The organism is Pseudomonas sp. PDM20 (genome assembly GCF_014852575.3).
GTDB lineage: Bacteria > Pseudomonadota > Gammaproteobacteria > Pseudomonadales > Pseudomonadaceae > Pseudomonas.
In genome coordinates this window covers 5,749,157-5,861,229 of record NZ_CM181224.1, presented here as the reverse complement: position 1 = coordinate 5,861,229, position 112,073 = coordinate 5,749,157, and the positions used below count along the sequence as shown (strand labels likewise).

The window sequence follows — 112,073 nt, the reverse complement described above, 5'->3', positions numbered from 1 at the left end:
CGGGGGTGCGGTGGAAGGTGCGCTCGGCGATGTCGCCCCAGGCTGCGGCGAGGTGCTGCAGCAGGTCGACGCTGACGCCCTCGGGTACCTTCAGGCGCGCCTGTGCGCGGTTTTCCGGCGGCAGAAGCAGGTATTCGCGGATCACGTCCACCAGCGGCTGCGGGTCGATGCCCAGGCTGCCGGCGAGGTCGCTTTCCTTGAACAGGGTGCGGTAGCGCGGCGGGCCATCCACCTGCGGTACCACCACGAACAGGGTGGAGGGCGCGTCGGCGGCTTGCACTTTCACCTGCGCGGCCCAGCCTTCGAGGACTTCGGCGACGCGGGCGATGTTGTTCTGGCGCATCTGGTTGCAGCGCGCCGAGCCGAGCATCAGCGCCACCAGGTAGGACTGTTCGATGGACAGCCCCTGGGCCTGGCGGGCGAGCGCGTCGCGTACCGGGGTGTTCTGCAGGCCGTGCTGGCGGGCCAGCTGGTAGAGCTGGTGGAGCTCCAGCCAGAGGTTCTCCGGCACCGGGCAGTACAGCTGCGAGGCGCGCACCAGCGGGCCGCAGAGGCTGCGGATGGCGCGCTGGATGGCGGCGGTCATGACCTGGGCGCGTTCGCGGGTGAAGCGCGAGGCTTCGCGCACGACGATCAGCTTGTAGCCGATGGCGAGGTGGTTCTGCAGGGCCTGGCAGAGGTTGGCAACCTTGCGCGGACGCTCGTCCAGGACGATGGACTGGTTGAGGAAGTGGCGTTCCAGGTTATGGCAGACGAAGTGCACTTCCGGGCGGAACAGTTCCAGCAATTGCAGACGCGTCTCGACCGGCAGCTTGAGCTGGTTGAGTTCGATCAGCCCCTGGTAGAGCTGGCGTGCCGTTTCGCCGAGGTTGGCCTTGGGCAGGTGATCCAGCCAGTTTTTCAGCTCGCGCGTGTTGGCGTTGCAGAAGCTCAGGCTCTCGTGCGTCGGGGTGGGGACACGTAGAAACTGCTGGGGACTGTTGTCCATGGTGGGAATGGTTTCTCCACAAGCCGGCTCGTTGTACGAACCGGTTGGTCATAACTGTCGGCTTTTTCCGAACTCTAGCAGCATCCGTCGCCCACCGCAGCCCATCGCCCGGATGGTGCGCGGACAGGTCACGCCAGCGGTGTTTCGCCTTTGATCTGCCGTTGCAGGGCGTTTTTCGCCGAGTCCTGCGCCGTGCTGCGTACCCAGCCGTCGCCCTGGGCGATCACCGGATGGGCAGCCCAGTCGAGCAGGTCCTGGCGGCGGCAGACGCCGGTGTTGCCCTTGCCGGCGCCGGCCACCACCTTGTAGACCACCTGGTCCTGGCGGCCGCGCTTGTCCGGATGGTCGTCGATCACCTGGCGCACGGCCCAGGCGTCGCCGCTCAGGGCATTGCTGTAGCTGGCGCCGAGCAGGACATCTTCCGGAGTCAGGCGCTGCGCCTGGGCGTGCTCCTGGGCCAGCTGGAGGATTTTCAGCAGGTCGTCGAACTGCACGTCGATGAAGGAATCCATCTTGCGCAGCGCGTGGTAGAGGTCTTCCGGAGACGGGCCGGTCGGCAGCTTGGGCGAGTCCGGCAGGCGTGCCAGCGGCGCGGGGTAGCGGCGCCAGGCGAACAGCCCGTTGAACAGGAAGGCGACGAGGAGAATCAGCACCACGTTGAGCAGCACCGGGCTGAGCACGTAGTGGAAGCCCAGCGCGGTCACCGCCGGGCCGCCGGAGACTGCGGCCAGCGCGGTAGCGCCGCCCGGCGGGTGGATGCAGCGCGCGTAGTGCATGACCAGGATCGCCGTGCCCACGGCCAGGGCGGGGGTGAAAGGCTGGTCGGGAAAGAGTTTCTGGCAGATCACCCCGACGATGGCCGAGAGGACCTGGCCGCCAAGCACGGCCCAGGGCTGCGACAGCGCGCCATGGGGCACGGCGAACAGCAGCACGGCGCTGGCGCCCATGGAGGCGACGACCCAGATGGCCGCTTCGCCGGGCAGGACCCAGTGGGTGACGGCGTAAATGGCGGCGATGCCGCACAGCGCTCCGATTGCGGAGAGCCATTTTTCCAGATGACTGGTGGCATTTGCCCGCCAGCCGAACAGGTGCAGAAAGCGTTTCATGGCAGGGAATTGGCACGATGAGGCGAAAAGCGTTGGCGGGCGACTCGTTGGCCGCCCGCCTTATAAGGGCGGGCGTCAGCCCTGGCGCGCGCCACCCAGGCGCTCGCCCATGCGCACGGCAGTGCTGGCAGCTAGGTTTTCCGCCCAGCTGACCTGCTCCGGACCGAACAGCACGATGGCGGTGGAACCCAGCTTGAAGCGGCCCAGCTCGGCGCCTTTCTCCAGGTGGATCGGCGCGCGGGAAGCTTCGTCGTAGGAGAAGGACTTCAGCTCGCGCTTGGGCGGAGTGACCAGGCCGGCCCAGACGGTCTCGATGGAGGCGACGATCATCGCCCCGACCAGGACCACGGCCATCGGCCCGCGCTCGGTGTCGAAGATGCACACCACGCGCTCGTTGCGGGCGAAGAGTTCCGGTACCTGCTCGGCGGTCAGTTGGTTCACCGAGAACAGGCGGCCCGGCACGTAGACCATCTCGCGCAGGGTGCCGGCCAGCGGCATGTGCACGCGGTGGTAGTCCTTGGGCGACAGGTAGACGGTGGCGAACTCGCCGCCCATGAAGGGCGCGGCGCGCTCGGCGTCGCCGCCCAGCAGTTCCATCAGGCTGTAGCTGTGGCCCTTGGCCTGGAACACGCGGCCGTGCTCGATCGGGCCGAGCTGGCTGATGGCGCCGTCAGCGGGGCAGAGCACGGAGCCTGCGCTTTCGTCCAGCGGACGCGCGCCGTCTTTGAGGGCGCGGGTGAAGAAGGCGTTGAAGTGCTCGTAGGCACGCAGGTCCTCGACCTGGGCTTCGCGCATGTCCACCTGGTAGCGACGGGCGAACCAGGGAATCAGGCGGTCCTTGAACCAGGGCGCGCGGCACTCCGCGGCGCAGCCGATCAGGCGCGACAGCAGGTGATGCGGCAGCAGGTACTGGGCGAGGATGAACAGACGATCTTTGAACGACATTCCTTAAACCTCTACGGGGGTGTCGGGATGGTTGCCCCATTCCGACCAGGAACCGGCGTAGCCCTTGACCCGCGGATAGCCGAGGGCCTTGGCCACCAGGTAGGTGAAGCCGGAACGGTGGTGGGTCTGGCAGTGGGTGATCACTTCCTTGTCCTTGGTGATGCCCAGGTCCTCAAGGATCTGCGGCATATCGGTACGGATGCGCAGGGCGCGGGCCGGGTCCATGCCGGCGGTCCATTCGAAATTGACGGCGCCGGGGACGTGGCCGGCCTTGGCGGCGAGGACTTTCTGGCCGCTGTACTCGCTGGGATTGCGGGCGTCCCAGACGGCCAGGTCGGCGGCGCCCAGGCGGCTCTGCAGGTATTCGCGGGTGGCCGTGGGCTCGTCGTGCAGGGTCAGCGGCAATGGGCCGCCGGCCGCTGCCGGGACGTCCTCGGAGAGCGGCAGGCCGTCGGCGAGCCAGGCGTGCAGGCCGCCGTCGACGTAGTGGTAGTGGTGGTGGCCGATCACGTCCAGCAGCCAGATGAAGCGGCCGGCCCAGCCGCCTCCTTCGTCGTCGTACACCACGTAGACGGCATCGGGGTTGTGGCCCAGTTCGCCGAACAGTGCTTCCAGGTCGGCCTTGGCCGGCAGCAGGCCCGGTGCCGGCCCGCCCAGCTGGGTGCGAGCCGGAGCCACGAAGCGGGCGCCGGGGATGTGGCCCTGGGCGTAGCGTGCGGCGCTGGTCAGGTCGACCAGGATCAGTTCGGGGGCGTCGAGGCGGCTGGCGAGGTCAGCCGGTTCGATCACCAGGGGCAGGGCGGAGAAGACGGACATGTCGGGGTCTCCCGGCGGGAACGGTGGGGGGAGGCAACGTGAGCAGGCGCCCTGGGCTACCCCGTGAGGGCGGTTAGTTTAAAGGGGACGCGGCGGGGCGCAAACCTTTCGCGGATCAGGTGCCCCGCGCCATCTGCTTCACCGCGTGCTCGATGCACTGCACGGTGCGGCCGAAGGCCTGGGCGTGCAGGTCCGCCAGCGGCTGGCCGTTGCGGTCGCAGACGACCAGCATGACCACTCGCGCGCCGTTGCCCAGCGAGCGCAGCAGCAGGTGTTCGCTGGGGATCAGCGCCTTCAGCGCGCCGGGAATCAGCGCCGAGAACTCGGCCATGTTGGTCGGGCTCAGGCGCAATTGACCGGGTTGTTGCAGGAGTTTGCGCAGTACCGGGCTGGCGGCGACTTCCAGCTTGAAGTCGCCGACCTCGCCGTCCAGGCCGAAGTCCCGGCGCGCTTGCAGCCAGCTGCCGCCCTTGTCGGCCAGCAGGATCATGCCGCGTTGCAGCCCGCAGGCCTGTAGCGCGTCGCTGGCGCAGTCGAGCAGTTGCACGGCGTTGCCGAACGGGCTGGGCGTCTGCATCAGGCGGGTGCAGTGCTGTCGCCATTGCGCCAGGGTGTCCGGCGCCTTGGCCGGCTCTTCGGCTTTCGGGCCGTTGAGCCAGCGGCGTGCCTCCCAGGGCCAGAGCAGCGCCTCGGCCGGATGCCAGAGCTGGGGCCGGGCGTGACGCCGGGCGCTCTGCGCGGCGAGGCCGTGGACGGTCTGCTGCAGCTCTTGCAGCTGCATCTGAAGATACAGGCTGGTCAGGCGCTGCCAGCGCAGCATGTGCACGCCGCCCCAGGACTGGTGCGCGGCCATGGCGATGCTGTTGGCGAGGAGAATGGTGTTGGCCGGTCGGGTCAGCCAGCGCTGCAGCTCCGGGTCGGCGTCCAGGCGCTGCTGCTGGCCCAGTGCATCGTGTTCGGTGTGGGCGACGTGCAGGGCGCGCACCAGCAGGCGCTTGTCGTCGCTGAGCAGGGCGTAGCCCTGGCCGACCCAGTCCGGCAGTCGCCAGCTGTCGGCCAGTGCGCGACACAGTGGTAGCAGGCGGGTGCCGAGCAGTTCTTCCTCGACCTCGCTGCTGCAGCGGCCCAGACCGTAGACCTGGCGCTGCCAGTTCTCCATCAGCTCCGGTCGGGCGGTGGCCAGCGCCCACAGCGGCGCCAGGGTGAACAGGCTGCCCCAGTGGATTTCCTGCCAGAGCCGCGCCAGGCGGTTGGCGAACAGCCCGCTGGCCTGCTGCATGGCGTGGCGGCTGATCAGCAGCAGCTGGCTCAGCGCGCGCGGCATCTGCGCTTGGGGCACCGCGGGCAGGCTGTCGAGCAACTGGCTGGCGCGACTCAGGCCCAGGCGGTTGAGCGCGACCTCCAGGCTTTCCGCCGGATTGTCCCGGGCGCTCTGCGCGCGGTTGGCTTCGCGCAGGATGGCGAAGGCCAGCGTCGGCGCGTCCTGCAGCAAGTCGGCGATGTCGCGGATCGAGCGCCGGCTATCGTTCAACGCACGGCGAATGTCATCGCGCTGCTCCAGCGGAACCGGCAAAGGCAGATTTTCCAGCTGGTCGAGCCAGGCCTTGAGACGCTCTGGATGAAGCATTTGCTTTGACATGCGTGAGGCGCCGAACTGGTTTTTAGTGTTTTCGGCCTATAGTCTTGCCCGAAATCTCCGATAACAACAGGGAGGCGGGAAACATGCCTCCCTTTCTGTTCACCGTTTCAGTCCGGTCCCCATGGCAAAAATCATCGGCATCATCGTTCTCATGGCCAGCGTGCTCGGCGGCTACATGCTCTCCGGCGGCAAGATTGCGGCCATCATCCAGCCGTTCGAGGTGCTGATCATCGGCGGCGCCGCGCTGGGCGCGTTCCTCCAGGCCAACCCTGGCAGCACCTTCATGACCGTGCTGAAGAAGGCGCCGAAGATGTTCGGCAACCGCTTCACCCACACCTTCTACCTGGAAGTGCTGGGCATGCTCTACGAAGTGCTCAACAAGAGTCGTCGCGAAGGCATGATGGCCATCGAAGCCGACGTCGAGGACCCGGCCGCCAGCCCGATCTTCAGCAAGTACCCGGCGGTGCTCAAGGACGAACGCATGACCGCGTACGTCTGCGACTACCTGCGCATCATGTCCTCCGGCAACATGGCCCCCCACGAGCTGGAAGGCCTGTTCGACATGGAACTGGGCAGCCTCAAGGAAGACCTCGAACACCCGGCCCATGCGGTGACCCGCGTGGCCGACGCCCTGCCGGGCTTCGGTATCGTCGCGGCGGTACTGGGCATCGTGATCACCATGGCCCTGCTCGGCCAGGGCAGCCAGGCCGAGATCGGCCACCACGTCGCCGCGGCGCTGGTGGGTACCTTCCTCGGTATTCTCGCCGCCTACGGCTTCGTCGGCCCGCTGGCCAACGCCCTGGAGCACGATGCCAAGGAAGAGCTGAACCTCTACGAATCGATCAAGGCCTGCCTGGTGGCTTCCGCCTCCGGCATGCCGCCGTCGCTGGCCGTCGAATTCGGCCGCAAGGTGCTGCTGCCGGCGCATCGCCCGAGCTTCAGCGAGCTGGAGCAGGCCGTTCGCGGTCGCTGATAGGTCGTCTGACGCATGGATAACAACCAGCCGATCATCGTCAAGCGCATCAAGCGCTACGCCGCCGGCCACCATGGCGGTGGCTGGAAGATCGCCTTCGCCGACTTCGCCACCGCCATGATGGCGTTCTTCCTCGTACTCTGGCTGCTGTCTTCGGCCACGCCGGAGCAGAAGAAGGCCATCTCCGGCTATTTCCAGGACCCCATCGGTTTCACCGAGAGCGCCAGTCCCTACGTCATCGACCTGGGCGGCACGCCGACGCCGGCGCCGGACAAGACCCTGAACCCGCAGATCCAGGCCCAGCCGGATGCCGACGAGACGCGGATCAACCCGGACGAGAACGCCAAGATCACCGAGCAACAGGCCCAGGACGTCGCCGAGCAGGTCGAGAAGGAGCGCCTGGAGCTGCTGTTGCAGGAGCTGCAGAACAAGGTCGACGAGAACCCGACCCTCAAGCGCTTCAAAGACCAGATCCTCTTCGAAATCACCCAGGACGGCCTGCGCATCCAGATCGTCGACTCGGACAACCGGCCGATGTTCGACCTGGGCAGCGCGCGCCTGCAGCCGTACTTCGAGGACATCCTGCTGGCGCTGGCCGAGACCATCAAGCAAGTGCCGAACAAGATCAGCATCAGCGGCCACACCGACGCCAAGCCCTACGCGGGCAATGGCGATTTCGGCAACTGGGAGCTCTCGGCCAACCGCGCCAACGCCGCGCGCCGTGCGCTGGAAGCCGGCGGTTACCCGGAAGACCAGATCGCCCGCGTGGTCGGTTACGCCTCCTCGGCGCTGTTCGATCGCGACAAGCCGCTCAACCCGGTGAACCGCCGCATCGACATCATCGTCCTGACCAAGAAGGCCCAGCGCGCTATCGAAGGCCAGGATGGCGGGGCTGACAAGCCTGTCGATGGCGCCGCTCCGGCAGCTCCGGGCGCGGCGGCACCCAACGGTGCGCCGGCCAAGCCGGCGGCCGGGCCGGGCGATCCGCTGCCGCCTGACCAGCTCAAGCAGAAGCTCAACCTGTTCGACGACGGCGGCACGCTGAAGCTCGACGAGCTGAACAAGCAGCAGTGAGAAACCAGAAGGCCAGCTGAAAAGCTGGCCTTCTTCGTTGCACCCTGCTCGCATTTGTAGGAGCGGGCATGGCCCGCTCCTACAGGTCGGAAGGGCTAGTACTCGTCTTCCGGCAGGCTCGCGAGGATGTGCCGGTAGCTGGCCATCCGCTGCGGCGAGATGCGCCCGTCTTCCAGCGCCTTGAGCAGCGCGCAGCCCGGTTCGCGGTCATGCTTGCAGTCGCGGAAGCGGCAGTGGCCGAGCAGGTCGTGGAACTCGATGAAGCCCGCTTCCACGTCATCGCGGCTGACATGGCCGAGGCCGAATTCGCGGATGCCGGGGGAGTCGATCAGGTCGCCGCCGGCGGGGAAGTGGAACAGCCGTGCTGTGGTAGTGGTGTGGGTGCCCTTGCCGGTGACTTCCGAGAGGTCGCCGACGCGGGTGTCGACGCCCGGCAGCAGTGCATTCACCAGCGACGACTTGCCCACGCCGGACTGCCCGACGAACACGCTGACGTGCTCGTTCAGCGCGGCGCGCAGGGCGTCCAGCGCCAGGCCATTGGCGGCCGAGACCTCCAGCAGCGGGTAGCCCAGCTCGCGGTAGGTGCCCAGCAGCGAGTCTAGGAAGGGGGCGTTCTCCTCGTCGATCAGGTCAGCCTTGTTCAGCAGCAGCAATGGCTTGATGCCCGCGTGCTCGGCAGCCACCAGGTAGCGGTCGATCAGGTTGGCGTGGGGCTCGGGGCGCGGCGCGAAGACGATGACGATGCGATCGACGTTGGCCGCCACCGGCTTGAGCACGCCGCGCATGTCCGGGCGGCGCAGCTCGGAGGTGCGCGGCAGCTGCGCGACGATCACGCCGATGCCCTGGTTGCCGGGGCGCCAGACCACCTGGTCGCCCGTCACCAGCGGCGGCAGGTTGGCGCGCAAGTGGCAGCGGAATACCTGGCCGGCGGCTTCGCCGTCCTGGGCCTCGACTTCCACCTGCACACCGAAGTGGGCGATCACCTGGCCGGTCTGTTCCGGGCCGAGGTCGCCGCCTTCCAGTTCTTCCAGGGCGCGCGACTCGCGCTTCGCCGCGCGCGCGGCGCGTTCTTCCTGGACTTTTTCGATCCGCCAGCTCTGCCGGCGGGTGAGGTGACGCTTGGCCATAGGGTATCCACAGGGAAAATCGCGGCGGAGTTTAGCATGCGGCGGCGTGCTTCCCGCTAAACTAGAGGGCTGAGCTGAGGAGCCCCATCATGCAGAACCCGCAGAACCTGATCTGGATCGACCTGGAAATGACCGGGCTGGACCCGGACAAGGACGTCATCATCGAGATGGCGACCATCGTCACCGACAGCGACCTGAACATCCTCGAGGAAGGCCCGGTGATCGCCGTGCACCAGAGCGAGGAGCTGCTCGCCGGCATGGACGAGTGGAACACCCGCCAGCACGGCCAGTCCGGCCTGACCCAGCGGGTGCGCGAAAGCACCATCTCGGCTGCCGAAGCCGAGGCGATGACCATCGCCTTCCTGGAAAAGTGGGTGCCCAAGCGCAGCTCGCCGATCTGCGGCAACAGCATCTGCCAGGATCGCCGCTTCCTCTACCGCCACATGCCGAAGCTGGAAGGCTACTTCCACTACCGCAACCTGGACGTCTCCACCCTCAAGGAGCTGGCTGCGCGCTGGGCGCCGGCGGTACGTGACGGCTTCAAGAAAGGCAACACCCACCTGGCCTTGGACGATATCCGCGAATCCATCGCCGAGCTGCGCTACTACCGCGAGCACTTCATCAAGGCATGAGGGCGGCTGCAGGCGGCAGGCCATAGGCTGCAGGCAAGAGCAGGCTCGCCTGTAGCCTATGGCCTGTAGCCTGTAGCCTGTAGCCTGTAGCCTAGAGCCCGTGGCGCGTCAGCGCCCACCCCACATGCTCGCGCACCAGTTCCGACGGGAACTCCCGCCGCGCGCGCAGCGCCTCGATCACCGGGATGGTCGATGGTGCATTGCCCAGCCCCACGGCCAGGTTGCGCAGCCAGCGCTCGTAACCGGCGCGCCGCAGTGGCGAGCCCTCGGTGCGGCTGAGGAATTCCTCTTCCGTCCACAGGAACAGCTCCGCCAGTGCGGCGTTGTCCAGGCTGTGGCGCGGCTGGAAGTCGCCCTGGTCGGTGGCGCGGGCGAAGCGGTTCCACGGGCAGACCATCTGGCAATCGTCGCAGCCGAACACGCGGTTGCCGATCAGCGGGCGCAGGTCTTCGGGAATCGGGCCCTTCAATTCGATGGTCAGGTAGGAAATGCAGCGCCGCGCATCCAGCACATAGGGCGCCACGAAGGCGGCGGTGGGGCAGATGTCCATGCAGGCCGAGCAGCGCCCGCAGTGTTCCGTGCCGTGGGGTTGGTCCACCGGCAGCGGCAGGTCGGTGAACAGCTCGCCGAGGAAGAAGTAGCTGCCGGCCTTGCGGTTGAGCACCAGGGTGTTCTTGCCGATCCAGCCCAGTCCCGATTGCTCGGCGATGGCCTTCTCCAGCACTGGCGCGCTGTCGACGAAGGCGCGGAAACCGAACGGCCCGACCCGCTGCTGGATGCGTTCGGCCAGTTGCTGCAGGCGCTTACGGATCAGCTTGTGGTAGTCGCGGCCCAGGGCGTAGCGCGAGACATAAGCCTTCTGCGGATCACCCAGCACCTGCGCCATGCGCGTGTCGCCGGGCAGGTAATCCATGCGCAGCGACACCACCCGCAAGGTGCCGGGCACCAGTTCGTCCGGCCGCCAGCGCTTGCTGCCGTGGGCGCCCATGTAGTCCATCTCGCCGTGGTAGCCCGCCTCCAGCCAGCGTTGCAGGTGTTCGCCGTGGGCCTCGAGATCGAGCCCGCTGATGCCTACCTGCTGGAAGCCGAGTTCGCGCCCCCAGTCCTTGATGGAGAGGGCGAGGTCGGCATAGTCGAGTGTCGAATCGTGCATGGAAGGCGAGAAAGCGAAGTCCGGGTGCGTATAATTCTGCCAGACCTTGCCGGCGTCGGCCCGTCCGTACGCCAAGGCGACACATTCTGCCGCCCGGAACAGCGATGACTGCCCACGACGATCTGCCCCTGAATCTGTACAGCGCCCAGCAGGTGCGCGACCTCGACGCACGCCTGATCGCCGCCGGCACGCCCGGCTTCGAACTGATGCGCCGTGCCGCGCATGCCGCCTGGCGCGCCCTGCGTCGCCAATGGCCGGATGCCGGCGAGATCACCGTGCTGGCCGGTCACGGCAACAACGCCGGCGATGGCTACCTGATCGCCGCACTGGCGCTGCGCGCCGGCTGGCGCGTGCGCGTGCTGGCGGTCGGCGATGCCTCCCGCCTGTCCGGCGATGCCGCCTCGGCCCATGGCGAAGCGCGTTCGGTCGGCGTGGATATCGAAGCCTGGAGCGACCGCGCCGAGCTGCGCGGTGTGCTGGTGGATGCGCTGCTGGGCACCGGTCTCGGCGGCGAGGTGCGCGAGCCCTACGCCTCGGCCATCGCTGCGATCAACGCCAGCGGCCTGCCGGTGCTGGCCGTGGACATTCCTTCCGGTCTCAGCGCCGACACCGGGCAAGTGCTGGGTTGTGTGGTGAATGCCGACCTGACTGTGACGTTCATCGGCCTCAAGCTCGGCCTGTTCACCGGCAATGGCCCCGATCAATGCGGTGAGCTGGTGTTCGACGGGCTCGATGCCGATCCTGCGCTGATTTCTGCGGATGGCGCGGCGCGCCGTCTCGCCCCGGCATCGCTGGCTCGCCTGGCCGCGCGCCCGAAAGCCGCGCACAAGGGGCTGTTCGGCCATGCCCTGGTGATCGGTGGCGATACCGGCATGGGCGGCGCCGTGCTGCTGGCCGCCGAGAGCGCGCTGCGCTGTGGCGCCGGGCTGGTGTCGCTGGCGACCCGTGTCGCCCACGTACCTGCTGCACTGGCTCGCCGGCCTGAATTGATGGCGCGCGGCGTCTCCTCTTCCGCTGAGCTGCTGCGCCTTGCCGAGCGCGCCGATGTGCTGGTGGTCGGCCCCGGTGTCGGCCGCGAAGCCTGGGGGCGCGTACTGGTCAGCGCCGCCGCGAGCCTGGAGCGTCGGCAGGTGTGGGATGCCGATGCGCTCAATCTGCTGGCTGAAGGCCTGGTCGCACGGCCGTCCAGCGACTGGGTGATTACGCCCCATCCGGCCGAGGCGGCGCGTCTGCTGGGTATTTCCACTGCCGCGGTCCAGGCCGATCGGCCGAGAGCCGCGCATGCTCTGGCGCAGCGTTATCAGGCGGTGGTCGTGCTCAAGGGCGTCGGCAGTCTGATCGCTTCCCCGGATGGTCGGCTGGCGCTGTGCAGTCATGGGCACCCGGCGATGGCGGGTGCGGGGCTGGGCGACGTGCTCTCTGGCATCCTTGGTGCTTTGCTGGCGCAGGGGCTGTCCGGTTTCGATGCTGCGTGCCTGGCCGTCTGGCTGCATGCCCTTGCCGGCGAGTCGCTGGGCTCCCAGGGCCGCGGCCTGGCTGCCGCTGATCTGATTCCTGCCGTTCGTCAGTTGCTCGAGGAGCTGTCCCCATGCCTGAACTGAATCTGTTCGCCGACGGCGAAGAGGCCATGGTCGATCTCGGTCGCCGGATTGCCGAAGCGACCGGCGGGCACGGGGTGATCTACCTGCATGGCGACCTGGGGGCGGGCAAGACCACGCTGTCGCGCGGCATCCTGCGGGGATTGGGCCATGGCGGATCGGTAAAAAGTCCGACATTTACCCTGGTCGAACCCTACGAAATCGGCGACTTGCGCGCCTTCCACTTCGACCTCTACCGCCTTGCCGACCCGGAGGAACTGGAGTTCCTGGGCATCCGTGACTACTTCGAAGGCGATGCGTTGTGCCTGATCGAATGGGCAGAGCGTGGCAAAGGCATTTTGCCAAAGGCCGACATGGACATTACCATTGTTCCGCATGCGGGCGGACGCATGCTGCGCCTCGACCCGCACGGAACACGGGGCGAAGCCTGGTGTGCCGCCCTGGCCACGGGAGCATAGAAAAAAGATGGGTTGGGGGTTGCGCCTTCGGGCGTTGTTTATCGGGGTGTCCGTTCTGCTGGCATTCTTGGCCGGCGAGGTTTCTGCCGCCACGCAAATCAAGAGCGTGCGCATCTGGCGCGCGCCGGACAACACACGCCTGGTGTTCGATCTGTCCGGCCCCGTGCAGCACAGTCTGTTCACCCTGAGTGCGCCCAACCGCATTGTCGTCGACATCAACGGCGCGCAGATGTCCGCCGCCCTCGACAAGCTCAAGCTGAACAACACGCCGATCACCGCGATGCGCTCTGCCCAGCGCTCGCCCACCGACCTGCGCCTGGTGCTGGACCTGAAGAATGCGGTCACGCCCAAGAGCTTCGTGCTGCCGCCGAACCAGCAATACGGCAATCGCCTGGTCGTCGACCTGTATGACCAGGGTGCCGATATCGCCCCGGACGTCCCTGCGACCCCGACGCCCAGTGTGCCCGCCACGCCGGTCAGCCCGGCGCAGTCGGTGGCGAAGATCCCCGCGCCCAGCAGCGGCGGCAAGCGCGACGTGGTGATTGCCATCGACGCCGGCCACGGCGGCGAAGACCCCGGCGCTCTCGGCCCGAACGGGCTGCACGAGAAGAACATCACCCTGTCGATCGCCCGCGAACTGCAGCGGCAGATCAACCAGATGAAAGGCTTCCGCGCCGAACTGACGCGGACCGGCGACTACTTCATCCCGCTGCGCAATCGCACCGTGATCGCCCGCAAGAAGGGCGCGGACCTGTTCGTCTCCATCCACGCCGACGCCGCGCCCAGCCGCAGCGCCTTTGGCGCCTCGGTGTTCGCCCTGTCCGACCGTGGCGCCACCTCCGAGACCGCGCGCTGGTTGGCCGACACGGAAAACCGTTCCGACCTCATCGGCGGCGACGGCGGCGTGAACCTCGACGACAAGGACAAGATGCTCGCCGGTGTGCTGCTCGACCTGTCGATGACCGCCACCATGTCCTCCAGCCTGGATGTCGGCCACAAGGTGCTGACCAGCGTTGGCCGTGTCACCCCGCTGCACAAGCGCCGCGTGGAACAGGCCGGCTTCATGGTGCTGAAGTCCCCGGACATCCCGTCGATCCTGGTGGAAACCGGCTTCATCTCCAACCCGAACGAATCCGCCAAGCTGGCCAGCGGCTCGCACCAGCAGGCGCTGGCGCGCTCCATCGCCGCTGGCGTGCGCCAGTACTTCGTGCAGACCCCGCCACCGGGCACTTACATCGCCTCGCTGCGGGATGGCGGCCAACTGGCTTCCGGCCCGCGTGAATACGTGGTGCGTAGTGGCGACAGCCTGGCGATGGTTGCCAGCCGCTTTGACGTCAGCACCGCCTCGATCCGCAGCGCCAACTCGCTCAAGAGCGACGAGCTGAAGATTGGCCAGGTGCTGAAGATTCCGGGCACCTCCCTGGCGTCGCAGCAATGAGTGACGTGCGCCGAATCCAGCTGCTCACCCCGCGGCTGGCGAACCAGATTGCTGCTGGCGAAGTGGTCGAGCGCCCCGCGTCGGTCATCAAGGAGCTGCTGGAAAACTGCCTGGATGCCGGTGCCAAGCGCATCGACGTCGAGGTCGAGCAGGGCGGCGTCAAGCTGCTGCGCGTGCGCGACGATGGTAGTGGCATCCCGGCAGACGACCTGCCGTTGGCCCTGGCGCGCCATGCCACCAGCAAGATCCGCGAACTGGAAGACCTCGAGCGGGTGATGAGCCTGGGTTTCCGGGGCGAAGCGCTGGCCTCGATCAGCTCTGTCTCGCGCCTGACCCTGACCTCGCGCACCGCCGACGCCGAACAGGCCTGGCAGGTGGAGGTCGAGGGCCGCGACATGGAATCCACCGTGAAGCCGGCGGCCCACCCGGTGGGCACCAGCATCGAAGTGCGCGACCTGTTCTTCAATACACCGGCGCGACGCAAGTTCCTGCGTGCCGAGAAGACCGAATTCGATCACCTGCAGGAAGTCATCAAGCGTCTGGCGCTCGCGCGCTTCGACGTGGCTTTCCATCTGCGCCACAACGGCAAGACCATCCTTTCTCTGCACGAGGCGAAGGACGAAGCGTCCCGCGCCCGCCGCGTGGGTGCCGTCTGCAGCACCGGGTTCCTCGAGCAGGCACTGCCCATCGAAGTGGAGCGCAACGGCCTGCACCTTTGGGGCTGGGTCGGCCTGCCGACCTTCTCCCGCAGTCAGCCGGACCTGCAGTACTTCTACGTGAACGGCCGCATGGTGCGCGACAAACTGGTCGCCCATGCCGTGCGCCAGGCTTATCGCGACGTGCTGTACAACGGCCGTCATCCGACCTTCGTGCTGTTCTTCGAGGTCGACCCGTCGGTGGTAGACGTCAACGTCCACCCGACCAAGCACGAAGTGCGTTTCCGCGACAGCCGCATGGTCCACGACTTCCTCTACGGCACCCTGCACCGGGCGCTGGCGGAAGTGCGTCCGGACGACCAGTTGGCACCACCGGGAGCGACCACCCTGACCGTGCCGCGCCCGACCGGCGCGGAAGCCGGCGAATTCGGCCCTCAGGGTGAGATGCGCCTGTCCGAGACCGTGCTGGAGGCCCCGGCCGCCGCGCGTGCTTGGCAGCCGAGCCCGGCTTCTAGCGGTTCCAGTGGCGGTGGCGGTGGCTACAGTTACCAGCCGAATCGCCCGGAAATGCCACCGATTCAGGAGGCGCAGGGCGCCTACAAGGCCTATTTCGCCCCGCTGCCCGACCAGGTGCCACAGGCTCTGCCGGAAAGCAGCCAGGACGTGCCGCCGCTGGGTTATGCACTGGCGCAGCTCAAGGGCATCTACATCCTCTCGGAGAATGCCCACGGCCTGGTTCTGGTGGATATGCACGCTGCTCACGAGCGCATCATGTACGAGCGCCTGAAGACCGCCATGGCCAGCGAAGGCTTGCGAGGCCAGCCGCTGCTGGTGCCCGAATCTATCGCGGTCAGCGAGCGCGAGGCGGACTGCGCGGAAGAACACGGGGCCTGGTTCTCCCGGCTCGGCTTCGAACTGCAGCGCCTCGGCCCGGAAACCCTGGCGATCCGTCAGATTCCGGCGCTGCTCAAGCAGGCCGAGGCCACCCAGCTGGTGCGCGACGTGCTTGCCGACCTGCTGGAATACGGCACCAGCGACCGCATCCAGGCGCACCTCAACGAGCTGCTCGGCACCATGGCCTGTCACGGCGCCGTGCGCGCCAACCGCCGGCTGACCCTGCCGGAGATGAACGGCCTGCTGCGCGACATGGAAGTGACCGAGCGCAGCGGCCAGTGCAACCACGGTCGACCGACCTGGACCCAGCTGGGACTCGACGAGCTGGACAAGCTGTTCCTGCGGGGACGTTGATTTTCGTAAGCTTGCGTTCAGGAAAGTGCAGTAAACTGCACGCCAATCGATTCAGCAGCTCGCAATAACCCGCAGTGCGCCTATCCAGTAGTGCGTAAGAACGAGTCCCCGATGTCCCTGCCTCCCGCGATATTCCTCATGGGCCCCACCGCCGCCGGCAAGACCGACCTGGCGCTGGAGCTGGCGCGCCTGCTGCCGGTGGAACTGGTCAGCGTGGATTCGGCGCTGATCTATCGCGGTATGGATATCGGCACCGCCAAGCCGCCGCGCGAGGTGCTGGAGGAATTCCCGCACCGCCTGATCGATATCCGTGACCCCAGCGAAGCTTATTCGGCGGCGGAATTCCGTGCCGATGCGCTGGCGGCCATGGCCGAGATCACCGCGGCCGGGAAGATCCCGCTGCTGGTCGGCGGCACCATGTTGTATTTCAAGGCGTTGCTGGAAGGCCTGGCCGATATGCCCGGCGCCGACGCTGCGGTGCGTGCCGAACTGGAAACCTGGGCCGCCGCCGAAGGCTGGGGCGCCCTGCATGAAGAGCTGGCGCGCATTGACCCGGAGTCGGCCGCGCGCATCCATCCCAATGATCCTCAGCGACTTGTCCGGGCCCTCGAGGTATACCGCGTGAGCGGTATGTCCATGACTGCACACCGCCTTCGCCAGGCGAGTGAAAATGCGGGTCTCGGCGCGCAAGGCGGTGGACAATTACCGTATACTGTGGCTCATCTGGCGATCGCGCCTCTGCAGCGCCAGGTGTTGCATGAGCGTATCGCGCAACGTTTTGACCAGATGCTGGAACAGGGCTTCATCGCCGAGGTCGAACGCCTTCGCGCAAGGAATGACTTGCACGTGGGGCTGCCGTCCATAAGAGCGGTGGGTTACCGACAGGTATGGGATTACCTCGAGGGCAAACTGTCCTACGCTGAGATGGTGGAGCGCGGCGTCATTGCCACGCGGCAGCTGGCCAAGCGCCAGTTCACCTGGCTCCGCAGCTGGAGCGATCTACACTGGTTGGACAGTCAGGCAAGCGACAATTTGCCGCGTGCCTTGAAATACTTTGAGGCGGTCTCCATATAGGTTCGAGACCTTAATTCCGGCCGTCTATCCTTGGGGTTCAGGACGGCGTTAAGCCAAATTCGACTACTACTAAATCAGTTTTTTACCCTTACAAGGAGTGCGGCATATGTCAAAAGGGCATTCGCTACAAGACCCTTACCTCAATACCCTGCGCAAAGAACGCGTTCCGGTTTCCATCTACCTCGTCAACGGCATCAAGCTGCAGGGTCAGATCGAATCCTTCGACCAGTTCGTCATCCTGCTGAAGAACACTGTCAGCCAGATGGTCTACAAGCACGCTATTTCCACCGTGGTTCCCAGCCGCCCCGTGCGCCTGCCCACCGGTGATCAACCGGCCGAGCCGGGCAACGTTTGACGGGAGTCCGCCTTGTTCTTTGAGCGCCCGGGTGGTGGGGAACGGGCCATTCTGGTCCATCTGGAAGGTCAGGACCCCGAGGCGCGCGAAGACCCGCAGGAATTCCAGGAGCTGGCCCGTTCGGCAGGCGCGGAAGCGGTCGCTTTCGTCAGCATTTCGCGCCATCAGCCCTCAGCCAAGTACCTGATCGGCAGCGGCAAGGTCGAAGAGTTGCACGACCTCGTCCACGCCGAGAAGGTCGAGCTGATCATCTTCAATCACACCCTCACGCCGAGCCAGGAGCGCAACCTCGAGCGAGCGCTCGAATGCCGCGTGCTCGATCGTACGGGTCTGATCCTCGATATCTTCGCCCAGCGCGCCCGGACTCACGAGGGCAAGCTGCAGGTGGAACTCGCCCAGCTGGAACACATGAGCACGCGTCTGGTACGCGGCTGGACTCACCTTGAGCGCCAGAAGGGCGGTATCGGCTTGCGTGGCCCGGGTGAAACCCAGCTGGAAACCGACCGCCGCCTGCTGCGTGGGCGCATCCGTCAGATCAAGTCACGCCTGGAGAAGGTCCGCAGCCAGCGCGAGCAGGCTCGTCGCGGCCGTCGCCGTGCGGAGATTCCGGCGGTATCCCTGGTGGGCTACACCAACGCCGGCAAGTCCACGCTGTTCAATGCGCTGACCACTTCCGAGGTCTATGCGGCCGACCAGTTGTTCGCCACCCTCGACCCGACCCTGCGCCGTCTGGAGCTGGATGACGTCGGTCCGATCGTGCTGGCTGACACTGTGGGCTTCATTCGCCACCTGCCGCACAAGCTGGTGGAGGCGTTTCGGGCTACCTTGGAAGAATCCAGCAACTCCGATCTGCTGCTGCATGTGATCGACTCCCACGAGCCGGATCGCGATGCGCAGATCGAACAGGTGCTGGCGGTGCTGAAGGAAATCGGCGCGAACGAGTTGCCGATGCTCGAGGTGTACAACAAGATCGACCTGCTGCCGGACTTGCAGCCGATGATCCAGCGCGACGAGCTGGGCAAGCCGGTCCGCGTCTGGCTGTCGGCGCGGGAATCGCGCGGGCTGGAGTTGCTGGAACAGGCGATCTCCGAGCTGCTGGGGGAGGACATGTTCGTTGGAACGCTCTGCCTGCCACAGCGCCTGGGACGACTCCGGGCTCAGTTCTTCGAGCTGGGTGCGGTACAGTCGGAGAATCACGACGAACAAGGACGCGCCGTTTTGCAGGTCCGCCTGCCGCGTGTCGAGTTGAACCGCATGGTGAGCCGCGAAGGCTGGCAGCCGGCGGAGTTCATTGCGCAACACACTTTGCAATAAAGCCCGGCACACTGTTTTTGGCAGCGTAAGGGGCATTCGGTAGCATAGGTGGGCGCGCCGTAGGCGCGTTTTCGCGTTATCAGATGGAGAGCGCTATGGCTTGGAATGAGCCGGGTGACAACTCGAACAAGAACGACCAGGACCCCTGGGGTGGACGCCGTGGTGGTGGTCGCCAGGGCCCGCCTGATCTGGATGAGGCCTTCCGCAAGCTGCAAGACAGCCTGAACGGAATTTTCGGCAAACCCAAGCGCGGCAGTGGTTCGGGCGGTGGCGGCAGTGGTCGGGGCGGCAGCCTCGGTCTGTTCGGTATCGGCCTGGCAATCCTCGCCGTGCTGTGGCTGTACAACGCCATCTACGTGGTGGATGAGCAGGAGCAGGCAGTGATCCTGCGCTTCGGCCAGTACCACGAGACTGTGGGCCCCGGCCTGAATATCTACTTCCCGCCGATCGACAAGAAGTTCCAGGAGAACGTCACCCGCGAGCGTGCCTACAGCAAGCAGGGTCAGATGCTCACCGAGGACGAGAACATCGTCGAGGTTCCGCTGACCGTGCAGTACAAGGTCAGCAACCTGAAGGACTTCGTGCTCAACGTCGACCAGCCGGAAGTGAGCCTGCAGCACGCCACCGAAAGCGCCCTGCGCCACGTGGCCGGCTCCACCACCATGGACAAGATCCTCACTGAGGGCCGTGAACAGATGGCCACCGAGGTGCGTGATCGCCTGCAGCGTTTCCTCGATACCTACAAGACCGGTATCACGGTGACCCAGGTGAACATTCAGAGCGCCGCCGCGCCGCGTGAAGTACAGGAAGCGTTCGACGACGTGATCCGTGCCCGCGAGGACGAGCAGCGCGAGAAGAACCAGGCCGAAGCCTACGCCAACGGCGTGGTGCCCGAAGCCCGTGGTCAGGCCCAGCGCATCATCGAGGAAGCCAACGGCTACCGCGATGAAGTGGTCTCCCGCGCCCAGGGTGAGGCTGATCGCTTCGCCAAGCTGGCCGGTGAGTACCACAAGGCGCCGGACGTGACCCGTCAGCGCCTGTACCTGGACACCATGCAGGACGTCCTGAGCCAGACCAGCAAGGTCCTGGTGACCGGCCAGCAGGGTCAGAACAACCTGATCTACCTGCCGCTGGACAAGATGATGGATGGCCGCGGTTCGGCAACTCCGAGCAGCACGCCGAGTGCGAGCAGCAGCACGCCGGACATCGGTTCGCGGGTCGCCAACGACCTGCAGCAGCGTGACACGCGTACCCGGGAGAGCCGCTGATGAGTAACAAGTCCCTGATCGCCCTCATCGCGGGCGTGGTGGTTGCTGTTGCCGTCTGGAGCAGCGTCTACGTGGTGCAGCAGACCGAACGCGCCGTCATGCTGCGCTTCGGTCGCGTGGTCGAGCCGGACGTGAAGCCCGGCCTGCACTTCAAGATTCCGTACGTCAACACGGTGCGCAAGTTCGATGGCCGCCTGCTGACCCTGGATTCGCCGACCCAGCGCTTCCTGACGCTGGAGAAGAAAGCGGTGATGGTCGACGCCTACGCCAAGTGGCGCGTCTCTGATGCCGAGCGCTTCTACACCGCGACTTCGGGTATGAAGCAGATTGCCGACGAGCGTCTGTCCCGTCGTCTGGAAGCCGGTCTGCGCGACCAGTTCGGCAAGCGCACCCTGCACGAAGTGGTATCGGGTGAGCGTGATGCGCTGATGGGCGATATCACTGCCTCGCTGAACCGCATGGCGCAGAAGGAGCTGGGTATCGAGGTGGTCGACGTTCGCGTCAAGGCCATCGACCTGCCCAAGGAAGTGAACCGCAGCGTGTTCGAGCGCATGAGCACCGAGCGTGAGCGGGAAGCGCGCGAGCACCGCGCCAAGGGTCGTGAGCTGGCCGAAGGTATCCGTGCGGATGCCGATCGTCAGCGTCGCGTACTGCTGGCCGAGGCTTATCGTGAGTCGGAAGAGACTCGCGGTGATGGCGATGCGAAGGCGGCGGCGATCTACGCCAAGGCCTACACCGCCGATCCGGAGTTCTACGCCTTCACTCGCAGCCTCAAGGCCTACCGCGAGAGCTTTGCCGACAAGAAGGACGTACTGGTGCTCGATCCGAGCAACGAGTTCTTCCGCTACCTCGAAAAAGCTAAACCCTGAGTCAAAGTCTCCGGCGGGCGGCAGCGCCCGCCGGAGAAATCGTGTTATCATGGGTCAGCCGGGAAATCCCGGCTTTTTTGCGTCCGCGAGAATGATGTACGAGAGCCATGTGGCAGGAATTCGGCAAGGCGTTCTGTCTGTTGCTGGTGCTGGAAGGCATCCTTCCATTCCTGTATCCGCGTGGTTGGCGCGACGCCGTGAGCGGGCTCGGGCGCCTTGGCGACCGCAGTCTGAGACTCATCGGGCTGGGCAGCATGCTGCTCGGTACCGTCCTTCTTTACTGCATTCATTGAAGTGCCGCCCGGCCTAAAAAAAGGAGAGAGGCGACATGGCAACGGTAGACCGCTGGCTGCTGCCAGATGGAATCGAAGAAGTGCTGCCACCGGAGGCGGCCCGCGTTGAAGCAGCCCGCCGTCAGGTGCTGGACCTGTTCCAGCGCTGGGGTTACGAGTTCGTCGTCACTCCACATATCGAATACCTGGAATCCCTGCTGACCGGTGCCGGCCAGGATCTGGACCTGCGTACCTTCAAGGTCACCGATCCGGCTTCCGGCCGCCTGATGGGCTTCCGTGCGGACATCACGCCGCAAGTGGCGCGCATGGACGCCCATAGTCTGCGTCGCGAGGGCCCGAACCGGCTGTGCTACGCCGGCAGCGTGCTGCATGCCCGTCCGCGTGCGCTGGCCACTTCGCGCAGTCCGATCCAGCTGGGCGCCGAGCTTTATGGCAACACCGGCTCGGCCGGTGACGTCGAAGTGATCAGTCTGCTGCTCGACATGCTCGAGATGGCCCAGGTGCCGGACGTGCACATGGATCTCGGTCATGTCGGCATCTACCGCGGCCTGGCCCAGGCTGCCGGGCTGTCTGGCGAAGTCGAGCAGCTGCTGTTCGACGCCCTGCAGCGCAAGGCCGTGGACGACGTCGCGGCGCTGACCGAAGGCCTGCCGAGCGAGCTCGCCGGCATGCTTCGTGCGCTCGCCGAGCTGTGCGGCAATCGTGAGGTGCTGGAACAGGCGCGCGAAGTGCTCGCTGGTGCTCCGGCCAACGTCCAGGCGGCGCTGGCTGATCTCACCGCCATCGCCGATTCGCTGGCGGCGCGCTTCCCGCAACTGCCGTTGTACTTCGACCTCGGCGAGCTGCGTGGCTATCACTATCACACGGGCGTGGTGTTTGCCGCGTTCGTGCCTGGGGTTGGCGAGTCCATCGCCCAGGGCGGCCGTTACGACGACATCGGCGCCGATTTCGGCCGTGCGCGTCCGGCCACCGGTTTCTCTACCGACCTCAAGACCCTGGTCACTCTCGGCCGCGCCCAGCTCGACGAGCCGCGCACCGGAGTCTGGGCGCCGGCCGATGGGGCTGGCTTGTGGCAGGCGGTGCAGCAGTTGCGCCGTCAGGGCGTGCGCGTCGTACAGGCGCTGCCCGGGCAGGATGCGGCTTCGGCTTCCGAAGCGGGCTGCGACCAGCAATTGCTGGCTCGCGATGGCAATTGGCAGGTGGCTGCGCTCTGAGGCGCGCCACTTCGAGTTTCTGCCGGCCGCGGCCGGCACCGAACATCCACGATGGGGACAAGAGTTATGGGTAAGAATGTCGTAGTCCTGGGCACTCAGTGGGGTGATGAGGGCAAAGGCAAGATCGTCGACCTGCTGACCGACCAGGCTGCTGCCGTGGTGCGTTACCAGGGCGGCCACAACGCTGGTCATACCCTGGTGGTCGCTGGCGAGAAGACCGTACTGCACCTGATTCCGTCGGGCATCCTGCGCGAAGGCGTGCAGTGCCTGATCGGTAATGGCGTGGTGCTGGCACCCGACGCGCTGATGCGCGAGATCGCCAAGCTGGAAGAAAAGGGCGTACCGGTGCGCGAGCGCCTGCGCATCAGCCCGTCCTGCCCGCTGATCCTGTCCTTCCACGTGGCCCTGGACCAGGCTCGCGAGAAGGCCCGTGGCGACGCGAAGATCGGCACCACCGGTCGCGGCATCGGCCCGGCTTACGAAGACAAAGTGGCCCGTCGCGGCCTGCGCGTGGGCGACCTGTTCCACCGTGAGCGTTTCGCCGCCAAGCTGGGTGAGGTTCTGGACTACCACAACTTCGTCCTGCAGCACTATTACAAGGAGCCGGCCGTCGACTTCCAGAAGACTCTGGACGAGTGCATGGCCTACGCCGAAGAACTGAAGCCGCTGATGGCCGACGTGACCTCGACCCTGCACGACCTGCGCCGCGCCAACGAGAACATCATGTTCGAAGGTGCCCAGGGTTCGCTGCTGGACATCGACCACGGCACCTACCCGTTCGTCACCAGCTCCAACACCACCGCTGGCGGCACCGCCACCGGCTCGGGCTTCGGTCCGCTGTACCTGGACTACATCCTGGGTATCACCAAGGCCTACACCACTCGCGTGGGTTCCGGCCCGTTCCCGACCGAGCTGTTCGATGACGTTGGTGCACGCCTGGCCAAGGTCGGTCACGAGTTCGGCGCCACCACCGGCCGTGCCCGTCGTTGCGGCTGGTTCGATGCCGTCATCCTGCGTCGCGCCATCGAGATCAACAGCCTGTCCGGCCTGTGCCTGACCAAGCTGGACGTCCTCGACGGCCTGGAAGTCGTGCGCATCTGCACCGGCTACAAGAACGCCGCCGGCGAACTGCTGACCGACGCGCCGACCGACGCCGACAGCTACATCGGCCTGCAGCCGATCTACGAAGACCTGCCGGGCTGGAGCGAATCCACCGTCGGTGTTCAGACCCTGGAAGGCCTGCCGGCCAATGCGCGTGCTTACATCAAGCGCATCGAGGAGCTGGTCGGTGCGCCCATCGACATCATCTCCACCGGCCCGGACCGCGCCGAGACCATCGTCCTGCGCCATCCGTTCGGCTGATCCTCAGCTGCACACTGCAACGGGCCGCTCATGCGGCCCGTTGTCGTTTCCGAGGTTTGGTTTTTCGCAGCGGCACGCGCTTTGCTGGTGAAACGGATTGGCGCCTTTCGCGCCAGACATCCGTTACGTCCGGAGGAAGCCCGCCGTGTCCGCCGTCCTGTCTTTATTGCGCAGTCGCTTGCTGCGCCCCGCTTTCATCGCCCTGGGAGTCGCGCTGCTGGTGCAGCTGGCGATTGCCCTCTGGCTTACCCGTAGCACCGTCGATGGTCTGGTCAGCGACCTGGGGGCGCACCTGGGTAACGAATCGCAACGCCTGGCCGGCGAGCTGGAGCAGGCCGGCAAGGAAGTGACTTCCGGGCTGAACGATCTTTCCGCGCGCACTCGCGAGCGTCTGGGCTCTGCGCTCTCTGCGCGGCTGGAGGAAGAGCAGGGCCAGTTGCGTGAGGGGCTGGAGCAGAACCTGCGCCAGTCCGCCACGGAATTGGCGCAGTTGCTCGCCGCCGTGGCGCCCAAGGCCATGTGGGACAACGACGTGCCGGTGCTCTCCGACTATGCCCGGCGCGCCCAGGCCAACCCCAATGTGCTCTTTGTGGTCTACGACGATCCGCAGGGCCAGCACCTGACCCGCTACCTCAATCGAGAGGATGTGCGGGTGCAGGCGCTGCTGGAGAAGGGCAAGGGCGAGCGCGCCCTGGACAAGGTGCTGGAGGCGGCAAGCCACGACAGCTCGGTGTTTCTCGTCGAGGCGCCGATCAGTCCCAATGGCGTGGTCATCGGTACGGTGCGTCTGGGCGTTTCCACTGATGCCATCGAGAAGCAGATCGCCGCACTGGACCAGCGCTTCTCCGCCCTGGTTGCCAGCGGCGATCAGCTCGTGGGCGACAGCCTTGCAGGCGCTGCGGCGGACAGCACCAGGGCGCTTACCGCGCGTCTGCAATCGGCGAAGCAGGCGGCGGACGGCATGAGTCAGAGTGCGAAGGCTTCCATCGAAGAGGCGGCGGGAACGCTGCGCTGGCGTATCGGCATGGGGCTGCTGCTGGTAGGGCTTGGTGTATTGCTCTGCCTGGCTGTCGTGCTCGGTCGGCGTGTGGTGAATCGCCTGCGCTTGCTGATCGATGCGCTGAATGACCTGGCGGCCGGGGAGGGTGACCTGACTCGGCGCGTGCGCCTGGATAGTCGTGACGAGCTGGGTGAGATGGCGACGGCGGTGAACCGCTTCGTCGATAAGCTCCAGCCCATCGTGCGTGAGGCGGGGCAGGTGGCGCAGCAGACCGGCAGTGAAATCGCCGCGCTGGCCAGTCGCAGCGCCAGTGCCGAGGCGGCGGCGGACCGGCAGCGCAATGAGGTGGCCGGTAGCCTGGAGGCGCTCTCGGGCATGGCGGCGGAGGCGGAAATGGAGAGCCGCTCCATGCAGGCGGCGTTGGCGCGGATCGGCGAGATCCGCAAGGCGGCGCAGGACAATGCGGCCATCGCTCGCAAGGTGGGTGGCCTGATCGAAACCCTGGAATCCCGCGTGCAGAATGGCGCCGGCGTGATCGAGCGCCTGGCGCGGCAGAGCGAGCAGATCGAAGTGGTGCTCTCGGTAATCCATGGCATCGCCGAGCAGACGAATCTTTTGGCGCTGAACGCGGCCATCGAGGCGGCGCGTGCTGGCGAGAGTGGGCGCGGGTTCGCCGTGGTGGCGGACGAGGTGCGTGCATTGGCCAGCAAGACCCAGCAATCCACGGGTGATATCCAGTCGCACATCGGGGCGTTGCAGGAGGGTGCGCGCGAGGCGGTATCCGCTATCGGGCAGGCTCGCGAGCAGGCGGTGCAGGGTTTGGCTGCGCTGCAGGACAGCGAGCGCCTGCAGCGCGAAGTGCAGAGCGCGGTGGAGGAGGTGCACGGCGCCATCGAGGCGGCGACTCATTCGGCGCAACAGCAGGCGGCCGGCGCCGCGGCGGTGCGTGGGCGGGTCGAGGTGATCCATGCCGAGGCGAGTCGCGCGGCGGAAGCGGTGAGTGCGACGGCCAGCAGCGGGCGGGTGCTCGATGGCTTGGCCGGTCAGCTGCGCGCCAGTCTGGGGCAGTTCAAGGCTTGAGGTTGGTAGACCTCGCCGGGCGTTCGCGCCTGGCGAGGTAAAAGACGGAATGCCGAAAACAAAAAAGCCGAGCTATGCTCGGCTTTTTCGTTTGAAGATGGTGCCCAGGAGAAGACTCGAACTTCCACGGTGTTGCCACCGCTAGGACCTGAACCTAGTGCGTCTACCAATTCCGCCACCTGGGCATGCTTTTCAGCATGGGGTGCGATGATCGCTCATCGTCTTGCGGTGATGCAACCCTTGGTTGCATCTGACGGTCTATTGTTCGGTTATCAGGGTTCCGAACCCGCCTGATAAAGCCTGTCAGAGACTGACTTTATCCTTGAATAAGTGGTGCCCAGGAGAAGACTCGAACTTCCACGGTGTTGCCACCGCTAGGACCTGAACCTAGTGCGTCTACCAATTCCGCCACCTGGGCACTGGAGTCGATGATTACTCATCGTTTCCGTGTTACAACATCTGTCTGACGCTGTGGGCGCGAACTATACGGAGAGCGTTTTCGCTTGTAAACCCCTGATGCGATAAAAAATTTATTCTTGCCCGAAGCTGACCGACGGGCGGGTTTCGCGCTTCAATAAGCACATGGCGATCCATATCCCTATATATAAGGTGACCGCACTTTAATGGCCGATTGGCAAAACCTCGATCCCGAGGCCGCCCGCGAGGCGGAAAAATACGACAACCCCATCCCCAGCCGTGAACTCATCCTGGCGCACCTTGCCGAGCGCGGCGCCCCCGCGACGCGGTCCCAGCTGATGGACGAACTCGGCCTCTCCGGCGAAGAGCCCGAAGAAGCACTGCGCCGCCGACTGCGCGCCATGGAGCGCGACGGCCAGCTTATCTATACCCGCCGTGGCGCCTATGCCCCGGTGGACAAGCTCGACCTGATCCTTGGCCGCATCGCCGGCCACCGCGACGGCTTCGGCTTCCTGATCCCCGATGACGGCAGCGACGACCTGTTCCTCAGCCCGACGCAGATGCGCCTGGTGTTCGACGGCGACCGCGCCCTGGCGCGCGTGTCGGGCTTCGACCGCCGTGGTCGCCGCGAAGGCGCGATAGTAGAAGTGGTCGAGCGCGCCCACGAGACCATCGTTGGTCGCTACTTCGACGAGAGCGGCATCGGCACGGTCGTGGCGGACAATCCGAAAATCCAGCAGGAAGTGCTGATCCCGCCGGGCAAGGCTGGCAAGGCCAAGCACAACCAGTTCGTCCAGGTGCGCATCGACGTGTGGCCGAGCGTGCATCGCCAGGCCCAGGGTGAAGTGGTGGAAGTGCTCGGCGACTACATGGCGCCGGGCATGGAAATCGAAGTCGCCCTGCGCAGCTACGACATTCCCCACACCTGGCCGGAGGCCGTGGAGAAGGAAGCCGCCAAGCTCAAGCCCGAAGTGCTGGAGAAGGACAAGGAGAAGCGCGTCGACCTGCGCGCCCTGCCTTTCGTCACCATCGACGGCGAGGACGCCCGCGACTTCGACGACGCGGTCTACGCCGAGAAGCGCAAGGGTGGCGGCTGGAAGCTGTTCGTCGCCATCGCCGACGTCTCTCATTATGTGAAGGTCGGTTCGGCCCTGGATGAAGAGGCGGCCAAGCGCGGCAACTCGGTGTACTTCCCCGAGCGCGTGATCCCGATGCTGCCGGAGATTCTTTCCAACGGCCTGTGCTCCCTGAATCCGCTGGTCGATCGTCTGGCCATGGTCTGCGAGATGAATCTCTCCAAGGCCGGCAAGATGACCGACTACCAGTTCTACGAGGCGGTCATCCATTCCCATGCGCGCCTGACCTACACCAAGGTCAGTCAGTACCTGGAAACCCCGGACAGCCCCGAAGGCCAGCGCCTGAAGGAACAGCTGCCGGCGGTGGTGCCGCACCTCAATACCCTTTATGACCTGTACAAGGTCCTCGTCGGCGCGCGTCACGTGCGTGGCGCGATCGATTTCGAGACCCAGGAAACCCGCATCGTCTTCGGCGCGGACCGCAAGATCTCGGAAATCCGCCCGACCCAGCGCAACGATGCGCACAAGCTGATCGAGGAATGCATGCTGGCGGCCAACGTCGCCACCGCCAAGTTCCTCGAGAAGCACGCCATCCCGGCGCTGTACCGCGTCCACGACGGCCCGCCGCAGGAAAAGCTGAACAACCTGCGCCAGTTCCTCGGCGAACTGGGCCTGACGCTCTATCGCGGCAAGGGCGACCCGACCCCGGCGGACTACCAGAAGCTGCTGGAGTCCATCCAGGGCCGCCCGGACCTGCAACTGATCCAGACCGTGATGCTGCGCTCCTTGAGCCAGGCGGTGTACAGCCCCGAGAACGCCGGCCACTTTGGCCTGAACTACGAGGCCTACACCCACTTCACCTCGCCGATTCGCCGTTACCCGGACCTGCTGACCCACCGCGCCATCCGTGGCCTGATCCGCTCCAAGGCGGCTTCCGAGCACGTGCAACGCGTTGGCGCCGCCAGCATGCCGAAAGCGCGCATCTATCCGTACGATGAAGCCCGTCTGGCCCAACTGGGCGAGCAGTGTTCGTTGACCGAGCGCCGCGCCGACGAGGCGACCCGTGACGTCACCAACTGGCTGAAGTGCGAGTTCATGCGCGAGCGCGTGGGCGAGACCTTCCCCGGCGTGATCACTGCGGTGACTGGCTTCGGCATCTTCGTCGAGCTGAGCGACATCTATGTGGAAGGCCTGGTGCATGTCACTGCACTGCCCGGCGACTACTACCACTTCGATGCCGTGCATCATCGCCTGAGTGGCGAGCGCACCGGCCGCAGCTTCCGTCTTGGCGATACCGTCGAGGTAGTCGTCGCGCGTGTCGACCTGGACGAGCGCAAGATCGACTTCGAGCTCTCCGACAACGTGCTCAGCGCGCCCATCGGCCGCAAGAAGCGTGGCGAGAAGGCCGAACCGGTCGCCAAGGGTAAAGCGGCCAAGGGCCGGGCGCCCAAGGCTGTGGCGGCGAAAGACAAACCGGCGCGGGCTCCGCGTGCGGTGGTGGACGATCCGTACCTCGCGCCGGATGTTGCCGTGCAGCCGCGCAAGCGCAAGGTCGGCGTGGTCCAGGCGCTGCCGTCGGTAGCCCCTGAAATGCTCGCCAAGGCCGACGAAATGCTCGGCAATACCGATGTGCGCAAGAGTCGCGAAGTGAAGAAGGCGCTGCTCGAAGAGGCCAAGGTTGGCGGCAACAAGCCGGCGGCCGGTAAAGGCAAGGGCGCCCCCGCTGCGGGCAAGCCGCGCAATCCTTCGAAACAGAAAGCCCGGTCCGCCAAGTCCTCCAAGCACCGCAAGGGCTCTGCTGCGCCCAAGGCGGGAGCCACTGGCGGCGCGCCGGCCAGCAAGCGTAAGGCGAAGAAATGAGTCAATGGGAACAGGTCTACGGAGTCCATGCCGTAGAAGCGCTGCTGCGCCATCACCCGAAACGGGTCAAGCAGCTGTGGCTGGCCGAAGGCCGTCAGGACCCGCGCGTGCAGGCGCTGGTCGAGCTGGCCGGGCAGGCGCGCGTGCCGGTGGGCACGCGCGACCGCAAGGAGCTGGATGAGTGGGCCGAGGGCGTACACCAGGGCGTGGTCGCCGAGGTCAGCCCGAGCCAGGTGTGGGGCGAGAACATGCTGGAGGAGCTGCTGGAGCGCTCCGCCGGCCCGGCGCTGCTGCTGGTGCTGGACGGCGTGACCGACCCGCACAACCTCGGCGCCTGCCTGCGCACCGCCGATGCGGCGGGTGCGCTGGCGGTGATCGTGCCGAAGGACAAGTCCGCCACCCTCAACGCCACCGTGCGTAAAGTGGCCTGCGGCGCAGCCGAAGTCATCCCGCTGGTGGCCGTGACCAACCTCGCGCGCACCCTGGAGAAGCTCCAGCAGCGCGGCCTGTGGATCGTCGGCACTGCCGGCGAGGCGACCCAGATGCTCTATGAACTCGACCTCACCGGGCCGACCGTGCTGGTGATGGGCGCCGAGGGCAAGGGCATGCGCCGTCTGACCCGCGATCACTGTGACTACCTGGCCAAGCTGCCGATGCAGGGCAGCGTCAGCAGCCTGAACGTCTCGGTGGCTACCGGTGTGTGCCTGTTCGAGATCGTCCGCCAGCGCGAGCTCAAGACAGGCGCCTGACGTCCCCACGCGAGGCGGCCCCTGCCGCCTCGCGCTGTTCAAAGTTTCACCAGTTTTCCTTGCGCCCCCCGGCGCGCTTCTCTAGAATGTCGGCCCTTGTCGTCCGGGCAGGCGTTCGCGCGTGCTTCCGAGCGACAAGGAAAAAATCATTCACTCCTTGTCTGACCGCTTTGTCGGCAGGCTGCAATCCGTAAGGAGCATTTATGCGTCATTACGAAATCGTGTTCCTGGTTCACCCGGACCAGAGCGAACAAGTCGGTGGCATGGTCGAGCGTTACACCAAGGCCATCGAAGAAGACGGCGGCAAAGTCCACCGTCTGGAAGACTGGGGCCGTCGTCAGCTGGCTTACGCCATCAACAACGTGCACAAGGCTCACTACGTTCTGATGAACGTCGAGTGCACCGCCAAGGCCCTGGCAGAAATGGAAGACAACTTCCGTTACAACGACGCCGTGATCCGTAACATGGTCATCCGTCGCGACGAAGCCGTCACCGGCCAGTCCGAAATGCTGAAGGCCGAAGAGAGCCGCAACGAGCGCCGCGAGCGCCGTGAGCGTCCCGAATCGAACGAGGGCGAGTCCGCTGACGGCGAAGATAGCCGCGACAGCGCTGACGAGTAATCCCGGACCAGTATTGAGGAGCCACACACATGGCACGTTTCTTCCGTCGTCGTAAGTTCTGCCGTTTCACCGCTGAAGGCGTGAAAGAGATCGATTACAAGGATCTCAACACCCTGAAGGCCTACGTTTCCGAAACCGGCAAGATCGTTCCGAGCCGTATCACCGGCACCAAGGCCAAGTACCAGCGTCAGCTGGCGACCGCTATCAAGCGCGCCCGCTACCTGGCCCTGCTTCCCTACACCGACAGCCACGGCCGTTGATCGGGCAGTCGACTGGAATTGATGGATAGATCGCATGCGCGCATTGGCTGAATTTGTCATGCGAGGCCGCATGCAGGCGACCCTGGTGGTCGTCGCAGCCGCGGTACTGCAGCCTTTGTTCTGGCTCGGTGCCGCAGCAGGCAGTCTGGTGCTGTTGCGCCGTGGTCCCAGCGATGCCTTTGGCATCCTGGCCTGGGCGCTGCTTCCGGCACTGGCCTGGTGGTACCTGGGTGACCCCAGCGTGAGTCTGGTTCTGGTGGGTAGTGCCGTGCTGGCGCAGGTTCTGCGCAGCAAGGTGTCCTGGAATCAGGTGATGCTGGCGAGCGTTGTGCTCGGTGCGGTGTTCGTGCTGCTGCTCAGCACGGTGTCGGCCGGGTTGGTCGCAGGTCTGGCCGATGCATTCGGCAAGGCCCTGCCGCAGGTTCTGGCCGAAGCCAAGCTTTCGCCGGAACAGATGGCCGCCCTGCAGGCGGAGATGGTCCCGACCATCACCGGCCTGATGGCAGCCTCGCTGCAGACGATCAGCCTGTTGTGCCTGATGCTGGCGCGTTATTGGCAAGCAGTACTGTTCAACCCGGAAGGGTTTGGCCGCGAGTTCCGCGCACTGCGCTTGTCGCCGGGCACGGCTTTGGCGCTGCTGGTCGGCGTTGTGGCTCTGCCCTTCGCAGGTCCCGCGGCCACCATGCTGGCGCCGCTGTGCATGATCCCGCTGCTGTTCGCCGGGATCGCACTGGGGCACGGCCTGGCCGCGCTGAAGAAGCTTCCGGGCTTCTGGCTGGCACCGCTGTACCTGCTGGTATTCGTACTGGGCAATGTGATCTGTCTTGTCGCCGTAGTCGACAGTCTGTTTGATTTTCGCGGTCGTCTGGCAAAGCGCCAGAAAGCTGCGAACGGTGAAGGTTAAAAGTTAAGAGGTAAGACTCAAATGGAAGTCATCCTGCTGGAAAAGATCGCCAAACTGGGCAACCTGGGCGACAAGCTGAACGTAAAGGGCGGTTACGCTCGTAACTACCTGCTGCCGCAGGGCAAAGCCACCGCTGCCACCGCTGCCAACGTCGCTGCTTTCGAAGAGCGCCGTGCAGAGCTGGAAAAAGCCGCTGCTGAGAAAAAAGCTGCTGCTGAAGCTCGTGCTGCCCAACTGGCCGAACTGATCGTGACCATCGGCGCCCACGCTGGCGACGAAGGCAAGCTGTTCGGTTCGATCGGCACCCGCGACATCGCCGACGCCGTTTCGGCTGCCGGCTACCCGCTGGAAAAGAGCGAAGTTCGCCTGCCCGACGGCGCCCTGCGCGCTGTAGGCGAATACAACATCGAAGTGCAACTGCACATGGATGTTGATGCAACCCTGCACGTGGTTGTAGTCGCCGAGTAAGCGATCCGTCGCTAGGACGATTCACACGGCTTGCCTGGGTGAATCAGTCCAATAACAATGGGCACGGTACCGATCCTCGGTCCGTGCCCTTTGTTTTTCCGCCGTTTCACACAACACGAAGAGCCCATGAACGACATCACCATCCCCGAGCAATACGACCTGCAGACCGCTTCCCTCAAGGTGCCGCCGCACTCGATCGAAGCCGAACAGGCGGTGCTGGGTGGCCTGATGCTCGACAACAATGCATGGGAGCGCGTCTCCGACGCCGTGTCCGATGGCGACTTCTACCGCCATGACCATCGCCTGATCTTCCGCGCCGTCTACAAGCTCGCCGAAGCCAACCAGCCGATCGACGTGGTGACCCTGTCCGAGATGCTCGAGCGCGAAGGGCAACTGTCCCAGGTGGGCGGCCTCGCGTACCTTGCCGAGCTGGCGAAGAACACGCCCTCGGTGGCGAACATCAAGGCCTACGCGAACATCATCCGCGAGCGCGCCACGTTGCGGCAGCTGATCGGCATCAGCAGCGATATCGCCGACAGTGCCTTCAACCCCGAGGGGCGCAGCGCCAACGAAGTGCTCGACGAAGCCGAGCGGCGGATCTTCGAGATCGCCGAAGCGCGCCCCAAGACCGGCGGCCCGGTGGGCATCGGCGACATCCTGGTCAAGACCATCGACCGCATCGACCACCTGTTCAACACCTCGGATGCGCTGACCGGCATCACCACCGGCTTCACCGACCTCGACGAGAAGACCAGTGGCCTGCAGCCGTCCGACCTGATCATCGTTGCCGGCCGTCCGTCGATGGGCAAGACCACCTTCGCCATGAACCTGGTGGAGAACGCCCTGATGCGCAGCGACAAGGCGATCCTGGTGTACTCCCTGGAGATGCCCTCCGATTCCATCGTGATGCGTATGCTCGCCTCGCTCGGTCGCATCGACCAGACCAAGGTGCGTACCGGCAAGCTGGACGACGAGGATTGGCCGCGCCTGACCTCGGCGGTGAACCTGCTCAGCGACCGCAAGCTGTTCATCGATGACACCGCCGGCATCTCGCCCTCGGAAATGCGTGCGCGTACCCGCCGCCTCTCCCGCGAGCACGGCGAGATCGGCATGATCATGGTCGACTACCTGCAGCTGATGCAGATCCCCGGTTCCGCTGGCGACAACCGGACCAACGAGATTTCCGAGATTTCCCGCTCGCTGAAGGCGCTGGCGAAGGAATTCAACTGCCCGGTGGTAGCGCTCTCCCAGCTCAACCGCTCGCTGGAACAGCGCCCCAACAAGCGCCCGGTGAACTCCGACCTGCGTGAATCCGGAGCGATCGAGCAGGACGCCGACGTGATCATGTTCGTCTACCGCGACGAGGTGTATCACCCCGAGACCGAGTTCAAGGGCGTCGCCGAGATCATCCTCGGCAAGCAGCGTAACGGCCCCATCGGCACCGTGCGGGTGGCCTTCCTCGGCCGCTACAGCCGCTTCGAGAACCTCGCCCCCGGCATGTACAACTTCGAAGACGAGTAACGATGCCGCATTCCGCGTGACCGACGGGCGCCTTAAGATAGGCGCCCGTTTTCATTGCAGAGACAGCCATGCGCCCGCTCGTCGCCCACGTCGATCTAGCCGCCATTCGCCACAACTACGCCGTCGCCAAGCGCTGCGCGCCCGGGCGTGAAGCCTTCGCGGTGGTCAAGGCGAATGCCTACGGGCATGGCGCGCGGGAGGTGGTGAGCTGCCTGCACGACGAGGCCGACGGCTTTGCGGTGGCCTGCCTGGAAGAGGCCGCCGAGGTGCGCGCGCTGCACGCCGGCGCCCGCATCCTGCTGCTGGAGGGCTGCTTCGAACCCTCGGAATACCTGATCGCCGCCCAGCTACGCCTGGACGTGGCGGTGCAAGGCCCCGAGCAGGCCCAGGCATTGCTCGCCGCGCAGTTGCCCAGCGCGCTCAATGTGTGGATGAAGCTGGATACCGGCATGCACCGCCTGGGCTTCTCGCCCGAAGAGCTGCGCGACTGGCATCCGCGCCTGCGCCAGGTGCCGCAGGTGGCCGAGCTGAACCTGATGAGCCACTTCGCCAACGCCGACCTGCGCGGCGACGAGCTGACCGAAGATCAGGTGGCCTGCTTCCTCAGTGTGCTGGACCTGGATTTCGACCTGCGCTCGCTGGCCAACTCCGCCGCGGTGCTGACCATTCCCGCCGCGCACATGGACTGGATTCGCCCCGGCATCATGCTCTACGGCGCCACGCCCTTCGCCGATATCGGTGCTGCCGAGCTGGGCCTGCGCCCGGCCATGAGCCTCGAGGCGCAGCTGATTGCCGTGCGCGAAGTGGCGGTCGGTGAGAGTGTTGGTTACGGGGCAACCTGGGTGGCCGAGCGGCCTTCGCGCATCGGCACCGTGAGCTGCGGGTATGCCGATGGTTATCCACGCCACGCGCCGAGCGGTACGCCGGTGCTGGTGGATGGCCAGCGCACGGTGCTGGCCGGGCGCGTGTCCATGGACATGCTGGCGGTGGACCTGACCGACCTGCCCAATGCCGCCGTGGGCGACCGCGTCGAGCTGTGGGGCGCCAACCTGCCAGTGGATGAAGTGGCGGCCCACGCCGGGACCATCGGCTACGAGCTGCTGACCAAGGTCACTGCTCGCGTGCCGCGCCGCTACCGCAACTGATCAGGCGCGGTCTTCGCTCTCCAGCCATTCGCTTTCCAGCCATTCTTTTTCCGGCCAGAGCTCGCTGGTTTCGCCAGCGGCTTCGCTGGCCATGGCATAGGCCGCGCGCCCGTTGCCCTTCACTTCGTAGAGCACCTGGTCGGCGGCCTTGTAGAGCTTGCTGAACTGCATCGCATGGCTGGGGTAGATGGCCACGCCGATGCTCGGCGTGACGCGCAGTTCCAGCGTTTCGAACCTCACCGGGCGCGCCAGTTCGTTGAGGATGCGGCAGGCGATCTCCTTGGCGTGGCTCTCGGCATCCGGGCCGGAGATCAGCGCCGCGAATTCGTCGCCGCCCAGGCGCGCCACGCAGTCGCTGCCGCGCACGCACTGGCGCAGGCGATTGCCGACGTTCTGCAGCATGAAGTCCCCGGCGTCATGGCCGTAGCTGTCGTTGATCGGCTTGAAGTGGTCCAGGTCGATCAGCATCAGCGCCAGTGTCTCGCCGTTCTGCTGGGCGCTGGCCAGGGCGTGTTCGGCGTGCTCCACCAGGTAGCGGCGGTTCGGCAGGCCGGTCAGCGTGTCGTAGTGCGCGGCGTGCTGCAGCTGTACTTCACGCTCGCGCAGCAGTTGGTTGCTCTGGGTGAGTTCGGCGGTGCGCTCGGCCACGGCGGTCGCCAGGTCCTGCTGGGCGCTTTGCATCAGCGTCAGGCGCGCGCTTTTCTCCCGGTCGGCCTGTTCCAGCGCCTGGGCGCGCTCGCGCTTGAGGCCCTGGATGCGCGAGGTGAGGGCGAAGGAAAACAGCACCGACTCCATGGCCACGGCAATGGGGAAGATGTACGAGGTCAGCGGCGAAGGTTGCACCACGCCGGTGGCGCGCAGCACTGAAATGCTCACGCTGGTCAGCACCAGGCCGAAGCCGAGCAGGTAGAGGAACGCCGGGAACGAGCCCTGGCGCCAGCGCACCAGGGCGCCGCCGAGCGCCGCCGGTACGCCGATCAAGGTGATCGCCACCAGCATCCAGCCGGCCACGCCACGCAGGTGCAGGGCGCCGAGGACGATGGTCAGCACATACAGCGCGCAGTTCAGGTTCAGCAGCCAGTGCGACCAGCGCACATGGCGGCGGGTCTGCAGCAGGGTGATGGTGAAGCGATGCACGCACAGGCCCCAGAGCGAGGGCAGGGTGATGCGGTCCAGCCACCAGGGCACCGGGTGGTCCGGCCAGAAGTACTCGAAGCCGTGCCCGCTCATCCCCAGGCTGAACAGCAGCGCGCTGGCGGTGGTCAGCACGTACCAGAAGTACGCCGGGTCGCGCAGGGTCAGCAGGATGAACAGGTTGTACAGCAGCAGCGCGGCGATCAGGCCGTAGATGAAACCGAGAAACAGGCTGGTATCGGCGCGGTGGTCCTGCAGGTCGTTCAGCGACCAGATGCGCAGCGGGAAGGAGTTGCCGGCCGGATCGTAGACGCGGGCGTAGAGGCGCACCGGACCGCTGCCTTCGGGCAGATGGAAGACCGGGCGGCGGTAGTCGCGGTCGCGGCCCTGGGCGAAGGGCACGGCCTCACCGGACAGCGTTTCCCGGTAGATGCCCCGTTCGTCGGGTACGTAGAGACGAAAATCCTTGAGGTTGACCGCGTCCACTTCCAGCCACCAGCCGCCCTGCGGGGTGGTGCGGCGGTCGAGGTCCAGGCGCAGCCACCAGCCGTCCGGGCTCTGGCCGACGCTGGTGCGGCCGTTGGCAGGCACGAAATCGCGGCTGGCCTGCACGGCTTCCAGCGACAGCGGGCCATCACGTTCCTGCAGCAGTTCGAGGTGATCGTTGAGCCAGGCACCGCTGGCCTTGTCGTCCAGTTCGAAGGCTAGCGCCGTGTGGCAGAACAGCAGGGTAAGCAACAGCACGAAGGCACGACGCACGACAGGTACTCCCTGGCCTGGGAGGGGTGGCCAGGCTGACTGCGGATAGTGGCTGGAGTATAGCCAGATGATGGCACTTGCAATCTACCGTGCGCCGGCTAAATCCCAGTTAAATCTGAGTTCACTGGTCGGGTGTTGTACACTTTTTGTGCTATATTCCGCGCCCGCGTTTTTCCGCGATACCTACTTAGAGATACCCCGGTGCCCGTGATGCAAGCCGCCAAGCCGTTGTTCGACTATCCCAAGTTCTGGGCCGAGTGTTTCGGCCCGGCGCCGTTCCTGCCCATGAGCAAGGAAGAGATGGATCAGCTGGGTTGGGATTCCTGCGACATCATCATCGTCACCGGGGATGCCTACGTTGACCATCCGTCGTTCGGCATGGCCATCATCGGCCGTCTGCTGGAGGCCCAGGGCTTCCGCGTGGGCATCATTGCCCAGCCGGACTGGCGCTCGAAAGACGACTTCATGAAGCTCGGCCAGCCGAACCTGTTCTTCGGCGTGGCGGCAGGCAACATGGACTCGATGATCAACCGCTATACCGCGGACAAGAAGATCCGCAGCGATGACGCCTATACGCCGGGCGGCCTGGCCGGCAAGCGCCCTGATCGCGCCAGCCTGGTCTACAGCCAGCGTTGCAAGGAGGCCTACAGCGAGACCCCGGTGATCCTCGGCGGCATCGAGGCTTCGCTGCGCCGCATCGCCCACTACGACTACTGGCAGGACAAGGTGCGTCGCTCCATCCTGATGGACGCCACTGCCGACATCCTGCTGTACGGCAACGCCGAACGCGCCGTGGTGGAGATCGCCCAGCGCCTGGCTTCCGGCGAGACGGTCGAGGAGATCACCGACGTGCGCGGCACCGCCTTTGTGCGCCGCGACACCCCCGAAGGCTGGTTCGAGGTGGACTCCACCCGCATCGACCGTCCGGGCAAGGTCGACAAGATCATCAACCCGTACGTGAACACCCAGGACACCGCCGCCTGCGCCATCGAGCAGGAGAAGGGCGAGCAGGAAGACCCGAACGAAGCCAAGGTCGTGCAGCTGCTGGCACACCCGCGCCTGGAGCGCGATCGCACGGTGATCCGCCTGCCATCGTTCGAGAAGGTGCGCAGCGACGCGGTGCTCTATGCCCACGCCAACCGCGTGCTGCACCTGGAGACCAACCCGGGCAACGCCCGCGCCCTGGTGCAGAAGCATGGCGAGGTGGACGTGTGGTTCAACCCGCCGCCCATCCCGATGAGCACCGAGGAAATGGACTACGTGTTCGGCATGCCCTATGCGCGCGTGCCGCACCCGCTGTACGGCAAGGAGAAGATCCCGGCCTACGAGATGATCCGTTTCTCGGTGAACATCATGCGGGGCTGCTTCGGTGGCTGCACCTTCTGCTCGATCACCGAGCACGAGGGGCGGATCATCCAGAACCGCTCCCACGAATCGATCCTCGCCGAGATCGAGGAGATGCGTAAGGTGCCGGGCTTCACCGGTGTGGTCTCCGACCTCGGCGGCCCGACTGCCAACATGTACCGCATCGCCTGCAAGGACCCGGAGATCGAGCGTCACTGCCGCAAGCCGTCCTGCGTGTGGCCGGGCATCTGCGAGAACCTCAACACCGACCACTCCTCGCTCATCGAGCTGTACCGCAAGGCCCGCGCCCTGCCGGGCGTGAAGAAGATCCTGATCGCCTCCGGCCTGCGTTACGACCTCGCCGTGCAGTCGCCCGAGTACGTCAAGGAACTGGTGACGCACCACGTCGGCGGCTACCTGAAGATCGCGCCGGAGCACACCGAGGAAGGCCCGCTGTCGAAGATGATGAAGCCGGGCATCGGCACCTACGACACCTTCAAGCGCATGTTCGAGAAGTTCTCCAAGGAGGCGGGCAAGGAGCAGTACCTGATCCCGTACTTCATCGCGGCGCACCCGGGCACCACCGACGAGGACATGATGAACCTCGCCCTGTGGCTCAAGCGCAACGGCTTCCGCGCGGACCAGGTGCAGGCGTTCTATCCCTCGCCCATGGCCAGCGCGACCGCCATGTACCACTCGGGCAAGAACCCGCTGCGCAAGGTCACCTACAAGAGCGACAGCGTGACCATCGTCAAGAGCGACCAGCAGCGCCGCCTGCACAAGGCCTTCCTGCGCTACCACGACCCGAAGGGCTGGCCGATGCTGCGCGAAGCGCTGGAGCGCATGGGCCGCGCCGACCTGATCGGCAACGGCAAGCACCACCTGATCCCGACCTACCAGCCGCAGACCGACGAGTACCAGAGCGCGCGCCGCAAGAACTCCACCCCGGCCGGCAGCAAGAAGGCCGGCCAGCCGCTGCTGACCCAGCACACCGGCCTGCCGCCGCGCGCCAGCAATGGCTCCAAGCCGTGGAACAAGACCGAGGAAGGCAAGGCCACCGGCTACGCCAAGGGCAAGAAACGCACCACCAAGCGGCAGCCGAATATCCCGCGCTGATCCGTCTGCCCGTGCTGTGAAAAAAGGCGTGCCCGCTATGCGGTCACGCCTTTTTGCTGGAAGAAGCTCACGTAAGCCTTGTCCACCTTGAGAATGTGGTGGATCAGCCAGGCCTTGAGCAGCTCCAGCGCCTCGACCGAGACCGCCTCGCCATCCTCATGACGGTACAGCAGGTCGATGATCTGCCGGTTGAAGCGGTCGTGCTCGGCGCGGTGCGCTTCCTCGTCCGGGTAGCCCAGGCGCTGGAACAACACCTCCTCGACGATGAAGTGGTTCATCGTGTACTCCACCAGTTGCTCCAGCAGCTCGCCGATGGGCTGGCCCTCGCCGTCGGCGCCGTTGAGGCTGTCGTACAGCGCGTTGGTGAGGTCGACCAGCCAGCGGTGCTGTTCATCGATCCGCTCGATTCCGATCACGAACTCGTCGTTCCAGGGCATGAAGCTCATCCGTGTACTCCTTGGGGTGGAAGCGCAGATCATCCCGATCCGCCACCATGAAACCGTGACGCCAATCAATCAAAGTGCGATGTGTCTGAAGGGCTGGCGTGGCGCGGGATGTAGGAGTATTCTCCGGATCAGTTGGTACGATAGTTCCATATCATAAGAACAAGACCGGAGCCCGCCATGCGTCTCGCCACTCTCTCCCTTCTCGCATTCTCCGTTGCCCTGGCCGCCTGCGGCGAAGGCGACAAGCCTACCGCCGCCGTCAGCAGCGACTTCCAGAAGGACTTGCAGGCCCGCCTGATCAAGGCCAAGGCTGGCGATGTCATCGACATTCCCGCCGGCACCTACCACCTGGACCGCAGCCTCAGCCTGAAGGTGGACGGCGTGACCATCCGGGGCGCCGGGATGGACAAGACCATCTTGAGCTTCAAGAACCAGAAGGCCGGCGCCGAAGGGCTGTTCGTCGACGCCTCCGACTTCACCCTGGAGAATCTCGCCATCGAGGACACCAAGGGCGACGGCCTGAAGGTCATCGGCGGCAAGAACATCGTCATCCGCAACATCCGCACCGAGTGGACCAACGGCGCCTCCACCGAGAATGGCGGCTACGGCATCTACCCGGTGCAGACCGAGAACACCCTGCTCGAAGGCAACGTCGCCATCGGCGCCTCCGACTCGGGCATCTACGTCGGCCAGTCGCGTAACGTGGTAGTGCGCAACAACCGCGCCGAGCGCAACGTCGCCGGCATCGAGATCGAGAACACCATCGGCGCCGACGTCTACAACAACGTCGCCACCGACAACACCGGCGGCATCCTCGTCTTCAACATGCCCAACCTGCAGCAGCCGGGGCGCGGCACCCGCGTCTTCGACAACGACGTGCAGGGCAACAACCACGAGAACTTCGGCCACAAGGGCACGCCGGTGGCCAGCGTGCCGGCGGGCTCGGGCGTGGTGGTGAATTCCAACGACGACGTGGAGATCTTCAACAACAAGATCGGCAACCACAAAACCGCCAACGTCATCATCAGCAGCTACTTCAGCACCAACTATTCGGAGAAGGCCACCCAGCCGAACTTCGACCCCTATCCCGAGGGCATCTTCATCCACGGCAACACCTTCGGCCCCGGTGGCGACAGCCCCGACCACCTGGAGCTGAAAGCGCTCAAGGTCGCCAAGTTCGGCCTCACCGGGCGCCTGCCGGACATCCTCTGGGACGGCTACTTCAACGAGAAGAAACTGGTCGACGGCAAGCTGCCCGAAGCCCTGGCCATCTGCATCGACAACGGCAGCGCCGGCATCGTCAACGTCGACGGCCCCAACGGCTACAAGAACATCAGCACCGACATCAGCTCGCACCAGTGCAAGCTCAAGCCTCTGCCGAAGATCGAGCAGGCCGGCCTGGGTGAAAAGGGCAACAAGGCATGATGAAACCCGCTTCGTTCCTGTTGTCGCTCGCCCTGGCCACCTTGGTGGCCGGGTGCGGGCAGGAGAGCAAGCCGCGTTACCAGCCCGAAGGCGACGACTACCCGGAAAAGCTCAGCGGCTGGGGCATGCTGCACCTGGCGGACGGCCACCTGGCGCCGGCCGCCGAGGTGCTGCCCTATGACCTGAACACCTCGCTGTTCACCGACTACGCACACAAACTGCGCACCGTATGGATGCCCGAAGGACAGTCGGCGCAGTACGCCGAGGACCGCTTCGACTACCCCGTCGGTACCGTCCTGACCAAGACCTTCTATTACCCCAAGGACGCCCAGGGCAACCTGCTGCAGAACAGCCAGGACGACCGTGATCCGAAGGCCGGGCTCGACATGGCCAAGGTTCATCTGGTGGAGACCCGCGTGCTGGTGCGGCAGAAGGACGGCTGGGCGGCACTGCCCTACGTGTGGAATGCCGAGCAGAGCGAAGCGACCCTGGAGGTCGCTGGCGACAGCCCGGCGCTGGAGCTGACCGCCGAGGACGGCAAGAAGACCGCCTTCACCTACATGGTGCCGGACGCCAACCAGTGCTCCGAATGCCACGCCGAGCAGAAGGGCGGCGGCATCGCCCCGCTGGGGCCCAAGGCGCGGCACCTGAACAAGGACTTCGCCTACGCCGAAGGCAGCGACAACCAGTTGCAGCACTGGCAGGCGCGCGGCTTCCTCAAGGGCCTGCCAGCGCTGGCGCAAGTGCCGCAGAACGCGCTGTGGGGGCATCCGCGCCCCGGCGAAGACCTGGAGAAACAGGCGCGCAGCTACCTCGACGCCAACTGCTCGCACTGCCACAACCCCAAGGGCGCGGCGCGCACTTCGGGCCTCTACCTCGACCCGCACACGCCGGTCTCCATCGCCTACGGCATCTGCAAGCCCCCGGTGGCAGCGGGCGGCGGCACGGGCGGGCGGCTGGAAGACATCCACCCCGGCAGCCCGGAGAAGTCCGTGCTCAGCTACCGGGTCGGCAGCGACAAGCCGGGCGACATGATGCCCGAGCTGGGTCGTACCCTGGTGCACCGCGAGGGGCTGGAAATGCTCAATCGCTGGATCGCCTCGCTGCCCGGCGACTGCTAGTGCAATAGCGCCCGGAGCCCGCCAGGGCTCTGGGCTGCGCGCTGCGACGAGCAAACGGCTGGGGCCGTGCTAGCGTTCATCTGGTCCCTTTCTCTCGCAGGTGCGCTTCCATGGAAGATACGAACATCATCAATGTGGGTACGGAGAAGATCAACGCACTGTGGGCGACGGTTTCGCAGTACGCGCTCGCATTCGGTGTGAAGATCATCGTCGCCATCCTCTTCTGGGTACTCGGCCGCTGGCTGATCGGCTTCGCCGTCGGGTTGGTGGAGAAGGCCCTGGCCAGGCAGAGCGTCGATCCGACGGTGCTGCGCTACGTCGGCTCCTTCATCACCGTCACCCTGAACATCCTTCTGGTCGTCGGCATCCTCGGCTACTTCGGCGTGCAGACCACCAGCCTCGCCGCACTGATCGCCGCCATCGGCCTGGCCATCGGCATGGCCTGGTCGGGCCTGCTGGCGAACCTCGCGGCCGGTGGCTTCATCATTGTGCTGCGGCCGTTCAAGGTCGGCGACTTCGTCTCCGCCGGCGGCGTGACCGGCACCGTGAAGGAGATCGGCCTGTTCGCCACCGCCATCAACACCCCGGACAACGTCCTGACCCTGGTGGGCAACAACAAGATCTTCAGCGACACCATCCAGAACTTCAGCCACAACACCTTCCGCCGCGTGGAACTCAAGGCGCAGCTCTCCGGCGCCGCCGACTATGCAGCTGCTGTCGCGGTGCTCAAACAGCGCATCGCGGCAATCCCGAATGTGCTGACCGACCCGCCGGTGGATGTGGAAATCCTCGAGTTCAACCTCGTCGGCCCGGTGCTGGCAGTGCGTCCGTACTGCCACAACGACAACTACTGGCAGGTCTACTTCGACACCAACCGCACCATCAAGGAAGCCCTGGGCACCGACTTCCCGGCACCGATGCCGGCGCAGACGGTGATCGTGCAGCAGTCGGCGAACAGCTGACGGCTCCCGCTCCTGCAAGGGCCACCGCAAGGTGGCCTTTTCTTTTCCCAGCGAGAATCCCGGCGCGAACAACCTCGCCGGGACCGATGGCTCCCCGGCACGGATGAGTGGCGCGGTACTTCGGACGCCTTCCTAGCTGCACGCCTGATCCTCTCCGGCTGGCGGACTTTTCCCTTCGATCTCCCAGCAAATGTCTGGCTGACCGCCTCACGCCGCTCCTTGCACCCTTGAGGCTCATTCCTCGGCGGCAGGGCGATCAACATGGTTGGCGACAAGCGCAGCGAAGGATTCACCCTGGTGGAAGTGCTGGTCTCGGTGCTTGTCCTCGGGATTGGACTGCTGGGGCTGGCGGGTCTGCAGAACGTCGCTATTCGCGCCGGCTACGGCGCGCTGCAACGTTCCCAGGCGTCCTGGCTGGCCAGCGAGATGGCCGACCTGCTGCGCGCGAATTCAGACGCCGCCCGCGCGGGCGCCTACGACACGAACTTCCTCGACGTGGCCGCCGGATGCCCGAAAAGCGCTGGCTCGACGCGGGCGCAACTCGATCTCGGCCAGTGGCAGGCAGATGTCTGCGAGACGCTCCGTGGGTCGGGTAGCGGTTCCGTGCAGGTGGTCCACAGCGGTGACCAGTACAGCGCGGTGATCGCCGTGCGCTGGGACGACCGAGGGGCGCGCGAGCGTCTGGGGGAGGCTGGCAATGCCTGGGAAACCTTCACCTACCGGACAGGCCTCTGACATGCGCCAGCGCGGACTTTCGCTGGTCGAGCTGCTGGTGGCCATGGCGCTCGGGCTGCTGCTCCTGGCGGGCGTCATCCAGGTCGTCCTCGGCAGCAAGCGCAGCTATCAGAGCAGCGTCGCGCTGGCCGAGTTGCAGGAGACTGGCCGCTTCGCGCTGGAGGCCATTGCGCGGGACCTGCGCAATGCCGGGTTCTCAGGCGCCTGTACCGGTGGGCTGGTCAATGCCAGTGGCATCGATGACGCGCAGTACGCCCTGGAGCGTTCGCCAATCGAAGGGTACGGCTCGGGAATGGCGGTGTCCGCCTGGGTACCTTCCGGGCGTCTGACGAACACCGATGCCGTGCTGCTGCGCTCTGCGTCCGATCCTGTTCTCGATGCACGCTCGATCAGCGAAAACCGGGTGATCCTCACCTCATCGAGTGCGGTCGCCGGGGCTTTCTATCTACTCAGTGATCAGCAAGCCTGCCTGCTGCTGCGCAATGCCGGGAACGCGGCGAGCCTGTTGGCGGATCGTTCACTGGAGCATTTCCTGGCTGCCGCGACGCGGGTTTACCCGTACCGCTATGCCATCTATTGGGTCGGCCGTGGCGTCGACGGGACGCCGGGACTGTTCGTAACGGACAACAGCCAGACCTCCTTCAAACCGAACACCGAAGAACTGGTAAACGGCGTCGCCGGCATGAGCCTGCGCTACGGCGTGGCGGGAGTGGGCAGCGAAGTGGTGGCGGCCTACAAGGCGGCGCGGGAAATGACCGCCAGCGACTGGCGTCGGGTACGCACGGTACGCATCAGCCTGCTGCTGCAGAGTCAGACCCGTGAGGTCGACGAGGCACCCAAGGCGCTGCAGTTCGACGGCCGCACCCTCCCGCCGAACGCGGAGCGAAGGCTGCGGCTGGTGATGAGCAGCACCATCGCGCTACGCAATCCCTCGCCGTGAACGGGGGCTCGTCGATGCGCCATGAGTTCGAGCGCGGGGCGGTGCTGCTGGTCTCGCTGGTCATGTTGTTGCTGCTCACCCTTATCGGCCTGGCGAGCATGCGCATGGTGCAGTTGGAAGAACGCATGGCCGGCAACCTGCGTGATCGGCAGGTCGCCTTCCAGGCAGCAGAAGCGGCGCTGCGCGCAGGCGAAATAGCGGCGCTGGAACGCTATCGGCACGACGGCCCCCTGGCCTCTGTCGAGGCTGCCGAAGGAGTGGCTGGCGGTTTTTCCGGCAGTGCGGCGCAGCCGGTTTATCGGCTGCGCTTCCTGCGCTGGCTGTCCAGCGAGGGGCTGGAAGTCGGCAAGGGCGGCGCGGCCAATGGTGTAGCCATCGAGGTGCGCGCCGAAGGCTTTGGTGCGCGTCGCCAGCCTTCGGGGGAGCCGGTTTCCAGCGTCCGGCTGAGCAGCATCTTTTTCATCCGTTAGCGCGCAGCAAGGAGGTGCTAGTGAGGCTCGGAAGACTCTGTTCCCTGATGCTGGGCGCCATGCTGGCGGGCGTACTGTCGGCTGCGCCGGTCAGTCAGGTGCCGCTGCAGGTCGCCAGTGGTGCTCCGGGCAGTATCCTGTTGTTGCCATCTTCGGCCCACGGGGCGACGGCGGCGGCAGCCAATCCAAACCCGGTCTATGTCACCGGCGAGCAGTACTTCGGTTACTTCGACCCGGACAAGTGCTACGCCTACCGTGCTGGCAAAGACGAGACGGAGCGCTATTTCCAGCCCGTCGGCCCGGCGCTGGCCCATGTCTGCCGGCGGGCCTGGAGCGGCAACTTCCTCAACTGGGCGACGGCACAGGCCATCGATGTGTATCGCGCCGTGCTGACCGGCGGCGATCGCCTTATCGACAGTGCCGGACTGACGGTGTTGCAGAAGGGGCGGAATCTGCAACGGGACGGCGCCTTCCCGGATCGCCTTCTGCCTTTCGACAGCGTCGCGGGTGCCACGCCATTCTCCGGCGTAACGCTGTACCTGCGTGTTGCAGGAGAGGAGCGCGGCCTTTTGCTGAGTCGCAGCCCGGACTTTCCCGGCGAGCCGCAGGAGCTGCCGCCCGCAGAGCCGCTTTTGCCTGCGACGACCTACCGGATCGCGGTGCGCGTACAGGTCTGCGTTGCCGGCCAGTTGGAGCGTAATTGCCGGCCTTATGGCGAGCATTCCAAGCCTGAGGGCGTACTGCAGGAATATGCCGGTCGCCTGCGCTTCAGCCTCTTCGGCCGGTCTGATCGCGAAACGGGAGTGGTGCTGCGCGCGCCGCAGAAATTCGTCGGGCCGTGGCTGGATGATGGACGGGATAACCCGCTGAAAGAGTGGTCGGCGCAGTCCGGAATCTTCATCGACCGGCCGGCTGGAGTGATCGCCGCTCTCAACCGTTTCGGCGAGTCCTCGTCGTTCCTGCCATTCGATGACCTGGGCGAGCTGCTCCAAGCCGCCACAGGCTACCTGCGCCATCAGGGAGATCATGCGGACCCGCTCACCTACGCCTGCCAGCGCAACGTCGTGCTCGGGATTGGCGGCGCGGGTGAGGGCGAGGCCGGCGTGAGTTTGCCGCGTCTTGGCGATCCAGCGATTGCCCAGGCGACGCAGCAGGTGACGGCCATGCAGGGCGGCGCAGGCTCCGCCGCTTCGCTCGCACTGGCAGGCCTGGCCTATGACGCCCATGTGCGCGATTTGCGCCCGGACCTCCCCGGCCGGCAGAGCGCTGCCACCTACTGGCTGGCGTCTTCCCGCGAAGTGGCCGGGCCGGGCAGCTCCCTGTGGCTGGCGACCCAGTACGGCGGCTTTGCCATCCCGCGCGGCTATTCCTTTGTGCGCGCATCACCGCTGCCGGAAAGCGCGTGGCAGGGCGTGGACGGCTGGCCGCTCAACCTGCTGAAACTCGCCGACCCTGACCCGCTGCGCGATGAACTGAAACAGGCGTTCGCCCAAGCAGCCGACGATGAGCCGAGGAGCACCGGCAACTTCAGTGCTGGCCAGAACCCCGGCGAGTGGTTCAGTACCCAGCTGGCCGGGCGGCGCTGGAGCGGTGACCTGCAACTATGGCGCGAAGGCGAGCGGCTGCCGCGGTGGTCGGCCGCCCGGAAGCTGGACGAGCAGAGCGAAGCGCAAGTGGCCGGACGGAACATTCTCACTGTGCGGCCCGCCGGGGCAGGGGCAGACGGATCGCTGATCGCGCGCGCAGGCATGCCCTTCGCCTGGAGTGCCCTGGATGACGAACAGCGCCGCAGGCTGGGGGGCGAGCAGGGCGAGTCGCTGGTCGACTACCTTCGCGGGTCGCGCCTGCAGGAGCGGAGCGAGCCCCGCAGTGCGTTGCCTTTCCGCCTGCGCAGCAGCCGGCTGGGCGACATCGTTGGCTCGCGCCCGGTCTATTCCTGGCACGACCCGCAGCCTTACGGCGAGCTGCCCAAGCCGCTGGGTACTGGCTACCGGGAGTTCCTTGCCAGCGAGCAATACCAGCGGCGTGCGCCGCTGGTGGCGGTGGGCGCGAATGACGGCATGCTGCATGGCTTCGATGCGCGCGATGGGCGTGAGTTGTTCGCCTATGTGCCGGCGGCGGTGCTGGGCCACCTTCGCGAGTTGGCCGACCCCGGCTATGCCCATCGCTTTTACGTCGATGGGTCGCCCATGGTGGGCAATGCCTGGATCGGCGGAGAGTGGCGAACCCTGTTGGTGGGCAGCACCGGAGCAGGCGGCAACGGCCTGTTCGCGCTGGACGTGACCGACCCAGAACACGTCCAGTCGAGCAGCGTGCTCTGGGAGTTCAGCCACCCCGACCTCGGCTACACGCTGGGGCGGCCAGCACTCATGGCGCTCGGATCGGGAAGGTTCGTCGTGGCGGTTTCCTCCGGCGCCAGGGACCCGGAATACCGTGGCGGGGACATCTGGCTGCTCGATGCCGCGGATGGTCGTGTGCTCAAGCGCATCCACCTGCCCGAGGCCGGTGACCTGGGGCCGGTGACGGCGATCAGCAGTGTGGGCGGGGTGACCGCCAACCGCCTCTATGTGGGCGACAGCCTCGGGAATCTCTGGCGTGTGGATCTGGCGGGCGATGCGGGTGGCGACTCGGCGATTCCATCGTCGCTGGCCGGCAAACCGTTGTTCCGGACGCTGGCGCCGGACGGGCATTCGCAGGCAATCACTGCGCCTGTTGCGGCAGCTCTGGACCGCAGTGGACAGGTGCGAGTGTTGCTCGGCACCGGGCGCTTCTACCGTGTGGGTGACGACGAGCCCACGGCGAGGACTGAAAGTCTTTATGGCGTGCTCGACGACGGGCGGGTCTTGGTTGGGCGGTCAGAGCTCCTGCCGGTGCCCGGAAAGGACGGTGGTCGTGGCTGGTATCTCGACCTGTCGGCCGTTGGTTGGCGCGTGGTGGAGCAGCCGCAGGTTCGTGACGGCAGGCTGGTGTTGTTCAACCTGATCGCACCGGGAGAGGACCCCTGCAGCGATCCGCTCGCTCACGCTTGGGTCGTGCTGGATAGCGGCAGCGGCGAGCGGCTGGTGGGCGGTCTGCCGAGCGCCGTATTGGCGGGCAGCGACACAGCGCAGCAGTCCAGCGGCGCGCTGCTGCAATCCGATCCGGCCGGTGGCCTGCACATCCTGGGGGTGGATCGCGATGGCCGTCCGCAGGGGCAGGCGCTGGATCTGCTCCGTGACTTCGGGCGCAAGGCCTGGTGGGAGTCTCGTTGAAATGACATCGCCGAACAGGCGCGCCGGCGGTTTCACGCTGGTGGAGCTGCTGGTCTGCCTGGCCCTGATCGGTATCCTGCTGGGTATTGCCCTGCCGGCGTACCAGGATCATATCCAACGGGTGCGCCGGGTGGACGCGCAGAAGTCGCTGGTGGAGCTGGCGCAGTCGCTGGAGCGCTTCTACACCAGCCGCGGCACCTACGTCGGCGTAACGCTGCCGTTCGACCAGTCGCCACGCGATGCAGGGAAGGCCTTCTACCGCCTGAGTTTCGCCAGTGGTCCGGAGGAGTCGGGTTATGTCCTGCAGGCCGAGCCGCTCGGGGCGATGGCGGGGGATGCCTGCGGAGTGCTGACGCTGGCTAGCAGCGGGCTCCGTGGCGCGGCCACGGAGCGCTGCTGGTAGGCGTACGTCAGGTCGGCGTGCGGTCGACCCACTTGGGCGCGGCCAGGGGCTTCCAGGCGGCCAGGGCGCTGACCAGCTCGGCGGGCGAGGCGGCACGCTGCAGCATGTCGCGGTGCGGCTGGCGCACGAAGCGCTCCTGCACCAGATGGTCGAGGAAGGTCAGCAGCGGGTCGAAGAAGCCGTTCACTTCCAGCAGTCCCAGCGGCTTGGCGTGGTAGCCCAGCTGGCCCCAGGTCCAGACCTCGAACAGCTCTTCCAGGGTACCCAGGCCGCCCGGCAGGGCGATGAAGGCGTCGCTCAGCTCGGCCATGCGGGCCTTGCGCGCGTGCATGCCGTCCACCACTTCCAGGCGGGTCAGGCCGCTGTGGCCGACTTCGGCGTCTTTCAGGCTCTGCGGGATGATGCCGATGACTTCGCCGCCAGCGGCCAGCGCGGCATTGGCGACCATGCCCATCAGGCCCACGGCGCCGCCGCCATAGACCAGCTGGATACCGTTTTCAGCGAGATGTCGGCCGAGGGCTTCGGCGGCTTCCTGGTAGATCGGGGTGGCGCCGGGGCTGGCGCCGCAGAATACGCAGATGGAACGCAAGGTCATGGAGCTGTCCTCGTTTTGCTGGCCTGGTTTTGCAGGCCGTCAGGTTACCGACTGCGAGGAAAGCGACCAAGCCGAATTCAGTCGTCCAGGCAGCCACCGGCGGTTGCGCCGAGTGCGTAGCAGGCGAGCAGGTTCTGTAGCAGCGGGCTTTGTAACAGTGCAAGACGGTGCATGGCGCGAACTCCTGTGGGGCCGGGGGATGGCGTCTATGCTAGGCGGGGTGCGCTGATCTGCCTCGTTGATCCTGCTGATCGACCTGATAGACAGTTCCAAGCTTCGCTCGTGGCCGAAGGCCATTGATGCAGATCAGGGGAACCCCGATCGCGTTCGGGCAGTCTTCCCCTTCAGGATTCTCCGCCCAACCTGCCTAGGAGGCATGTCATGTTCCGTAAACTCGCCGCTGTATCCCTGCTTGGCCTGTTCAGTGCCCCGCTGCTGGCCGCCGAATGCTCCGTGGACATCCAGGGCAACGACCAGATGCAGTTCAGCACCAACGCCATCAGCGTCGACAAGAGCTGCAAGACCTTCACCGTGAACCTGTCCCACCCGGGCAGCCTGCCGAAGAACGTGATGGGCCATAACTGGGTCCTGACCACTGCCGCCGACATGCAGGGCGTAGTGACCGACGGAATGGCCGCCGGTCTGGACAAGAACTACGTCAAGGACGGCGACACCCGCGTGATCGCCCACACCAAGATCATCGGCTCCGGCGAGAAGGATTCGGTGACCTTCGACGTCTCCAAGCTGAAGGCTGGCGATGAATACGCCTTCTTCTGCTCCTTCCCGGGCCACTCGGCCATGATGAAGGGCACCCTGGCGGTGAAGTGATCCCGCTTTCGCTCGAAAGCGTGTGATCCGAAAAGCCCGACCCATGGTCGGGCTTTTTATTTCACGCAAGCAGGGTAGGGTGTGGGCGTGGTTGAAATTGCAACGGGGGACACATGTACCACGGTGAACGCTTCAACGCCTGGACTCACCTGATTGGCGCCGTGCTGGCGCTGGTGGGCGGCATCTGGCTGCTGGTGGCCACCAGCCTGGTGGGCGAGCCGCTGCGCATCGTCAGCGTGGCGGTGTACGGCACCACGCTGACGATGCTCTACAGCATCTCGACGCTTTACCACAGCGTGCGCGGGCGGGCGAAGGTGATCCTGCGCAAGCTCGATCACCTGTCGATCTACCTGCTGATCGCCGGGAGCTACACGCCGTTCTGCCTGGTGACGCTGAAGGGCCCCTGGGGCTGGACGCTGTTCGGCATCGTCTGGTCGATGGCGGTGATCGGCATGCTGCAGGAGATCAAGCCGCGCTCCGAGGCGCGGGTGCTGTCGATCATCATCTACGCGGTGATGGGCTGGATCGTGCTGATCGCGGTCGGGCCGCTGTACCGCGCGCTGGGCGGCGCAGGTTTCGCCTGGTTGGTGGGCGGCGGGGCTTTCTACACCATCGGCATCATCTTCTTCGCCTACGACAGCCGCTTCCGCCACTGGCATGGCATCTGGCACCTGTTCGTGATCGCCGGCAGCCTGCTGCACTTCATCGCCATCTGGCGCTACGTCATTCCCCAGCACTGAACCCCTGAACTCGTTGGCGCGGGACTTCTCCCGCGCCAACGGCTGCCGTTCGCTTACGGCGCGGTGGGCAGTGCGCGCTTGTGACGGGTCTTCTCGAAGGTACGGACGATGATGTCGAAGGCCTCCTGGCCAACGTCCTGACCGTGCAGGAAGGCATCGATCTCCTTGTAGGTCACGCCGTGAGCGTGCTCGTCCGGCTTGCCGGGGGCGAGGTCCTCGAGGTCGGCGGTCGGCACCTTCTCCACCAGATGCTCCGGCGCGCCGAGGCTGCGGGCGATGCTGCGCACCTGGTTCTTCACCAGGCCGGTGAGCGGGGCGAGGTCGCAGGCGCCGTCGCCGAACTTGGTGAAGAAGCCCATCACCGCCTCGGCGGCGTGGTCGGTGCCGACCACCAGGCCGGCGCGGGCGTTGGCGATGGTGTACTGGGCGACCATGCGGATGCGTGCCTTGGTGTTGCCCAGGGCGAAGTCGCGAGTGGCCGGTGCCAGGCCTTCCAGTGCCTGGGTCTCGGCGGCCAGCGCCTGCACGGACGGGCCGATGTTCACGGTATGGCGCTCGTCGGGGGCGATGACGTCCACCGAATCCTGGGCATCCTGCTCGTCGCCCTGCACGTTGTACGGCAGGCGCACGGCGAGGAAGCGGTAGTCCTGGTTGCCGGTCTCGGCGCGCAGGCCCTCCACGGCGCGCTGGCAGAGCATGCCGGCGGTGAGCGAGTCGACGCCGCCGCTGATGCCCAGCACCAGGGTCTTCATCCCCGAACCCTGCAGGCAGTCCTGGATGAAGCGCACGCGCCGCTGGATCTCGGCCTGCAGCTCGGCGTCGGACTGGAAGGGCGGCTGCACGTTGAGTTCTCTGGCGATGGCGGCCTGTGTGTCTTTCATCTGGAGGGCTCCTGTGGAAAGCGGAAAAAGGGTTACACCGGCACCTTGAACACGTGGCGCAGGTAGGCGACGAAGTTCTCGTCGCGGCATTGGGTCTTGCCCGGGGTGTCGGAAATCTTCGCCACGGGGTGGCCGTTGCAGGCCGTCATCTTGATCACGATGTTCATCGGTTCCACCCCGGGGATGTCGCAGGTCAGGTTGGTACCGATGCCGAAACTGACGTTGATCTTGCCACGCAATGCGCGGAAGAGCTGCAACGCCTTGGGCATGTCGAGGCCGTCGGAGAACACCAGGGTCTTGGTCAGCGGGTCGATTCCCAGCCGGCGGTAGTGGGCGATGGCCTTCTCGGCCCAGACCAGCGGGTCGCCCGAGTCGTGGCGCAGGCCATCGAAGAGCTTGGCGAAGTACAGGTCGAAGTCGCCCAGGAAGGCGTCCATGGTAATGCAGTCGGTCAGCGCGATGCCCAGCTGGCCGCGGTATTCACGCACCCAGCAGTCCAGCGCGGCGATCTGGCTGTCGATCAGCCGCGGACCGAGCTGCTGGTGCGCCATCAGCCATTCGTGGGCCATGGTGCCGATCGGCTTGACGTCGAATTCGCGGGCCAGGTGCACGTTGCTGGTACCGACGAAGCGGCCGGGGAAGTCGCGCTTGAGGATGTGCACGACTTCTTCCTGGGTGCGGTAGGAGAAGCGCCGGCGGGTACCGAAGTCGGCCACCTGGAATTCCTTCAGCTCCTCCGCGCTGGCGTTGCCGGCGAGCCAGTCGAGCTTGCGATAGAGCTGCTCACCGACCTGCTCCAGCACCACCTCCCGGTAGCGATAGCGGTTGCGCACCTCGCTGACGATGGCCAGCAGCGGCACCTCGAAGAGGATCACGTGCAGCCACGGCCCGCGCAGGCGGATGGCCAGCTGGCCGTCCTCGATGCTGGTGTGCACATAGCGCAGGTTGAAGCGGAACAGGCTGAGGAAGCGGATGAAGTCCGGCTTGATGAACGGGATGCGTTCGAGGAAGGCCAACTGGTCCGGCGTGGCTTCCAGTTCGGCCAGGCGCTCGATCTGGTAGCGGATTTCCGCGAGGTACGGGCGCAGGTCCTCGGCGTTGCGGCAGCGGAACTCCCACTCCACCTCGGCGTTGGGGTAGTTGTGCAGCACCGCCTGCATCATCGTCAGCTTGTAGAAGTCGGTGTCCAGCAGGTTCTGCACGATGCTGTCGGCAAACACGCTCTCGGCCATGATCAATTCTCCCTGATGCCCCACAGGGCCTCGTCCAGTTCGTTCTCGTTGGCGCAGAGGATGACCCCGGCGCTGCGCATTTCATTGCAGGCGGCCTTCGCGGTGTCCTCCGCGATGGCGCGGCAGGCCGGCAGGTACAGCAGCACCTGGAAGCCGGCGCGGCGCAGTTGCAGTGCGGTGGTCTTCACGCAGTAGTCCAGCGCCAGGCCGCCCACCAGTACATGGCTGACCGCGTTCTGCCGCAGGTATTCGATCACCCCGGTGCTGCGTCGCTCCGCCAGGTCGTGGTAGCACGCACCGTAGGGGTGCAGGTCCGGCTCCACGCCCTTCCAGATGAAGAAGTCGTAGTCCATCGGCCTGGGCAATTCGTCCAGCAGCTCGAAGCCCGGCGTGCCCGGCACGCAGTGGCTGACCCAGGTGAGGTCGGCGTTGGGCAGGGCGAGCGGTTGCAGCATCTGTGCCGGCTCGCTCACTACCCAGGGCGCTTGCGGGCTGTGGGCGTCCTTGCTGCCCAGGCGCAGGCTGGCGCGCTCGGCCATCAGGTTGAGGGCGCCGCCGATGGTGTCACCGCCGGGCACCGGCAGCTCGTTGGGGCAGAGCGGGGTGAAGCTCTTCTGGGCGTCTACATCGAAGCTGGCGATCAGGTTCATGGAAGCCTCCGCTTGACCGTTGGTGGTCTGTCGTGGCTACATAATTCACGACGTGAAATAAGTCGTCAAGCAGAAAGATGAAAAATGCCCAGAGGTGGAAGATGCTTTCTGTACATGGTGAAATAAGTCGCAGGGCTTCTTCCGGTGAGGAAGCATGGGAGGAGCATCGATGAGTACCGCTGAAGTGCTGGCCACCGTGGATATCGTGGCGCTGCGCCTGAACGCCGAGCGCGGGCTGGAGCTGCTACTGATCCGCCGCGCCAAGGCGCCGTTCGAAGGCCAGTGGGCGCTGCCCGGCGTGCTGATCAACGGCCGCTGCGCCGACCATGGCCTGGATGATGCCGCCCTGCGCGCACTGCGTGAAAAGGCGCGGGTGAAGCCGGCGTACATGGAGCAGGTGGCGACCGTGGGCAATGCGGTGCGTGACCCGCGCGGCTGGTCCCTGAGCGTGTTCTACCTGGTGCTGGTGGCGCCAGACATCGAGCTGGCCGCCGACGACCTGGACTTCGTGCCGCTGGAGTCCGTACGCAGCGAGCGTTTCCCCTTGCCCTTCGACCACACCCAGCTCGTGCAGCAGGCCTGCGAGCGGCTGGCGGGCAAGTCGGTGTACAGCGCGCTGCCGCTGCACCTGCTGCCGGAGCGCTTCACCGTGGCCGAGGCGCTGAAGGCCTTCGAGTGGTCCATCGGCGAGGAAATCCAGCATTCCAGCCTGCGCGGCCGACTGGAGCGGATGAAGGCGGCGGGCTGGGTGGAAGACACCGGCGAACGCCATCAGCCGCCGATGGGACGGCCACAACATGTGCTGCGTTTTACGCCGCAGGGGGATGGGGCGTTCGTGTTTGATCGAAGTCTACTGGTCTGAACTCCCGGCGCTAGCCCTCCATCCGCTCCCCGATCCACTCGACAAACGCCCTGACCTTGGGCACCGCCGCCGCATGCTCGGGGTACGCCAGGTAATAGCCGCTGCGGCTCTGCAGGCCGTGCTGCCAGGCGATCACCAGCTTGCCTTCGCTCAGCTCCTCTTCCACCAGGAACCGCGGCAGCAGTGCCACGCCGCAGCCGGCCTGCGCTGCGCGGATGCACATGTAGAAGGTGTCGAAACGCGGCCCGTGGTAGCTGTGCTCGCTGTGCTGGCCGAGGCTGAGGAACCACTCGTGCCAGGCTTCCTGGCGCGTGGCGTTCTGCAGCAGGACCAGGTCCGCCAGCTGGGTCGGGTCGCTCAGCGGCTGCGCCGGCAGGATCGCCGGTGAGCACACCGGCACCATCTCCTCGCCGAACAGCGCCACGCACTCCGCGCCGGGCAGGGTGGCGGCGCCGAAGAAGAACGCGATATCGCAGCGTGATTGCAGCAGGTCGCCGGGTTCCAGTTCCTGGCGCAGGTCCAGGTGGATGTTCGGGTGGCGATGGCGCCAGCCGTTCAGCCGCGGGATCAGCCAGCGCGCGCCGAAGGTCGGCGGCGTCGCCACGCGCAGCACCTCGGTTTCGCCGCCGTAGGACAGCAGGTAGTGGGTGGACATCTCCACCTGCGTGAGGATCTTGCGTACCTCCACCAGGTACAGATCGCCCGCCGGGGTCAGTTGCAGGCGGCGGCGCACACGGCGGAACAGCAGGTGCTGGAGCATTTCCTCCAGCTGCGCCACCTGCTTGCTGACCGCGCTCTGGGTCAGGTTCAGCTCTTCGGAGGCACGGGTAAAACTCAGGTGCCGCGCCACCGCTTCGAAGCATTGCAGGGCGGTCATGGACGGCAGGTGGCGTTTGCTCAGCATGGCGGGCAGTTCATGAATTTACGGAATGATGTGCATAGGAAACGTCGTTTGTTGTGCCTCGGCAAGCCGTTTATTACTGCTGGCATTCCGTCAGGTCATCTGAAAAGAACTGGAGTCCGCATGATTTCCGCACTGCTCGAATCCCTCGGCGTCGATGCCCGCCTGGTCACCGGTGGCGATCAGGTCATCCACTCTCCCATCGACGGCAGCCGCCTGGGCGCGGTGCGCCTGGAAAGCGCCGCCGAGGTGGAGCAGAAGATCGGCCGCGCCGCCCATGCCTTCGACGCCTGGCGCAAGGTGCCGGCGCCGCGCCGTGGCGAACTGGTGCGCCTGTTCGGCGAGGAACTGCGGGCGAGCAAGGCGGCTCTCGGCGAACTGGTGTCCTGGGAAGCCGGCAAGATCACCCAGGAAGGCCTGGGCGAAGTGCAGGAGATGATCGACATCTGCGACTTCGCCGTCGGCCTGTCGCGCCAGCTCTACGGCCTGACCATCGCCTCCGAGCGCCCCGGCCACCACATGCGCGAGACCTGGCATCCACTGGGCGTGGTCGGGGTGATCAGCGCCTTCAATTTCCCGGTCGCCGTGTGGTCGTGGAACACCGCGCTGGCGCTGGTCTGCGGTAACTCGGTGGTGTGGAAGCCATCGGAGAAGACCCCGCTCACCGCGCTGGCCTGCCAGGCGCTATTCGAGCGCGCGCTGAAGAAATTCGGCGACGCTCCGGCACACCTCAGCCAGGTGGTGATCGGCGATCGCAGCGCCGGCGAAGCGCTGGTCGACGACGTGCGCGTCGCCCTGGTCAGCGCCACCGGCAGCACCCGCATGGGTCGCGAAGTCGGCCCGCGCGTGGCGGCCCGTTTCGGCCGCAGCATCCTCGAGCTGGGTGGCAACAACGCGATGGTCCTGGCGCCCAGCGCCGACCTCGACATGGCCGTGCGCGCCGTGCTGTTCAGCGCCGTCGGCACCGCCGGGCAGCGCTGCACCACCCTGCGCCGGTTGATTGCACACGAGTCGGTGAAGGACGAGTTCGTCAGCCGCCTGAAGACCGCCTACGCCAAGGTGCGCATCGGCCATCCGCTGGAAGGCAACCTGGTCGGCCCGCTGATCGACGAGCGCAGTTTCCTCGCCATGCAGGGCGCGCTGGAGCAGGCGCGTGGTGAGGGCGGCGTGGTGTTCGGCGGCGAGCGCCAGCTGGCCGAGAAATTCCCCGAGGCCTACTACGTGTCGCCGGCCATCGTCGAGATGCTCGAGCAGAGCGATGTAGTGCGCAGCGAGACTTTCGCGCCGATCCTCTACGTGGTGCCCTACCAGGACTTCAACGATGCGGTGGCGCTGAACAACGGCGTGCCCCAGGGCCTGTCGTCGTGCATCTTCACCACGGACCTGCGCGAGGCGGAAGCCTTCATCTCGGCGGTGGGCAGCGACTGCGGCATCGCCAACGTCAACATCGGCCCCAGCGGCGCGGAGATCGGCGGCGCCTTCGGTGGCGAGAAGGAAACCGGCGGCGGCCGCGAGTCCGGCTCCGACGCCTGGAAGGGCTACATGCGCAGGCAGACCAACACCGTGAACTACTCGCGGGAACTGCCGCTGGCCCAGGGCATAGTCTTCGACTGAGGCCGAGTTTCCGCGCGCTCAACGTAGGGCGAATAACCGCTTGCGGTTATCCGCCCTACGAGAAACACGCAGTACAGAGTCATTCACAAAGGTTCGCGTAGAAGGATCGCTGGATGTCGCTTCGCCAAGAGTGTCTGTGGGAACACCTGACTCCCGACCGCCCGGAAGCCCCTGAGCTGCGCGGGGATCGCAAGGTCGACGTGTGTGTCATCGGCGCGGGCTTCACCGGCCTGTCCGCCGCGCTGCATCTGCTGGAGCGCGGCCAGAAGGTCTGCGTGCTGGAAGCCCACACCACCGGGCATGGTGGCTCGGGGCGCAACGTCGGGCTGGTCAACGCCGGCCTGTGGATTCCCCCGGACGAGATCGAAGCCGGCATGGGCGCGGAGATCGGGCAGCGGGTCAACCGCATGCTCGGCGACGCGCCCTCGCTGGTGTTCTCGCTGATCGACAAGTACGCCATCGATTGCCAGGCGCGCCGCGAAGGCACGCTGCACATGGCGCACAACGCCCGTGGCCTGGCGGACCTGCGCAGCCGCTGCGAACAATGGGGCCGCCGCGGGGCGCCGGTGGAACTGCTCACCGGCGCCGACTGCGAACAGGCTTGCGGCACCGACAAGATTGCTGGCGCGCTGCTCGACCGCCGCGCCGGCACGCTCAATCCCATGGGCTACGTCAGCGGCCTGGCCCGCGCGGTGGTCGGCCTGGGTGGCGAGCTGTACCACCATTCCCCGGTGGTTGGCCTGGTGCGCGTGGGCAGTGCGTGGAACGTGATCACAGCCGGCGGCGTGGTCACCGCCGACAAGGTGGTGATCGCCTCCAGCGCCTACACCGAAGGCGAGTGGACGCAACTGCGCCGCACCTTCTTCCCCGGTTACTACTACCAGGTTGCCTCGCGTCCGCTGGAGGGCGCCGAGGCCGCGCGCATCCTGCCGGGCGGGCAGGGCTCCTGGGATACCCGCCAGGTGCTCAGCAGCATCCGCCGTGACGCCGACGGCCGCCTGCTGCTCGGCAGCCTCGGCAAGGGTACCGGCAAGCCGGCATGGTTCCTGAAAAGCTGGGCCGACCGCATCCAGCAGCACTACTTTCCCAGGCTGGGCAAGGTGGACTGGGAGTTCACCTGGACCGGCTGCATCGACTTCACCCCCGATCACCTCATGCGCCTGTTCGAGCCGGCGCCGGGGCTGGTCGCCATGAGCGGCTACAACGGCCGTGGCGTCACCACCGGCACGGTGGTGGGCAAGGCCTTCGCCGACTTCCTGCTGGACGGTGACGCCAGCGCCTTGCCGATGCCGCTCAGGCCCATGGAGGAAATCTCCGCGGTGGGCCTGCGCAGCTGTCTGTACGAAGCCGGCTTCTCCCTCTACCACGCCGGGCAATGCCTGCGGGTGGTGATCTGACGCTGCTCAAGGCGGGGCGAGGGCCGCCCCGGTTTGACCCGCCAACGCTCGCTGCACTTTGGTCTAGCCTCTTATGGTGCGTTACCCCGACGGGTCTGCACCGCGGATGTGCAGTTCGGTGACAGCGATGGTTACGGTTGGGGTTGCGCCTGTGGTGGCTGGAAAAAGCCAGCCCACGGGAAGTCGGGTTGCACCCTTTTGCCTGCTGGGTTGCACCTTATGCTTTCAATGGGTTGCACGTGTCTAGCACTTGATGTCTGCCAGCTCGGGCTGTTTTCGCTGTAGGACTTGGTTAATAACAAAAACGAATGGCACGCCGCTTGCTGTTGATTGATCGCTAAGTCGCTGAATCGCTACACGAGAAATCGCCAACAAGAAATACAACGCGCCATTACAAAAACCCTCAGGAGCAAAACTCCATGTCGCAGAAGATTTTCAGAAAAGGCTTTCTGGCTCTGGCGGTAACCACCGCACTGGGCGTGTCTTCCGTAGTACAGGCCGATGTCGTTATCGGGGTCGCGGGTCCGCATACCGGGGCGAACGCCTCGTTCGGTGAACAGTACTGGCGCGGCGCCAATATGGCCGCCGACGCAATCAACGCCGCCGGTGGCGTCAACGGGGAAAAGATCAAGCTGGTGAAGGCCGACGACGCCTGTGAGCCGAAGCAGGCCGTGGCCGTTGCCAACCGTCTGGTTGACCAGGACAAGGCCGTGGGTGTCGTCGGCCACTTCTGCTCCTCCAACACCATTCCCGCCTCCGAGGTCTATGACGAGGCCGGTCTCATCACCATCACCCCCGGCTCGACCAACCCGAAAGTCACCGAGCGTGGCCTTGCCGGCATGTTCCGCATGTGCGGCCGCGACGACCAGCAGGGCGTGGTCGCCGGCAATTACATCGTCAACGTGCTCAAGGCCAAGAAAGTCGCGGTTATCCACGACAAGGACACCTACGGCCAGGGCCTGGCGGACGCGACCAAGGCGCAACTGAACAAGCTGGGCGTCACCGAAGTGCTCTACGAGGGCCTGACCCGCGGTGAGAAGGACTTCAATGCCCTGGTCACCAAGATCCGTTCCTCGGGCGCGGAAGTGGTGTTCTTCGGCGGCCTGCACCCGGAGGCCGGTCCGCTGGTCCGGCAGATGCGCGAGCAGGGCCTGACCACCGTGTTCTTCTCCGACGACGGCATCGTCACCGACGAACTGGTCACCACCGCTGGCGGCCCGCAGTACACCAAGGGTGTGCTGATGACCTTCGGCGCCGACCCGCGCCTGATTCCCGAAGGCAAGGCCGTGGTGGACAAGTTCCGCGCCAGCGGCTTCGAGCCCGAAGGCTACACCCTGTACGCCTACGCCTCGGTTCAGGCACTGGCCGCCGCCTTCAACGGCGCTGGCAAGAACGATCCCCAGGCGGCCAGCAAGTGGCTGCACACCCACCCGGTCGACACCGTCATGGGCAAGAAGGAGTGGGATGAGAAGGGCGACCTGAAGGTCTCCGACTATGTCGTCTACCAGTGGGACGACAAGGGCAAGTACCACCAGTTGGAGAAACAGAAGTAAGGGGCCGGCTCCTGTCGAGGCTCCCGAGCTTCACCGGCCAGGCCCGCCAGGCCGGTGAAGCGGTGCCCCGCGCAGCGATTGCGCACCCCGTGCGATCTGCCGGCGCCGCCACGAGCGGCGCCGGTATCCCCGCAGGTCGGCGCTTGCCCGGCGACGGTCACGAGCCGTTCAGCCCGCTTGCCGCCAGCCTTCCCTGCCCTGTCTGTGTGAGTACCCAATCGTGGACGGTATTTTCCTCCAGCAAATGATCAACGGGCTGACCCTGGGGTCGGTCTACGGCCTGATCGCCATCGGCTACACGATGGTCTACGGCATCATCGGCATGATCAACTTCGCCCATGGCGAGGTGTACATGATCTCCGCCTACCTCTCCGCCGTCGGCCTGGCACTGCTGGCCTTCTTCGGCTTGCAGTCCTTCCCGCTGCTGATCCTCGGCACGCTGGTCTTCACCATCTTCGTCACCGGAGTCTATGGCTGGGTGATCGAGCGCATCGCCTACAAGCCGCTGCGCAACTCCACGCGCCTGGCCCCGCTGATCTCCGCCATCGGCATGTCGCTGATCCTGCAGAACTACGTGCAGCTGGCCCAGGGCCCGCGCCAGCAAGGCGTGCCGACCCTGCTCGACGGCGCCTTCAAGTTCCACATCGGCGAAGGCTTCGTGCAGCTGACCTACACCAAGGTGTTCATCCTCATCGCCGCCTTCGTCGGCATGGCGGTGCTGACCTACGTGATCCAGTACACCAAGCTCGGGCGCATGTGCCGCGCCACCCAGCAGGACCGCAAGATGGCCTCGATCCTGGGGATCAACACCGACCGGGTGATCTCCTACGTGTTCATCATCGGCGCCGCCATGGCCGCGCTGGCCGGCGTGCTGATCACCATGAACTACGGCACCTTCGACTTCTACGCGGGCTTCATCATCGGCATCAAGGCGTTCACCGCCGCCGTGCTCGGCGGCATCGGCTCTCTGCCCGGTGCGATGCTCGGCGGGCTGATCCTGGGCGTGGCCGAGGCGCAGTTCTCGGGCATGGTGAATACCGACTTCAAGGACGTGTTCGCCTTCGGCCTGCTGGTGACCATCCTGATCTTCCGGCCGCAAGGGCTCCTGGGTCGTCCCCAGGTGTCGAAGGTGTAAGCATGATGTCCGCCTCCCAGACTTCAGCCGCGCCCAAGACTGCGCGCATCGATATCAAGAAGAGCCTGGTCGACACCGTGCTCGCCGGTCTCATTGCCCTGATCGTCTTCGGCCCCATCGTCGGCATCGTGCTCGACGGCTACAGCTTCAAGCTCGAACCGGTGCGCCTCGCCTGGATGATCGGCGCGGTGATGCTCGGCCGCCTGCTGCTCAGCCTGTACCTGCAGACCCCGGCCGGCAGCCGCATCATGGACCGCTTCGAAAGCTCCGACTCGGGCATCAGCGTCCTGCCGCCGGGCTACAAGACGCGCCTGCGCTGGATAGTCCCGCTGGTGATCCTCGCCGCGGTGATCTTCCCGTTCTTCGCCAGCAAGTACCTGCTCACCGTGATCATCCTCGGGCTGATCTATGTGCTGCTGGGCCTGGGCCTGAACATCGTGGTCGGCCTCGCCGGCCTGCTCGACCTCGGCTACGTGGCCTTCTACGCCATCGGCGCCTACGGCCTCGCGCTGGGTTACCAGTACCTGGGCCTGGGCTTCTGGACGGTGCTGCCGCTGGCGGCCATCGTCGCCGCGCTGGCGGGGGCGCTGCTGGGCTTCCCGGTGTTGCGGATGCACGGTGACTACCTGGCCATCGTGACTCTGGGCTTCGGCGAGATCATCCGCCTGATTCTCAACAACTGGCTGTCCTTCACCGGCGGCCCGAACGGCATGCCGGTGCCGTCGCCGACCTTCTTCGGCCTCGAATTCGGTCGCCGGGCGAAGGAGGGCGGCACGCCGATCCACGAGTTCCTCGGCATCGATTACAACCAGAACTTCAAGTTCCTGTTCATCTACGTGGTGCTCTTCCTGGTGGTGCTGCTGGTGCTCTACATCAAGCACCGGCTGACCCGCATGCCGGTCGGCCGCGCCTGGGAAGCGCTGCGCGAGGACGAGATCGCCTGCCGCGCCATGGGCCTGAACCACGTGCTGGTGAAGCTCTCGGCGTTCATGCTCGGCGCCTCTACCGCAGGCCTGGCCGGGGTGTTCTTCGCCAGCTACCAGGGCTTCGTCAACCCGTCGTCGTTCACCTTCTTCGAGTCCGCGCTGATCCTCGCCATCGTGGTGCTGGGCGGCATGGGCTCGACGGTGGGCGTGGTGATCGCCGCCTTCGTCCTCACCGTGGCGCCAGAACTGCTGCGCAGCTTCGCCGACTACCGCGTGCTGCTGTTCGGCATCCTCATGGTGCTGATGATGATCTGGCGTCCGCGTGGGCTGATCCGCATCAGCCGCTCGGGCTTCGCCGTCCGCAAGGGGGTGGCGCCATGAGCGGTGACAAGATCCTCAGCGTCGAGCACCTGATGATGCACTTCGGCGGCATCAAGGCGCTCAACGACGTCAACCTCGACGTGGAACGCGGCTCCATCACCGCGCTGATCGGCCCCAACGGCGCCGGCAAGACCACGGTGTTCAACTGCCTCACCGGCTTCTACAAGGCCACCGGCGGCAACATCCTGCTCAACACCCAGGGCGGCACCACCGACGTCATCAAGGTGCTCGGCCAGCCGTTCCAGGGCGGCGATTTCGTCAACCCGGCGCAGTTCGGCAACCGCCTGTACTACAAGATGTTCGGCGGCACCCACCTGGTGAACCGCGCAGGGCTGGCGCGCACCTTCCAGAACATCCGGCTGTTCCGCGAGATGTCGGTGGTGGAGAACCTGCTGGTGGCCCAGCACATGTTCGTCAACCGCAACCTCATCGCCGGCGTGCTCAACACCCCCGGCTACCGCCGCGCGGAAAGCGAGGCGCTGGACCACGCCTTTTACTGGCTGGAAGTGGTGGACCTGGTGGACTGCGCCAACCGCCTGGCCGGCGAGATGTCCTACGGGCAGCAGCGCCGCCTGGAGATCGCCCGCGCCATGTGCACCCGGCCCGAGCTGATCTGCCTCGACGAACCCGCCGCCGGCCTGAACCCGGCCGAAACCCAGGCGCTGGCGCGCATCGTGCGCTACCTGCGCGACCACCACGGCATCACCGTGCTGCTGATCGAACACGACATGGGCATGGTGATGAACATCTCCGACCACATCATCGTGCTCGACCACGGCGTGGTCATCGCCCGTGGCGCGCCGGACGAGATCCGCCACAACGAGAAAGTGATCGCCGCCTATCTCGGCGCAGACGAAGAGGAGCTGGCATGACGGCGCCGATGTTGGAATTCCGTGAGGTCGATGTGTTCTACGGGCCGATCCAGGCGCTGAAGAAAGTCTCGCTGACCGTCAACGAAGGGGAAACCGTGGCGCTGATCGGCGCCAACGGCGCGGGCAAGTCGACGCTGCTGATGTCGATCTTCGGCCAGCCGCGCGCAGCCGGTGGCGCGATCCTCTACAAGGGCCAGGACATCCGCCACAAGTCGGCGCACTACGTGGCCTCCAACGGCATCGCGCAGTCGCCGGAGGGGCGCCGGGTGTTCCCCGACATGACGGTGGAGGAGAACCTGCTGATGGGCACCATTCCCGTCGGCATGGACCACGCCCAGGAGGACATGCAGCGCATGTTCGAGCTCTTCCCGCGCCTGAAGGAGCGGCGCAACCAGCGCGCCATGACCATGTCCGGCGGCGAGCAGCAGATGCTCGCCATCGCCCGCGCGCTGATGAGCCGGCCCAAGCTGCTGCTGCTCGACGAACCCTCGCTGGGCCTCGCGCCCATCGTGGTCAAGCAGATCTTCCAGACCCTGCGCGAGCTGGCCAAGAGCGGGATGACGCTGTTCCTCGTGGAGCAGAACGCCAACCACGCGCTGAAGCTGTCCGACCGTGGCTACGTGATGGTCAACGGCGAGATTCGCCTGAGCGGCACCGGCGCCGAGTTGCTGGGCAACCAGGAGGTTCGCAACGCGTATCTGGGCGGGCACTGACGCGCCACCTTTCGTAGCTGTCTTTCTATGGAGGGTCGGTGCGGCCTCCTGCCCTCACCCCAACCCTGGCTGCGCGCCCCGCTCCGGAGGGAGAGGGGGCAGATCGTGCCGGCTGACTCCGTGGTTTCATCCTGCTCCGAACGGTCCCCTCTCCCGCTTGCGGGAGAGGGTTAGGGTGAGGGGCTCTTGATCTTCGGAGCGGACTACCCACCGTTTTCTCCAAGAGGGGTTTCCATGCAAGACCTCCGCTTTCTCACCAACGCCGACGTCGCCGAGCGCCTGAGTTATCCCCAGCTGATCGAAGCCCTGCGCATCGGCCTCGCCGGACCCTGCGAAGCCCCGGTTCGCGGCTGCCATGAATTGCCCGGCAATGCCTCACTGTTGACCATGCCGGTGTGGCGGCCGGGGCAGGACATCGGCGTCAAGCTGGTCACCGTCTTCCCCGGCAACGGCGCGAAGAACCTGCCAGCCGTGGCCGCGCTGTTCTGCCTGTTCGACGGCGAGACGGGACGCCCGTTGGCGATGCTCGAGGCCTCGGAAATGACCGCACGGCGCACTGCCTGCACCTCTGCGCTGGCCGCCGATTACCTGGTGCGCCGCGATGCCCGCCGGCTGCTGGTGGTCGGCAGCGGCACCCTGGCGCCGCACATGGTCCGCGCCCACTGCTCGGTGCGCGAGTACGAGGATGTCGCCGTCTGGGGCCGACACGAAGACAAGGTGCATGCGCTGGTGAAGCAGCTTCAGGACGAAGGCTATCCCGTCCATGCCTGCGCCGATCTGCGCGGCGGCGTGGCGGCGGCGGACTGCATCAGCTGTGTCACCACCTCGCGCGAACCCATCGTCCATGGCGCCTGGCTGCGCTCGGGCTGCCACCTCGACCTGGTCGGCGCCTTTCTGCCGTCCATGCGCGAGACCGACAGCGAAGCCGTGCGCCGCGCGCGCATCGTGGTCGATACCCGCGAAGGTGCGCTGGAAGAGGCGGGCGACCTGCTGATCCCGGTAAGCGAAGGCGTGATCGACGAGAGTGCTATCCACTGCCAGTTGGCCGACCTCCTGAGCGGTCGCGGCGCACGCAAGGACGACAGCGAGATCACCCTGTTCAAGTCCGTGGGTTATGCACTGGAAGACCTGATCGCCGCGCGCCTGCTGCTTGCCGTGAATTAATCCAGAAAATCTGTGGGCCGGCCTGTGGATAACGTCTGGGAGAACCTCGCCAGGCCCCATGGCAGCAGGTGCCGCCCGAAGCGGTCGATTTCTGCTCGATCACCCCGCAACCCCTGTATGGATGGACAGGTACGGCTTCGCGGAAAAGTTCCGCGCCTCCGATAGTTGTCCCCGTCAGCCGTTGAAAGACCTGTGGATAACCTTGGGAAGAACTTCTCCAGCGCAGCGACGGCGGGGCGTGCGGCGGGGCGCTCGAAAATCGTCCAGAGGGAAATCGGCATTCCGCTTGCCCACAGAATCCGTGGAGCAGCCTGTGGAAAAGGTGGGCGCAACTCGCGGCAGGCCCGTGGCCATGGGGCTTTCAGGCGTCTGTTCGGGTTTTATCCAGCGCGGCTGTAACGCAACGCGGCGGGTTCGGGCTGTTATGCTCGGCCGACCGACAAGAACGCGCACCGTACGATTCCCCGGCATGCATCGGCGACGGCAGTGCCCAGCAAGAGGATATCTGTGATGACTACTCCCACTCTGTTCATTACCGGCGCCACTTCCGGCTTCGGCGAAGCCTGCGCGCGGCGTTTCGCCCGTGACGGGTGGTCGCTGGTGATCACCGGCCGTCGCGAGGAGCGGCTGAATGCGCTGGCCCAGGAGCTTTCCGCCGAGACCGAGGTACTGCCGCTGGTGCTCGACGTGCGCGACCGCGCGGCGATGACCGCTGCGGTGGACAGCCTGCCGGAGAAGTTCGCCAAGCTGCGTGGCCTGATCAACAACGCCGGCCTCGCCCTGGGTACCGACCCTGCGCAGAACTGCGAGCTGGATGACTGGGACACCATGGTGGACACCAACATCAAGGGCCTGATGTACGCCACCCGCCTGCTGCTGCCGCGCCTGATCGCCCATGGCCCGGGCGCGAGCATCCTCAACCTGGGTTCGGTGGCCGGCCACTGGCCCTATCCGGGCGGTCACGTGTATGGCGCGACCAAGGCCTTCGTCGAGCAGTTCTCGCTGAACCTGCGTTGCGACCTGCAGGGCACCGGCGTGCGCGTCACCAACCTCGAGCCGGGCATGTGCGAGAGCGAATTCTCCCTGGTGCGCTTCGGCGGTGACCAGGCGAAATACGACAAGACCTACGCGGGCGCCGAGCCGATCCAGTCCGCGGACATTGCCGAGACCATCCACTGGATCATGAACCAGCCGCCGCACATCAACATCAACACCCTGGAAATCATGCCGGTGAGCCAGGCGTGGGCAGGGTTTGCGGTGCATCGCAAGGGGTGATGTGCGGTCGGCTAACCGTCGTACTCCGGGGTGTCCGTGCCGGGACTTCTCCCTCACCCCAGCCCTCTCCCAGAGGGAGAGGGGGCCGTCCGAGCCGGCTGACATCGAGGCTTCATCCTGCACCAAACTGCCTTCTCTCCCTCTGGGAGAGGAGCCGTCCGTACCGGCTGACGCCGAGGCTTCAACTCGCGCCGAACGATCCCCTCTCCCGCTTGCGGGAGAGGGTTAGGGTGAGGGGCTGTTGATCTTGTAGAAACGAGCAGGTCAGCCCGCGAGCAGCCAGGCGCCCGCACCCGCCGATGCCAGCCCGGCGAAACGCACCAGCGGTGCAGCCGCCTGCGGCAGCAGGCGAACGATCCCGTAACCCGCCGTATGCAGCGCCGCAGTCGCGCCGACGAAGCCGGCGGCATACAGCCACGGGCTGCTCAGCTCCGGCAGTTCCAGCCCGTGGGCCACGCCGTGGGCGAGGGCGAACAGTGCAGTCGCGCCCATCGCCAGGAACAGCGGCGGACGCAACGCCAGTGCAACGCACAGGCCCAGCGCCAGCACGGAAGCGGCGATGCCGGTCTCCATGAACGGCATCTCCAGCCCCTCGAAGCCCAGCAGCCCGCCGATCAGCATGGTCACGACGAAGGTGCACGGCAGCGCCAGCCGCGCCGCGCCTTTCTGCTGCGCGGCCCAGAGCCCGACGGCAAACATTGCCAGCAGGTGGTCGAGGCCGGTGAGGGGATGGGCGATGCCGGCGATCAGGCCGTGGTCGCCGTGGCCCGGATGGGCGAAGGCCACGGCCGGAGTGAGGAACAGCGCCAGGCTGTAGAGGGCTTTGCGCAGCTGCATGGAAAACTCCCTGGTTCTTGTGATGGAGCGTCTGGTCATGGAACGGCCGGCATCCGCGGCCGCGAAGAAGGCATCAGGCTGCGCTCAGCAGGCCCTGGCGCTCGATGAAGGTGATGATCTCGGCCAGGCCCTGGCCGGTCTTCTGGTTGCTGAAGACGAAGGGCTTGTCGCCGCGCATGCGCGAGGCGTCCTGGTCCATCACTTCCAGCGAGGCGCCCACCAGCGGGGCGAGGTCGATCTTGTTGATCACCAGCAGGTCGGACTTGCAGATGCCCGGCCCGCCCTTGCGCGGGATCTTGTCGCCGGCGGACACGTCGATCACGTAGAGGGTCAGGTCCGACAGCTCGGGGCTGAAGGTGGCCGAGAGGTTGTCGCCGCCGGACTCCACCAGGATCAGGTCGAGGCCGGGGAAGCGGCGGTTGAGCTGGTCCACGGCTTCGAGGTTGATCGAGGCGTCCTCGCGAATCGCCGTGTGCGGGCAGCCGCCGGTTTCCACGCCGATGATCCGCTCCGGCTCCAGTGCTTCGTTGCGCACCAGGAACTGCGCGTCCTCCTGGGTGTAGATGTCGTTGGTGACCACGGCGATGTTGTAGCGCTGGCGCAGGGCGCGGCACAGCGCCAGGGTCAGGGCGGTCTTGCCGGAGCCCACCGGGCCGCCGATGCCGACGCGAAGAGGTTGAGAGTTCATGGCAGTTCTCCTAGGAGCGGAACAGACGGCTGTATTGGGTTTCGTGAGTCATGCAGGCCAGCGCGAGCCCGAAGGGCGCGCCGCCGTGGGGATCGTTTTCCAGCGCGGCCCGGCAGGCGGCGTCGAGGTCGGGGAGCAGTTGCGAGGTGAGCTTCTGCGCAGCCATCTGGCCCAGCGGCAGGGTCTTCATCAGCACCGCCAGCTGGTTCTCCAGCCAGCTCCACAGCCAGGCGCCGAGTGCCTGCTCCGGGGAGAGCCCCCAGGCGCGGGCGGCCAGGGCCCAGGCGGCGGCGAAGGAGGGCTCGCCTTGCACTGCAAGCCACTGGCGGGCGGGCTCGTCCAGCTCGGGCAGGGCCTCGAGCAACTGGCCGAGGGAGAAGCCCATCTGCCGGTTCTCCAGGCCCAGCTCACGGGTTTCGCGGCTGGCACGATGACGCTCGGCGGCGTCGCGCAGGGCGTCCCAGTCAGCGTCTTGCGCGGCACGCAGCAGCTCGGCCAGCAGCGGGCCTTCGAAGCGCGCGAGGTTCAGGTGCAACTGGTCGGCGAGCCAGGTACGGGCACCGTCGGCATCCCTCACCTGGCCCTGGTCGATGGCGCTTTCCAGGCCCTGGGAATAGCTGTAGCCGCCGATGGGCAACTGCGGACTGGCCAGGCGCAACAGCGACCAGATAGCGGAGGGCTCAGCCATGAGCGACGGCCTGTACAGACGCGCCGATCTGCCCCCTCTCCCTCTGGGAGAGGGCTGGGGTGAGGGCCCCTGACTCGCGCAGGAACATCACAAACGCACCCCGAACTGGTGCAGCTTCGGCGCGTAGTTGAATTGCTCTTCGCCGTGGTGCGAATGGTGGTGCCCCCCCCCGTAGGCACCATGCTCCGGCTGGAAGGGCGCGTCGATGGTTTCCACCGTGGCGCCGAGCTGGTCGAGCATGGCCTTGAGCACGTAGTCGTCGAGCAGGCGCAGCCAGCCATCGCCGACCTGCAGGGCAACGTGGCGATTGCCCAGGTGATAGGCCGCGCGGTTCAGCTCACGGGCGTTGGCGCAGGTGACGTGGAGGAGTTTTTCCGGCGCCGCGCAGACGCGCACCACGCGGCCATCGTTGGCCAACAGGCACTCGCCATCGGTCAGCGGCGACTGGCCGCGTTCGAGGAACAGGCCGACGTCTTCACCGGTGCTGGTGAAGCAGCGCAGGCGGCTCTTGCTGCGCGCCTCGTAATTCAGGCGCAGCTCGGCGTCCCAGTGTTCGCGGGGTTCGGTTCGTTGGTGGATGACCAGCATGGCAGTGTCCGGCAGTAGCAATGGCGGTGCTACAGCAAGGGGCTTGCCAGTGCGGGTCTGCGTCAGCGCTGGCGCGGGCTGCAGCGCTTGTCCGAGTGGTCAGCAATGGTGCGTGCGCGCAAGGATGGTGCGCACGAAAACGGTGCGCACCAAGGCGGGGCAGTAGTGCTTTTCGTAGGAGCGAGCGCGCGGGGGTGCGTCAGGGCCGCGAGCCGATCCCGGTCCAGTGCTTGGCGCCGATCATGATGAAGCGCAGCTGCTGGGTGATCTTCGCCTGGGGCGAGAGGTGCGTCGGCAGGCTGTCGGCCGGTGGGTCGATCAGCTCGGGCAGGGTGGCGAACACCGTCTTCACCACGAGGTCGGCGATCACGTCGATGTCCTGGGTGGTGAGGTGCGGCAGCTTGTTGAGCAGTGCAAGGTCGGCGGCGAGGTCGTCGGTGATGCGCTGGCGCAGGGCGCCCACGGCCTGACGAATCGGGTGCGAGCCGCCGTACTGCTCGCGGGCGAGGAAGAGGAACTGGGTGCGGTTGGCGGTGACGGCGTCGAGGAAGATGCGCACCGAGGCCTCGATCACGCCGCCCAGCTCGAATTCGTTGCGACGCACCACGCGCAGGGTCTCGCGGAAGGTCTCGTCGACATCGGCGACCAGGGCGAGGCCGAGCTGGTCCATGTCGGTGAAGTGCCGATAGAAGCCCGCCGGCACGATGCCCGCCGTCTTCGCCACTTCCCGCAGGCTCAGGCTGCCGAAGCCGCGGCCGCTGTCCATCAGGCCGCGCGCGGCATCCATCAGGGCCAGGCGGGTCTGTTGTTTCTGTTCGGCGCGGGGAGTGGCCATACGGCAGTGCTATCCAGGGCAAAGGCGCAGGCACTCTAGCAAATGCCGGTCGGCGCGGGGGAAGTTCCTGTGGAAAATAGTGAACGAGTGTTGACTGAAATCTCCTGCTCGTGAGATTTTAAGTGAACATATGTTTACTGTTCGGTGTTCGCCCATGTCCCTGCTTCCCTTTGCCGGCCTGCGTTTCCTCTCGCCGCTGTTGTCGCCGCTGCGCGCCCTGGTGCGCGGCCAGTGGCTGCGCGAGTCGGATGTCGATGCCGCGTTGCGCGCCTGCAACCGTGGCTGGTCGCTGCGCCGCGTGTTCGCGCGGGTCGAGGCGCGGCAGTGGGTGGCGGACGACATGCTCGAACTGCGCCTGCGCCCCAACGCGCACTGGCGCGGCGCGCGGCTCGGCCAGCACCTGCAACTGTTCGTCGAGCGCGACGGTGTGCGCCACAGCCGCAGCTACAGCCTGACCCGCGTCGCCGAGGACGGCTGCCTGGAGTTCGCCGTGAAGCTGCAGCCGGGCGGGCGCATATCCACCTTCCTGCTGCAGCAATTGTGCGTCGGTGAAGTGCTGGAGCTGGGCCTGCCGGACGGCGACCTGAGCTGGCCGACCGATGACCAGGGCGTGCTGCTGCTGGCTGCGGGCAGTGGCCTGACACCCTTGCTCGGCCTGCTGCGCGAGGCGCTGGCGCGCGGCTACGGCGGCCCGGTAACGCTGCTGCATTACGTTCGACAGCGCGGCCAGAAGGCCTTCGTCGATGGGCTTCAGGCGCTGGCGCGGCAGTACCCGAATCTCGAACTGCGCTGGGCGTTGAGCGGCGATGCCGCGCGGGACGGCGAGTTGTCCGGACGCTTCCAGCGCGATCATGTGGCCGACCTGGATGGCCGCCACGTGCTGGCCTGCGGCCCTGGCGGCTTCGTCGAAACGGTACGCCAGGCGCTGGGCGCGAGCAGCCGCAGCCTGCAGGTGGAAAGCTTCAGCCCGCCGGCCTGGGACGGGCAAGAGCCGGCAAAGGCCGTGAGTCTGAGCTTCGCCCGCAGCGCGTTGCAGGTGGCTGGCGATAGCCGCCGCAGCCTGTTGGAGCAGGCCGAATCCCACGGCCTGCGCCCGGTGCACGGCTGCCGCCAGGGCGTCTGCACCAGTTGCACCTGCACGCTGGTCAGCGGCTGCGTGCGCGACTTGCGCAGCGGCGAGCTGTTCAGCGAACCGGGCCAGCCCATCCGTATCTGCGTCAGCGCGCCCCAGGGCGACCTGACCCTCGATCTCTGATCTTCAGGAGAATGTCCATGCGCGAAGATCGCGACCTCAGCGCCGCCGAACTGGCGGCCTTCGGTGCCGAGCTGGACGCCCTGCGCCAGCGCACCCTGCATGACCTGGGCGAAAAAGACGCCCGCTACATCCGTCGCATCCGCGCGGCGGTGCGCTTCTGCTGCTGGAGCGGCCGTGTGCTGCTGATGGCCGGCTGGTTCCCGCCGACCTGGCTGCTGGGCACCTTCCTGCTCGGGCTGGGCAAGATCCTGGAGAACATGGAGCTGGGCCATAACGTCATGCATGGCCAGTACGACTGGATGAACGATCCGGAATTCTCCGGGCGCAACTATGAGTGGGACATCGTCGGCCCCGCGGACTTCTGGCGGCACACGCACAACCATGTGCATCACACCTACACCAACGTGCTGGGCATGGACGACGATGTGGGCTACGGCGTGGTGCGGCTGTTCCCCGAGCAGAAGTGGAAGCCGTTCTACCGCTGGCAGCCGCTCTGGGTGACGCTGCAGGCGCTGCTGTTCCAGTACGCCGTGGCGGTGCAGCATCTGCGCCTGGACAAGTACGTGAAGGGGCGGATGAGCAAGGAAGAGTTGCGCCCGCTGCTGCGCCAGTTCAACGCCAAGGTCGGGCGCCAGTGGGTGAAGGATTACCTGGTGTTCCCGCTGCTCGGCCTGTTCACCGGCGCCTTCGGCGCGGTGCTGCTGGGCAACGTCATCGCCAATCTGATGCGCAACCTGTGGACCTTCACCGTGATCTTCTGCGGCCACTTCACCGAGAAGGCGGCGGTATTCCCGCCCGAGGTGGTGCAGGAGGAGACGCGTGGCCACTGGTACCTGCGCCAGCTGCGCGGGTCGAGCAACCTGGAAGGCGGCCCGCTGTTCCATATCCTCACCGGCAACCTCAGCCACCAGATCGAGCACCACCTCTATCCGGACCTGCCGGCGCGCCGCTATGCGCAGCTGTCGAAGGAGGTGCAGGCGATTGCCGCGCGCTACGGCCAGACCTACAACAGCGGCCGCCTGTCGGCGCAGTTCGCCACGGTGCTCAAGCGCATCTGGATCCATCGCCGACCGACACAGCCGGCGATCGCCTGAGGCAGATCAGGCGCGGCGGGTCAGCGGCGAGGCGATGTCCTCACGCAGGGCGCGCAGGTCGGCGGCGTCCTGGTTGAGGTGATGGATGGACTTCAGCAGCTTCTGTCGGAGCAGGTCATCCTGGACCTGTTCGACCGCCCGCATGACTTCCAGGGCCGTGGCCTCGTTGTTGGCGGCGACGGCGTCGAGAGTCTTTCGCAGGCTGCGGGTTGCGTGGTGCACGGTGGTGATCTCCTGAAAACTGCGTGCACCCTACGACCCGAGTATTTCCAATAAATTTCAACAAGTTGCTTTCCGATCGACGGTCATGATGTCGCATCGGTGGCAGATCGATTCAGGAAAGCATGTACAGCGCCAGCAGTGGCACCAGGTTGAGCAGCAGGACGCCGATCTTGTAGACGGCCATGCCGCCGTAATGAATCGCGTCGAACTGCTCGACTGGCAGGGTGAACCAGCGCGAATGCAGGCGGTAGACGAAGTCGTGGGCGAGGGTGAAGGCGGCGAACCAGACCAGCAGGATGACGTAGTTGATCAGGGTGCAGTAGAGCAGGAAGGGTTTCAGGTCCAGGAGCGGCATGAGGATTCTCCGGCCACATACTGCATTGGAGTAGCCGCCGGGCGCAGGGTTTCACCGGTTTGCCGGCGGGCGCGCGTCCGATAGCCGGCGCACTGGCCGCCGGCCATAATGCGCACCTGCTGCAAACCATGTGATCTTTGCCGCATGACCGCTGTCCGATGTGCGGACGGCTAACCTTGCCCTGACACCCACCTTCCTCATTTTCCTGCCGGACTTGCCATGTTCAGCCCGCTCGTCACGTTTCCCGCGCTCTACACCGCCACGCTGTTGATGCTCGCCGGCTCCGGCCTGTTCACCACCTACATGGGCCTGCGCCTGACCCAGGAAGGCGTCAGCGACCTCTGGGTCGGCGGCTTGATGGCGGCGTACTACTTCGGCCTGGTCTGTGGTGGCAAGTTCGGCCACAAGCTGATCGCCGGCTTCGGCCACATCCGCTCCTACGTCGCCTGCGCCGGCATGGCCACGGTGATCGTGCTGATCCACGCGCTGGTTTCGCAGCTGGAGGTGTGGATCGTCCTGCGCTTCGTGATGGGCGCGGTCATGATGAACCAGTACATGGTGATCGAGAGCTGGCTCAACGAGCAGGCCGAAGGGCACCAGCGCGGCAAGGTGTTCGCCGGCTACATGGTGGCGGTGGACGCCGGCCTGGTCGTTGGCCAGGGCTTGCTGGCGCTTAGCCCGGCGCTGGATTACAAGCCGCTGCTGCTGGTAGCGATGTGCTTCTCGTCGTGCCTGATCCCGCTGGCGCTGACCCGTCGCGTCCACCCGGCCAAGCTGGTGGCGGCGCCGCTGGAGATCGGCTTCTTCTGGAAGCGCGTGCCGCAATCGCTGGGCACCATCTTCGTCGCCGGCCTGATGGTCGGCGCGTTCTACGGCCTGGCGCCGGTGTATGCGGCGCGCAACGGCCTGGACACCGCGCAGTCGAGCTTCTTCGTCGGCATGTGCATCGTCGCCGGCTTCTGCGCGCAGTGGCCGCTGGGCTGGTTGTCGGACCGGGTCAACCGCAGCTGGCTGATCCGCGCCAACGCCTTGCTGCTGTGCCTGGCCGCAGTGCCGATGTGGGGGCTGATCGAACTGCCCTATACGCTGCTGCTGGCGAACGGCTTCGTCACCGGCATGTTGCTGTTCACCCTCTATCCACTGGCGGTGGCGCTGGGCAACGACCACGTCGAGCAATCGCGCCGGGTGGCGCTGTCGGCCATGCTGCTGACGACCTACGGCGTCGGCGCCTGCATCGGCCCGCTGTTCGCCGGCGCGATGATGCGTCACTTCGGGCCGGGCATGTTCTACATGCTGGTCTCTGCCTATGCGCTGATCCTGATCTTCTGGGTGCAACCCAAGCGCGTCACCGGTGTGCACCGCGTCGACGAGGCGCCGCTGCACCACGTGGCCATGCCCGACACCGTCAGCCCGATGGCCGCCGCGCTGGACCCGCGTGTCGAGGAAGTGCCGGAGGAACTGGTGGTGGAAGCGCCGGCGAGCATTGGTCGCTCCGATGGCGAGCCGGATGCTGGCGAGACGAAGCTCTGATCGAATTGCGCTAACGCAGAAATGAGAAAGCCCGGCAGATGCCGGGCTTTTCTTTCGCCTGTCAGGCGTATTTCGTCTGGATCAGGAAACACGCTTGAGGTGGGCATCGAACACGGTGTCACCACCGGACTCGGCGACCATGTTGCTGTGCAGCTTGTCGATGGTGTGCTCGGAGCCGTTCTCGGCTACGCGGACGTCATCCATCTGCTTGTGCAGGCGGTCGATGGTGCGCTCGGAACCGTTGTCGGCAACGCGGGCGTCGTCCATTTGCTTGTGCAGGCGGTCGATGGTGCGCTCGGAGCCGTTGTCGGCAACGCGGGCGTCGTCCATCTGCTTGTGCAGGCGGTCGATGGTGCGGTCGGAGCCGTTTTCGGCGACACGGGCTTCAGCGCTCTTCTGCTGCAGCTGGTGTTCGTGTTGCGGAAGGGAGCGCGGGCCGTTGTTGAGGATGGCCGGGGCGGCGAAGACGGCGCTGGCGGACATCAGGGAAGTGAGTGCAAGGCTGAGGGCGATCTGGCGTTTCATGTTGTGTGGCTCCGAAAGGGGGGCGGTTTGTTTTGGCTACGGGGTTATTTTCCCTTCGGATAAATCGATTTAAAAACGATGCCGGGTAATACAGAGCATCAGCGATGTCGATTATTTAGCCGGCTAATTTCTACTATCGCCGTTAATGATGTAACGACGAAAACCGCTCTAGGGCGGTGTTTTCAGGTGCGTTTCAGGAGGTTTCAGGCAAGACGCCGTTACAAATCACGGCTGGCCTGTTATCGATGGCGGGGTTTCGTGAACTTCGAGCGATAAGAAAGCCCGGCGGGGCCGGGCTTTTCTCTCACCTTGCGGTGTACTGCCTTGGGCGTCAGGCCTTCAGGTGGGCATCGAAGACGGTATCGCCACCGGACTCGGCGACCATGTTGCTGTGCAGTTGGTCGACGGTGTGCTCGGAACCGTTTTCGGCAACGCTCATCTCGCTGTGCAGGCGGTCGATGGTTTTGCTCGAACCGTTTTCAGCCACGCCCAGTTGCTTGTGCAGGCGGTCGACGGTCTGGCTGGAGCCATTCTCGGCGACGTTCATGGCCTGGTGCAGGCGGTCAACCGTCTGGCTCGAACCGTTTTCGGCAACGCTCATTTCGCTGTGCAGACGGTCGATGGTTTTGCTCGAGCCGTTTTCAGCCACGCCCAGTTGCTTGTGCAGGCGGTCGACGGTCTGGCTGGAGCCGTTCTCGGCCACGTTCATGGCCTGGTGCAGGCGGTCAACCGACTGGCTCGAACCGTTTTCGGCAACGCTCATTTCGCTGTGCAGACGGTCGATGGTTTTGCTCGAGCCGTTTTCAGCCACGCCCAGTTGCTTGTGCAGGCGGTCGACGGTCTGGCTGGAGCCGTTCTCGGCCACGTTCATTTTCTGGATCAGGCGATCAACCGACTGGCTGGAACCGTTTTCGGCGATACGGGCCTTGGCCGCGTCCAGTTGTTTCTGCTGCTGACCCAGGCTGCGTTCGGCGCCTTCCTGAACCAGGATCTGGGTCTGGCTGGCGTTGATGACAGGGGATTCCTGCTGGGAGCCGGCGAAAGCGGCATTGGCAGCAAGTACGGAGAGGGCAAAGCCAAGTACGAGGGTGCGTTTCATGATGCGGCTCCAGAAAGAGTGGGGAGTTCGTTGGACACGGACTCAGTATCTGTTCTGGGTTATCGATTGGAAAACGATGCCGAAAGATAGTCGCTATCGATGTCGATGATTGTTGAATAGTATCTTTAAAATCAGATACTTGGTTGTAAAAATTGACTTCTATCAACGCCTTCGATGGGCGATATCGGCGTGATTGGTAGTATCTGATTGTTCGATGTATTTGTGGGCCGGGTCTGGCTCAACGGCTCTGGGATGCGGGTCTTCGCCGAATGGCAGGGCGCGCAAGCACGAAGCCCGGCCGGAGCCGGGCATCGATGCGGGCGATGGCGGGGTTACTTCAGGTCCTGGAGCAGGTCGGCCATGTCGTCGGCGTGCTCTTCCTCCTGGGCGAGGATCTCCTCGAACAGGCGGCGCGTGGTCGGGTCGTCGTCGCCCAGGTAGACGACGATTTCGCGGTAGCTGTCGATGGCGATGCGTTCGGCGACCAGGTTCTCGGTGATCATCTCGCGCAGGTTGGCGCCGGCCACGTATTCGGCGTGGGAGCGCTCGGTCAGCCCGTGGGGATTGAAGTCCGGCTCGCCGCCCAGCTGCATGATGCGCTCGGCCAGCAGGTCGGCGTGCTGCAGTTCCTGGGTGGCGTGCTCGAGGAATTCGGCGGCGGCCACGCTGGCCTTCAGTCCGGTGGCCATGAAGTAGTGGCGCTTGTAGCGCAGGTAACAGACCAGTTCGGTGGCCAGCGACTCATTGAGCAGACGCAGCACGGTCTTGCGGTCGGCATGGTAGCCCTCGGTCACTGCGCCGTCCTCGATGTTCTGGCGCGCCCTCTGGCGCAGGGTCTGGACGTCGGTCAGTTGTGCCTGGTTCATCAGGTATCTCCTTAACGGCGGGCCGGCGCTGCGGTGGCGCGCGGCTTGGTTCGGGTCTCAAGGGTGTGAGTCGCGGGCCGCCTTGAAAGTTTGGTTTTTTTGCCCGGCAGCGCCGTCGCGCACAATTGCCGCGCAGATTGCGGGAGCCATCACCTCGCTATGCTGGTCCAAGACGACAGGCCAAGGGAGAATGCCGGCCCGGCATGCTCAGGCGGCCGATGATGACCGGCAGCGACGTGGGGACGTCGCTGCTTCCACCGACGCGGCAAGCAGGGAGTTCAGGTATGACGCGCGGGAAACGAATCTGCCTCTGGAGCTTCACGGGTTTCATCGCGGTAATCGCCGCGCTGGTGGTGTTCATCGCCACCTTCGACTGGAACCGGGTGAAGCCGACCATCAACGAGAAGGTCTCGGCCGAGCTGGGCCGCCCCTTCGCCATCAATGGCGACCTGCAGGTGTTCTGGCGCACCGAGCCGGACGAAGGCGGCTGGCGCGCCTATGTGCCGTGGCCGCATTTCAGCGCCGCGGACATCACCCTGGGCAACCCCGACTGGGCGGCCGGCAAGACGCGTTCGACGAACTTTGCCAGCCTGGAGAAGGTGGAGTTCCGCCTCGCCCCGCTGCCGCTGCTGTGGCAGACCGTGAACATCCCGCAGATCGTCCTCACCCGCCCCAGCGCCGATCTGCTGCGGCTCGCGGATGGGCGGGCGACCTGGACCTTCGAGCTGCCGAAGAAGGAAGAAGACCCCAACGCCCCGCCCGAGCAGTCTTCGTGGAAGCTGGATATCGGCGAGATCGGCTTCGACAGGGGCAGTGTCACCCTCGATGACCAGCGCCTGAAGACTCGCCTGGAATTGCTGGTGGACCCGCTCGGCAAGCCGGTACCGTTCGGCGAACTGGCGGGCAAGGCGCTGGCCGGCGGCGACAAGGCCGAAACCCAGGACTATGTGTTCGGCTGGAAGCTCAAGGGCCAGTACAAGGGGCTGCCGCTCAACGGCTCGGGCAAGGTCGGTGGCATGCTCGCCCTGCAGGATGCGGCCAAACCCTTCCCGGTGCAGGCCGACGTCTCCGCCGGCAGCACCCGCGCGAGCATCGTCGGCACGCTGGTCGACCCGCTGAACCTCGGCGCGCTGGACCTGCGCCTGAGGCTGGCTGGCACCAGCATGGCCAACCTCTTTCCACTCACCGGCGTGACCCTGCCCGATACGCCGGCCTACGAGACCGACGGCCGCCTGAAAGCCGAGCTGCACGATCCGGCCGGCGCGCAGTTCCACTACGAGAACTTCAACGGCAAGGTCGGCGACAGCGATCTGCATGGCGACCTGGTGTTCGTCAATCGCCAGCCGCGGCCCAAGCTCTCCGGCAAGCTGCGCTCGGACCAGTTGCGCATGGCCGACCTCGGTCCGCTGATCGGCGCCGACTCCAACAAGGAGAAGCAGGCGCGCGGCCAGAGCACCCGCCAGCCGGCGGACAAGGTGTTGCCGGTGGAGGAGTTCCGCACCGACCGCTGGCGCGCCATGGACGCCGACGTGGAGTTCACCGGCAAGCGCATCGTGCACAGCGACAAGCTGCCGATCAGCGATCTCTACACCCACCTGGTGCTCAACGACGGGCTGCTGACCCTGGAGCCGCTGCGCTTCGGCGTAGCCGGCGGCACGCTGGACTCGCACATCCGCCTGGACGGCAGCAAGACGCCGTTGCAGAGCAAGGTCCAGCTGCAGGCGCGCAGCTTCAAGCTCAAGGAGCTGTTCCCCAGCTTCGCGCCGATGCAGTCGAGCTTCGGCGAGCTGAATGGCGACGCGGCCATCAGCGGCACCGGCAATTCGGTGGCAACCATCCTCGCCGGCGCCAACGGCGAGATGAAGCTGCTGATCAACGACGGGCGCATCAGCCGCAGCCTGATGGAGATCGCCGGGCTCAACGTGGGCAACTACGTGGTTAACAAGCTGTTCGGCGATGACGAAGTGAAGATCAACTGCGCCGCTGCCGACGTGGGCATCACCCATGGCCTGGCCAAGCCGCGGGTGTTCGCCTTCGACACCGAGAACGCGATCATCACGGTGGACGGCACGGCCAACTTCGCCACTGAGCAGCTGGACCTGGACATCACTCCGCAGAGCAAGGGCGTGCGCATCTTCTCTCTGCGCTCGCCGCTCTATGTGCAGGGCACCTTCAAGAACCCGAAGGCGGGTGTGCATGTCCTGCCGCTGGCTGCGCGCGGTGCGGGGATGGTCGCCCTGGGTGTGGCAGTCGCCCCGGCGGCAGCGCTGCTGGCACTTGTCGCCCCGAGCAAGCAGGACGACAACCAGTGCACCGCGTTGCTGGAGCAGATGAAGCAGCCGGCGAAAGCGCCCACGAAGGGCAAATGAGCTCCTGCCGGTGACGCCAGTGCGTAGGGCGCATAACCCGGTACGGGTTATCCGCCATTCAGGCGGATAACGCCTTAGGCGTTATGCGCCCTACCGGCGGATCAGTAGATCGGGACGTACAGATCGGTTTCCGACGCCGGGTCCTGCGGGCCGAGGAAGCGTTCGGTGTAGCGCTCCAGGTCCACGCCTTTCTTCGGCTCCAGCCCGTGGCGGGCCAGCAGGCTGGAATAGATGGCCTGGAAGCTGTCGGCGATGGCGCTGACCGGGCCGATGTGGGTGAACACCGCGTACTTCTGCGCGGGCACCGCGAAGCTGATCATGCCCTCGGGCACGGCCGCGCCGGCATCCACCGGCAGGCCGGCGATGTAGTGGAACTCACCGCCCGGCAGTTGAGTGCAGACGCCATAGGCCGTCTTGTCCGCCGCGCTGGCCGTGACCTCCTGCTCGCGCGGCAGGAAGCGTTGCCACAGCTGGCCGATGCTGTCGCCCGGCGCACTGCCGCGGTAGTCCATGCCCACCACGTCGAAGGCGGGCAGTTCGATGATGCGGTATTTCATGGGCGGCTCCTGAGATGGCTGCGGGGATGATAGACCGTCGTCAATGCCCGCAGGGAACAACTCCGCGCGCCTGCGACGCGTTGCCGATGAAGGTGCCAGACGAAAAAGCCCCCGCCAGCGGGCGAGGGCATTTTCTTCACCGCTAAGGCCTTGGTTACGGCTGGTAATCACGCTCGTGGCGGTCCAGCTCGGAACAGGTCATGAACCCCGACCCGTCCACCCGGCCACTGCCGTCGAAGCTCACGTAGAAGGGCTGTTGCTGCCCGTCCTTGCTGAGGATGTAGCTGTTGCAGCTGCCCGGCTTCATCAGGCGCTTCTGGGTCGCCGACGGGGTGCCGCCGATCTTCAGGACTTCTTCCTGGCTCATCCCCTTCTCGACATTGCGCACCAGCGGCTCGTCGCGGTAGGTGATGTAGTTGACCGGGTTCTGCACCTTGGTGGAGGCGCAGCCCGCCACCGAGGCCAGTACCAACAGCGCCAGCAGTGATCGCTTGTACATGGTGTTCTCCTTGGTTGAGCAACTCACTCGCTCAACTTGGAGCCTAGGTCATGATCCGGCGTTCAAGAAATCTGTGGGACGCAGGCCTCACTGGGCTTCTTTCAGGGCATCGTCCAGGCGTTGCTGGTTCTGCACGTTGGCCGCATCGATCTGCTGCTTGAGTTGCTGCATCTGCTGCTGGGCCTGTTGCGCCTGCTGGGCCTGCAGGTTGGCAGTGGTGGCCGCCGTGGCGGCAGTCTCGCCCAGGCCGCAGGCGGAGAGCGCGGCAGCCAGGAGCAGCAGGAGGGTCAGTTGGAGGGGGCGCATGGCGGACTCCGGGCGCGAAGGGTATTACCGCCACACTAGCGCATGGCGGCACTCGCGTCAGTGAGCGGCTGCTCAGCCGTAGCGCTTCATCGCTTCGATGGCCAGGCCGTTGCCGATCCCGCCGAAACGGTCGCCGTCGATGTGGCGGGCATTGGGCAGCATCGCCGCCACGCTCTGGCGCAGGGCCGGCACGCCGGAGGAGCCGCCGGTGAAGAACACGGTGTCGACCCGCGCCGGGTCCACATCGGCGGAGTTGAGCAGTTCGCTGATGCTGCCACGCACGCGCTCCAGCAGCGGGCCGATGGCGCCTTCGAACAGATCGCGGCTCAGTTCCGCGACCAGCCCGGCTTCGATGCGGGCGAGGTCAATGTCGCGGCGCTCGGTGTCGGACAACTCGATCTTGCTGGCTTCCACCTGCATCGCCAGCCAGTGGCCGGCGCGCTGCTCGATGAGCTTGAACAGGCGGTCGATGCCGGTGGCGTCGACGATGTCGTAGCGCATGTTCTGCAGCGCCAGCTGGGACTTCTGCGCGTACACCGCGTTGATGGTGTGCCAGGTGGCGAGGTTGAGGTGGTAGCTGGTCGGCATGAAGGCGTCGCTCTTCATCTTGCTGCCGTAGCCGAACAGCGGCATCACGCCCTGGATGCTCAACTGCTTGTCGAAGTCGGTACCGCCGATGTGCACGCCGCCGGTGGCGAGGATATCGCCCTGGCGGTCGGCCACTTCGCGGCGTTCCGGCGACAGGCGCACCAGCGAGAAGTCGGAGGTACCGCCGCCGATGTCGACGATCAGCACCAGCTCTTCACGCTCGATGCTGCGCTCATAGTCGAAGGCCGCGGCCAGCGGTTCGTACTGGAAGGACACGTCCTTGAAGCCGAGTTTCTGCGCAACGGCGACCAGGGTGTCCTGGGCTTCCTGGTCGGCCTTGGGGTCATCGTCGACGAAGAACACCGGGCGGCCCAGCACCACGGAATCGAACTCGCGCCCGGCGACGTTCTCGGCGCGCTTCTTCAGCTCGCCGATGAACAGCCCCAGCAGGTCCTTGAACGGCATGGCGCTGCCCAGCACGGTGGTCTCGCTTTTCAGCAGCGAGGAGCCCAGCAGGCTTTTCAGTGAGCGCATCAGGCGGCCTTCGTAGCCTTCCAAGTATTCGTGCAGGGCCAGGCGGCCGTACACCGGGCGGCGTTCCTCGACGTTGAAGAAGATCACCGAGGGCAGGGTGATCTTGTCGTCTTCCAGGGCGATCAGCGGTTCGCTGTCCGGACGCCACCAGCCGACGGTGGAGTTGGAGGTACCGAAGTCGATGCCCAGGGCGCGGGCCGCAGTGGTCGGGAACATGGTGCAGGATGTCCGGAGAAAAAACGGCCGCGCAGTGTACGCGAGCGCTGTAGGAAAATCAGGGTATCCGTCGGGAAGCGATGGTGGCAAACAGGGCTTGGGGAGTAGCTTGTAGTTTTGCTACATTGTGTTCCTGTAGTTTTCCTACAAGAGTTTTCCACTATCTGATTTCCGTTCTCCCACCCCGTACAAGCAGTTGGATCCCACCATGCACAGAGCCTCCTTCCACGAATTGCGCAAGGATTTCCGCGCCTTACTGAATTCTTCAGCCTGCTATCACACCGCTTCGGTGTTCGACCCCATGTCCGCGCGCATCGCCGGTGACCTGGGTTTCGAAGTAGGCATCCTGGGCGGTTCTGTAGCTTCACTACAAGTTTTGGCGGCGCCTGATTTCGCACTGATCACCCTGAGCGAATTCACCGAGCAGGCCACCCGCATCGGTCGTGTCGCCCGCCTGCCGGTGATCGCCGACGCCGACCACGGCTACGGCAATGCGCTGAACACCATGCGTACCATCGTCGAGCTGGAACGCGCCGGTGTGGCTGCGCTGACCATCGAGGACACCCTGCTGCCCGCGCAGTTCGGCCGCAAGTCCACCGACCTGATCCCGGTCGAGGAAGGCGTCGGCAAGATCCGCGCGGCACTGGAAGCGCGCATCGACTCGGAAATGGCGATCATCGCCCGCACCAACGCCGAAGTGCTGGAAGTGGACGACGTGATCCGCCGCACCCTGGCCTACCAGGCCGCTGGTGCCGACGGCATCTGCATGGTCGGCATCCGCGACTTCGACCACCTGGAAGCCATCTCCCGCCACCTGTCCGTGCCGCTGATGCTGGTGTCCTATGGCAACCCGGAGCTGCGCGACGACGCCCGCCTGGCCGAGCTGGGTGTGCGCATCGTGGTCGATGGCCACGCCGCCTACTTCGCCGCGATCAAGGCCACCTACGACTGCCTGCGCGAGCAGCGCGGCGTGCATGCCTCCGACCTGACCGCTTCGGAGCTGGCGAAGAAGTACACGCTGCCCGAGGAGTACCAGATCTGGGCACGCGAATACATGGAAGTGAAAGAGTAAGACATCCCTGCCTACCCCGGAGCATCAGCTCTGCGGTGCGTGGGTGGTGAGGTACTCGATCTGCGCGTTGAACGGGTAGAGCAGCGTGCCGCCGGCCGCCTGGCTCTTGCGCAGGTACGCCCAGTGCGCCAGCAGACGATTGCGCTCCGGGGTGTCCGGCAACGCCTCGAGGTGTGATTGCAGGCTCGTGCGCAGAGCCTCGATGCGCTGGCTGTCCGTCGCGGACGGTTCGCCCAGCAGCTTGCGATTGGCTCCCCGGGCTTCCAGCAGCGCCAGTTCGCGCAGTTCACCGATCATCGAGGGAGCACTGTCCGAGCTGCTGGCCAGGAAGCTGTCGAAGAGTTCGGCGACCTCCCGGGTCTGCTGCAGCGCCTGCTGCAGGTTGATGCCTTTCCTGCTGTAGGCCTCGCGCACCTTCAGCAAGGTCTGTTGATGCAGCTGCCAGATGTCCTTCAGCGCCTTGGCTTGCTTCTGCCCTTCGAGCTGGCTTTCGAACACCACGCCCAGACTGTCCAGCCGGACCAGGAAGCGATCATCGCCGGTAGCGGCGTAGAGCAGCAGGTAGCGCTCGATGTCCTGCAGCAACGGATCGGTCCGCCGGGCGCTCGCTTGGGCGGTCAGCGCGGTGCAGGACAGCGCACCGGACAGCAGCAGGCCGGCGAGCAGGACGGGAATGGAGCGCATGACGGGTTCCTTCGATGGCAATGGAAAGGTCGCCATTCTCAGTTTCACGGTCCGTCTTGCCTGTAAGGTGAATCTGATACTGCTGACGTAAAGCGCCGCTTTTGCTCCAGGGCGACCGCCCCTTGCAATTGCTCCGGACACCCTTCATATCTGTACAGATACTGATCAATTGACGGAGGTCGCCATGGCCAGCGGCTGGGCAAACGACGGAGCGGTTCAGGAGCAGATCGACAGCACCATCGAGGACGCCATTGCACGGGCACGCAACCAGATGCCCAAGGGCGAGAGCCTGACCCATTGCGAAGAGTGCGACGCGCCAATCCCCGAGGCGCGACGCAAGGCCATCCCCGGCGTGCGTCTGTGCGTGAACTGCCAGGCCGAGCACGACAAGGAGCAGGCGGCCTACGCCGGCTACAACCGCCGCGGCAGCAAGGACAGCCAGTTGCGCTGAGTGGCTGTCGCACGACATGAAAACGGCGCCCATGGGGCGCCGTTTTTCGTGGGCAATTATCGGCGCCAGGGGTCAGGGCTTAAGCGGCACCAGCACGCTGAAGGTGATGATGCCGTCGGCCTGCTCGACTTCGATGCGGCCGCCGTGGGCGCTGACGATGGCCTGGGAGATGTACAGGCCGATGCCCAGCCCGCTCTTGTTGCGGCCATGACCGCCGGCGTCCTGCTTGAACGGCTCGAAGAGGTTGGCGAGGCGCGCCTCATCCAGCGCTTCGGCTTCGTTGAGGATGCACAGCCGCGCCAGCTCGCCCTGGCGGCGCAGTTCCACCAGCACCGGGCGGCCGGGGCGACCATGGTGACGGGCATTGCTCAGCAGGTTGGCGATCACCTGCAGGTAGCGGTCCGGGTCGACTTGCGCCTGCACGCCCTCCTCGATGGCGGTCTCGATGGACAGGCCCGGATAGGCCACGTCGGTTTCCTGGACGATATCGCGCACCAGCCGCGAGAGGTCGGCGGCCACCGGCTTAACGGTCATTCCCGCGCCGCTCTGCAGCCGGCTCATCTCGAGGATCTGGCTGATCAGGCGTTCCATGCGGCTGCTGGAGTAGGTGATGTGCTGGCGCAGCTCGGCGTTGCGCACGTCGCTGGAGGAAAGCATGGCCGCCGCCATGGAGATCGACTGCAACGGGTTGCGCAGGTCGTGGCCGAGCACGGCGATCAGGCGCTGACGCATGCGGTCGATCTCGCCGGCGCGGTTCAGGCACAGCTCCACCAGTTCGGTGCGCAGCTTCTCGGCGATGGAGAGGTCGATGCCGGTCCAGGGCATGGAGCGCCCGCGCACGACTTCTTCCCAGGCTTCGAACGAGCCACGCGGTGTCAGGCGCGCGCCGGAGGGGCCGGTCTTGATGATCTTCTCCGGCTTGCCGCCCCAGCGAATGCGGTGCACCTGCTCCAGGCGCAGCCAGACGATCCAGCCCGACTCCTGGCGATGGAAACGGATCGCCATGACGCCGCAGTAGCGCGGGTCGTGCGGACCATCGGGCAGTTCCAGGCGCTGATCGCTGTGGAACAGGTCCAGCTCCTCGTCCTGCTGCAGCTGGGCGACCATGGCCACCGCCAGGTCGTCGAAGTCACCGCCGATGCTGCTGGCGCGCCCGCCGAGCATCACCACCGCACCGTCGCACGGCAGCAGGTCGGCGATGCTGGCGCCGGGGCGTGACAGCGCGCTGAGCAGGTCGTCGGAGTCGCGGGTGCGGCGCAGCAGCGCCTGCTGGCGCTCGGAGGCCTGGCGCAGGAGTTCGCTGACGCGGCTCTGCTCCAGGCGTTCGACCATGGCGCTGCACACCTGGGAAAACACCTGGAACGACATGCGGATCGGGTAGGGCACCACCTTCGGGCTCATGTGGTGGCAGGAGAACAGCCCCCACAGGCGCCCGCCGACCACGATGGAAATGCTCATCGACGCGCGTACACCCATGTTGGCGAGGTACTCGCAATGGATCGGCGAGACGCTGCGCAGGGTGCTGAAACTCAGGTCGAACGGTTTGCCGCTGCCCGGGTTCAGCGTGGGGCGCACGGCGACCGGCTGGTAGGCCGCGTCGCCGATCAGCCGCACCGGGTTCTGCAGGTACAGGCGCCGCGCCTGGGCGGGAATGTCCGAGGCCGGGTAGCGCTGGCCGAGGTAGCTTTCCAGGTCCTCGCGGCGGGATTCGGCGACCACCTCGCCGGAGTCGTCCTCGTTGAAGCGGTAGGCCATGACGCGGTCGTAGCCGGTCATCCGCCGCACTTCCTCGGTGACGCTGACCAGCAGGCTCTCGACGTCGTTGCGCAACTGCAGCTGGCTGACCAGGCGCTGGGCGTTGAGGGCGAAGGTGGTGAAGGACGCGGTCCCGGCAGCGCGTCTCTCGAATTCCAGGTAGCGCACGTCGTCATGGCTGTGGCCGATCACGTCGAAGAAGCGCCGGTTGATCCGCGCTTCCACGCTGTTGACCCAGGGGCCTGCTTCATTGAGCCCTTCAGCGAGCATCGCCAGCACGCCGGGGCCGACGTCCGCCTCGGCCAGTGGCTCGCCCAGCGTCGGGGCGATGCCCAGCAGGGTGGCGAGGTTGTTGCTGAAGCCGAGCACGCGGCCCTGTTCGTCGAGGGCGATCAGCGCGCCGTGGGGCTGGATCGCGCCGGGCACATGGATGGGTTCGTCCTCGCAGTTGGCGAGGGTGACCGTCTGCTCGCTCATGCCGGGACCGTCCGGTTCGGGGCGACGTCCAGCACCCAGTCGCGGAACGAAGTGAAGGCGCACACGGCGGCAGCCTGGGCGCGGGAGATGTCCTCGGCAGTGGTGACATGCTCGGCCAGCAGGCGCTGGAAAGCGCTCCAGCGTTCGCCGGTGTGTTCGCCGTAGCCCTGCAGCCAGTGCAGCGGCAGCGGTTCGAGCGAGGCCTTGAGGCGCTTGTAGAGCACCCTTCCGCCCAGGGTCGCGCCCTCGGCGACGTAGGCGATGCCGAAGGCTTCGGCGAGGTTGATCGCGACCGGGGCGGCGGGACAGTCGGGCAGGTCGGCGGTGGCCTGCGAGCCGGCCTGCAGATCGGCTTCCAGCCATTGGCTCTTGCCGCGTCGCAGCCGTGCATCTTCTGCGTCAGGCCAGAGCGGCCAGAGGGCTTGCTCCAGCGGGCGCATCCAGCCCAGCACGCGGGCAGCGTGGTCGAGGTAGTCGGCCTGGGTCAGTGCGGCAGTGAGCGGGGAGCGACTGTCGAGGTCGGCATGCAGCTCATGGGTAGCGGCGCGCAAAGCGGCCAGCGCAGGCGAGATGCCCGGGCGTTCGTTCGGTTGCGAAGTCATCGCCGTCATCGCGGGTCCACCTTTTTCTTCGAGCTGCAGAGCATAGCAGTTCGGGTTGTACGACCGGGGCGATAGGGGAAAAGTTGATTGAAATGTCAGGGTTTTCGAGGGGCGCAGAAGTCTCCCTGCAGGAGCGGGCCATGCCCGCGATCCGCCGGCCGGGCCGGCGTTCTCTTTCTCTCTGATGTTGCAGGTCCACTGCATTGGCTTGGTTATTTTTGCGCCGCATTGGAGTGCGCGGATGTGTTGGGTTTCGCCCCCTCGGGCGAGTCACTTCTTCCAAACGTCGGAAGGCCGCCCCCAAAGAAGTAACCAAGAAGGCTTGCCCCGGACATCCGGTTTTTCGCTTGGGGCGAAAAATTCCCTCGTTGAATTGGAGTTTCAGGGGCACGCTGCGAAGGGCCATCCCTGGCCCATCGCAGCTCTCGCGACCTCCATGTCGCTCAACCCCTGAAACTCCAATTCAACGAGGCCTCCTGAACGGGGCATTCGGCGCGTGCGGATGTTTCCCTGGAAGCCTCATCAAAGCCAAAGCCAAAGCCAAAGCCAGAGCCAGAGCAGGGCTGTTCCTGCAGGAGCGAGCTTGCTCGCGAACTGCCCAACGCCGATGTCTCATTGCAGAGGCGTGCCATGCTCGTGCTCGTACAGGGAATCGTCCGCAGAAAAAGGCCGCTGCAGTTGCCTGCGGCGGCCCGGTTCACGGCGGGGTCAGAAGTTGACCTTCAAACCCAGCGTCACCGCCTGGTCGCGGTAGCCGTTGTCGCCGAACTGCTTGCCCACTTCACCCCAGACGTTGACCCGGCTGTTCACCTTGCTGGTGGCGCCGAGCTTGACTTCGAAGATGTCGCTGGCGCCGTCCATTTCGAACTTCGTGCTGCCCATCTTCGCGCCGAAGTCGTCGGTGTTGTGGATCCAGTTGGTTTCCACGTAGGGCTCCACGCCGTAGGTGTTGGCGAAGCCGCCTTGCTGGTTGCTGCGCACGGCGGCGCGGGCACCCAGGCGGGTCATGATGTTGCCGTCGCCCTGGCCGGTGACCTTGGTGCCATTGGCCTCGCGGTGGGTGTCGGCCTTCACGCCCATGTAGACGATCTGCGCCTGCGGCTGGACGTAGTAGCTGGCGCTTTCGGTCTTCGCCACGGTGAAGGTCTTGCCGGCCTCGAGGGAGGCGGTGATGCCCTTGGCGTCGTATTTCTCCTTGGCCAGTTGCTCGCCGCGCACTTCAGCATCGAAGTCATTCCACAGGACCCAGCTGTCGACGTAGGCGCCGTTCTCGTCGTCCTTGTTCTCGTACCAGGTGCCATAGACGCCGAGGCTGTAGCCGTCGATCTCGCCGCGCGAGCGGTAGCCGGTAATGCGCGATCTGGTCGTGGAGTTGCCGTTGGCGTAGCCGGCCATCACGCCGACGACCCAGTCGCCGTTGTCGGTCTGCTTGCGGTACAGGTCGCTGCCCAGTTGCAGCACGTAGCGGTTGGACTCGGTCTTCAGCTGCCCGGTGCTGTCTTCCCAGCGGCTGGAGCCGTCGACGTTGCGCATCCAGAGCATCGAGGTGACCTGCTTGCCGGTGTCCGGATCGACGTAGGTCAGGTTGCCGGTGCGGTCGTGCAGGCGGTGCAGGAACATCGTGTTGGCTGCCGCGAGGTTGGCGGTGTAGCTGCCGCCTTCGGGCTGGCGCACGCGGTCCTTGTCGCTGGGCGCGGGTTGCTCCGGCACCGGGTCGGTCGGGCCCGGATCGACGGGGCCTGGCTCTTCGGGGCCGGGATCGACGGGGCCGGGATCGACGGGGCCGGGATCTTCAGGACCGGGATCGACAGGATCGGGATCTTCCGGCTCCGGATTGGGGCCAGGGCCGGGGCCCGGATCGATCGGGTCCGGATCTTCCGGTTCGGTCGGCTTGTAGGAGGTCAGGTACCAGTCGCTGTCCGCGCCGGTGGAGCCGACGAAGCTGCCGCCACGGCGGAGCATGTACTCGTAGCCGCCCTCGGTTACCCGGCTGGAGGTGAACTCGCCGGCGGAGGTGCCGCCGACGGTGATCATCTGGATGCCCTCCAGGGTCTGCGCGCCGGGGCCGCCGGTGTTGTTGACTGTCACCAGCGTCTCGCCCGAGGTACTGCCGGTGACGGCCAGCTTGTCGGTCTCGGAGCTGTCGTCGCCCAGGTAGGTGTTCATCACCAGGTGGCCGCCGCCGGTGAAGTCGCCATCCACCGTCAGGGTCTTGTAGGCGTACTCGCCGTGCTCGTCGTGGCGGTCGTAGATCAGCTGTGCGCCGTCGGTCAGCGAGAGGTTGGTGAGGTTGGAGTTGCCGGTCATGAACCACTGGCTGGCGGCTCCGTCTATGGCGAGGTCGATCACCCCGTCGGTGGCGGTGCTGGTGGTGCCGTTGAGGTAGGAGCCGGCGGCCATCTTCAGGTCGAGCCTGCCCTGGTTCTCGGCATAGAGCGCGACGCCCTTGCGGTTGGCGAGGTCGTCTGCGGCGCTGCTGTCGAGCACGTAGATCGCGGCGTTCTCCGAGACGATGCTGGAGTCTGCGCCATTGGCGGCCATGGCGCGGTTGCCGTCGGTGACGGTGACCTGGGTGTCGCCGTACAGATGCACCTTGCCGCCACGCATGCCGTTGAAGTCCTCAAGGGTCTGCACGTAGATGCCGTAGGCATTGGCCTTCCCTGTGGTGATGGCGGTGCTGCCCAGGTGGATCTCGCCGCCGCGGTTGGCGAATACCGCGTGAGCACTGGAGCCCGAGGTGCTGATGGTGCTGCCATCGTCGATGCGCACTTCGGCATCGCCCTTGTAGAGCAGTGCTTCGCTGTCACGGTTGCCGGCATAGACCGCATAGCCGTTGCCGTCACTGCCATTGCTGCCGCTGCCGCTGGTGCTGATCACCGCGCCCTTGCCCAGGAGAATGCGGTTGGTGCCGCCATTCTTCGAGGTATTGGCCCGCACGCCCATGCCGGAGGTGGTGATACTGGCATTGTCGCCGATGGTGACCGTGGAGTTGATCGCGTTTTCGGTGACGTTGATGCCATCGGCCGATGAGCCCTTGGTGACGATGGTCAGCTTGTCGATGGAGATGTTGTTGGTGCCGATATTGGCCTGGATGGCATCGGCCTTGTAGCCGCTGAGCAGGCCCGAGACGGAGCCGGTCAGGATTGTCGCTTCCTTGATGGTGTATTGGCCGTTGTTGCCATAGATGCCGAAGCCGCCCATGGGAGCCATGCCGCCACGGGTGTTGCCGGTGTCGATGTGAACATTTTCCACGCCAGCGGGAAGGCCCCACCACACGGTTTCGTCACAGGTGTAGGTCTTGCCGTCGCCGCTGGTACTGCAGGTGGCGCTGGCCATGCCGGCCTGCCCCGCCAGGGCGATGGCCAACGCGATGTGCGAGGCCAGTAGGGTCTTGGTAAAGCGCATTGCAAACCTCCTTGCACCGCTCGCCGTGGGGCGATGCGGGGCGGGTTTCCAGCGCCTGTGTGAGCCTGTCCTGGCGGGAGATCGGAGGGTTCCGGATCGGGGTCCTGCTTTCGCTGGAAGTTGCTTTGGGGAGGCGCGGTCGCGAGTGTTTGCGCCACGCCGGACCCGCGGCCGGTAAGGGCTCTGGCGGATCAGTGGGCACATTGTTCAGCGCGCGTTCAGGTTGCCGAATAAGACGAATCTCAATCGGCGGGCAGCGGGGCGGGGGATGGGAAAAAGCTTGATTTATGGCAAGGGTGGAAGCCGGACCGGGCATTGCGCACCAGTCCGGAAAAGCGCAGGGCGCTTACTTGTTCAGCTTGACCACGTCACCGGAAACGGTGGTGGTGTAGCCGCTCAGGACCCAGGCCCAGAACCAGTTTTCCTGGACCTGGGTGTTGATCAGCGCGTCGCCGCCCTTGGCTTTGACGGCGGCATCCTGGGCGCGCACGAAGCGGTTGTTCTGCTGGATCGGAATGACGCCGAACAGCATGATCCCGGTGGCCTTGCCTTCACCGTGACCAATCACGGTGTACTGCTCGGGGCTGTAGTTCTGGGTCTTCATCGGGGTGCCGGTGCAGCCGGCGATGGCGGCGGTGGCCAGCAGGGTGGCGGCGATACGGGAAAACTTCACATGACTCTCCTGAGATACAACCCCCGGGACTCTTTCCCAGGGGGAGCGCAGGGTAGCCATCATTGCGCTGTGGCGGAAGCAGGCGATGTGTCGCGTCTCACGGGGGGCGCTCTTCAGAAGAGGAAGTACCGCTGCGCCATCGGTAGCACCTCCGCCGGTTCGCACCACAGCAACTGGCCGTCCGCGCGTACCTGGTAGTTCTGCGCATCGACCTCGATGTGCGGCAGGTAGGCGTTGTGGATCAGGTCGGTCTTCTGCACGCTGCGGCAGCCCTTCACCACGCCGATGGCCTTGCGCAGGCCCAGTTCGTGGTGCACGCCGAGGTCGAACGCGGCCTGGCTGAGGAAGGTCAGGCAGGTGGCGTGGCGGCTGCCGCCGAAGCTGGCGAACATGGGCCGGTAGTGCACCGGCTGCGGCGTCGGAATCGACGCGTTGGCGTCGCCCATCAGGCTCGCGGCAATGGCGCCGCCCTTGAGAATCAGGCTCGGCTTCACGCCGAAGAAGGCCGGGCGCCAGAGCACCAGGTCGGCCAGCTTGCCCACTTCGATGCTGCCCACTTCATGGGCGACGCCGTGGGTGATCGCCGGGTTGATGGTGTACTTGGCGATGTAGCGCTTGGCGCGGAAGTTGTCGTTGCGCGCGCCGTCGCCGTCCAGTGCGCCGCGCTGTTTTTTCATCTTGTCGGCGGTCTGCCAGGTGCGCGTGATCACTTCGCCGACGCGGCCCATGGCCTGGCTGTCGGAGCTGATCATGCTGAAGGCGCCGAGGTCGTGGAGGATGTCCTCGGCGGCGATGGTCTCGCGGCGGATGCGCGATTCGGCGAAGGCCACGTCCTCGGCGATGCTCGGGTCCAGGTGATGGCAGACCATGAGCATGTCCAGGTGTTCGTCGATGGTGTTGCGGGTGAAGGGCCGGGTCGGGTTGGTCGAACTGGGCAGCACGTTGGCGAAGCCGCAGGCCTTGATGATGTCCGGCGCGTGGCCGCCACCGGCGCCCTCGGTGTGGTAGGTGTGGATGGTGCGGCCCTTGAACGCGGCGAGGGTGGTTTCGACGAAGCCGGATTCGTTGAGGGTGTCGGTATGGATCGCCACCTGCACGTCGAGGCGATCGGCCACGGTCAGGCAGTTGTCGATGGCCGCCGGGGTGGTGCCCCAGTCCTCGTGCAGTTTCAGGCCGATGGCGCCGGCGCGTACCTGTTCCTCCAGCGGCAGTGGCAGGCTGGCGTTGCCCTTGCCGGTAAAGCCGATGTTCATCGGGAAGGCGTCCGCGGCCTGGAGCATGCGCGCCATGTGCCACGGGCCGGAGGTGCAGGTAGTGGCGTTGGTGCCGGTGGCCGGGCCGGTGCCGCCACCGATCATGGTGGTGACTCCGCTCATCAGCGCCTCTTCGATCTGCTGCGGGCAGATGAAGTGGATGTGTGTGTCGATGCCGCCAGCGGTGAGGATCATGCCTTCGCCGGCGATCACTTCGGTGCTGGCGCCCAGGGCGATCGTCACGCCGGGCTGGATGTCCGGGTTGCCGGCCTTGCCGATGGCGGCGATGCGCCCGTGCTTGAGGCCTACGTCGGCCTTGACGACGCCCCAGTGGTCGAGGATCAGCGCGTTGGTGATCACCGTGTCGACGACCTGCGCGGCGCACAGCTGGCTCTGGCCCATGCCGTCGCGGATGACCTTGCCGCCGCCGAACTTCACTTCCTCGCCGTAGACGGTGAAGTCCTGCTCCACCTCGATCCACAGGCCGGTATCGGCCAGGCGCACGCGGTCGCCGACGGTGGGGCCGAACATGTCGGCGTAGGCTTGTCTGCTGATCTTCATCCAGCGCTCCTTGGCTGTTGTCCTGCGGGCGCTCAGAGGCTGCCCATCACCCGTCCCGCAAATCCATAAACCTTGCGCTCGCCGGCCAGTTCGACCAGCTCTACTTCGCGGCTCTGCCCCGGCTCGAAGCGCACGGCCGTTCCGGCGGGAATATTCAGGCGCATGCCGCGCGCCGCGTCACGGTCGAACAGCAGTGCGTCGTTGGTTTCGAAGAAGTGGTAGTGCGAGCCGACCTGGATCGGCCGGTCGCCGCTGTTGGCCACCGTCAGGGCGAGGGTGCGGCGGCCGGCGTTGAGTTCGATCTCGCCGGGCTGGATGTCGTATTCGCCAGGGATCATGGGGAGCTCCGTGGGTCGAGGATCAGTTGCATGAAGGTCAGGTCGAGCCAGCGGCCGAACTTCTGGCCCACCTGCGGCATCTGCCCGCTGGTGATGAAGCCCAGGCGTTCGTGCAGACGGATCGACGCGATGTTGCCGCTCTCGATGGCCGCGACCATCACGTGCAGGCCCTGGGCGCGGGCGCGCTCGATCAGCGCCTGCATCAGCAGCGGGCCGAGGCCCTTGCCGCGCTGGTCGGCACGCACGTAGACCGAGTGTTCGACCGTCTCGCGGAAGCCGTCGAAGGCGCGCCACGGGCCGTAGCTGGCGTAGCCCACCACTTCGCCGCCGTCTTCGGCAACCAGTACCGGGAAGCCTTGCTGCGCGCGCACTTCCAGCCAGGCGCGGCGGTTCTCCAGGTCGATGGCGACCTCGTTCCAGATGGCGGTGGTGTTGAGCACGGCGTCGTTGTAGATGTCGCGCAGACTGCCGAGGTCGGCTTGGCTGGCGTCGCGGATGAGCATGTTGGTTCCTCAGGTTCGTCGGGCAAATGAATCGGTACGCTTCATTTGCCATTGTCTTTGCACCGCTGTGCGATCAGGCGATGGGCTGGTGCACGGTGACCAGCTTGGTGCCGTCCGGGAAGGTGGCTTCCACCTGGATCTCCGGGATCATTTCCGGCACGCCTTCCATCACCTGTTCACGGCTCAGCAGCGTGGTGCCGTAGTGCATCAGGTCGGCGACCGTCTGGCCATCCCGCGCGCCTTCGAGCAGCGCGGCGGAGATCAGCGCCACGGCCTCCGGGTAGTTGAGTCTTACACCGCGGGCGAGGCGGCGCTCGGCGACCAGGCCGGCGGTGAAGATCAGCAGCTTGTCCTTCTCGCGGGGAGTCAGGTCCATGTCAGGTGCTCCAGATTCGGGGAGGAACGGCCTCGCGGCCGAGCAGCGCCGGCCGCAGCCGGCGCCAGAGTTCGATGAGCCAGGCGCGGGCGTGCAGCGCCTCGTGGGCGAGGCAGCGGGCGACCACCAGGCCGGGCAGTTGGGTGAGGTTGCCGCGCCCCTGGCAGGGGATGGCGCGACAGGCTTCGATCAGCGCCGCGTCGATCTGCCCGCTGGCGATCAGCGTGGCCATCACCGGGTGGCCGGCCAGGCCGATGGGCGAGTCGAGCAGGCGGTCGTTGCCGGTCACGCGCTGGCGTTCGTGCCACAGGCGCTGGCCGTCGCGGCGGATGTCCAGGGCGGCGGCGAAGTGGCCATCTTCGAAGCGCTCGCCGCTGGCCGGGCGGCCGAGGGCGACGACGTCCCAGTAGAACAGCCGGGCATCCGCTTCGAGGTCGATACGCGTCGTCAGCTCGGCCTGCGCGCCGGAGTAGACGATGGTTTCCTGCGGCAGCCATTCCAGCGTGGCGCCGGGGTCGACGCGCACGTTCAGCTGCTGCTTCGCCGGGCAGCCGGCGCGGTACCACTTGGCCGCGCCGGGACTGGTGAGCTGCGCCCAGCTGTCCTGGCCGGCGTGGATATCGAGGTTCAGCGTATCGCCGCCGGCGATGCCGCCGGGCGGGTGCACGACGATGTGCTGGCAGACCTGCGGCCCTTCCGCGTACAGGTGCTTCTGCACCCGCAACGGCCCGAGGTGACGCCGGGTGACCGGCCGCGTGCTGTCGCCGACGCGGGCATAGGCCAGCTCAAGCTCGGCATGCCAGGCGGGGTGGAAGAGGGTGGCCGGTGCGTTCATGGGCAGCTGCGAAACCAGGGATGCTCAGGACAGAGCAATCAGCGTGCCGGGATGCGCCAGGATAGTGCGTGGTGCTCTTCAGACGTGCGACAAGACAGCGTCGGCGCGGGTTCGACGAAGGTCGAGACGATTGTCCGATCGGTCAGATATGAGTGCAGTTGCGGTGCATCACGGAATTCTGCGCACCGCATTGGTGCGGAGTTTCTCTGTAGGACCGCCAGGCCGTGGGGCCGCTCAGCGCAGCTGCTTGCGCATGTACACGCGGCGGAAGCCGTTCTCCAGCCGGCGCGCGTATTCCTGGTAGCCGTTCTTCGCGTACAGCTCGATGTTCTCCACCATGCGCTCGTTGGTGTAGAGGTACAGCGACTGGTAGCCCAATTGCACGGCGGCCTCTTCGGCATGCACCAGCAGCACGCGGCCGACACCTTGGCCCGCGCACTCGGGCAGCACGGCGATGTTGTCGAGCAGGAAGCCCTCGTCGGTCTCGCGCATCACCAGCAGGCCGACCGGTGCGCCGTCCTGTTCGGCGATCAGCACGCGGTCCTCGGCGATCACCGCGTGGTAGTCGTCGAGCATCGGCCCAGGCTTGCGACCCAGCTTGGGAATCCACTGGGCGTAGGCCGCCGCCACGCAGACCGCGGCGAATCCGGCGTCGTCGTTGACGGCGGGGCGCAGGGTGATCGGCATGGCAGGCTCCAGGAAAAACGAATACGGGGCCTGGCAGCTTGCCACCCGCCGCCGTCATCCGCCAGTGACAGGTCGTCTCAGATGGTCACCAACCCGCGCACGCCGTCGCTTTCCATGTCTGCGCCACGGCCCTGCTGGACGATCTCGCCACGGGACATCACCAGGTACTGGTCGGCCAGTTCGGCGGCGAAATCGTAGAACTGTTCCACCAGCAGGATGGCCATGTCGCCCCGTTCGGCGAGCTTGCGGATCACCGCGCCGATCTCCTTGATCACCGAGGGCTGGATGCCTTCGGTGGGCTCGTCGAGGATCAGCAGGCGCGGCCGGCTGGCCAGCGCGCGGCCGATGGCGAGCTGTTGCTGCTGGCCGCCGGAAAGATCGCCGCCGCGACGCTGCTTCATCTCCCGCAGCACCGGGAACAACTCGTAGATGAACTCCGGCACGGCCTTGGCTTCGCCGGCGCTGAAGCGCGACAGGCCCATCAGCAGGTTTTCCTCCACCGTCAGGCGCGGAAAGATTTCCCGCCCCTGTGGCACGTAGGCGATGCCGGCATGCACGCGCTGGTGCGGCTTGAAACCGGTGATCGGCTTGCCCTCCCAGCTGACCTTGCCGTCCTTGGCCGGCACCAGGCCCATCAGGCAGCGCAGCAGGGTGGTCTTGCCCACGCCGTTGCGCCCGAGCAGGCAGGTGACCTCGCCGATCTTCGCGTCGAACGACAGGCCACGCAGGATGTGGCTGCCGCCGTAGTACTGGTGCAGTTTGTCGACTTGCAGCATGGGAGTTGCCCCTGTGGAGAGTCTTGATATGCCTTTACGGCTGCCGTGCCTCGAGCGCTGTTGGGTATCGCTTCGCTCCACGCCAACCTACGCCGTGCCTCCCGGCGAAATGCGTGCGTAGGATGGGTGGAGCGCAGCGATACCCATGCTGTGGAGTGAACGTCAGCGGCCGAGATAGACCTCTATGACCTGCTCGTTCGCCTGCACTTCCTCCAGCGAACCCTCGGCCAGCACGTGTCCCTGGTGCAGCACGCTGACGTGGTCGGCGATGCTGCCGACGAAGCCCATGTCGTGCTCCACCACCATCAGCGAGTGCTGGCCGGCGAGGGACTTGAACAGCTCAGCGGTGAACTCGGTCTCGGCGTCGGTCATGCCGGCCACCGGCTCGTCCAGCAGCAACAGTTGCGGCTCCTGCACCAGCAGCATGCCGATCTCCAGGAACTGCTTCTGCCCGTGGGAGAGCAGCCCGGCGGGGCGGTTACGCGACTCGCGCAGGCGGATGGTGGTGAGCACTTGCTCGATGCGGTCCTTCTGCTCGCCGGAGAGCTTCGCCCGCAGGCTGGCCCACACCGACTTGTCGGTCTTCTGCGCGAGCTCCAGGTTCTCGAACACCGAGAGCGCCTCGAACACCGTGGGCTTCTGGAACTTGCGACCGATGCCGGCCTGGGCGATCTCCACCTCGCTCATGCGGGTGAGGTCGAGGGTTTCGCCGAAGTAGGCCTTGCCGTTGTCCGGACGGGTCTTGCCGGTGATGACGTCCATCAGCGTGGTCTTGCCCGCGCCGTTGGGGCCGATGATGCAGCGCAGCTCGCCGACGCCGATGTACAGCGTGAGGTCGCGCAGGGCGCGGAAGCCGTCGAAGCTGACGTTGATGTCTTCCAGGGTGAGGATGGTGCCGTGGCGCACGTCCAGCTGGCCGCTGGCGCTCGAGCCGATGCCGATGGCATCGCGGCTGGCGCCCGGGTCGCGGTTGGGATCGTAGGCCGGTTCCAGCATCAGGTGGGGGACCGCTCTCATTGCTCTTTCTCCCGCTTGATCAGGCCGAGGATGCCGCGCGGCAGGTACAGGGTGACGATGATGAACAGCGCGCCGAGGAAGAACAGCCAGTACTCGGGGAAGGCCACCGTGAACCAGCTCTTCGCGCCGTTCACCACGCCTGCGCCGAGCAGCGGGCCGATCAGCGTGCCGCGCCCGCCGAGGGCGACCCAGACGGCGGCCTCGATGGAGTTGGTCGGCGACATTTCGCTGGGGTTGATTATCCCCACCAGCGGCACGAACAACGCGCCGGCGAGACCGCAGAGCACGGCGCTCAGGGTCCAGACGAAGAGCTTGTAGCCGCGCGGGTCGTAGCCGCAGAACATCAGGCGGTTCTCGGCGTCGCGCAGGGCGGTGAGCACCCGGCCGAACTTGCTGCGCGCCAGGGCGAAGCCGATGGCCAGGCTCGCCGCCAGCAGCAGGACGATGGCGATGAACAGCGCCGCGCGGGTGCCCGGCGCGGTGATCGGAAAGCCCAGGATGCTGCGGAAGTTGGTGAAGCCGTTGTTGCCGCCGAAGCCCGTCTCGTTGCGGAAGAACAGCAGCATGCCGGCGAAGGTCAGCGCCTGGGTCATGATCGAGAAGTACACGCCCTTGATCCGCGAGCGGAAGGCGAAGAAGCCGAACACCAGCGCCAGCAGGCCCGGCGCCAGCACCACCAGGCACAGCGCCCAGAGGAAGTGCTGGGTGCCGGCCCAGTACCAGGGCAGCTCCGTCCAGGAGAGGAAGGTCATGAACGCCGGCAACTGGTCGCCGGCCGCCTCGCGCATCAGATACATGCCCATGGCGTAGCCGCCGAGGGCGAAGAACAGCCCGTGGCCCAGCGACAACAGGCCGGCGTAGCCCCAGACCAGGTCCAGCGCCAGCGCGACTATGGCGTAGCAGAGGATCTTGCCGGTGAGCGTCAGCCCGTAGGCGGAGAGGTGCAGCGCGTGGTTCTCCGGCAGCAGGTGCAGCAGCGGCAGGATCAGCAGCACGACGAGGGCGGCGCCGACGAGCCCGGCGGTGAGTTTCGGGCCGGCCTTCTGCGCGGCCGTCACGGTGAGTGGCTGGTTCAATCGATGACCCTCCCTTTCAGAGCGAAGAGCCCCTGCGGACGTTTCTGGATGAACAGGATGATCAGCGCGAGGATCAGGATCTTGCCCAGCACCGCGCCGATCTGCGGTTCGAGGATCTTGTTCGCCACGCCCAGGCCGAAGGCGGCGAACACGCTGCCGGCGAGCTGGCCGACACCGCCGAGCACCACCACCAGGAAGGAGTCGATGATGTAGCTCTGGCCCAGGTCCGGGCCGACGTTGCCAACCTGCGACAGCGCCACGCCACCGAGGCCGGCGATGCCCGAGCCGAGGCCGAAGGCGAGCATGTCCACGCGGCCGGTGGGCACGCCGCAGCAGGCGGCCATGTTGCGGTTCTGGGTGACGGCGCGGACGTTCAGGCCCAGCCGTGTACGGTTGAGCAGCAGCCAGGTGAGTGCCAGCACGAACAGTGCGAAGCCGATGATGACGATACGGTTCCACGGCAGCACGAGGTTGGGCAGCACCTGGATGCCGCCGGACAGCCACGCCGGGTTGGCCACCTCGACGTTCTGCGCGCCGAACAGCACGCGCACCAATTGGATCAGCACCAGGCTGATGCCCCAGGTGGCGAGCAGGGTTTCCAGCGGGCGCCCATAGAGATGGCGGATCACCGTGCGCTCCAGCGCCATGCCGATGCACGCGGTGACCAGGAAGGCCACCGGCAGGGCGAGCAGCGGGTACAGCTCCAGCAGGCCGGGCGCGTAGCGCTGGCAGAGCAGTTGCACCACATAGGTGGAGTAGGCGCCGAGCATCAGCATCTCGCCGTGGGCCATGTTGATCACCCCGAGCAGGCCGTAGGTGATCGCCAGGCCGAGGGCGGCGAGCAGCAGGATCGAGCCCAGCGACAGGCCGCTGAAGGCCTGGCCGAACAGGTCGCCCATCAGCAGCCGGCGCTTGACCTGGCCGAGGCTGGTGGCGGCGGCGGTGCGCACCGAGTCGTCGGGTTCGACGGCGGGGTCGAGCAGATTCTCCAGGCGGGTGCGTGCCTGCGGGTCGCCGGACTCGCCCAGCAGGCGCACGGCGGAGAGGCGTACCGCCGGAGCCGGGTCGGCCAGCTGCAGGTTGGCCAGGGCCAGTTGCAGGGCGGCTTTTACGCCGTCGTCGGATTCTTCGTTGAGGCGATATTCGAGCAGCGTGCGTTGCGCCGGGCGGGCGCTCTTCTGCAACTGGCGGGCGGCCTCAAGACGCACTTCGACGCTGTCGGCGACCAACTGGTGGCTGGCCATGGCGGTGTTCACCAGGCCGCGCAGGCGGTTGTTCAGGCGCAGCTTGTCAGGCTCGCCGACCGGCGCGGCGCCGCCATCCGCGGGCTGGTATTGCCCTGCGTCACCGAGGAGGAAGGCACGGCCCTGCGCATCGACGGCGAGACGGCCGGACTGGATAGCTTCCAGCAACGGCAGGCGATCGGCATCAGGCGCGGCGGCCCATTGTTCGAGCAGTCTGGCGCGGGCGTCGTTGTCGGCGCTGGCAAAATCCTGCGCGGGGCCGGCGAAGGCGAGCTGCGGCAGCAGCGCGACTAGCGTCATGGCGCAGAGGCGGAGCAGGTGGAGCAAGGCAGTGGGCATGGCGGTTTTCCCTGAGAGGCGGGTGTGGGCTAATGTCCCCTCTCCCCAGCCCTCTCCCTGAAGGGAGAGGGCGCTGTCCGTGCCGCCAGATACTTCTGGCCTCATCCTGCGTCTGACTGCTTTTCTCCCATCAGGGAGATAACTGTCCGAGCCGGCTGACGCCTGGGCTTGATCTTGCGCCATACGGTCCCCTCTCCCTTCAGGGAGAGGGTTAGGGAGAGGGGCTCTGGGCCCGCTCCGGATCAGTTACTGCGCACCGCGTAATCCGGCTTCTTGTCGTTGCCCGGAATGAACGGGCTCCACGGCTGGGCGCGGATTGGCTCGGGGGTCTTCCAGACCACGTTGAACTGACCGTTGTCCTCGATCTCGCCGATCATCACCGGCTTGTGCAGGTGGTGGTTGGTCTTGTCCATGGTCAGGGTGAAGCCCGACGGCGCCTTGAAGGTCTGCCCGCCCATGGCCTCGCGGACCTTGTCGACATCGGTGCTGCCGGCTTTCTGCACGGCCTGCGCCCACATGTGGATGCCGACGTAGGTGGCCTCCATCGGGTCGTTGGTCACGGCGGTGCTGTAGTTGGGCAGGTTCTTGGCCTTGGCGTAGGCCTTCCAGTCAGCGACGAACTTGCTGTTCTCCGGGTTCTTCACCGATTCGAAGTAGTTCCACGCGGCAAGGTTGCCCACCAGCGGCTTGGTATCGATGCCGCGCAGTTCCTCCTCGCCCACGGAGAAGGCCACCACCGGCACTTCGGTGGCTTCCAGGCCCTGGTTGGCCAGCTCCTTGTAGAACGGCACGTTGGAGTCGCCGTTGACGGTGGAGATCACCGCGGTCTTGCCGCCGGCGGAGAACTTCTTGATGTCGGCGACGATGGTTTGATAGTCGCTGTGGCCGAACGGCGTGTAGACCTCCTGGATGTCCTTGTCGGCCACGCCCTTGCTGTGCAGGAAGGCGCGCAGGATCTTGTTGGTGGTGCGCGGGTAGACGTAGTCGGTGCCCAGCAGGAAGAAGCGCTTGGCGGCGCCGCCGTCCTCGCTCATCAGGTATTCCACCGCCGGGATGGCCTGCTGGTTCGGCGCAGCACCGGTGTAGAAGACGTTGGGCGACATTTCCTCACCCTCGTACTGCACCGGGTAGAACAGCAGGCCATTGAGCTCCTCGAACACCGGCAGCACAGATTTGCGCGACACGCTGGTCCAGCAGCCGAAGACTACCGCGACCTTGTCCTGGGTCAGCAGCTGGCGCGCCTTCTCGGCGAACAGCGGCCAGTTCGAGGCCGGGTCGACCACCACCGCTTCGAGCTTCTTGCCGTTCACCCCGCCCTTGGCGTTGATCTCGTCGATGGTCATCAGCGCCATGTCCTTGAGCGAGGTCTCGGAGATCGCCATGGTGCCGGACAGCGAGTGCAGGATGCCGACCTTGATGGTCTCGGCGGCCTGGGAGCTGAACGGGAACAGACCGGTGAGCAGCAGGGCGCTCATGGCCAGCGTACTTTTCAACAGCGGACGACGTTTCATCGCGGCAGCCTCCTTGGCTATCCAGGGGCGGGGAGTTGCCGGTGCGGCAGCTTCCCCGGAAATGGGGCGATCCCGCGCGGGATCGAAGCTGCCATCGCAGCATCCGTGCCAAACAGGCAAAAGCCTTGGCGCAGATGGGCTGCACGCGATTTTCTGTCGTAATGGTGAGGTTTTTCAGTGCGCAGCTTTGGTGCGCCGAACGCCCTTTGGTGCGCGGCGCTCCCCAAAGGAGCGCGTCATTGCGGGAGGAAGTAGCCGCGCACGCCGGTCATGATGATCTGCGCGGCAAGGGCGCAGACGAACAGCCCCATCAGGCGACTGACGATCATCAGGCCCTGTTCGCCGAGGACTTTCTCGATCTTGTCCGAGAGGTAGAGCGTGACGCCGACGGTCAGGCAGGCGAGGAAGATTGCCGCCAGGGCCGAAAGCTTGTGCTCCCAGTCCTGGTTCACACCCATCACCAGCAGCGCACCGATGGTGCCGGGGCCGACGGTGATGGGGATGGTCAGCGGGACGATGGTGACGTCCTGCTGCACGTTGTCCGCCTGCACAGCCGAGCGCCCCTGGGCCATGCCCAGCGCAGAGATGAACAGCACGCTGCCCGCGCCGATGCGGAAGGCGTCGGCGGTGATGCCGAACAGGGTGAAGATGTAGCGCCCGAACAGGTACAGCAGCACGCTGGCGATCAGCGCCGCCAGGGCCACGCGCCAGGCCATGCGCTTGCGGTCGCGCGGGGCGAAGCCGCGGTTGAGGCTGATGAAGCAGGACAGGACGAAGAAGGGGCTGTAGAGCACCAGCATCTTCAGGTACACGCTGAACATCACTTGCATGGGAACGACTCGTCCGGATTGAGAGGGCGCGGCAGGGCAAAGCATAGCGGGTGGGGCGGCGGGTGGCATTGCGGCGGGGCAAATGCCAGAACGGGTTTGCGTCAGTGCAGGATATCGGAGCGAGTCTGGAAGTTGCCGGAGTAGCGGACCAGGGCCGGATGCTCCGATGCTTCGAACTTGAATATGACGGACCCTTCAAGAAACGTGTCAGGGCAGTCTGCCACTTTGGATACGTAGTACCGCAGATTGTGTTTACGAAAGGCTTCCCGAAGAGGCTCAGGTAGCGTTTCTGCGGATTCGTTGCTGATGAGGAATTGCTCGCCGTACTGCGCCTGGAACAGTTTTATTCGCCAGTAGCTGCTCTGACTGAAGTCGATCATGACGTCGTCGATGTACTCGGCGTGTTGCTTTTCGCCCATGGAGTTGGTGCCGTCCGGATCGCTCATCAGGAATCAGGAAGGCAGCGCGTCGCTCTGCTGGCGCAGGCGGCGCTCGCGTTCGCCGACCCAGTAGGCCACCAGTTCGCGCAGTTGCGACAACTCCACCGGCTTGGCCATGTGGCCGTCCATGCCGACCAGTCGCGCGCGTTCCTTGTGTTCGCTGAGGATGTGCGCGGTGAGCGCCACCACCGGGGTGTGCGGTCGGTGTTCGCTGGCCTCCCAGGCGCGCAGGCGCTCGGTGGCGGAGAAGCCGTCGAGCACCGGCATTTCGCAGTCCATCAGCACCAGGTCGTACTGGGTGGACTTCATCGCGGCGAGGGCTTCCTCGCCGTTGCTGGCGGTATCGGGCTGCAGGTTGAGCTTGCTCAGCATGCCGCGGATGACCTTGGTGGAGATGCTGTTGTCCTCGGCGACGAGGATGCGGAAGTCGCTGGGCGGCACGTTTGAAGCCGGCTCGCTGGCTGGCGAAAGGTAGTTGCTCACGCCGCTCGGGCCACGGCGGGAGAGTTCCTCGGCGAGGGTCGCCTTGAGCGTGTAGCCGGCCACCGGCTTGGCGAGGATGCGCTTGATCCCGGCGTTGCGCGCGATGATCTTGCTCGGCGCGTTGCTGATGCCGGTGAGCATGATCAGCAGGATGTCGTGGTTGAGGTTCGGGTCTTCCTGGATCTTGGTCGCCAGCTGCATGCCGGTCATGCCGGGCATGTCCTGGTCCAGCAGGACCACGTCGAAGTATTCGCGCAGGTGCGCCTTGGTGCGCAGCTGGGCCAGCGCTTCCTTGCCCGAAGACACCGCGCTGACGTTCATGCCCCAGGCGCTGCATTGCTGCACCACCACCTTGCGGCAGGTCTGGTTGTCGTCCACCACCAGCAGGCGCGCGCCCTGCAGCGGGCTGTCGAGGTCGGCGCCAGCCTGGTCGATCTGCTGCGGGTCCAGCGGCAGGCTGAGCCACAGCAGGTTGCCTGCGCCTTCGGCGCTGTGGCCACTCTCGATGCCGCTCTCTATTCCAAACTCCCCCGACATCAGGCGGATCAGCTGGCGCGCAATGATCAGGCCGAGGCGGCTGCTGATGCGGGTGGCGGAGAGGAAGTCGCGGCTGTGCAGTTCGGCGGTAAGCAGGGCCTGGCGGTCGGCGCTGTCCAGCGGACGGCCGCTGTCCTGCACGGCGATGCGCAGGCGCGGACGCTCGGGCGGGCCGTCGAGGGCGACGACGAGGAGAATCTCGCCCTCGTCGGTCTGCTTGAAGGCGTTGTCCAGCAGGCTCAGCACGGCCTGGCGGAGGCGCGTCGGGTCGCCGCTGACGATGCGTGGCACCTGCGGCTGGGTGAAGCTGATCAGCTCGACCTTCTGCTGCTCAGCCTTGGCACGGAAGATCGCCAGGCAATCCTCGATCAGCGCGCCGAGGTCGAACTGCACCTCGTCCAGCTCGATCTGCCCGGACTCCAGCTTGGAGATGTCGAGAATCTCGTTGATCAGCGAGAGCAGCTCGTTGCCCGCGCTGTGGATGGTCTGCACATAGTCGCGCTGCTTGGCCGAGAGCGGGGTGCCGAGCAGCAGCTCGGTCATGCCCAACACGCCGTTCATGGGGGTGCGGATCTCGTGGCTGATCTTGGCCAGGAAGTCGCCCTTGGCCTTCAGCTCGGCGACGTTGGCGGCGCGCTGGCGGCTGGCGGCGAACTGGTCGTTCTGGATTTTCCGCTGGCGCTCGGCGAGCGCCAGACTGAGCAGGAAGCCGACCACTGCCGAGAGGCCGAGCAGGCCGCTGCCGAGCCATTCTGCCCGGGTCGCCACGTAGCCCAGCAGCGACGGCAGGCTCAGGCACCAGACCACCACGAAGAGGCCCATGCCGATGGCGAACAGGCGCGCCGGGCGGTAAGCGTGAATCCAGTAGTAGACCGCCACGCCGAGAATGCTCAGGGTCACCAGGGTGATCAGCCCATAGACCAGGCTGCTGATGGACAGGTCGAGTACCAGGTTGAGCGCCACGCACAGCACCACCAGCCCGGCGGTGCCACCCAGCAGCAGGCGCTTGAGCGGCAGGCGCGGGGTGAGGTCACGGAAGAAGCTGGCGGTGTAGCCAAGACCGCAGATCAGCGTCACCACCAGGCAACCCAGCGCAATCATCGGCTGCAGCGACTGGCTGTTGCCGTACCAGGGGCTGAGCAGGCCGAACAGGTTGAGGCAGGCCAGCAGCAGGCTCGCATGCACGCCGGCCAGCCACAGGCCGCTGGCGACGCGGGTGTAGGCGAAGCGCACGAGGTTGTAGAGCAGCAGCATGGCCAGGCAGCCGATCAGCACGCCGAAGTGCAGCGGGCGCTGGTCGTTGCTCGGCTGGCCGGCGGCCTCGATGCTGATGTTCGGGCGCAGCGGCAGAGTCGAGGCGAGGCGCAGGTAGAGATCCAGCGGCTCGGCGGCGGTGCGCAGGGGGATCACCAGATCACTGTTGAGCAGGGGGCGCTGCACCGGGGAGAGGTTGCCGGCGCTCTTCTGTTCGAGGACTTTCTGCCCGTCGAGGATGAACATCTCGAAGCTGTCCAGGCTCGGCGCGAACAGGCGCAGCTGCTGGGGCTCGTCGTTGGCGGGCAGGCGGAAGTGCAGCCAGGTCGCGCCGGGGCCGGCGGGGGCGTGCAGGTCGCTGATGTCGAGGGGGCTGAAGAGGGTGCGGTAGCGCGGGGAGATCACGTCCTGCAGCTGCAGGCGGGCGTCACTGTCGTGGAGCTGGGACCAGCCGGGTTCCTGGCTTGCCGCATAGGTCGGAAGACAGACCAGAGCGGCCAGCAGCAAGCTGACGAGGAGTCCTGTGGCAGTCCAGAGCCGACGCACGGCGAAGTCCCTTCGGTAGTGAGTGGGCGGATTATAGCCAAGTGTGCTGAAGGCCGTAATCCACCCGTGCACGCCGGGACCGGTGTGGAGGAGGCGTCCGACGGGGGACGCCTCCACCCGTCGGATCAGCCCTCGCCGCGCTCGCGGGCGATGGCGCGATAACCGATGTCCTTGCGGTAGAAGCTGCCGTTCCAGCGGACCTTCTCGGCCAGACGGTAAGCCTGTTCCTGGGCCGAGGAGACGGTCGGGCCGATGGCAGTGGCGCACAGTACGCGGCCGCCGGCGGTGACGATCTGGCCGTCCTTGAGCGCGGTGCCGGCGTGGAAGACCTTGCCGTCGAGCTGGGCGGCATCGTCCAGGCCGAAGATAGCGTCACCCTTGGCGTAGTCGCCCGGGTAGCCGCCGGCGGCGATCACCACGCCTACGGTGGGACGCGGGTCCCAGGTGGCTTCGACCTTGTCCAGCGCCTTGGCCAGGGCGGCCTCGACCAGCAGGACCAGGGACGATTCCAGGCGGACCATGATCGGCTGGGTTTCCGGATCGCCGAAGCGGCAGTTGAACTCGATGACCTTGGGCTTGCCGCTCTTGTCGATCATCAGGCCGGCGTAGAGGAAGCCGGTGTAGACGTTGCCTTCCTCGGCCATGCCGCGCACGGTCGGGTAGATCACTTCGTCCATCACGCGCTGGTGCACGTCGGCAGTTACCACCGGAGCGGGGGAGTAGGCACCCATGCCGCCGGTGTTCGGGCCGGTGTCGCCGTCGCCGACGCGCTTGTGGTCCTGGCTGGTGGCCATGGGCAGCACGTTCTGGCCGTCGACCATGACGATGAAGCTGGCTTCCTCGCCGTCGAGGAACTCTTCGATCACCACGCGCGATCCGGCGTCACCGAAGGCGTTGCCGGCGAGCATATCGCGCACTGCTTCCTCGGCTTCGGCCAGGGTCATGGCGACGATCACGCCCTTGCCCGCGGCCAGGCCGTCGGCCTTGATCACGATGGGCGCGCCTTTCTCTTTCAGATAGGCCAGCGCCGGCTCGACTTCGGTGAAGTTCTGGTAGTCGGCGGTGGGGATCTGGTGGCGTGCGAGGAAGTCCTTGGTGAAGGCCTTGGAACCTTCCAGCTGGGCAGCGCCGGCGGTGGGGCCGAAGATGTCCAGGCCGCGCGAGCGGAACAGGTCCACCACGCCTTTGACCAGCGGCGCCTCGGGGCCGACGATGGTCAGCTGCACGTTCTTCGCTGCGAAATCGGCCAGTTCTTCCAGGGCCAGCACGTCGATGGCGACGTTCTCGCACTTGGCCTCAGTGGCGGTGCCGGCGTTGCCCGGCGCGACGAAGACCTTCTGCACGCGCGAATCCTGCGCGACCTTCCAGGCCAGCGCGTGCTCGCGACCGCCGCTGCCGATGATGAGTACGTTCATTGGAGTTCTCCTGAACAGTTCCGGCTTTGCCGGATTGTTGGGTATCGCTTCGCTCCACCCAACCTACGAGAGCTTTTTTCCAGCCTGTGCGAGGGCGCAATGGAGTGGCTGGATGCAAGGCGCGGACGGCTTCGACAAGCGGAGTTGCCTATTGGCAATGAGCATTGGCGAAGTCGTCCGCAACGCAGCAGACGGCCGCTACAGTGCGGCCGTCCCGGTTAATGCCTAAAGTGGCGCATGCCGGTGAAGACCATTGCAATGCCGGCTTCGTCAGCGGCGGCGATCACCTCGTTGTCGCGCATCGAACCACCCGGCTGGATCACCGCGGTGATACCGGCCTTGGCAGCGTTGTCGATGCCGTCGCGGAACGGGAAGAAGGCGTCGGAAGCCATGACCGCCCCCTTCACTTCCAGGCCGGCATGCTCGGCCTTGATGGCGGCGATGCGGGCGGAGTTCACGCGGCTCATCTGGCCGGCGCCGACGCCGACGGTCTGGCGCGCCTTGGCGTAGACGATGGCGTTGGATTTCACGAACTTGGCGACTTTCCAGGCGAAGATCAGGTCGTGGATTTCCTGCTCGCTGGGGGCGCGCTGGGTGACGATCTTCAGGTCATCGGCGGTGATCATGCCGATGTCGCGGCTCTGTACCAGCAGGCCGCCGTTGACGCGCTTGAAGTCCCAGCCCGGCGCACGCTCGGCCGGCCACTCGCCGCACTCCAGCAGGCGCACGTTGGCCTTGGCAGCGACCACGGCACGGGCAGCTTCGGAGATTTTCGGGGCGATGATGACTTCGACGAACTGGCGCTCGACGATGGCCTGGGCGGTCTCGCCGTCCAGCTCGCGGTTGAAGGCGATGATGCCGCCGAAGGCCGACTCGGTATCGGTGGCGTAGGCCAGGTCGTAGGCCTTGCGGATGCCGCCTTCATTTTCCGGAACCACGGCCACGCCGCACGGGTTGGCGTGCTTGACGATGACGCAGGCCGGCTTGACGAAGCTCTTCACGCACTCCAGCGCGGCGTCGGTGTCGGCCACGTTGTTGAACGACAGTTCCTTGCCCTGCAGCTGGATGGCGGTGGAGACGCTGGCTTCGCCCTTCTTCGCCTCGACGTAGAAGGCCGCGCTCTGGTGCGGGTTCTCGCCGTAGCGCATTTCCTGCGCCTTGATGAACTGGCTGTTGAAGGTGCGCGGGAAGGCGCCGCGGTCTTCGGTGGACAGGGTGTCGCGCGCCTGGTCGATGGTGCCCAGGTAGTTGGCGATCATGCCGTCGTAGGCCGAAGTGTGCTCGAAGGCCTTCAGGGCCAGGTCGAAGCGCTGGGCGTAGGTCAGGCCACCGGCCTTCAGGGCGCCGACGATGCTGGCGTAGTCACCGGCGTTGACCACGATGGCAACGTCTTTGTGGTTCTTCGCCGCGCTGCGGACCATGGTCGGGCCGCCGATGTCGATGTTCTCGATGGCGGTCGGCAGGTCGCAGTCGGCCTTGGCCACGGTCGCTTCGAACGGGTACAGGTTGACCGCCACCAGGTCGATCGGCTTGATGCCGTGCTCTTCCATCACTGCGCCGTCGAGGTCACGACGTCCGAGGATGCCACCGTGGATCTTCGGGTGCAGGGTCTTCACGCGGCCGTCCATCATTTCCGGGAAGCCGGTGTAGTCGGCCACTTCCACGGCGGCGATGGCGTTGTCCTTGAGCAGCTTGTAGGTGCCGCCGGTGGAAAGGATCTCCACGCCAAGGGCTGCCAGCTCACGGGCGAAATCGACGACGCCGGTCTTGTCGGAAACGCTGATCAGCGCACGGCGGACGGGCAGGCGGGTGGTTTGGTCGGTCATAACGGCTTCCACAAAGGCTTCGGGCTTTTCGCGTGTCAGGCGCGGGCCCGGCTGACCTCGAGGTCGCGGGCCCGCGCCTGCCACCTGTCAGAGAAGATCGTACTGCTTGAGTTTCTTGCGCAGGGTCCCGCGGTTCAGCCCCAGCAGTTCGGAGGCTTTGGTCTGGTTACCCTTCACGTGGTTCATGACGGTTTCCAGCAGCGGCGCTTCGACTTCGCAAAGCACCATGTTGTATACGTCCGTGACCGGCTGCCCTTCGAGATGGGCGAAATAGTTGTGCAGTGCCTTTTCCACGCTGTCGCGGAGGGTCTGGCCCTCCTGCGTCGGAGTGGTCAGGTGCTGTTTAAGGTTGGCGTTGTCGCTCACGGGTGTCATTCCACTCACTAATGTCTCGGTCATCGTTGTCATGCGGCCACCCCTTCTCCGTTATTGTGGCGCTCGGCGAAGAACTGCCTGACGCTGGCGCTCTGTGCATCCGTGTCCTGCAAACGATTGAACTGGGAACGGAACTCCGCCGCTCCCGGTAGGGTTGCGAGGTACCAGCCCACATGCTTGCGGGCAATTCGCACACCCATTTCCTCCCCATAAAACGCATGCAATGCAGCGAGGTGCTCGAGCAGGATGCTCTGTACCTCGTGCAGACTCGGCGCCGGCAACAGCTCGCCGGTGCTCAGGTAATGATCGATCTCGCGGAAGATCCAGGGATTGCCCTGGGCGGCGCGGCCGATCAGCAGGGCATCCACGCCCGTCTGCTCGAACACCTGCCGTGCCTTGCGCGGTGAATCGATATCACCATTGGCGAAGACCGGAATCGAAACCGCCTGCTTGATCGCCGCGATGGTTTCGTACTCCGCCTCGCCGGTGTAGAGGTCGGCACGGGTCCTGCCGTGTACCGCCAGCGCCTGGATGCCCGACTGCTCGGCGATCCGCGCCACCGTCACACCGTTCTTGTTCGACCGGTCCCAACCGGTGCGAATCTTCAGGGTGACGGGAACCTCTACCGCCGCGACCACCGCCTCGAGGATGTCGGCCACCAGCCGTTCATCCTTCATCAGCGCGGAACCCGCGGCCTTGTTGCAAACCTTCTTCGCCGGACAGCCCATGTTGATGTCGATGATCTGGGCGCCGAGCTCCACGTTGCACCGTGCGGCTTCCGCGAGCATCTGCGGGTCGCCGCCGGCGATCTGCACCGAACGTGGTTGATCCTCGTGGTCGTGCTGCAGGCGCAGGCGCGACTTGCGGCTGTTCCACAGGCGGACGTCGCTGGTGACCATCTCCGATACCACCATGCCGGCGCCGAGGCGGCGACAAAGCTGGCGGAACGGACGATCGGTGACGCCGGCCATCGGGGCCAGGATCAGTCTGTTGGGCAGTGTGTAGGAGCCGATGCGTACCACCGACTGGTTTTCCATGGTCAATGGGGCGGGAACACCGAGGCGCCGCGCGTTACGAGACTCGCGGGTGCTTTCGGGGCCTGCCACCGGTGCTAGCAAAAAAGGGAGGGCATGATACCCGCTCTCGATGACCGGATAAAGGCGATTTTGGATAAATTCTGAACAATCCCGGGCTTAGTACCCCAGGTTGGAAGACGAGCGGAACTGGCGCTCTCAGGCGCTTTGAGCTACTCGCCGGGTCATTCCGGCGAGTGGAAGCTCAGGCTGTAGTTCACCGCTTTGGGACCCGGATCGAGGATGTCCAGGGAGATGTGGATCGGCGTCTGCGGCGGCATCTCGCTCTGCCCGGCCAGCTCGCCCGAGAGGTACTCGCTGGGCTTGAAGCGGCGGCTGGCGATCAACTGGCCGTTCAGGTCGGCGAAGCGCATTTCCAGCAGCGGGAAGGGCTGGGAGAAGTTGGCGCGGTTGTAGATGATCGCGTCCACTACCAGCGCACCGCTGAAGTCCGGGTGGCTGCGCACCACCAGGTTGCTGCTGCGGATCTGCTCCACGTCGACCTTGGAGGGCAGGGTGCAACCCAGCTCCGGGCAGGCCTGGGCGAACCAGGGGCGGTACTGGTCCTGGCGGGCCAGTTCGTCGAAGTGATAGGCGATGTACTGGCCGGCGAGACCGGCCAGGGCCAGCAATACCAGCAGCAGCCAGAACAGTCGGCGGCCCCAGCGGCTCTTCGGCTTCTGCCAGTCGAGCTGCAGGGGTTCGTCGCTGAGGTCGTTCAGGCCATCATTGCCAAGGCCTGGATCGGCGCGCCGATGGTCGCCGCGCTGGTCGGCCAGCGGCGGCTCCTCGTCTTCATCGTCAGGCTCATCGTCATCACGGCGGGCGCTGAAGGCTGGAAGTTTCTCGTCGTCGCTCTCGACGCGAAGGGGGGCCGGGTCGATGCGCGGTTCGTGCTCCGGCTCTTCCTCGGGCTCCTCCGGCTCGGATTCCTTGTCGGCCACCAGGCGCGCGCTGGCGGGCGGCTCCTCCGGTTCCTCGATGGGCAGCCGGCCGAAGCTGGGCTCCTGACGGGAAGTGCGACTTGCGCCGTTCTGTTCCTCTTCGATCAGGGCTTCGGCCCAGCGCTCGTCGTGCGGGTCGCGCTTCTCTTCCTGGCGAGTCTGCAGGGCTTCGCTGGGGCGCGGCGCACGGTCGATGCTGAGGAATTCCTGGGACAGCTCGAACTCGTCGAGCTTGGCCAGTTCCTCGTCGAGGTTGAGGCTGTCCAGATCGAGATCGTCGTGGATCCACAGCGTCTCGTCTTTTTTTCCGGCGGCCGGTGCAGGAGCAGGCTTGGGTGGCTCGCTGGTCACGGTCGCTGCCGGGGCGATCACCGTGGTCGCGGCGACGGCCGAGGCAGGTTCGGTAACCGGTGCCGGTTTTGCTTCTACCTTCTGCTCGGCGACGGCGGGCTTTTCCGCCACATCGCTGGAGTGCCGCGCGGCGTGGGGTGCCAGCGGCCAGCCGAGGGTGGCGGTGCCAGGAGCGCTCGGTGCGGCGG

103 protein-coding genes, 2 tRNA genes and 1 pseudogene (2 of these 106 running past the window's edge) are annotated in these 112,073 nt (G+C 65.9%); 52 read left to right on the top strand and 54 right to left on the bottom strand.

The features are described from left to right. The 5 genes from IB261_RS27045 to IB261_RS27025 form a co-directional block, all read right to left on the bottom strand. A protein-coding gene (locus IB261_RS27045; protein WP_192383728.1) for a cyclic-di-GMP receptor FimW-related protein crosses the window boundary here: on the bottom strand, positions 1-988 show its 5' portion. The gene continues 833 nt to the left of window position 1, outside the view; 988 of the gene's 1,821 nt are visible here — the first part of the coding sequence; it begins with the start codon at positions 986-988; its stop codon lies beyond the left edge, outside the window. Positions 989-1,116: 128 nt separating this feature from the next. Continuing rightward, positions 1,117-2,094: an HPP family protein gene (locus tag IB261_RS27040; RefSeq protein ID WP_192383729.1), complete on the bottom strand. Its 978-nt coding sequence runs from the start codon at positions 2,092-2,094 to the stop codon at positions 1,117-1,119. Positions 2,095-2,169: 75 nt separating this feature from the next. Beyond that, positions 2,170-3,039, bottom strand: coding sequence for an archaetidylserine decarboxylase (gene asd / locus IB261_RS27035; RefSeq protein WP_192383730.1), 870 nt, complete (start codon positions 3,037-3,039; stop codon positions 2,170-2,172). A gap of 3 nt (positions 3,040-3,042) precedes the next feature. Further along, positions 3,043-3,855, bottom strand: a complete 813-nt coding sequence (rhdA, locus tag IB261_RS27030; protein ID WP_192225226.1) for a thiosulfate sulfurtransferase — start codon at positions 3,853-3,855, stop codon at positions 3,043-3,045. A 115-nt stretch (positions 3,856-3,970) separates the two neighbouring features. Then, entirely contained in the window at positions 3,971-5,482 is a 1,512-nt protein-coding gene (locus IB261_RS27025; RefSeq protein WP_192383731.1) for an HDOD domain-containing protein, read from the bottom strand. Between the two features lie 133 nt (positions 5,483-5,615). On the opposite strand from IB261_RS27025, the gene motA reads away from it, so the two are divergent. Next, positions 5,616-6,467, top strand: coding sequence for a flagellar motor stator protein MotA (motA, locus tag IB261_RS27020; protein WP_081515523.1), 852 nt, complete (start codon positions 5,616-5,618; stop codon positions 6,465-6,467). A 15-nt stretch (positions 6,468-6,482) separates the two neighbouring features. Continuing rightward, the gene (motB, locus tag IB261_RS27015) at positions 6,483-7,541 is read left to right on the top strand and encodes a flagellar motor protein MotB (RefSeq protein WP_081515524.1); all 1,059 of its coding nucleotides are present in this window, start codon (positions 6,483-6,485) and stop codon (positions 7,539-7,541) included. A 95-nt stretch (positions 7,542-7,636) separates the two neighbouring features. Here the strand turns inward: motB and rsgA are convergent, their stop codons facing one another. After that, a complete protein-coding gene (gene rsgA, locus IB261_RS27010; RefSeq protein WP_081515525.1) occupies positions 7,637-8,668 on the bottom strand; it encodes a small ribosomal subunit biogenesis GTPase RsgA in 1,032 nt (343 codons plus the stop codon). Positions 8,669-8,757: 89 nt separating this feature from the next. Here rsgA and orn point away from each other — a divergent pair, with 89 nt between their 5' ends. Further along, on the top strand, positions 8,758-9,300 hold the full coding sequence (gene orn, locus IB261_RS27005) for an oligoribonuclease (protein ID WP_151188498.1): 543 nt from the start codon (positions 8,758-8,760) through the stop codon (positions 9,298-9,300). A 91-nt stretch (positions 9,301-9,391) separates the two neighbouring features. On the opposite strand, the gene queG is transcribed toward orn, so the two are convergent. Continuing rightward, positions 9,392-10,453: a tRNA epoxyqueuosine(34) reductase QueG gene (gene queG, locus IB261_RS27000; protein ID WP_192383850.1), complete on the bottom strand. Its 1,062-nt coding sequence runs from the start codon at positions 10,451-10,453 to the stop codon at positions 9,392-9,394. 104 nt (positions 10,454-10,557) lie between these two features. Here queG and IB261_RS26995 point away from each other — a divergent pair, with 104 nt between their 5' ends. From IB261_RS26995 to IB261_RS26930, 14 genes and pseudogenes are all read left to right on the top strand, one after another. After that, positions 10,558-12,054, top strand: coding sequence for an NAD(P)H-hydrate dehydratase (locus tag IB261_RS26995; protein ID WP_192383732.1), 1,497 nt, complete (start codon positions 10,558-10,560; stop codon positions 12,052-12,054). Next, positions 12,042-12,509, top strand: a complete 468-nt coding sequence (gene tsaE / locus IB261_RS26990) for a tRNA (adenosine(37)-N6)-threonylcarbamoyltransferase complex ATPase subunit type 1 TsaE (RefSeq protein ID WP_081515528.1) — start codon at positions 12,042-12,044, stop codon at positions 12,507-12,509. The genes IB261_RS26995 and tsaE overlap by 13 nt, the downstream gene beginning before the upstream one ends. 7 nt (positions 12,510-12,516) lie before the next feature. Continuing rightward, positions 12,517-13,947 carry an N-acetylmuramoyl-L-alanine amidase AmiB gene (amiB, locus tag IB261_RS26985; protein ID WP_192383733.1) on the top strand — a complete coding sequence of 477 codons (1,431 nt, stop codon included), beginning with the start codon at positions 12,517-12,519 and terminating at the stop codon, positions 13,945-13,947. Then, on the top strand, positions 13,944-15,851 hold the full coding sequence (mutL, locus tag IB261_RS26980) for a DNA mismatch repair endonuclease MutL (RefSeq protein WP_192383734.1): 1,908 nt from the start codon (positions 13,944-13,946) through the stop codon (positions 15,849-15,851). Before amiB ends, mutL begins: the two co-directional genes overlap by 4 nt. Positions 15,852-15,962: 111 nt before the next feature. Then, positions 15,963-16,925, top strand: a complete 963-nt coding sequence (gene miaA / locus IB261_RS26975) for a tRNA (adenosine(37)-N6)-dimethylallyltransferase MiaA (protein WP_081515531.1) — start codon at positions 15,963-15,965, stop codon at positions 16,923-16,925. Positions 16,926-17,031: 106 nt separating this feature from the next. Beyond that, entirely contained in the window at positions 17,032-17,280 is a 249-nt protein-coding gene (gene hfq, locus IB261_RS26970) for an RNA chaperone Hfq (RefSeq protein WP_017520393.1), read from the top strand. Between the two features lie 12 nt (positions 17,281-17,292). Beyond that, positions 17,293-18,594 (top strand): ribosome rescue GTPase HflX, encoded by a 1,302-nt coding sequence (hflX, locus tag IB261_RS26965; protein ID WP_081515532.1) that lies wholly within the window; start codon positions 17,293-17,295, stop codon positions 18,592-18,594. 95 nt (positions 18,595-18,689) lie between these two features. Beyond that, the gene (hflK, locus tag IB261_RS26960) at positions 18,690-19,862 is read left to right on the top strand and encodes an FtsH protease activity modulator HflK (RefSeq protein ID WP_151188494.1); all 1,173 of its coding nucleotides are present in this window, start codon (positions 18,690-18,692) and stop codon (positions 19,860-19,862) included. Beyond that, positions 19,862-20,731, top strand: coding sequence for a protease modulator HflC (gene hflC / locus IB261_RS26955; protein ID WP_081515534.1), 870 nt, complete (start codon positions 19,862-19,864; stop codon positions 20,729-20,731). The genes hflK and hflC overlap by 1 nt, the downstream gene beginning before the upstream one ends. Before the next feature lie 107 nt (positions 20,732-20,838). Then, the gene (locus IB261_RS26950) at positions 20,839-21,024 is read left to right on the top strand and encodes a DUF2065 domain-containing protein (protein ID WP_037012084.1); all 186 of its coding nucleotides are present in this window, start codon (positions 20,839-20,841) and stop codon (positions 21,022-21,024) included. 35 nt (positions 21,025-21,059) lie between these two features. Further along, complete coding sequence (locus IB261_RS26945) at positions 21,060-22,238, top strand: ATP phosphoribosyltransferase regulatory subunit (RefSeq protein WP_192383735.1); 1,179 nt, start codon at positions 21,060-21,062, stop codon at positions 22,236-22,238. Between the two features lie 66 nt (positions 22,239-22,304). Next, a complete protein-coding gene (locus IB261_RS26940; protein ID WP_081515536.1) occupies positions 22,305-23,600 on the top strand; it encodes an adenylosuccinate synthase in 1,296 nt (431 codons plus the stop codon). A 517-nt stretch (positions 23,601-24,117) separates the two neighbouring features. After that, a pseudogene (locus tag IB261_RS26935) lies at positions 24,118-24,774 on the top strand (methyl-accepting chemotaxis protein); the annotation flags it as partial. Positions 24,775-24,795: 21 nt separating this feature from the next. Then, positions 24,796-25,680 carry a methyl-accepting chemotaxis protein gene (locus IB261_RS26930; RefSeq protein ID WP_405307448.1) on the top strand — a complete coding sequence of 295 codons (885 nt, stop codon included), beginning with the start codon at positions 24,796-24,798 and terminating at the stop codon, positions 25,678-25,680. A 98-nt stretch (positions 25,681-25,778) separates the two neighbouring features. Here IB261_RS26930 and IB261_RS26925 read toward each other — a convergent pair. Then, a tRNA-Leu gene (locus tag IB261_RS26925) sits at positions 25,779-25,865 on the bottom strand. Positions 25,866-26,011: 146 nt separating this feature from the next. Continuing rightward, positions 26,012-26,098 (bottom strand) — tRNA-Leu (locus IB261_RS26920). Between the two features lie 205 nt (positions 26,099-26,303). Here IB261_RS26920 and rnr point away from each other — a divergent pair. The 8 genes from rnr (at position 26,304) to alr (ending at position 34,700) form a co-directional block, all read left to right on the top strand. Continuing rightward, the gene (gene rnr, locus IB261_RS26915; protein ID WP_192383737.1) at positions 26,304-29,033 is read left to right on the top strand and encodes a ribonuclease R; all 2,730 of its coding nucleotides are present in this window, start codon (positions 26,304-26,306) and stop codon (positions 29,031-29,033) included. Continuing rightward, on the top strand, positions 29,030-29,782 hold the full coding sequence (gene rlmB, locus IB261_RS26910; protein ID WP_192383738.1) for a 23S rRNA (guanosine(2251)-2'-O)-methyltransferase RlmB: 753 nt from the start codon (positions 29,030-29,032) through the stop codon (positions 29,780-29,782). The genes rnr and rlmB overlap by 4 nt, the downstream gene beginning before the upstream one ends. A gap of 203 nt (positions 29,783-29,985) precedes the next feature. Continuing rightward, on the top strand, positions 29,986-30,402 hold the full coding sequence (rpsF, locus tag IB261_RS26905) for a 30S ribosomal protein S6 (RefSeq protein WP_015479136.1): 417 nt from the start codon (positions 29,986-29,988) through the stop codon (positions 30,400-30,402). A gap of 29 nt (positions 30,403-30,431) precedes the next feature. Then, the gene (gene rpsR / locus IB261_RS26900) at positions 30,432-30,662 is read left to right on the top strand and encodes a 30S ribosomal protein S18 (RefSeq protein WP_003095634.1); all 231 of its coding nucleotides are present in this window, start codon (positions 30,432-30,434) and stop codon (positions 30,660-30,662) included. Positions 30,663-30,696: 34 nt separating this feature from the next. After that, positions 30,697-31,566, top strand: a complete 870-nt coding sequence (locus IB261_RS26895; protein ID WP_151188491.1) for a hypothetical protein — start codon at positions 30,697-30,699, stop codon at positions 31,564-31,566. A 21-nt stretch (positions 31,567-31,587) separates the two neighbouring features. Next, positions 31,588-32,034, top strand: a complete 447-nt coding sequence (rplI, locus tag IB261_RS26890; RefSeq protein WP_015479134.1) for a 50S ribosomal protein L9 — start codon at positions 31,588-31,590, stop codon at positions 32,032-32,034. A gap of 126 nt (positions 32,035-32,160) precedes the next feature. Continuing rightward, positions 32,161-33,555 carry a replicative DNA helicase gene (gene dnaB, locus IB261_RS26885; RefSeq protein ID WP_081515541.1) on the top strand — a complete coding sequence of 465 codons (1,395 nt, stop codon included), beginning with the start codon at positions 32,161-32,163 and terminating at the stop codon, positions 33,553-33,555. 68 nt (positions 33,556-33,623) lie between these two features. Beyond that, on the top strand, positions 33,624-34,700 hold the full coding sequence (gene alr / locus IB261_RS26880; RefSeq protein ID WP_151188490.1) for an alanine racemase: 1,077 nt from the start codon (positions 33,624-33,626) through the stop codon (positions 34,698-34,700). Here alr and IB261_RS26875 read toward each other — a convergent pair whose 3' ends face one another. Continuing rightward, positions 34,701-36,593 carry a diguanylate cyclase domain-containing protein gene (locus IB261_RS26875; protein WP_192383739.1) on the bottom strand — a complete coding sequence of 631 codons (1,893 nt, stop codon included), beginning with the start codon at positions 36,591-36,593 and terminating at the stop codon, positions 34,701-34,703. A gap of 210 nt (positions 36,594-36,803) precedes the next feature. Here IB261_RS26875 and IB261_RS26870 point away from each other — a divergent pair, with 210 nt between their 5' ends. Continuing rightward, positions 36,804-39,053: a YgiQ family radical SAM protein gene (locus IB261_RS26870; protein ID WP_192383740.1), complete on the top strand. Its 2,250-nt coding sequence runs from the start codon at positions 36,804-36,806 to the stop codon at positions 39,051-39,053. Between the two features lie 35 nt (positions 39,054-39,088). Here IB261_RS26870 and IB261_RS26865 read toward each other — a convergent pair whose 3' ends face one another. Then, on the bottom strand, positions 39,089-39,499 hold the full coding sequence (locus IB261_RS26865) for a bacteriohemerythrin (RefSeq protein ID WP_081515545.1): 411 nt from the start codon (positions 39,497-39,499) through the stop codon (positions 39,089-39,091). A gap of 177 nt (positions 39,500-39,676) precedes the next feature. Here IB261_RS26865 and IB261_RS26860 point away from each other — a divergent pair, with 177 nt between their 5' ends. From IB261_RS26860 to IB261_RS26825, 8 genes are all read left to right on the top strand, one after another. Continuing rightward, positions 39,677-40,924, top strand: a complete 1,248-nt coding sequence (locus IB261_RS26860; RefSeq protein ID WP_081515546.1) for a parallel beta-helix domain-containing protein — start codon at positions 39,677-39,679, stop codon at positions 40,922-40,924. Then, positions 40,921-42,045 carry an SO2930 family diheme c-type cytochrome gene (locus tag IB261_RS26855; protein ID WP_412548401.1) on the top strand — a complete coding sequence of 375 codons (1,125 nt, stop codon included), beginning with the start codon at positions 40,921-40,923 and terminating at the stop codon, positions 42,043-42,045. The genes IB261_RS26860 and IB261_RS26855 overlap by 4 nt, the downstream gene beginning before the upstream one ends. A gap of 110 nt (positions 42,046-42,155) precedes the next feature. Then, positions 42,156-43,007, top strand: coding sequence for a mechanosensitive ion channel family protein (locus IB261_RS26850; protein ID WP_081515548.1), 852 nt, complete (start codon positions 42,156-42,158; stop codon positions 43,005-43,007). A gap of 261 nt (positions 43,008-43,268) precedes the next feature. Next, positions 43,269-43,742 (top strand): type IV pilus modification protein PilV, encoded by a 474-nt coding sequence (gene pilV, locus IB261_RS26845; RefSeq protein ID WP_192383741.1) that lies wholly within the window; start codon positions 43,269-43,271, stop codon positions 43,740-43,742. Position 43,743: 1 nt separating this feature from the next. Continuing rightward, positions 43,744-44,682 carry a PilW family protein gene (locus tag IB261_RS26840; protein WP_192383742.1) on the top strand — a complete coding sequence of 313 codons (939 nt, stop codon included), beginning with the start codon at positions 43,744-43,746 and terminating at the stop codon, positions 44,680-44,682. A gap of 41 nt (positions 44,683-44,723) precedes the next feature. Next, positions 44,724-45,152 (top strand): pilus assembly PilX family protein, encoded by a 429-nt coding sequence (locus IB261_RS26835; RefSeq protein ID WP_427871334.1) that lies wholly within the window; start codon positions 44,724-44,726, stop codon positions 45,150-45,152. 47 nt (positions 45,153-45,199) lie between these two features. Next, positions 45,200-48,403, top strand: coding sequence for a pilus assembly protein (locus tag IB261_RS26830; RefSeq protein WP_192383744.1), 3,204 nt, complete (start codon positions 45,200-45,202; stop codon positions 48,401-48,403). A gap of 1 nt (position 48,404) precedes the next feature. Further along, positions 48,405-48,806, top strand: a complete 402-nt coding sequence (locus IB261_RS26825; RefSeq protein WP_192225240.1) for a type IV pilin protein — start codon at positions 48,405-48,407, stop codon at positions 48,804-48,806. 7 nt (positions 48,807-48,813) lie between these two features. On the opposite strand, the gene IB261_RS26820 is transcribed toward IB261_RS26825, so the two are convergent. Further along, a complete protein-coding gene (locus IB261_RS26820) occupies positions 48,814-49,401 on the bottom strand; it encodes a cytokinin riboside 5'-monophosphate phosphoribohydrolase (RefSeq protein ID WP_192225241.1) in 588 nt (195 codons plus the stop codon). A gap of 381 nt (positions 49,402-49,782) precedes the next feature. Here IB261_RS26820 and azu point away from each other — a divergent pair, with 381 nt between their 5' ends. Continuing rightward, a complete protein-coding gene (gene azu, locus IB261_RS26815; RefSeq protein WP_081515554.1) occupies positions 49,783-50,229 on the top strand; it encodes an azurin in 447 nt (148 codons plus the stop codon). A gap of 113 nt (positions 50,230-50,342) precedes the next feature. Next, positions 50,343-50,969, top strand: coding sequence for a PAQR family membrane homeostasis protein TrhA (gene trhA / locus IB261_RS26810; RefSeq protein WP_138214059.1), 627 nt, complete (start codon positions 50,343-50,345; stop codon positions 50,967-50,969). 53 nt (positions 50,970-51,022) lie between these two features. On the opposite strand, the gene nadE is transcribed toward trhA, so the two are convergent. The 3 genes from nadE to IB261_RS26795 are packed head-to-tail and all read right to left on the bottom strand — an operon-like array spanning position 51,023 to position 53,732. Beyond that, a complete protein-coding gene (gene nadE, locus IB261_RS26805) occupies positions 51,023-51,850 on the bottom strand; it encodes an NAD(+) synthase (protein ID WP_192383745.1) in 828 nt (275 codons plus the stop codon). 32 nt (positions 51,851-51,882) lie between these two features. Then, positions 51,883-53,082 carry a nicotinate phosphoribosyltransferase gene (gene pncB / locus IB261_RS26800; RefSeq protein WP_081515557.1) on the bottom strand — a complete coding sequence of 400 codons (1,200 nt, stop codon included), beginning with the start codon at positions 53,080-53,082 and terminating at the stop codon, positions 51,883-51,885. A gap of 2 nt (positions 53,083-53,084) precedes the next feature. Continuing rightward, positions 53,085-53,732, bottom strand: coding sequence for a nicotinamidase (locus IB261_RS26795; RefSeq protein WP_081515558.1), 648 nt, complete (start codon positions 53,730-53,732; stop codon positions 53,085-53,087). A 169-nt stretch (positions 53,733-53,901) separates the two neighbouring features. Here IB261_RS26795 and IB261_RS26790 point away from each other — a divergent pair, with 169 nt between their 5' ends. Next, positions 53,902-54,594 carry an NrtR DNA-binding winged helix domain-containing protein gene (locus tag IB261_RS26790; protein ID WP_151188478.1) on the top strand — a complete coding sequence of 231 codons (693 nt, stop codon included), beginning with the start codon at positions 53,902-53,904 and terminating at the stop codon, positions 54,592-54,594. A gap of 10 nt (positions 54,595-54,604) precedes the next feature. Here IB261_RS26790 and IB261_RS26785 read toward each other — a convergent pair whose 3' ends face one another. Then, positions 54,605-55,498 carry a LysR family transcriptional regulator gene (locus IB261_RS26785; RefSeq protein WP_081515560.1) on the bottom strand — a complete coding sequence of 298 codons (894 nt, stop codon included), beginning with the start codon at positions 55,496-55,498 and terminating at the stop codon, positions 54,605-54,607. Positions 55,499-55,618: 120 nt separating this feature from the next. Between IB261_RS26785 and amaB the strand changes: the two genes are divergently transcribed. The 9 genes from amaB (at position 55,619) to IB261_RS26740 (ending at position 66,525) form a co-directional block, all read left to right on the top strand. After that, positions 55,619-57,109 carry an L-piperidine-6-carboxylate dehydrogenase gene (gene amaB, locus IB261_RS26780; protein ID WP_318653090.1) on the top strand — a complete coding sequence of 497 codons (1,491 nt, stop codon included), beginning with the start codon at positions 55,619-55,621 and terminating at the stop codon, positions 57,107-57,109. Between the two features lie 113 nt (positions 57,110-57,222). Continuing rightward, positions 57,223-58,506 carry an L-pipecolate oxidase gene (gene amaA, locus IB261_RS26775; RefSeq protein ID WP_192225245.1) on the top strand — a complete coding sequence of 428 codons (1,284 nt, stop codon included), beginning with the start codon at positions 57,223-57,225 and terminating at the stop codon, positions 58,504-58,506. A gap of 419 nt (positions 58,507-58,925) precedes the next feature. After that, on the top strand, positions 58,926-60,059 hold the full coding sequence (locus IB261_RS26770) for a branched-chain amino acid ABC transporter substrate-binding protein (protein ID WP_081515563.1): 1,134 nt from the start codon (positions 58,926-58,928) through the stop codon (positions 60,057-60,059). A 220-nt stretch (positions 60,060-60,279) separates the two neighbouring features. Further along, positions 60,280-61,194 carry an ABC transporter permease subunit gene (locus tag IB261_RS26765; protein WP_081515564.1) on the top strand — a complete coding sequence of 305 codons (915 nt, stop codon included), beginning with the start codon at positions 60,280-60,282 and terminating at the stop codon, positions 61,192-61,194. 5 nt (positions 61,195-61,199) lie between these two features. Continuing rightward, a complete protein-coding gene (gene livM / locus IB261_RS26760; RefSeq protein ID WP_081515793.1) occupies positions 61,200-62,501 on the top strand; it encodes a high-affinity branched-chain amino acid ABC transporter permease LivM in 1,302 nt (433 codons plus the stop codon). Continuing rightward, positions 62,498-63,373 carry an ABC transporter ATP-binding protein gene (locus IB261_RS26755; RefSeq protein WP_138524199.1) on the top strand — a complete coding sequence of 292 codons (876 nt, stop codon included), beginning with the start codon at positions 62,498-62,500 and terminating at the stop codon, positions 63,371-63,373. Before livM ends, IB261_RS26755 begins: the two co-directional genes overlap by 4 nt. After that, positions 63,370-64,086, top strand: coding sequence for an ABC transporter ATP-binding protein (locus IB261_RS26750; RefSeq protein WP_151188476.1), 717 nt, complete (start codon positions 63,370-63,372; stop codon positions 64,084-64,086). The genes IB261_RS26755 and IB261_RS26750 overlap by 4 nt, the downstream gene beginning before the upstream one ends. Positions 64,087-64,320: 234 nt before the next feature. After that, complete coding sequence (gene lhpI, locus IB261_RS26745; RefSeq protein ID WP_192383747.1) at positions 64,321-65,250, top strand: bifunctional Delta(1)-pyrroline-2-carboxylate/Delta(1)-piperideine-2-carboxylate reductase; 930 nt, start codon at positions 64,321-64,323, stop codon at positions 65,248-65,250. A gap of 510 nt (positions 65,251-65,760) precedes the next feature. Further along, the gene (locus IB261_RS26740) at positions 65,761-66,525 is read left to right on the top strand and encodes an SDR family oxidoreductase (protein ID WP_081515568.1); all 765 of its coding nucleotides are present in this window, start codon (positions 65,761-65,763) and stop codon (positions 66,523-66,525) included. A gap of 264 nt (positions 66,526-66,789) precedes the next feature. Here the strand turns inward: IB261_RS26740 and IB261_RS26735 are convergent, their stop codons facing one another. From IB261_RS26735 to IB261_RS26715, 5 genes are all read right to left on the bottom strand, one after another. Then, complete coding sequence (locus tag IB261_RS26735; RefSeq protein WP_192383748.1) at positions 66,790-67,362, bottom strand: HupE/UreJ family protein; 573 nt, start codon at positions 67,360-67,362, stop codon at positions 66,790-66,792. Between the two features lie 73 nt (positions 67,363-67,435). Then, positions 67,436-68,050: an urease accessory protein UreG gene (gene ureG / locus IB261_RS26730; protein WP_045216312.1), complete on the bottom strand. Its 615-nt coding sequence runs from the start codon at positions 68,048-68,050 to the stop codon at positions 67,436-67,438. A 10-nt stretch (positions 68,051-68,060) separates the two neighbouring features. Then, on the bottom strand, positions 68,061-68,738 hold the full coding sequence (locus IB261_RS26725) for an urease accessory protein UreF (RefSeq protein WP_192383749.1): 678 nt from the start codon (positions 68,736-68,738) through the stop codon (positions 68,061-68,063). A gap of 87 nt (positions 68,739-68,825) precedes the next feature. Beyond that, the gene (ureE, locus tag IB261_RS26720) at positions 68,826-69,326 is read right to left on the bottom strand and encodes an urease accessory protein UreE (RefSeq protein WP_192383750.1); all 501 of its coding nucleotides are present in this window, start codon (positions 69,324-69,326) and stop codon (positions 68,826-68,828) included. 199 nt (positions 69,327-69,525) lie between these two features. Beyond that, a complete protein-coding gene (locus tag IB261_RS26715) occupies positions 69,526-70,161 on the bottom strand; it encodes a TetR family transcriptional regulator (RefSeq protein WP_081515573.1) in 636 nt (211 codons plus the stop codon). 154 nt (positions 70,162-70,315) lie between these two features. Here IB261_RS26715 and IB261_RS26710 point away from each other — a divergent pair, with 154 nt between their 5' ends. Further along, complete coding sequence (locus IB261_RS26710) at positions 70,316-71,416, top strand: flavin reductase family protein (RefSeq protein WP_192383751.1); 1,101 nt, start codon at positions 70,316-70,318, stop codon at positions 71,414-71,416. A gap of 11 nt (positions 71,417-71,427) precedes the next feature. Beyond that, entirely contained in the window at positions 71,428-72,510 is a 1,083-nt protein-coding gene (locus tag IB261_RS26705; RefSeq protein WP_192383752.1) for a fatty acid desaturase family protein, read from the top strand. Between the two features lie 6 nt (positions 72,511-72,516). On the opposite strand, the gene IB261_RS26700 is transcribed toward IB261_RS26705, so the two are convergent. Both IB261_RS26700 and IB261_RS26695 read right to left on the bottom strand, forming a co-directional pair. After that, positions 72,517-72,732 (bottom strand): hypothetical protein, encoded by a 216-nt coding sequence (locus IB261_RS26700; RefSeq protein ID WP_192225251.1) that lies wholly within the window; start codon positions 72,730-72,732, stop codon positions 72,517-72,519. 112 nt (positions 72,733-72,844) lie between these two features. After that, positions 72,845-73,087 (bottom strand): DUF6868 family protein, encoded by a 243-nt coding sequence (locus IB261_RS26695; RefSeq protein WP_151188473.1) that lies wholly within the window; start codon positions 73,085-73,087, stop codon positions 72,845-72,847. A gap of 219 nt (positions 73,088-73,306) precedes the next feature. Between IB261_RS26695 and IB261_RS26690 the strand changes: the two genes are divergently transcribed. Continuing rightward, a complete protein-coding gene (locus IB261_RS26690; RefSeq protein WP_081515578.1) occupies positions 73,307-74,617 on the top strand; it encodes an MFS transporter in 1,311 nt (436 codons plus the stop codon). 81 nt (positions 74,618-74,698) lie between these two features. Here the strand turns inward: IB261_RS26690 and IB261_RS26685 are convergent, their stop codons facing one another. The 3 genes from IB261_RS26685 to IB261_RS26675 all read right to left on the bottom strand — a co-directional run bounded on the left by IB261_RS26685 (position 74,699) and on the right by IB261_RS26675 (position 77,107). Next, on the bottom strand, positions 74,699-75,142 hold the full coding sequence (locus IB261_RS26685) for a phage infection protein (protein WP_192383753.1): 444 nt from the start codon (positions 75,140-75,142) through the stop codon (positions 74,699-74,701). A gap of 331 nt (positions 75,143-75,473) precedes the next feature. Beyond that, positions 75,474-76,241 carry a hypothetical protein gene (locus tag IB261_RS26680; protein ID WP_192383754.1) on the bottom strand — a complete coding sequence of 256 codons (768 nt, stop codon included), beginning with the start codon at positions 76,239-76,241 and terminating at the stop codon, positions 75,474-75,476. A 332-nt stretch (positions 76,242-76,573) separates the two neighbouring features. After that, positions 76,574-77,107 (bottom strand): ferritin-like domain-containing protein, encoded by a 534-nt coding sequence (locus IB261_RS26675; protein ID WP_045216340.1) that lies wholly within the window; start codon positions 77,105-77,107, stop codon positions 76,574-76,576. A 284-nt stretch (positions 77,108-77,391) separates the two neighbouring features. Here IB261_RS26675 and IB261_RS26670 point away from each other — a divergent pair, with 284 nt between their 5' ends. Further along, positions 77,392-79,476 (top strand): AsmA family protein, encoded by a 2,085-nt coding sequence (locus tag IB261_RS26670; protein WP_192383755.1) that lies wholly within the window; start codon positions 77,392-77,394, stop codon positions 79,474-79,476. 101 nt (positions 79,477-79,577) lie between these two features. Here IB261_RS26670 and IB261_RS26665 read toward each other — a convergent pair whose 3' ends face one another. From IB261_RS26665 to IB261_RS26650, 4 genes are all read right to left on the bottom strand, one after another. Beyond that, entirely contained in the window at positions 79,578-80,033 is a 456-nt protein-coding gene (locus IB261_RS26665; RefSeq protein ID WP_081515582.1) for a GyrI-like domain-containing protein, read from the bottom strand. 154 nt (positions 80,034-80,187) lie between these two features. Next, positions 80,188-80,532, bottom strand: a complete 345-nt coding sequence (gene osmE, locus IB261_RS26660) for an osmotically-inducible lipoprotein OsmE (RefSeq protein WP_151188470.1) — start codon at positions 80,530-80,532, stop codon at positions 80,188-80,190. Between the two features lie 87 nt (positions 80,533-80,619). Then, the gene (locus IB261_RS26655; protein ID WP_081515584.1) at positions 80,620-80,838 is read right to left on the bottom strand and encodes a hypothetical protein; all 219 of its coding nucleotides are present in this window, start codon (positions 80,836-80,838) and stop codon (positions 80,620-80,622) included. Between the two features lie 72 nt (positions 80,839-80,910). Next, positions 80,911-82,176, bottom strand: a complete 1,266-nt coding sequence (locus IB261_RS26650) for an Hsp70 family protein (protein WP_192383756.1) — start codon at positions 82,174-82,176, stop codon at positions 80,911-80,913. A 208-nt stretch (positions 82,177-82,384) separates the two neighbouring features. Here IB261_RS26650 and IB261_RS26645 point away from each other — a divergent pair, with 208 nt between their 5' ends. Then, positions 82,385-83,248, top strand: coding sequence for an oxaloacetate decarboxylase (locus IB261_RS26645; RefSeq protein WP_017518216.1), 864 nt, complete (start codon positions 82,385-82,387; stop codon positions 83,246-83,248). A 24-nt stretch (positions 83,249-83,272) separates the two neighbouring features. Here the strand turns inward: IB261_RS26645 and IB261_RS26640 are convergent, their stop codons facing one another. Then, positions 83,273-83,932: a hypothetical protein gene (locus IB261_RS26640; protein ID WP_151188467.1), complete on the bottom strand. Its 660-nt coding sequence runs from the start codon at positions 83,930-83,932 to the stop codon at positions 83,273-83,275. 184 nt (positions 83,933-84,116) lie between these two features. Between IB261_RS26640 and IB261_RS26635 the strand changes: the two genes are divergently transcribed. Next, on the top strand, positions 84,117-84,383 hold the full coding sequence (locus IB261_RS26635) for a DksA/TraR family C4-type zinc finger protein (RefSeq protein ID WP_081515587.1): 267 nt from the start codon (positions 84,117-84,119) through the stop codon (positions 84,381-84,383). Positions 84,384-84,455: 72 nt separating this feature from the next. Here IB261_RS26635 and IB261_RS26630 read toward each other — a convergent pair whose 3' ends face one another. The 23 genes from IB261_RS26630 to IB261_RS26520 all read right to left on the bottom strand — a co-directional run. After that, the gene (locus IB261_RS26630; protein ID WP_192383757.1) at positions 84,456-86,615 is read right to left on the bottom strand and encodes a GAF domain-containing protein; all 2,160 of its coding nucleotides are present in this window, start codon (positions 86,613-86,615) and stop codon (positions 84,456-84,458) included. Beyond that, entirely contained in the window at positions 86,612-87,217 is a 606-nt protein-coding gene (locus IB261_RS26625) for a biliverdin-producing heme oxygenase (protein ID WP_151188466.1), read from the bottom strand. Before IB261_RS26625 ends, IB261_RS26630 begins: the two co-directional genes overlap by 4 nt. A 708-nt stretch (positions 87,218-87,925) precedes the next feature. Further along, a complete protein-coding gene (locus IB261_RS26620) occupies positions 87,926-90,622 on the bottom strand; it encodes an autotransporter outer membrane beta-barrel domain-containing protein (protein ID WP_192383758.1) in 2,697 nt (898 codons plus the stop codon). 346 nt (positions 90,623-90,968) lie between these two features. Then, positions 90,969-91,295 carry a hypothetical protein gene (locus IB261_RS26615; protein WP_081515591.1) on the bottom strand — a complete coding sequence of 109 codons (327 nt, stop codon included), beginning with the start codon at positions 91,293-91,295 and terminating at the stop codon, positions 90,969-90,971. A gap of 113 nt (positions 91,296-91,408) precedes the next feature. Next, the gene (ureC, locus tag IB261_RS26610) at positions 91,409-93,109 is read right to left on the bottom strand and encodes an urease subunit alpha (protein WP_151188464.1); all 1,701 of its coding nucleotides are present in this window, start codon (positions 93,107-93,109) and stop codon (positions 91,409-91,411) included. 32 nt (positions 93,110-93,141) lie between these two features. After that, entirely contained in the window at positions 93,142-93,447 is a 306-nt protein-coding gene (locus IB261_RS26605) for an urease subunit beta (RefSeq protein WP_138214095.1), read from the bottom strand. After that, positions 93,444-93,950, bottom strand: a complete 507-nt coding sequence (locus IB261_RS26600; protein WP_151188462.1) for a GNAT family N-acetyltransferase — start codon at positions 93,948-93,950, stop codon at positions 93,444-93,446. Before IB261_RS26600 ends, IB261_RS26605 begins: the two co-directional genes overlap by 4 nt. A gap of 73 nt (positions 93,951-94,023) precedes the next feature. Beyond that, a complete protein-coding gene (locus IB261_RS26595; protein ID WP_015479073.1) occupies positions 94,024-94,326 on the bottom strand; it encodes an urease subunit gamma in 303 nt (100 codons plus the stop codon). 1 nt (position 94,327) lies between these two features. Further along, a complete protein-coding gene (locus IB261_RS26590; RefSeq protein WP_192383759.1) occupies positions 94,328-95,161 on the bottom strand; it encodes an urease accessory protein UreD in 834 nt (277 codons plus the stop codon). 234 nt (positions 95,162-95,395) lie between these two features. After that, the gene (locus IB261_RS26585; RefSeq protein ID WP_192383760.1) at positions 95,396-95,848 is read right to left on the bottom strand and encodes a GNAT family N-acetyltransferase; all 453 of its coding nucleotides are present in this window, start codon (positions 95,846-95,848) and stop codon (positions 95,396-95,398) included. Between the two features lie 77 nt (positions 95,849-95,925). Continuing rightward, on the bottom strand, positions 95,926-96,624 hold the full coding sequence (gene urtE / locus IB261_RS26580) for an urea ABC transporter ATP-binding subunit UrtE (RefSeq protein ID WP_138214099.1): 699 nt from the start codon (positions 96,622-96,624) through the stop codon (positions 95,926-95,928). A gap of 162 nt (positions 96,625-96,786) precedes the next feature. Further along, the gene (gene urtD, locus IB261_RS26575; RefSeq protein WP_151188460.1) at positions 96,787-97,641 is read right to left on the bottom strand and encodes an urea ABC transporter ATP-binding protein UrtD; all 855 of its coding nucleotides are present in this window, start codon (positions 97,639-97,641) and stop codon (positions 96,787-96,789) included. Next, positions 97,638-98,717: an urea ABC transporter permease subunit UrtC gene (gene urtC / locus IB261_RS26570; RefSeq protein WP_151188459.1), complete on the bottom strand. Its 1,080-nt coding sequence runs from the start codon at positions 98,715-98,717 to the stop codon at positions 97,638-97,640. The genes urtD and urtC overlap by 4 nt, the downstream gene beginning before the upstream one ends. After that, a complete protein-coding gene (gene urtB / locus IB261_RS26565) occupies positions 98,714-100,300 on the bottom strand; it encodes an urea ABC transporter permease subunit UrtB (RefSeq protein WP_192383761.1) in 1,587 nt (528 codons plus the stop codon). Before urtB ends, urtC begins: the two co-directional genes overlap by 4 nt. A 242-nt stretch (positions 100,301-100,542) precedes the next feature. Beyond that, positions 100,543-101,811 carry an urea ABC transporter substrate-binding protein gene (gene urtA, locus IB261_RS26560; RefSeq protein WP_081515601.1) on the bottom strand — a complete coding sequence of 423 codons (1,269 nt, stop codon included), beginning with the start codon at positions 101,809-101,811 and terminating at the stop codon, positions 100,543-100,545. Positions 101,812-102,047: 236 nt separating this feature from the next. Next, the gene (gene tspR / locus IB261_RS26555; RefSeq protein WP_081515602.1) at positions 102,048-102,641 is read right to left on the bottom strand and encodes a type III secretion system genes modulator TspR; all 594 of its coding nucleotides are present in this window, start codon (positions 102,639-102,641) and stop codon (positions 102,048-102,050) included. A gap of 101 nt (positions 102,642-102,742) precedes the next feature. After that, a complete protein-coding gene (locus tag IB261_RS26550) occupies positions 102,743-103,087 on the bottom strand; it encodes a hypothetical protein (RefSeq protein ID WP_192383762.1) in 345 nt (114 codons plus the stop codon). Positions 103,088-103,093: 6 nt separating this feature from the next. After that, positions 103,094-105,862, bottom strand: a complete 2,769-nt coding sequence (locus IB261_RS26545; protein ID WP_225594884.1) for a hybrid sensor histidine kinase/response regulator — start codon at positions 105,860-105,862, stop codon at positions 103,094-103,096. 164 nt (positions 105,863-106,026) lie between these two features. Further along, positions 106,027-107,316: a phosphoribosylamine--glycine ligase gene (gene purD / locus IB261_RS26540; RefSeq protein ID WP_081515604.1), complete on the bottom strand. Its 1,290-nt coding sequence runs from the start codon at positions 107,314-107,316 to the stop codon at positions 106,027-106,029. Between the two features lie 218 nt (positions 107,317-107,534). Beyond that, complete coding sequence (purH, locus tag IB261_RS26535; protein WP_138214105.1) at positions 107,535-109,142, bottom strand: bifunctional phosphoribosylaminoimidazolecarboxamide formyltransferase/IMP cyclohydrolase; 1,608 nt, start codon at positions 109,140-109,142, stop codon at positions 107,535-107,537. 87 nt (positions 109,143-109,229) lie between these two features. After that, the gene (gene fis, locus IB261_RS26530) at positions 109,230-109,550 is read right to left on the bottom strand and encodes a DNA-binding transcriptional regulator Fis (protein WP_024766365.1); all 321 of its coding nucleotides are present in this window, start codon (positions 109,548-109,550) and stop codon (positions 109,230-109,232) included. Beyond that, positions 109,547-110,554, bottom strand: a complete 1,008-nt coding sequence (gene dusB, locus IB261_RS26525; RefSeq protein WP_081515606.1) for a tRNA dihydrouridine synthase DusB — start codon at positions 110,552-110,554, stop codon at positions 109,547-109,549. The genes fis and dusB overlap by 4 nt, the downstream gene beginning before the upstream one ends. A gap of 221 nt (positions 110,555-110,775) precedes the next feature. Beyond that, positions 110,776-112,073 carry the 3' portion of a DUF3426 domain-containing protein gene (locus tag IB261_RS26520; protein ID WP_151188454.1) on the bottom strand. The gene runs 313 nt beyond the window's last position, so only the last 1,298 of its 1,611 coding nucleotides appear in the window; its start codon lies beyond the right edge, outside the window; the stop codon is at positions 110,776-110,778.

What these genes read in the sequence shown, in the direction of transcription:
- IB261_RS26770 (WP_081515563.1), top strand. Translation starts at nt 58,926, where the DNA reads ATGTCGCAGAAGATTTTCAGAAAAGGCTTTCTGGCTCTGGCGGTAACC.
- IB261_RS26670 (WP_192383755.1), top strand. Translation starts at nt 77,392, where the DNA reads ATGACGCGCGGGAAACGAATCTGCCTCTGGAGCTTCACGGGTTTCATC.
- IB261_RS26705 (WP_192383752.1), top strand. Translation starts at nt 71,428, where the DNA reads ATGTCCATGCGCGAAGATCGCGACCTCAGCGCCGCCGAACTGGCGGCC.
- IB261_RS26950 (WP_037012084.1), top strand. Translation starts at nt 20,839, where the DNA reads ATGTGGCAGGAATTCGGCAAGGCGTTCTGTCTGTTGCTGGTGCTGGAA.
- alr (WP_151188490.1), top strand. Translation starts at nt 33,624, where the DNA reads ATGCGCCCGCTCGTCGCCCACGTCGATCTAGCCGCCATTCGCCACAAC.
- rpsR (WP_003095634.1), top strand. Translation starts at nt 30,432, where the DNA reads ATGGCACGTTTCTTCCGTCGTCGTAAGTTCTGCCGTTTCACCGCTGAA.
- rnr (WP_192383737.1), top strand. Translation starts at nt 26,304, where the DNA reads ATGGCCGATTGGCAAAACCTCGATCCCGAGGCCGCCCGCGAGGCGGAA.
- urtE (WP_138214099.1), bottom strand. Translation starts at nt 96,624, where the DNA reads ATGCTGCAAGTCGACAAACTGCACCAGTACTACGGCGGCAGCCACATC.
- IB261_RS26675 (WP_045216340.1), bottom strand. Translation starts at nt 77,107, where the DNA reads ATGAACCAGGCACAACTGACCGACGTCCAGACCCTGCGCCAGAGGGCG.
- azu (WP_081515554.1), top strand. Translation starts at nt 49,783, where the DNA reads ATGTTCCGTAAACTCGCCGCTGTATCCCTGCTTGGCCTGTTCAGTGCC.
- pilV (WP_192383741.1), top strand. Translation starts at nt 43,269, where the DNA reads ATGGTTGGCGACAAGCGCAGCGAAGGATTCACCCTGGTGGAAGTGCTG.
- queG (WP_192383850.1), bottom strand. Translation starts at nt 10,453, where the DNA reads ATGCACGATTCGACACTCGACTATGCCGACCTCGCCCTCTCCATCAAG.
- IB261_RS26735 (WP_192383748.1), bottom strand. Translation starts at nt 67,362, where the DNA reads ATGCAGCTGCGCAAAGCCCTCTACAGCCTGGCGCTGTTCCTCACTCCG.
- IB261_RS26625 (WP_151188466.1), bottom strand. Translation starts at nt 87,217, where the DNA reads ATGACTTCGCAACCGAACGAACGCCCGGGCATCTCGCCTGCGCTGGCC.
- dnaB (WP_081515541.1), top strand. Translation starts at nt 32,161, where the DNA reads ATGAACGACATCACCATCCCCGAGCAATACGACCTGCAGACCGCTTCC.
- amaA (WP_192225245.1), top strand. Translation starts at nt 57,223, where the DNA reads ATGTCGCTTCGCCAAGAGTGTCTGTGGGAACACCTGACTCCCGACCGC.
- IB261_RS26635 (WP_081515587.1), top strand. Translation starts at nt 84,117, where the DNA reads ATGGCCAGCGGCTGGGCAAACGACGGAGCGGTTCAGGAGCAGATCGAC.
- IB261_RS26870 (WP_192383740.1), top strand. Translation starts at nt 36,804, where the DNA reads ATGCAAGCCGCCAAGCCGTTGTTCGACTATCCCAAGTTCTGGGCCGAG.
- nadE (WP_192383745.1), bottom strand. Translation starts at nt 51,850, where the DNA reads ATGAAAGACACACAGGCCGCCATCGCCAGAGAACTCAACGTGCAGCCG.
- purH (WP_138214105.1), bottom strand. Translation starts at nt 109,142, where the DNA reads ATGACCGACCAAACCACCCGCCTGCCCGTCCGCCGTGCGCTGATCAGC.
- urtB (WP_192383761.1), bottom strand. Translation starts at nt 100,300, where the DNA reads ATGCCCACTGCCTTGCTCCACCTGCTCCGCCTCTGCGCCATGACGCTA.
- IB261_RS27025 (WP_192383731.1), bottom strand. Translation starts at nt 5,482, where the DNA reads ATGCTTCATCCAGAGCGTCTCAAGGCCTGGCTCGACCAGCTGGAAAAT.
- IB261_RS26830 (WP_192383744.1), top strand. Translation starts at nt 45,200, where the DNA reads ATGCTGGGCGCCATGCTGGCGGGCGTACTGTCGGCTGCGCCGGTCAGT.
- IB261_RS26995 (WP_192383732.1), top strand. Translation starts at nt 10,558, where the DNA reads ATGACTGCCCACGACGATCTGCCCCTGAATCTGTACAGCGCCCAGCAG.
- IB261_RS26795 (WP_081515558.1), bottom strand. Translation starts at nt 53,732, where the DNA reads ATGAACCTGATCGCCAGCTTCGATGTAGACGCCCAGAAGAGCTTCACC.
- motB (WP_081515524.1), top strand. Translation starts at nt 6,483, where the DNA reads ATGGATAACAACCAGCCGATCATCGTCAAGCGCATCAAGCGCTACGCC.
- IB261_RS26825 (WP_192225240.1), top strand. Translation starts at nt 48,405, where the DNA reads ATGACATCGCCGAACAGGCGCGCCGGCGGTTTCACGCTGGTGGAGCTG.
- IB261_RS26630 (WP_192383757.1), bottom strand. Translation starts at nt 86,615, where the DNA reads ATGAGCGAGCAGACGGTCACCCTCGCCAACTGCGAGGACGAACCCATC.
- rplI (WP_015479134.1), top strand. Translation starts at nt 31,588, where the DNA reads ATGGAAGTCATCCTGCTGGAAAAGATCGCCAAACTGGGCAACCTGGGC.
- ureC (WP_151188464.1), bottom strand. Translation starts at nt 93,109, where the DNA reads ATGAAGATCAGCAGACAAGCCTACGCCGACATGTTCGGCCCCACCGTC.
- IB261_RS26585 (WP_192383760.1), bottom strand. Translation starts at nt 95,848, where the DNA reads ATGCCGATCACCCTGCGCCCCGCCGTCAACGACGACGCCGGATTCGCC.
- IB261_RS26605 (WP_138214095.1), bottom strand. Translation starts at nt 93,447, where the DNA reads ATGATCCCTGGCGAATACGACATCCAGCCCGGCGAGATCGAACTCAAC.
- IB261_RS26590 (WP_192383759.1), bottom strand. Translation starts at nt 95,161, where the DNA reads ATGAACGCACCGGCCACCCTCTTCCACCCCGCCTGGCATGCCGAGCTT.
- IB261_RS26860 (WP_081515546.1), top strand. Translation starts at nt 39,677, where the DNA reads ATGCGTCTCGCCACTCTCTCCCTTCTCGCATTCTCCGTTGCCCTGGCC.
- pncB (WP_081515557.1), bottom strand. Translation starts at nt 53,082, where the DNA reads ATGGCCGAGAGCGTGTTTGCCGACAGCATCGTGCAGAACCTGCTGGAC.
- IB261_RS26685 (WP_192383753.1), bottom strand. Translation starts at nt 75,142, where the DNA reads ATGAAACGCCAGATCGCCCTCAGCCTTGCACTCACTTCCCTGATGTCC.
- miaA (WP_081515531.1), top strand. Translation starts at nt 15,963, where the DNA reads ATGTCCCTGCCTCCCGCGATATTCCTCATGGGCCCCACCGCCGCCGGC.
- dusB (WP_081515606.1), bottom strand. Translation starts at nt 110,554, where the DNA reads ATGGAAAACCAGTCGGTGGTACGCATCGGCTCCTACACACTGCCCAAC.
- hfq (WP_017520393.1), top strand. Translation starts at nt 17,032, where the DNA reads ATGTCAAAAGGGCATTCGCTACAAGACCCTTACCTCAATACCCTGCGC.
- purD (WP_081515604.1), bottom strand. Translation starts at nt 107,316, where the DNA reads ATGAACGTACTCATCATCGGCAGCGGCGGTCGCGAGCACGCGCTGGCC.
- IB261_RS26655 (WP_081515584.1), bottom strand. Translation starts at nt 80,838, where the DNA reads ATGCGCCCCCTCCAACTGACCCTCCTGCTGCTCCTGGCTGCCGCGCTC.
- lhpI (WP_192383747.1), top strand. Translation starts at nt 64,321, where the DNA reads ATGCAAGACCTCCGCTTTCTCACCAACGCCGACGTCGCCGAGCGCCTG.
- IB261_RS26750 (WP_151188476.1), top strand. Translation starts at nt 63,370, where the DNA reads ATGACGGCGCCGATGTTGGAATTCCGTGAGGTCGATGTGTTCTACGGG.
- fis (WP_024766365.1), bottom strand. Translation starts at nt 109,550, where the DNA reads ATGACAACGATGACCGAGACATTAGTGAGTGGAATGACACCCGTGAGC.
- IB261_RS26690 (WP_081515578.1), top strand. Translation starts at nt 73,307, where the DNA reads ATGTTCAGCCCGCTCGTCACGTTTCCCGCGCTCTACACCGCCACGCTG.
- IB261_RS26725 (WP_192383749.1), bottom strand. Translation starts at nt 68,738, where the DNA reads ATGGCTGAGCCCTCCGCTATCTGGTCGCTGTTGCGCCTGGCCAGTCCG.
- tspR (WP_081515602.1), bottom strand. Translation starts at nt 102,641, where the DNA reads ATGCAAGTGATGTTCAGCGTGTACCTGAAGATGCTGGTGCTCTACAGC.
- IB261_RS26600 (WP_151188462.1), bottom strand. Translation starts at nt 93,950, where the DNA reads ATGCTCATCCGCGACGCCAGCCAAGCCGACCTCGGCAGTCTGCGCGAC.
- IB261_RS26940 (WP_081515536.1), top strand. Translation starts at nt 22,305, where the DNA reads ATGGGTAAGAATGTCGTAGTCCTGGGCACTCAGTGGGGTGATGAGGGC.
- rpsF (WP_015479136.1), top strand. Translation starts at nt 29,986, where the DNA reads ATGCGTCATTACGAAATCGTGTTCCTGGTTCACCCGGACCAGAGCGAA.
- IB261_RS26550 (WP_192383762.1), bottom strand. Translation starts at nt 103,087, where the DNA reads ATGAGCGATCCGGACGGCACCAACTCCATGGGCGAAAAGCAACACGCC.
- IB261_RS26650 (WP_192383756.1), bottom strand. Translation starts at nt 82,176, where the DNA reads ATGTTCCCGACCACTGCGGCCCGCGCCCTGGGCATCGACTTCGGTACC.
- IB261_RS26840 (WP_192383742.1), top strand. Translation starts at nt 43,744, where the DNA reads ATGCGCCAGCGCGGACTTTCGCTGGTCGAGCTGCTGGTGGCCATGGCG.
- IB261_RS26715 (WP_081515573.1), bottom strand. Translation starts at nt 70,161, where the DNA reads ATGGCCACTCCCCGCGCCGAACAGAAACAACAGACCCGCCTGGCCCTG.
- hflK (WP_151188494.1), top strand. Translation starts at nt 18,690, where the DNA reads ATGGCTTGGAATGAGCCGGGTGACAACTCGAACAAGAACGACCAGGAC.
- IB261_RS26620 (WP_192383758.1), bottom strand. Translation starts at nt 90,622, where the DNA reads ATGCGCTTTACCAAGACCCTACTGGCCTCGCACATCGCGTTGGCCATC.
- IB261_RS27040 (WP_192383729.1), bottom strand. Translation starts at nt 2,094, where the DNA reads ATGAAACGCTTTCTGCACCTGTTCGGCTGGCGGGCAAATGCCACCAGT.
- amaB (WP_318653090.1), top strand. Translation starts at nt 55,619, where the DNA reads ATGATTTCCGCACTGCTCGAATCCCTCGGCGTCGATGCCCGCCTGGTC.
- IB261_RS26640 (WP_151188467.1), bottom strand. Translation starts at nt 83,932, where the DNA reads ATGCGCTCCATTCCCGTCCTGCTCGCCGGCCTGCTGCTGTCCGGTGCG.
- ureG (WP_045216312.1), bottom strand. Translation starts at nt 68,050, where the DNA reads ATGAACTCTCAACCTCTTCGCGTCGGCATCGGCGGCCCGGTGGGCTCC.
- rsgA (WP_081515525.1), bottom strand. Translation starts at nt 8,668, where the DNA reads ATGGCCAAGCGTCACCTCACCCGCCGGCAGAGCTGGCGGATCGAAAAA.
- motA (WP_081515523.1), top strand. Translation starts at nt 5,616, where the DNA reads ATGGCAAAAATCATCGGCATCATCGTTCTCATGGCCAGCGTGCTCGGC.
- ureE (WP_192383750.1), bottom strand. Translation starts at nt 69,326, where the DNA reads ATGCTGGTCATCCACCAACGAACCGAACCCCGCGAACACTGGGACGCC.
- osmE (WP_151188470.1), bottom strand. Translation starts at nt 80,532, where the DNA reads ATGTACAAGCGATCACTGCTGGCGCTGTTGGTACTGGCCTCGGTGGCG.
- hflC (WP_081515534.1), top strand. Translation starts at nt 19,862, where the DNA reads ATGAGTAACAAGTCCCTGATCGCCCTCATCGCGGGCGTGGTGGTTGCT.
- IB261_RS26785 (WP_081515560.1), bottom strand. Translation starts at nt 55,498, where the DNA reads ATGCTGAGCAAACGCCACCTGCCGTCCATGACCGCCCTGCAATGCTTC.
- rlmB (WP_192383738.1), top strand. Translation starts at nt 29,030, where the DNA reads ATGAGTCAATGGGAACAGGTCTACGGAGTCCATGCCGTAGAAGCGCTG.
- IB261_RS26820 (WP_192225241.1), bottom strand. Translation starts at nt 49,401, where the DNA reads ATGACCTTGCGTTCCATCTGCGTATTCTGCGGCGCCAGCCCCGGCGCC.
- IB261_RS26850 (WP_081515548.1), top strand. Translation starts at nt 42,156, where the DNA reads ATGGAAGATACGAACATCATCAATGTGGGTACGGAGAAGATCAACGCA.
- mutL (WP_192383734.1), top strand. Translation starts at nt 13,944, where the DNA reads ATGAGTGACGTGCGCCGAATCCAGCTGCTCACCCCGCGGCTGGCGAAC.
- IB261_RS26710 (WP_192383751.1), top strand. Translation starts at nt 70,316, where the DNA reads ATGTCCCTGCTTCCCTTTGCCGGCCTGCGTTTCCTCTCGCCGCTGTTG.
- livM (WP_081515793.1), top strand. Translation starts at nt 61,200, where the DNA reads ATGTCCGCCTCCCAGACTTCAGCCGCGCCCAAGACTGCGCGCATCGAT.
- IB261_RS26945 (WP_192383735.1), top strand. Translation starts at nt 21,060, where the DNA reads ATGGCAACGGTAGACCGCTGGCTGCTGCCAGATGGAATCGAAGAAGTG.
- trhA (WP_138214059.1), top strand. Translation starts at nt 50,343, where the DNA reads ATGTACCACGGTGAACGCTTCAACGCCTGGACTCACCTGATTGGCGCC.
- amiB (WP_192383733.1), top strand. Translation starts at nt 12,517, where the DNA reads ATGGGTTGGGGGTTGCGCCTTCGGGCGTTGTTTATCGGGGTGTCCGTT.
- orn (WP_151188498.1), top strand. Translation starts at nt 8,758, where the DNA reads ATGCAGAACCCGCAGAACCTGATCTGGATCGACCTGGAAATGACCGGG.
- tsaE (WP_081515528.1), top strand. Translation starts at nt 12,042, where the DNA reads ATGCCTGAACTGAATCTGTTCGCCGACGGCGAAGAGGCCATGGTCGAT.
- asd (WP_192383730.1), bottom strand. Translation starts at nt 3,039, where the DNA reads ATGTCGTTCAAAGATCGTCTGTTCATCCTCGCCCAGTACCTGCTGCCG.
- IB261_RS26595 (WP_015479073.1), bottom strand. Translation starts at nt 94,326, where the DNA reads ATGGACCTGACTCCCCGCGAGAAGGACAAGCTGCTGATCTTCACCGCC.
- IB261_RS26895 (WP_151188491.1), top strand. Translation starts at nt 30,697, where the DNA reads ATGCGCGCATTGGCTGAATTTGTCATGCGAGGCCGCATGCAGGCGACC.
- IB261_RS26930 (WP_405307448.1), top strand. Translation starts at nt 24,796, where the DNA reads ATGGCGACGGCGGTGAACCGCTTCGTCGATAAGCTCCAGCCCATCGTG.
- urtD (WP_151188460.1), bottom strand. Translation starts at nt 97,641, where the DNA reads ATGAGAGCGGTCCCCCACCTGATGCTGGAACCGGCCTACGATCCCAAC.
- rhdA (WP_192225226.1), bottom strand. Translation starts at nt 3,855, where the DNA reads ATGTCCGTCTTCTCCGCCCTGCCCCTGGTGATCGAACCGGCTGACCTC.
- IB261_RS26680 (WP_192383754.1), bottom strand. Translation starts at nt 76,241, where the DNA reads ATGAAACGCACCCTCGTACTTGGCTTTGCCCTCTCCGTACTTGCTGCC.
- IB261_RS26865 (WP_081515545.1), bottom strand. Translation starts at nt 39,499, where the DNA reads ATGAGCTTCATGCCCTGGAACGACGAGTTCGTGATCGGAATCGAGCGG.
- IB261_RS26740 (WP_081515568.1), top strand. Translation starts at nt 65,761, where the DNA reads ATGACTACTCCCACTCTGTTCATTACCGGCGCCACTTCCGGCTTCGGC.
- IB261_RS26790 (WP_151188478.1), top strand. Translation starts at nt 53,902, where the DNA reads ATGAGTACCGCTGAAGTGCTGGCCACCGTGGATATCGTGGCGCTGCGC.
- IB261_RS26695 (WP_151188473.1), bottom strand. Translation starts at nt 73,087, where the DNA reads ATGCCGCTCCTGGACCTGAAACCCTTCCTGCTCTACTGCACCCTGATC.
- IB261_RS26645 (WP_017518216.1), top strand. Translation starts at nt 82,385, where the DNA reads ATGCACAGAGCCTCCTTCCACGAATTGCGCAAGGATTTCCGCGCCTTA.
- urtA (WP_081515601.1), bottom strand. Translation starts at nt 101,811, where the DNA reads ATGAAACGTCGTCCGCTGTTGAAAAGTACGCTGGCCATGAGCGCCCTG.
- IB261_RS26755 (WP_138524199.1), top strand. Translation starts at nt 62,498, where the DNA reads ATGAGCGGTGACAAGATCCTCAGCGTCGAGCACCTGATGATGCACTTC.
- IB261_RS26665 (WP_081515582.1), bottom strand. Translation starts at nt 80,033, where the DNA reads ATGAAATACCGCATCATCGAACTGCCCGCCTTCGACGTGGTGGGCATG.
- IB261_RS26855 (WP_412548401.1), top strand. Translation starts at nt 40,921, where the DNA reads ATGATGAAACCCGCTTCGTTCCTGTTGTCGCTCGCCCTGGCCACCTTG.